The organism is Frankia sp. CgMI4 (assembly GCF_001756285.1).
Taxonomy (GTDB): domain Bacteria; phylum Actinomycetota; class Actinomycetes; order Frankiales; family Frankiaceae; genus Frankia; species Frankia casuarinae.
Map to the genome: position 1 here is coordinate 1 of NZ_MAQZ01000063.1, position 90,496 is coordinate 90,496.

The 90,496-nt window shown below is 69.6% G+C and carries 76 protein-coding genes, 2 tRNA genes and 2 pseudogenes; 66 read left to right on the plus strand and 14 right to left on the minus strand.

Going from position 1 to position 90,496, the window contains the following annotated elements; genetic code table 11:
* Nucleotides 1-244: 244 nt before the first annotated feature.
* From icmF to ligA, 6 genes are all read left to right on the plus strand, one after another.
* Nucleotides 245-3,562, plus strand: a complete 3,318-nt coding sequence (gene icmF, locus Manayef4_RS09880) for a fused isobutyryl-CoA mutase/GTPase IcmF (protein WP_070131399.1) — start codon at nucleotides 245-247, stop codon at nucleotides 3,560-3,562.
* A 202-nt stretch (nucleotides 3,563-3,764) separates the two neighbouring features.
* On the plus strand, nucleotides 3,765-4,271 hold the full coding sequence (locus Manayef4_RS09885) for a MarR family transcriptional regulator (protein ID WP_070131400.1): 507 nt from the start codon (nucleotides 3,765-3,767) through the stop codon (nucleotides 4,269-4,271).
* 41 nt (nucleotides 4,272-4,312) lie between these two features.
* Nucleotides 4,313-5,563 carry a cysteine desulfurase family protein gene (locus Manayef4_RS09890; RefSeq protein WP_070131401.1) on the plus strand — a complete coding sequence of 417 codons (1,251 nt, stop codon included), beginning with the start codon at nucleotides 4,313-4,315 and terminating at the stop codon, nucleotides 5,561-5,563.
* A 79-nt stretch (nucleotides 5,564-5,642) separates the two neighbouring features.
* The gene (mnmA, locus tag Manayef4_RS09895; RefSeq protein WP_070131402.1) at nucleotides 5,643-6,701 is read left to right on the plus strand and encodes a tRNA 2-thiouridine(34) synthase MnmA; all 1,059 of its coding nucleotides are present in this window, start codon (nucleotides 5,643-5,645) and stop codon (nucleotides 6,699-6,701) included.
* Nucleotides 6,702-6,791: 90 nt separating this feature from the next.
* The gene (locus Manayef4_RS09900) at nucleotides 6,792-7,949 is read left to right on the plus strand and encodes a methionine synthase (protein WP_070131403.1); all 1,158 of its coding nucleotides are present in this window, start codon (nucleotides 6,792-6,794) and stop codon (nucleotides 7,947-7,949) included.
* A 32-nt stretch (nucleotides 7,950-7,981) separates the two neighbouring features.
* On the plus strand, nucleotides 7,982-10,066 hold the full coding sequence (ligA, locus tag Manayef4_RS09905) for an NAD-dependent DNA ligase LigA (protein ID WP_235462916.1): 2,085 nt from the start codon (nucleotides 7,982-7,984) through the stop codon (nucleotides 10,064-10,066).
* Between the two features lie 20 nt (nucleotides 10,067-10,086).
* Here ligA and Manayef4_RS09910 read toward each other — a convergent pair whose 3' ends face one another.
* A complete protein-coding gene (locus tag Manayef4_RS09910) occupies nucleotides 10,087-10,797 on the minus strand; it encodes an ACT domain-containing protein (RefSeq protein ID WP_011438022.1) in 711 nt (236 codons plus the stop codon).
* Between the two features lie 353 nt (nucleotides 10,798-11,150).
* On the opposite strand from Manayef4_RS09910, the gene gatC reads away from it, so the two are divergent.
* The 11 genes from gatC to leuA all read left to right on the plus strand — a co-directional run bounded on the left by gatC (nucleotide 11,151) and on the right by leuA (nucleotide 25,564).
* On the plus strand, nucleotides 11,151-11,447 hold the full coding sequence (gatC, locus tag Manayef4_RS09915; RefSeq protein ID WP_011438021.1) for an Asp-tRNA(Asn)/Glu-tRNA(Gln) amidotransferase subunit GatC: 297 nt from the start codon (nucleotides 11,151-11,153) through the stop codon (nucleotides 11,445-11,447).
* A 13-nt stretch (nucleotides 11,448-11,460) separates the two neighbouring features.
* Entirely contained in the window at nucleotides 11,461-12,987 is a 1,527-nt protein-coding gene (gene gatA, locus Manayef4_RS09920; protein ID WP_083282378.1) for an Asp-tRNA(Asn)/Glu-tRNA(Gln) amidotransferase subunit GatA, read from the plus strand.
* Between the two features lie 94 nt (nucleotides 12,988-13,081).
* Nucleotides 13,082-13,276 carry a hypothetical protein gene (locus Manayef4_RS09925; RefSeq protein ID WP_011438019.1) on the plus strand — a complete coding sequence of 65 codons (195 nt, stop codon included), beginning with the start codon at nucleotides 13,082-13,084 and terminating at the stop codon, nucleotides 13,274-13,276.
* 12 nt (nucleotides 13,277-13,288) lie between these two features.
* Nucleotides 13,289-14,806 carry an Asp-tRNA(Asn)/Glu-tRNA(Gln) amidotransferase subunit GatB gene (gene gatB, locus Manayef4_RS09930; protein ID WP_011438018.1) on the plus strand — a complete coding sequence of 506 codons (1,518 nt, stop codon included), beginning with the start codon at nucleotides 13,289-13,291 and terminating at the stop codon, nucleotides 14,804-14,806.
* A 306-nt stretch (nucleotides 14,807-15,112) separates the two neighbouring features.
* Nucleotides 15,113-16,804, plus strand: a complete 1,692-nt coding sequence (locus tag Manayef4_RS09935; protein ID WP_070131404.1) for a penicillin-binding transpeptidase domain-containing protein — start codon at nucleotides 15,113-15,115, stop codon at nucleotides 16,802-16,804.
* A 310-nt stretch (nucleotides 16,805-17,114) separates the two neighbouring features.
* Nucleotides 17,115-18,989, plus strand: coding sequence for an acetolactate synthase large subunit (locus tag Manayef4_RS09940; RefSeq protein ID WP_256388614.1), 1,875 nt, complete (start codon nucleotides 17,115-17,117; stop codon nucleotides 18,987-18,989).
* Nucleotides 18,989-19,513, plus strand: coding sequence for an acetolactate synthase small subunit (gene ilvN, locus Manayef4_RS09945; RefSeq protein WP_070131406.1), 525 nt, complete (start codon nucleotides 18,989-18,991; stop codon nucleotides 19,511-19,513). The genes Manayef4_RS09940 and ilvN overlap by 1 nt, the downstream gene beginning before the upstream one ends.
* A 53-nt stretch (nucleotides 19,514-19,566) precedes the next feature.
* Nucleotides 19,567-20,556, plus strand: a complete 990-nt coding sequence (gene ilvC, locus Manayef4_RS09950) for a ketol-acid reductoisomerase (protein ID WP_070131407.1) — start codon at nucleotides 19,567-19,569, stop codon at nucleotides 20,554-20,556.
* Between the two features lie 300 nt (nucleotides 20,557-20,856).
* A complete protein-coding gene (gene serA / locus Manayef4_RS09955) occupies nucleotides 20,857-22,446 on the plus strand; it encodes a phosphoglycerate dehydrogenase (RefSeq protein WP_070131408.1) in 1,590 nt (529 codons plus the stop codon).
* 517 nt (nucleotides 22,447-22,963) lie between these two features.
* Nucleotides 22,964-23,581: a septum formation family protein gene (locus Manayef4_RS09960; protein ID WP_232235001.1), complete on the plus strand. Its 618-nt coding sequence runs from the start codon at nucleotides 22,964-22,966 to the stop codon at nucleotides 23,579-23,581.
* Nucleotides 23,582-23,830: 249 nt separating this feature from the next.
* Nucleotides 23,831-25,564 carry a 2-isopropylmalate synthase gene (gene leuA, locus Manayef4_RS09965; protein ID WP_070131435.1) on the plus strand — a complete coding sequence of 578 codons (1,734 nt, stop codon included), beginning with the start codon at nucleotides 23,831-23,833 and terminating at the stop codon, nucleotides 25,562-25,564.
* On the opposite strand, the gene Manayef4_RS09970 is transcribed toward leuA, so the two are convergent.
* Nucleotides 25,561-25,857: a DUF1059 domain-containing protein gene (locus tag Manayef4_RS09970; protein WP_011438010.1), complete on the minus strand. Its 297-nt coding sequence runs from the start codon at nucleotides 25,855-25,857 to the stop codon at nucleotides 25,561-25,563. The two genes, leuA and Manayef4_RS09970, sit on opposite strands and share 4 nt — an antisense overlap.
* Nucleotides 25,854-27,215 carry an EAL domain-containing protein gene (locus Manayef4_RS09975; protein ID WP_070131409.1) on the minus strand — a complete coding sequence of 454 codons (1,362 nt, stop codon included), beginning with the start codon at nucleotides 27,213-27,215 and terminating at the stop codon, nucleotides 25,854-25,856. The genes Manayef4_RS09970 and Manayef4_RS09975 overlap by 4 nt, the downstream gene beginning before the upstream one ends.
* A 621-nt stretch (nucleotides 27,216-27,836) precedes the next feature.
* On the opposite strand from Manayef4_RS09975, the gene Manayef4_RS09980 reads away from it, so the two are divergent.
* From Manayef4_RS09980 to cimA, 5 genes are all read left to right on the plus strand, one after another.
* Nucleotides 27,837-28,865 (plus strand): 3-isopropylmalate dehydrogenase, encoded by a 1,029-nt coding sequence (locus tag Manayef4_RS09980; protein WP_011438008.1) that lies wholly within the window; start codon nucleotides 27,837-27,839, stop codon nucleotides 28,863-28,865.
* 242 nt (nucleotides 28,866-29,107) lie between these two features.
* Nucleotides 29,108-30,034 (plus strand): branched-chain-amino-acid transaminase, encoded by a 927-nt coding sequence (gene ilvE, locus Manayef4_RS09985; protein WP_011438007.1) that lies wholly within the window; start codon nucleotides 29,108-29,110, stop codon nucleotides 30,032-30,034.
* 191 nt (nucleotides 30,035-30,225) lie between these two features.
* A complete protein-coding gene (locus tag Manayef4_RS09990; protein ID WP_023840243.1) occupies nucleotides 30,226-30,612 on the plus strand; it encodes a CBS domain-containing protein in 387 nt (128 codons plus the stop codon).
* A gap of 110 nt (nucleotides 30,613-30,722) precedes the next feature.
* Nucleotides 30,723-31,400 (plus strand): Crp/Fnr family transcriptional regulator, encoded by a 678-nt coding sequence (locus tag Manayef4_RS09995; RefSeq protein ID WP_035731281.1) that lies wholly within the window; start codon nucleotides 30,723-30,725, stop codon nucleotides 31,398-31,400.
* Between the two features lie 235 nt (nucleotides 31,401-31,635).
* A complete protein-coding gene (gene cimA / locus Manayef4_RS10000) occupies nucleotides 31,636-33,240 on the plus strand; it encodes a citramalate synthase (protein ID WP_139140055.1) in 1,605 nt (534 codons plus the stop codon).
* Nucleotides 33,241-33,342: 102 nt separating this feature from the next.
* On the opposite strand, the gene Manayef4_RS10005 is transcribed toward cimA, so the two are convergent.
* Complete coding sequence (locus tag Manayef4_RS10005; RefSeq protein WP_070131410.1) at nucleotides 33,343-33,606, minus strand: hypothetical protein; 264 nt, start codon at nucleotides 33,604-33,606, stop codon at nucleotides 33,343-33,345.
* 314 nt (nucleotides 33,607-33,920) lie between these two features.
* On the opposite strand from Manayef4_RS10005, the gene Manayef4_RS10010 reads away from it, so the two are divergent.
* From Manayef4_RS10010 to Manayef4_RS10020, 3 genes are all read left to right on the plus strand, one after another.
* Nucleotides 33,921-34,700 carry a fumarylacetoacetate hydrolase family protein gene (locus Manayef4_RS10010; protein ID WP_070131411.1) on the plus strand — a complete coding sequence of 260 codons (780 nt, stop codon included), beginning with the start codon at nucleotides 33,921-33,923 and terminating at the stop codon, nucleotides 34,698-34,700.
* A 168-nt stretch (nucleotides 34,701-34,868) separates the two neighbouring features.
* Nucleotides 34,869-34,940: transfer RNA gene (locus Manayef4_RS10015), tRNA-Gln, on the plus strand.
* 107 nt (nucleotides 34,941-35,047) lie between these two features.
* Nucleotides 35,048-35,120 (plus strand) — tRNA-Glu (locus Manayef4_RS10020).
* A 119-nt stretch (nucleotides 35,121-35,239) separates the two neighbouring features.
* Here Manayef4_RS10020 and Manayef4_RS10025 read toward each other — a convergent pair.
* Nucleotides 35,240-35,515, minus strand: a complete 276-nt coding sequence (locus tag Manayef4_RS10025) for a hypothetical protein (protein WP_023840241.1) — start codon at nucleotides 35,513-35,515, stop codon at nucleotides 35,240-35,242.
* A gap of 201 nt (nucleotides 35,516-35,716) precedes the next feature.
* Between Manayef4_RS10025 and Manayef4_RS10030 the strand changes: the two genes are divergently transcribed.
* Complete coding sequence (locus Manayef4_RS10030) at nucleotides 35,717-37,291, plus strand: HAMP domain-containing sensor histidine kinase (protein WP_070131412.1); 1,575 nt, start codon at nucleotides 35,717-35,719, stop codon at nucleotides 37,289-37,291.
* Nucleotides 37,292-37,400: 109 nt separating this feature from the next.
* Here the strand turns inward: Manayef4_RS10030 and Manayef4_RS10035 are convergent, their stop codons facing one another.
* Entirely contained in the window at nucleotides 37,401-39,548 is a 2,148-nt protein-coding gene (locus Manayef4_RS10035; protein WP_070131413.1) for a serine/threonine-protein kinase, read from the minus strand.
* 489 nt (nucleotides 39,549-40,037) lie between these two features.
* The gene (locus tag Manayef4_RS10040) at nucleotides 40,038-40,745 is read right to left on the minus strand and encodes an IclR family transcriptional regulator C-terminal domain-containing protein (RefSeq protein ID WP_070131414.1); all 708 of its coding nucleotides are present in this window, start codon (nucleotides 40,743-40,745) and stop codon (nucleotides 40,038-40,040) included.
* Between the two features lie 91 nt (nucleotides 40,746-40,836).
* Here Manayef4_RS10040 and leuC point away from each other — a divergent pair, with 91 nt between their 5' ends.
* The 3 genes from leuC (at nucleotide 40,837) to Manayef4_RS10055 (ending at nucleotide 43,707) form a co-directional block, all read left to right on the plus strand.
* Nucleotides 40,837-42,234 carry a 3-isopropylmalate dehydratase large subunit gene (gene leuC, locus Manayef4_RS10045; RefSeq protein ID WP_070131415.1) on the plus strand — a complete coding sequence of 466 codons (1,398 nt, stop codon included), beginning with the start codon at nucleotides 40,837-40,839 and terminating at the stop codon, nucleotides 42,232-42,234.
* A gap of 83 nt (nucleotides 42,235-42,317) precedes the next feature.
* The gene (gene leuD, locus Manayef4_RS10050; RefSeq protein WP_011437996.1) at nucleotides 42,318-42,905 is read left to right on the plus strand and encodes a 3-isopropylmalate dehydratase small subunit; all 588 of its coding nucleotides are present in this window, start codon (nucleotides 42,318-42,320) and stop codon (nucleotides 42,903-42,905) included.
* A gap of 517 nt (nucleotides 42,906-43,422) precedes the next feature.
* Nucleotides 43,423-43,707 (plus strand): HU family DNA-binding protein, encoded by a 285-nt coding sequence (locus tag Manayef4_RS10055; RefSeq protein WP_011437995.1) that lies wholly within the window; start codon nucleotides 43,423-43,425, stop codon nucleotides 43,705-43,707.
* Nucleotides 43,708-43,728: 21 nt separating this feature from the next.
* On the opposite strand, the gene Manayef4_RS10060 is transcribed toward Manayef4_RS10055, so the two are convergent.
* Nucleotides 43,729-45,930 carry an RNA degradosome polyphosphate kinase gene (locus tag Manayef4_RS10060; RefSeq protein ID WP_070131416.1) on the minus strand — a complete coding sequence of 734 codons (2,202 nt, stop codon included), beginning with the start codon at nucleotides 45,928-45,930 and terminating at the stop codon, nucleotides 43,729-43,731.
* A 314-nt stretch (nucleotides 45,931-46,244) separates the two neighbouring features.
* On the opposite strand from Manayef4_RS10060, the gene Manayef4_RS10065 reads away from it, so the two are divergent.
* Nucleotides 46,245-48,716, plus strand: a complete 2,472-nt coding sequence (locus tag Manayef4_RS10065; RefSeq protein WP_070131417.1) for an EAL domain-containing protein — start codon at nucleotides 46,245-46,247, stop codon at nucleotides 48,714-48,716.
* A 35-nt stretch (nucleotides 48,717-48,751) separates the two neighbouring features.
* Here the strand turns inward: Manayef4_RS10065 and cofC are convergent.
* Nucleotides 48,752-49,435 (minus strand): annotated as a pseudogene (gene cofC, locus Manayef4_RS22815) (2-phospho-L-lactate guanylyltransferase); the annotation flags it as partial.
* A 75-nt stretch (nucleotides 49,436-49,510) separates the two neighbouring features.
* Here cofC and Manayef4_RS10070 point away from each other — a divergent pair.
* On the plus strand, nucleotides 49,511-49,768 hold the full coding sequence (locus Manayef4_RS10070) for a hypothetical protein (protein WP_011437991.1): 258 nt from the start codon (nucleotides 49,511-49,513) through the stop codon (nucleotides 49,766-49,768).
* Nucleotides 49,765-50,775 (plus strand): NAD(P)H-dependent glycerol-3-phosphate dehydrogenase, encoded by a 1,011-nt coding sequence (locus Manayef4_RS10075; protein ID WP_011437990.1) that lies wholly within the window; start codon nucleotides 49,765-49,767, stop codon nucleotides 50,773-50,775. The genes Manayef4_RS10070 and Manayef4_RS10075 overlap by 4 nt, the downstream gene beginning before the upstream one ends.
* Nucleotides 50,776-50,817: 42 nt before the next feature.
* On the opposite strand, the gene murA is transcribed toward Manayef4_RS10075, so the two are convergent.
* Nucleotides 50,818-52,239: a UDP-N-acetylglucosamine 1-carboxyvinyltransferase gene (murA, locus tag Manayef4_RS10080; RefSeq protein WP_070131418.1), complete on the minus strand. Its 1,422-nt coding sequence runs from the start codon at nucleotides 52,237-52,239 to the stop codon at nucleotides 50,818-50,820.
* A gap of 109 nt (nucleotides 52,240-52,348) precedes the next feature.
* The gene (thiD, locus tag Manayef4_RS10085) at nucleotides 52,349-53,182 is read right to left on the minus strand and encodes a bifunctional hydroxymethylpyrimidine kinase/phosphomethylpyrimidine kinase (protein ID WP_011437988.1); all 834 of its coding nucleotides are present in this window, start codon (nucleotides 53,180-53,182) and stop codon (nucleotides 52,349-52,351) included.
* 247 nt (nucleotides 53,183-53,429) lie between these two features.
* Here thiD and Manayef4_RS10090 point away from each other — a divergent pair, with 247 nt between their 5' ends.
* Nucleotides 53,430-53,663 (plus strand): Lrp/AsnC ligand binding domain-containing protein, encoded by a 234-nt coding sequence (locus tag Manayef4_RS10090; protein WP_011437987.1) that lies wholly within the window; start codon nucleotides 53,430-53,432, stop codon nucleotides 53,661-53,663.
* A gap of 66 nt (nucleotides 53,664-53,729) precedes the next feature.
* Nucleotides 53,730-54,344 (plus strand): DUF3515 family protein, encoded by a 615-nt coding sequence (locus Manayef4_RS10095; protein ID WP_254665567.1) that lies wholly within the window; start codon nucleotides 53,730-53,732, stop codon nucleotides 54,342-54,344.
* 77 nt (nucleotides 54,345-54,421) lie between these two features.
* Here Manayef4_RS10095 and Manayef4_RS10100 read toward each other — a convergent pair whose 3' ends face one another.
* Together Manayef4_RS10100 and rpmB are read right to left on the minus strand one after the other, a co-directional pair.
* Nucleotides 54,422-55,573 carry a D-alanine--D-alanine ligase family protein gene (locus Manayef4_RS10100; RefSeq protein WP_070131420.1) on the minus strand — a complete coding sequence of 384 codons (1,152 nt, stop codon included), beginning with the start codon at nucleotides 55,571-55,573 and terminating at the stop codon, nucleotides 54,422-54,424.
* A gap of 138 nt (nucleotides 55,574-55,711) precedes the next feature.
* On the minus strand, nucleotides 55,712-55,900 hold the full coding sequence (gene rpmB, locus Manayef4_RS10105; RefSeq protein WP_011437984.1) for a 50S ribosomal protein L28: 189 nt from the start codon (nucleotides 55,898-55,900) through the stop codon (nucleotides 55,712-55,714).
* A 252-nt stretch (nucleotides 55,901-56,152) separates the two neighbouring features.
* On the opposite strand from rpmB, the gene recG reads away from it, so the two are divergent.
* The 26 genes from recG (at nucleotide 56,153) to Manayef4_RS10230 (ending at nucleotide 83,127) form a co-directional block, all read left to right on the plus strand.
* Nucleotides 56,153-58,348: an ATP-dependent DNA helicase RecG gene (recG, locus tag Manayef4_RS10110; RefSeq protein ID WP_070131437.1), complete on the plus strand. Its 2,196-nt coding sequence runs from the start codon at nucleotides 56,153-56,155 to the stop codon at nucleotides 58,346-58,348.
* 12 nt (nucleotides 58,349-58,360) lie between these two features.
* Entirely contained in the window at nucleotides 58,361-58,918 is a 558-nt protein-coding gene (rsmD, locus tag Manayef4_RS10115; RefSeq protein WP_070131421.1) for a 16S rRNA (guanine(966)-N(2))-methyltransferase RsmD, read from the plus strand.
* Nucleotides 58,915-59,403, plus strand: a complete 489-nt coding sequence (coaD, locus tag Manayef4_RS10120; RefSeq protein WP_070131422.1) for a pantetheine-phosphate adenylyltransferase — start codon at nucleotides 58,915-58,917, stop codon at nucleotides 59,401-59,403. Before rsmD ends, coaD begins: the two co-directional genes overlap by 4 nt.
* Before the next feature lie 434 nt (nucleotides 59,404-59,837).
* The gene (locus Manayef4_RS10125) at nucleotides 59,838-60,449 is read left to right on the plus strand and encodes a DUF177 domain-containing protein (protein ID WP_011437980.1); all 612 of its coding nucleotides are present in this window, start codon (nucleotides 59,838-59,840) and stop codon (nucleotides 60,447-60,449) included.
* Nucleotides 60,449-60,619: a 50S ribosomal protein L32 gene (gene rpmF / locus Manayef4_RS10130; RefSeq protein ID WP_011437979.1), complete on the plus strand. Its 171-nt coding sequence runs from the start codon at nucleotides 60,449-60,451 to the stop codon at nucleotides 60,617-60,619. Before Manayef4_RS10125 ends, rpmF begins: the two co-directional genes overlap by 1 nt.
* Before the next feature lie 6 nt (nucleotides 60,620-60,625).
* Nucleotides 60,626-61,687: a phosphate starvation-inducible protein PhoH gene (locus Manayef4_RS10135; RefSeq protein WP_070131423.1), complete on the plus strand. Its 1,062-nt coding sequence runs from the start codon at nucleotides 60,626-60,628 to the stop codon at nucleotides 61,685-61,687.
* Nucleotides 61,684-62,496, plus strand: coding sequence for a ribonuclease III (gene rnc, locus Manayef4_RS10140; RefSeq protein ID WP_011437977.1), 813 nt, complete (start codon nucleotides 61,684-61,686; stop codon nucleotides 62,494-62,496). The genes Manayef4_RS10135 and rnc overlap by 4 nt, the downstream gene beginning before the upstream one ends.
* A 168-nt stretch (nucleotides 62,497-62,664) precedes the next feature.
* Nucleotides 62,665-63,636, plus strand: coding sequence for a bifunctional DNA-formamidopyrimidine glycosylase/DNA-(apurinic or apyrimidinic site) lyase (mutM, locus tag Manayef4_RS10145; protein WP_011437976.1), 972 nt, complete (start codon nucleotides 62,665-62,667; stop codon nucleotides 63,634-63,636).
* A gap of 206 nt (nucleotides 63,637-63,842) precedes the next feature.
* A complete protein-coding gene (locus Manayef4_RS10150; protein ID WP_070131438.1) occupies nucleotides 63,843-64,613 on the plus strand; it encodes a DUF2786 domain-containing protein in 771 nt (256 codons plus the stop codon).
* Between the two features lie 407 nt (nucleotides 64,614-65,020).
* Nucleotides 65,021-65,332 carry an acylphosphatase gene (locus Manayef4_RS10155; protein ID WP_070131439.1) on the plus strand — a complete coding sequence of 104 codons (312 nt, stop codon included), beginning with the start codon at nucleotides 65,021-65,023 and terminating at the stop codon, nucleotides 65,330-65,332.
* Between the two features lie 213 nt (nucleotides 65,333-65,545).
* Nucleotides 65,546-65,743: a hypothetical protein gene (locus Manayef4_RS26625; protein WP_083282380.1), complete on the plus strand. Its 198-nt coding sequence runs from the start codon at nucleotides 65,546-65,548 to the stop codon at nucleotides 65,741-65,743.
* A 347-nt stretch (nucleotides 65,744-66,090) separates the two neighbouring features.
* Nucleotides 66,091-69,777, plus strand: coding sequence for an AAA family ATPase (locus Manayef4_RS10160; RefSeq protein ID WP_070131424.1), 3,687 nt, complete (start codon nucleotides 66,091-66,093; stop codon nucleotides 69,775-69,777).
* Nucleotides 69,778-69,840: 63 nt separating this feature from the next.
* A complete protein-coding gene (gene ftsY, locus Manayef4_RS10165; protein WP_070131425.1) occupies nucleotides 69,841-71,085 on the plus strand; it encodes a signal recognition particle-docking protein FtsY in 1,245 nt (414 codons plus the stop codon).
* A 389-nt stretch (nucleotides 71,086-71,474) separates the two neighbouring features.
* Nucleotides 71,475-73,028, plus strand: a complete 1,554-nt coding sequence (gene ffh, locus Manayef4_RS10170; RefSeq protein ID WP_011437971.1) for a signal recognition particle protein — start codon at nucleotides 71,475-71,477, stop codon at nucleotides 73,026-73,028.
* Nucleotides 73,029-73,276: 248 nt separating this feature from the next.
* Nucleotides 73,277-73,723: a 30S ribosomal protein S16 gene (gene rpsP / locus Manayef4_RS10175; RefSeq protein WP_070131426.1), complete on the plus strand. Its 447-nt coding sequence runs from the start codon at nucleotides 73,277-73,279 to the stop codon at nucleotides 73,721-73,723.
* A complete protein-coding gene (locus Manayef4_RS10180; RefSeq protein WP_011437969.1) occupies nucleotides 73,724-73,957 on the plus strand; it encodes an RNA-binding protein in 234 nt (77 codons plus the stop codon). It begins immediately after the preceding gene.
* A gap of 47 nt (nucleotides 73,958-74,004) precedes the next feature.
* Nucleotides 74,005-74,544 carry a ribosome maturation factor RimM gene (rimM, locus tag Manayef4_RS10185; protein WP_011437968.1) on the plus strand — a complete coding sequence of 180 codons (540 nt, stop codon included), beginning with the start codon at nucleotides 74,005-74,007 and terminating at the stop codon, nucleotides 74,542-74,544.
* Between the two features lie 122 nt (nucleotides 74,545-74,666).
* Nucleotides 74,667-75,479 carry a tRNA (guanosine(37)-N1)-methyltransferase TrmD gene (trmD, locus tag Manayef4_RS10190; RefSeq protein ID WP_011437967.1) on the plus strand — a complete coding sequence of 271 codons (813 nt, stop codon included), beginning with the start codon at nucleotides 74,667-74,669 and terminating at the stop codon, nucleotides 75,477-75,479.
* A 220-nt stretch (nucleotides 75,480-75,699) separates the two neighbouring features.
* A complete protein-coding gene (gene rplS / locus Manayef4_RS10195) occupies nucleotides 75,700-76,056 on the plus strand; it encodes a 50S ribosomal protein L19 (RefSeq protein WP_011437966.1) in 357 nt (118 codons plus the stop codon).
* 184 nt (nucleotides 76,057-76,240) lie between these two features.
* Nucleotides 76,241-77,299, plus strand: a complete 1,059-nt coding sequence (gene lepB, locus Manayef4_RS10200) for a signal peptidase I (RefSeq protein WP_070131427.1) — start codon at nucleotides 76,241-76,243, stop codon at nucleotides 77,297-77,299.
* Nucleotides 77,296-78,018 carry a ribonuclease HII gene (locus tag Manayef4_RS10205; protein ID WP_070131440.1) on the plus strand — a complete coding sequence of 241 codons (723 nt, stop codon included), beginning with the start codon at nucleotides 77,296-77,298 and terminating at the stop codon, nucleotides 78,016-78,018. Before lepB ends, Manayef4_RS10205 begins: the two co-directional genes overlap by 4 nt.
* Nucleotides 78,015-78,311 (plus strand): DUF2469 domain-containing protein, encoded by a 297-nt coding sequence (locus Manayef4_RS10210; RefSeq protein WP_011437963.1) that lies wholly within the window; start codon nucleotides 78,015-78,017, stop codon nucleotides 78,309-78,311. Before Manayef4_RS10205 ends, Manayef4_RS10210 begins: the two co-directional genes overlap by 4 nt.
* Nucleotides 78,312-78,611: 300 nt before the next feature.
* The gene (locus Manayef4_RS10215; RefSeq protein ID WP_011437962.1) at nucleotides 78,612-78,968 is read left to right on the plus strand and encodes a YraN family protein; all 357 of its coding nucleotides are present in this window, start codon (nucleotides 78,612-78,614) and stop codon (nucleotides 78,966-78,968) included.
* The gene (locus Manayef4_RS10220; protein WP_070131428.1) at nucleotides 78,968-80,503 is read left to right on the plus strand and encodes a YifB family Mg chelatase-like AAA ATPase; all 1,536 of its coding nucleotides are present in this window, start codon (nucleotides 78,968-78,970) and stop codon (nucleotides 80,501-80,503) included. The genes Manayef4_RS10215 and Manayef4_RS10220 overlap by 1 nt, the downstream gene beginning before the upstream one ends.
* A 110-nt stretch (nucleotides 80,504-80,613) precedes the next feature.
* Nucleotides 80,614-81,954: a DNA-processing protein DprA gene (gene dprA / locus Manayef4_RS10225; RefSeq protein WP_070131441.1), complete on the plus strand. Its 1,341-nt coding sequence runs from the start codon at nucleotides 80,614-80,616 to the stop codon at nucleotides 81,952-81,954.
* Nucleotides 81,955-82,041: 87 nt separating this feature from the next.
* On the plus strand, nucleotides 82,042-83,127 hold the full coding sequence (locus Manayef4_RS10230) for a tyrosine-type recombinase/integrase (protein ID WP_349257436.1): 1,086 nt from the start codon (nucleotides 82,042-82,044) through the stop codon (nucleotides 83,125-83,127).
* Nucleotides 83,128-83,220: 93 nt separating this feature from the next.
* Here Manayef4_RS10230 and Manayef4_RS24140 read toward each other — a convergent pair.
* Nucleotides 83,221-84,447 (minus strand): annotated as a pseudogene (locus Manayef4_RS24140) (peptidoglycan DD-metalloendopeptidase family protein); the annotation flags it as partial.
* Nucleotides 84,448-84,712: 265 nt separating this feature from the next.
* Between Manayef4_RS24140 and rpsB the strand changes: the two are divergent.
* The 6 genes from rpsB to Manayef4_RS10265 form a co-directional block, all read left to right on the plus strand.
* Complete coding sequence (gene rpsB, locus Manayef4_RS10240; protein ID WP_070131430.1) at nucleotides 84,713-85,582, plus strand: 30S ribosomal protein S2; 870 nt, start codon at nucleotides 84,713-84,715, stop codon at nucleotides 85,580-85,582.
* 265 nt (nucleotides 85,583-85,847) lie between these two features.
* Nucleotides 85,848-86,462 (plus strand): translation elongation factor Ts, encoded by a 615-nt coding sequence (locus Manayef4_RS10245; RefSeq protein WP_070131431.1) that lies wholly within the window; start codon nucleotides 85,848-85,850, stop codon nucleotides 86,460-86,462.
* Nucleotides 86,463-86,738: 276 nt separating this feature from the next.
* Nucleotides 86,739-87,296, plus strand: a complete 558-nt coding sequence (gene frr, locus Manayef4_RS10250; protein WP_011437955.1) for a ribosome recycling factor — start codon at nucleotides 86,739-86,741, stop codon at nucleotides 87,294-87,296.
* Between the two features lie 138 nt (nucleotides 87,297-87,434).
* Nucleotides 87,435-88,376: a phosphatidate cytidylyltransferase gene (locus tag Manayef4_RS10255; protein ID WP_070131432.1), complete on the plus strand. Its 942-nt coding sequence runs from the start codon at nucleotides 87,435-87,437 to the stop codon at nucleotides 88,374-88,376.
* A 101-nt stretch (nucleotides 88,377-88,477) separates the two neighbouring features.
* Nucleotides 88,478-89,743 carry a 23S rRNA (adenine(2503)-C(2))-methyltransferase RlmN gene (gene rlmN, locus Manayef4_RS10260; RefSeq protein ID WP_070131433.1) on the plus strand — a complete coding sequence of 422 codons (1,266 nt, stop codon included), beginning with the start codon at nucleotides 88,478-88,480 and terminating at the stop codon, nucleotides 89,741-89,743.
* Nucleotides 89,730-90,496 (plus strand): PHB depolymerase family esterase (locus Manayef4_RS10265; protein ID WP_305773814.1); only part of this gene is annotated, 767 nt, incomplete at its 3' end. The genes rlmN and Manayef4_RS10265, both read left to right, overlap by 14 nt.

The window sequence follows — 90,496 nt, forward strand, 5'->3', positions numbered from 1 at the left end:
GCCGATGGTACTGCATGGGGGACTGTGTGGGAGAGTAGGACGCCGCCGGACGTATACGAGTGTGGGGCTGTCTCCCTAGGGAGACAGCCCCACACTCGTATACGCGTATTTTCCGACTACTGGCTGGCAGCACCCGCTTCAGCACCTTGGCCGTGGTGGCATCTATTACATGGATGTCCTACTATCGGGAAGCCAAGTGTTCTAGGTATCTCCGCCCGCCACATCGTCCCCGGGAGCCGCTTCGATGTCCTCCGACGCGATGTCCTCCGACAACCGGCACGAGCCGGCCGCCACGCTGCACACACCAGCTCATCCGGTCCGGATCGTGACGGCGGCCTCACTCTTCGATGGRCATGACGCGGCGATCAACATCATGCGTCGCCTGTTGCAGGCGCAGGGCGCCGAAGTGATCCATCTCGGGCATGACCRCAGCGTCGAGGAGGTCGTCACCGCCGCGATCCAGGAGGACGCCCAGGGGATCGCCCTGTCGTCCTATCAGGGCGGGCATGTCGAGTACTTCAGCTACCTCATCGAGCGCCTCCGTGCGCGCGGAGCCGGCAACGTCCGGGTCTACGGCGGCGGCGGCGGGGTGATCCTGCCGGCGGAGATCGACCTGCTGCACGCGCGCGGGGTCGCGCGCATCTTCTCCCCGCAGGACGGGCAGCGGCTCGGTCTCGCAAAGATGATCAATATGATCATCGAGGCCTGTGACGTCGATCTGACGGAGGACGGGCCGAAGCTCGATGCGGTGGCGGCTGGTGAGCACGGCGCGCTCGCCCGGGCGATCACCGTGCTCGAGGCGGGCCGGGACCCGCGGCTCGCGGCGGCGCTGCAGGACGAGGCCGCCCGCCACCCGCGGGTTCCGGTCCTCGGTATCACCGGCACGGGTGGTTCGGGAAAGTCCTCGCTCACCGACGAGCTGATCCGGCGCTTCCGCCTCGACCAGGGCGACAGCCTGCGGATCGCGGTGCTCGCCATCGACCCCAGCCGTCGGCGGGGCGGCGGTGCACTGCTCGGTGACCGCATCCGGATGAACTCCCTGGGTGATGGCACGGCAGGGAACGTGTTCTTCCGGTCCCTGGCGACGCGCACGGGGGGCAGTGAGGTTCCGGCTCCCCTGGCGGATGTGATCAAAGCCTGCCAGGCGGCCGGTTTCGATCTGGTGATCGTCGAGACGCCGGGCATCGGGCAGGGTGACGCGGCGATCGTTCCGTTCTGCGATGTTTCGCTGTACGTGATGACACCCGAGTACGGTGCGGCCTCACAGCTTGARAAGATCGACATGCTGGACTTCGCCGACGTGGTGGCGGTGAACAAGTTCGAGCGGCGCGGCGCCGAGGATGCCCGGCGTGACGTCGCCCGGCAACTGGTGCGCAACCGGCAGGCGTTCGACCAGTCCTGGGAGGATATGCCCGTCTTCGGCACCTCGGCCGCCCGGTTCCACGACGACGGGGTGACCGCCCTGTATCAGCACCTCGTCGGGCTGCTACGCAAACACGATCTGCACACCGTGTCCGGCTCGTTGCACCTGGTGCGCGGGCGGACCTCTACCGGTCTGACCACGGTCATTCCGTCCGCCCGGATACGCTATCTGGCCGAGATCACCGAGACGGTGCGGGGCTATCACGCCGAGACCGAGCGTCAGGCGCTGCTGGCCCGCCGTCGTGAGCATCTGACGACGGCCCTTGCGGCACTGGCCGGCGCCAACCCCAGCGCGGGCCCGGCGCCGGCGGAACCCACCACCCTCGCCGTGCTGCGCGACGAGGCCGAAGCCGCYCTGGCCCCCTGGACGAGGGAGCTCCTGGCGCAATGGCCGGCGATCGTCGAGGAACGTCAGGGCGAGAAGATGACCTATCTCGTCCGGGGAACCGAGATCCACACCCCGCTGGTGCGCACCACACTCAGCGGGACTCTGATCCGGCGGGTGGCGGTACCCGCCATCGACGACGACGCTCGCCTGATCCGCTTCCTGCGGCGTGAGAACCTGCCAGGGTACTTCCCCTTCACCGCCGGCGTCTTTCCGTTCAAACGCGCCGGGGAGGCCCCGGCGCGAATGTTCGCCGGTGAAGGTGACCCCTTCCGGACCAACCGCCGGTTCCACTTCCTCTCCGCCGGCTCGCCTGCGACCCGGCTGTCCACCGCCTTCGACTCGGTGACCCTCTACGGCCGCGATCCCGCGTCTCAGCCTGACATCTATGGCAAGATCGGCACGTCGGGCGTGTCGATAGCGACGTTGGACGACATGAAGGTCCTGTTCGCCGGGTTCGATCTGTGTGATCCGTCGACCAGCGTCTCGATGACCATCAACGGCCCGGCGCCGACGATCCTGGCGATGTTCCTGAACGCCGCGATCGACCAGCGCTTGGACGCTTTCMGCGCCGAGCACGGCCGGGAGCCGAGCACGGACGAGGCCGCCGAGGTCCGGGCCCGCACGCTGGCCACGGTCCGTGGYACCGTGCAGGCGGACATCCTCAAGGAGGACCAGGGGCAGAACACCTGCATCTTCTCCACCGAGTTCGCGTTGCGGGCGATGGCGGACGTGCAGGAGTGGTTCATCGAACACGCGGTCCGGAACTTCTACTCGGTATCGATCTCCGGCTATCACATCGCCGAGGCCGGCGCCAATCCCATCAGTCAGCTCGCGTTCACCCTGGCCAACGGCTTCACCTACGTCGAGGCCTATCTGGCCAGAGGGATGCGCATCGACGATTTCGCCCCGAACCTGTCGTTCTTCTTCTCCAACGGGATGGATGCGGAGTACACCGTCATCGGGCGGGTGGCCCGCCGGATCTGGGCRGTGGCCATGCGGGAGCGCTACGGTGCCGCCCCCCGGTCGCAGATGCTGAAGTATCACGTACAGACCTCGGGTCGGTCGCTGCACGCACAGGAGATGGCCTACAACGACATCCGGACCACGTTGCAGGCGCTGTGCGCGATCTACGACAACTGCAACAGCCTGCACACCAATGCGTACGACGAGGCTGTGACGACTCCTACGGAGAACTCCGTCCGCCGCGCGTTGGCCATTCAGATGATCATAGATCAGGAATKGGGACTCGCCGCCAACGAGAATCCCCTGCAGGGATCGTTCATCGTCGATGAACTGACCGACCTGGTCGAGGAGGCGGTGCTCGCCGAGTTCGAGCGGATCAGCGACCGCGGCGGTGTACTCGGCGCGATGGAGACCGGCTATCAGCGGGGACGCATCCAGGACGAGTCGATGCTGTACGAGCGGCGCAAGCACGACGGCACCCTGCCGATCATCGGGGTGAACACGTTCCTGCGGCCGGAGTCGGCCGGCACCGATCCCGACGCCGAGGGAGGCCCGATGGAGCTCGCGCGGGCCACGGAGGAGGAGAAGCAATCTCAGCTCACTCGGCTGGAGGAGTTCCACCGCCGGCACGGCGCCGAGGCGGGCGCCGCCCTGGAACATCTGCGGGAGGTCGCCAGGAGCGGGGGGAACACGTTCGCGGCGCTGATGGAGGCGGTCCGCGTCTGCTCCCTCGGGCAGATCTCCCAGGCATTCTTCGACGTGGGTGGGCAGTATCGACGTAACGTCTGATTATGCCCCGGGTGGCGCCCGCCGTTACGTCGATCGGCGTTACGCTGGTCGGTACGCTGGGCGCCGCGGCAATCTCCGGGTACGCATGAATCTTTGCCAGCGCGTCCGTCCTGGGGTGCAATGGACGCTGCCCGCCGCGACGGTCCCCGGCTGCCAGGTTGGGCGGGAACCGTCCCATGAAGTGCAGGAGCGTCGACAAGTCGTGGCCACCCCGAAACCGTTGCCAACCGACCCCATAGCGGAGGCCCATCGGCACTGGACCGCCCACGGCTGGGGGGCGGCAGCGGACGGCATGGCAGCGGTCACCTCCCTGATGCGGGCGCAGCAGATCGTCCTCGCCCGGGTTGACGAGGTCCTGCGCCCCCTCGATCTGACCTTCGCGCGCTATGAGCTGCTGATGCTGTTGATGTTCAGTCGGTCCGGAGCGCTGCCCCTCAACAAGATCGGAAGTCGGCTGCAGGTCCATCCGACMAGCGTCACCAGCGCGGTCGACCGGTTGGAGGCGAGGGGGCAGGTGCGGCGTACCCCGCATCCTACGGACCGGCGGGCGATTCTCGCGAAGATCACCGAGGAGGGTCGGGTCACTGCCATGGYCGCGACCGAGAAGCTCAACGACACCGTCTTCGCCGATCCCGGGCTGGGTGACGGCGGGGTGCGCAGACTCATCGACCTGCTGACCGATCTGCGCCGGGCCGCCGGCGACTTCTGATCGCGCGGTGTTCGGCCCGTCCGCGACTACCCTCTAGAGCTGTGACCTACCTCGACCACGGGGCGACGACGCCGATGCGACCGGAAGCGCTCGCCGCGTACACCGCGGTGCTCGCCGATACCGGCAATGCCTCGTCGCTGCATGCCAGTGGCCGCCGTGCCCRCCGCATCGTCGAGGAGTCCCGCGAGACACTCGCCGGAGTGCTGGGCGCCCGTCCGTCCGACGTGGTGTTCACCGGAGGCGGTACCGAAAGTGACAACCTCGCCCTGAAGGGTCTGTACTGGTCACGCCGCCGGGCCGAACCGGGCCGGCGGCGGGTGCTGGTCAGCGCCGTCGAGCACCGGGCGGTCCTGGACACCGTCGACTGGCTCGGCCGGGCGCAGGATGCCGAGGTCGAGCTGCTCGCGGTCGATGCCGCGGGAACCGTGCGGCCGGACACCCTCGCCGCCGCCCTCGAACGGGATCCGGACTCGGTGGCCGTCGTGTCGGTGATGTGGGCGAACAACGAGGTCGGCACCGTTCAGCCGATCGCCGAGCTCGCGACGATCGCGCACCGTCACGGCGTGCCCTTCCACACCGATGCGGTGCAGGCGTTCGGCCAGATCCCGATCGCCGTCACCGACGAGGGCCCCGACGCCATCACGGTCAGCGCGCACAAGATCGGGGGGCCGATCGGTGTCGGTGCCCTGGTGGTGCGCCGGGGATTGGCGATGGAGCCGCTGACCCACGGCGGCGGTCAGGAGCGCGACATCCGGTCCGGAACGTTGAACACGGCCGGGGTGGCGGCGTTCGCGGCGGCCGCGGCGAGGGCATGCGCCGAGGCGCCGCAGGAGAGCGTCCGGCTGGCGGCCCTGCGTGACGACTTGGTGCRCCGGGTCCGGGCGGAGGTCCCGGAGGCGGTGCTCAACGGTGCCCCGCTGCTCGGGGACGGCGGCGGTGGGGACGGCGGCGGTGGGGACGGCGGCGGTCCGGGACCGCACCGGCTGCCGGGAAACGCCCATCTGACCTTCCCCGGCTGCGAGGGAGACTCGCTGCTGATGCTGCTCGATGCCCGGGGGATCGAGTGTTCCACCGGCTCGGCCTGCTCCGCTGGAGTGGCGAGGCCGTCGCACGTGTTGCTCGCRATGKGAGTGGATGAGGCACACGCCCGCGGATCGCTGCGGTTCTCCCTCGGGCACACCTCACGGGCCTGCGACATCGACGCGCTGGTCGCGGCGATCGGGCCGGTCGTCGAGCGGGCGAGCCGCGCGGGGGCGCTGGCCGGCACGAGCGGCAGCATGAGCGGCACCTGAGAGGCGATGCCCATGATGCCTTGCTCCCGTCCACGTGGTTCCCTGAGGTTCGGCGGAGATTCGGGGAGGTGATGGTCTGATGCGGGTGCTCGCCGCGATGTCCGGCGGGGTCGACTCCGCCGTCGCCGCCGCCCGGGCGGTTGACGCCGGTCACGACGTCACCGGGGTGCATCTGGCGTTGTCGCGCTCGCCGGAGTCGGACCGGACCGGAGCCCGCGGCTGCTGCACCATCGAGGACGCCCGGGACGCCCGGCGGGCCGCCGATATCCTCGGCATCCCGTTCTACGTCTGGGATCYCGCGGACCGGTTCGAGACCGACGTCATCGAGGAGTTCGTCGAGTCCTACGCGGCCGGTCGCACGCCCAACCCCTGCGTGCGCTGCAACGAGCGCATCAAGTTCGCGGCCGTACTCGACAAGGCCCTCGCGCTCGGCTTCGAGGCCGTCGTCACCGGGCACCACGCCCGGCTCGATCCGGACGGCACCCTGCGCCGCTCGGTGGATCCGGACAAGGACCAGTCCTACGTCCTGGGAACGCTGCGTCCCGAGCAGCTCGCCGCCGCGCGGTTCCCGCTCGGGGATTCCACCAAGGCCCAGGTGCGGGTAGAGGCGGCCGAGCGTCGCCTTGCCGTTGCGGACAAGCCGGACAGCCACGACATCTGTTTCATCTCGCACGGGGACACCGGTGGCTGGTTGCGCGAGCGGCTCGGCCCGCGGCCGGGTCCGGTCATCGATGCGACGACCGGGCAGACGCTCGGGCACCATGACGGCGCCTACGCCTTCACCGTGGGTCAGCGTCGCGGGCTGAAGCTCGGGCGGCCGGCCGCGGACGGCCGGCCGCGCTATGTGCTGGACATCTCCCCGGTGACGTCGACGGTCACCGTCGGACCGGCCGAGGCGCTCGACGTGCGCCGGCTCGTGGCGGACCGGGCCGTCTGGCCGCACGAGGGGGCCGTGTCATGCCTGGCCCAGGTGCGGGCGCACGGCGGGGTGGTACCGGCGGTGGCGCAGGCGCGCGACGAGGAGCTCGTCGTGACGCTGACGACGCCGGTCCGCGGCACGGCCGCAGGCCAGGCAGTGGTGCTGTACGACGGTGACCGGGTGCTTGGCGGAGGGCACATCCGCACCACCGGTGGTTAGCTGGGCGCCCGGTCGGCGGGCCGTTGACGGAGCGGGCGTGGAGCGGGCGTGGCCGGGGATCTCCCGCGGACTCCCGGAGGATGTCAAGACATGAGTACTGACGCTGCACGGATGTGGCCGCCCGGCGCGGCCACCGGGGTGGGCTCGCTGCCGGGAACGGATGCGGCCCAGGCCGTCAAGCTGGTCTTCGACGAGCTGCCGGACCTGCCGCATCTGCCAGAACTGCCGGCCAGGGGAGCCGGGGGTGCGATGGTCGGGCGGGCGGCGGCGATCYTCGTCGACATGCCGGTGGACCTTCAGCCGGCTGGCTGGCGGCTGGTTCCCCGACCCGGCCTGGACCTGCGCCGGTCACGGGATCTGCTCGAACGCGACCTGGACGCGCTGACGGAGGTCGCCGCCGACTACGCGGGATCCTTCAAGATTGCCGTGACCGGCCCGTGGACGCTGGCTGCCGAGCTGGAGCTTCCCCGCGGGCACAAGGCGTTGTCGGATACCGGCGCCACCCGTGACATCGCCGACGCACTGACCGCGGGGCTCGTCGAACAGGTCGAACAGATCGCCCAGCGGGTCCCGGGGGCGCGGATCCTGGTCCAGCTCGACGAGCCGTCGCTGCCGGCGGTGCTCGCGGGCCGGATCCGCACTCCGAGTGGGTTCTCGGTGCTGCCCGCCGTCGAGGAGGGCTTGGTTGTGGAGCGGCTGCGGATCCTGCTCGGTGGCCTGCGGGCGCTGCCGGCGACCGTCGGAGTCGGGGTGCACTGCTGCGCTCCCGCGGTGCCGCTGGCGGCGTTGCGCGCGGCGGGTGTGGACTTCGTCGGTCTCGACGTCACCGCGCTTACCCGGGCCGAGGACGACGCCGTCGGCGAGATCGTGGAGGCCGGAGTGCGGCTGATGGCGGGCCTCGTCCCCACCAGGCCGATTTCACCGGCCGCGCCGATTTCACCGACAGGACCGACAGGACCGACAGGACCGACAGGACCGACTGGACCGACCGCACCTGCTGGTGCAGCCGGACGGGCTGGTGCAGCCGGACGGGCTGTCTTGGCCGCACCGAAGTTGTCGGATGTCCGCCGTACGGTCGAACCCGTCATCGCACTGTGGCGCCGGTTGGGATTCCGGCCCGAGCAGCTCGGAGAGGTGGTCGCCGTGACGCCGACATGTGGCCTGGCGGGCCTGGGAACGGACGATGCCAGGACGGTGATGCGCCACTGCCGGAAGGCGGGGCGGGTCCTGGTCGACGCACCGTCGTGAGCGCGACGGCCGGTACGGCCGACGAATCCGGCGTGGCTTCGGCGGCGGCTTCGGCGGACGAGCGGGCCCGCGCCGCCAGCCTCGCCCGCGAGCTCGACGAGCACGCGTACCGCTACTACGTGCTCGATTCCCCGACGATCTCCGATGCCGAGTACGACCGGTTGATGGCGGAGCTCGCCGCGCTGGAGGAGCGGCATCCCGACCTGCGCACACCGGACTCGCCGACGCAGAAGGTGGCCGGCTCCTACTCGACCCTGTTCACCCCGGTCGAGCATCTCGAACGGATGCTGTCCCTGGAAAACGTCTTCGACGACGACGAGTTCCACCAGTGGGCGGCGCGCGTGGCCCGGGAAAGCGAGGTCGACGCCTGGCTCTGCGAGCTGAAGATCGACGGGCTTGCCGTGGACCTCGTCTACGAGGATGGTTACCTGGTGCGTGCCGCGACGCGCGGCGACGGCCGGACGGGGGAGGACATCACCCCCAACATCCGCACCCTGGCGAGCGTGCCGGTACGGCTGCGCGGGCCGCGGGTGCCCGGGCTGCTGGAGGTGCGGGGCGAGGTCTTCTTCCCGACCGCGAAGTTCGCCGAGCTCAACGCCGGGCTGGTGGCCGTGGGGGGCAAACCGTTCGCGAACCCGCGTAACGCCGCGGCCGGATCCCTGCGGCAGAAGGATCCCCGGGTCACCGCCACCCGGCCGCTGGAGATGATTGTCCATGGCCTGGGCGCGCAGCGCGGCTTCGAGGTCACGTCCCAGTCGGCGGCCTATGCCCGCTTCGCGGAGCTCGGGCTGCCCGTCGCCACCCACTTCGAGGTCCTGGCGACGGTGCCCGGCGTGCTCGACTACGTGCACCGGTGGGGCGACGCGCGCCACGACGTGGTGCACGAGATCGACGGAGTGGTCGTCAAGGTCGACTCGTTCGCCCTGCAACGCCGGTTGGGCTCCACCTCGAAGTCCCCCCGCTGGGCGGTGGCCTACAAGTATCCGCCGGAGGAGGTCACGACCAAACTGCGCGATATCCGGGTGAACGTGGGCCGCACCGGCCGGGTGACCCCCTTCGGGGAGCTGGAGCCGGTCCTGGTCGCCGGGTCCACGGTGGGCCTCGCGACCCTGCACAACATCGACGAGGTCGGTCGCAAGGGGGTGCTCATCGGGGACACGGTCGTCCTGCGCAAGGCCGGGGACGTCATCCCGGAGATCGTCGGCCCGGTCGTCGACCTGCGAGAGGGTTCCGAGCGGGCCTTCGTGATGCCCACGCGCTGCCCGGAGTGCGGCACCGAGTTRGTGCGGCCCGAGGGCGAGGTCGACATCCGTTGCCCGAACACCGTCTCCTGTCCCGCGCAGTTGCGGGAGTCGATCTTCCATTTCGCATCCCGGGGGGCGATGGACATCGACGGGCTCGGGTACGAGACGGCGACCGCCCTGCTCGAGGCGGGCCGGGTGCGTGACATCGGCGACATCTTCCACCTGACGCCCGAGTCCTTCGAGGGGCTGCGCGGGTTCGCGCAGAAGAAAATCGACCAGATTCTGCGGGGGGTCGAGGCCGCGCGGCACCGGCCGCTTTGGCGGCTGCTGGTCGGCCTGTCGATCCGCCACGTCGGGCCCACGGCGGCGCGGGCGCTGGCCCGGGAACTGCGGTCGCTGGAAGCGATCGCCGCCACGTCGGCCGAGGACCTCGCCGCGGTCGAAGGGGTCGGTCCGAAGATCGCCGGCGCGGTGCTCGACTGGTTCGCCGATGAACGGCACCGCGACATCCTCGCCAGGATCGCCGCCGGCGGGGCACGGCTCGCCGACGTCGGCGCGGAGGAGGGCCCACGTCCCCTCGACGGCGTCACCGTCGTCATCACCGGCACGCTCACCGACTGGAGCCGCGACTCGGCCAAGGAGGCGGTCGAGGCGCGCGGCGGCAAGGTCACCGGCTCGGTGAGCAGGAAGACCACCGCCGTCGTCGTCGGCGCGGATCCGGGGGCCTCGAAGTACGACAAGGCGCGCAGTCTCAGGATCCCCATGCTGGACGAGGCCGGATTCGCCGTTCTGCTGGCGCAGGGGGTCGACGCGGCCAGCAAGCTCGCCGTTCCCGCCGACGGTCCCGAGAAGGCCGAGACCCCGGTGGAATAACCCGGGGGAGGATCCCCCGCTCAGAAACGGTCCGTCCTGGTCAGGCTCGCGGCGATGCCCGCCAGATGGGCCAGTCGGTCGATCTCGGAGGAGCGGAACCGGGGGCCGCCGGGCCGCCCGACCAGGATCACCAACCGGTCGCCGCCGACCGGGGCCGCGGCGAGTTCCATGCTGACCGCCCGCCAGCGAGGCGGGAAGGCGCCATCCTCGGCCCCGATCCGCCGCGCCCGTTCCAGCGGCAGCCAGGGCAGGGGTAACCGGACCCGTTCGGGGACACCGAGATCGTCCCCGCCGAGGGCCGGAGCGCCCACCGAGGTCTCCCGGACCCGGACGTCGTCCGGCCCGACGTGCTCCAGCAGCATCGCCCAGTCGGCGTGGAAGACGCCGGGCGCGAGGTCCGTCAGGGTCGCCACGGCGTCGTGCGGCCGATCGGTCATGGCGTCCACCAGGTCGAGGTCGTTGCCGATACCGCCCCCGTCRGCGAGAAACGGCCGAAGCGACTCGACGATCACGCCTGGAACCGAATGAGCGGCGGTGAGGACGCGATCGGCGAGGCCGCCCGGTGGCAGAAGCACGAGCAGATCGTCCACGGCTCCGTCGGCGGTGCGCTCGATGACGGTAATGCTGACGATGTCGATGCTCGCCCTGCCCAGGGCCGTGGCCACCGCGCCGAGCGCTCCCGGGCGGTCCGGCAGCACGAGGCGAAGCAGATACGACATGTAGCTGAGCATGCGCAAAGAGCATGTCGGCGGGATGGCCGGCCGGTCACGCGAAGATAACGTCCCCGCCCGGCCGGCGGCTCCCCCAGGACCACAGCACAGGAACCTCGCCGAAGGTGAGGTGACGGAAACCCCGAAGGGCAGCCTGGGCCAGGAGAGCAGCGGGGGGCGGCGTCCGCGGGGGTCCCGCCGCGGCCCGTACGATGACATCACGTCGACGCGGCGATGCGTCCGGTCCGGGACCGTCCGCCCGGGGCGCCCCAGGGGTGCATCCGGCCTCTCCCGGTTCCGGTTCCCGCATCCGTCGCGGCGCCCAGGACCAGTCACGGGCCCCGCGCCCACCGCCMACGAAGGGGCCACACGCCATGGCGATCACTCGGGACGAGGTGGCTCACCTCGCCCGCTTGGCGCGGATGTCGGTGACCGACGACGAGCTCGACGCGCTGGCACCGCAGCTCGAGGCGATCCTGTCCGCGGTCGCCCGGGTCTCCGAGATCGCCGCCGGGGACATCCCGCCGACCAGCCACGCCGTGCCGTTGACCAACGTCTTCCGGCCGGACACCATCTGCCCGTCGCTGCCCGTCACCGAGGCCCTGGCCGGTGCCCCCGCCACCGAGGACGGGCGGTTCCGGGTGCCCCGCATCCTCGATCCGGACGAATGAGGTCGCCGCCCGCATGACGGAGAACATGACGGAGAACCCGACACCTCCCGGCGCGACTGACGTCGTGCGCCTGTCCGCCGCCGCGACGGCGGCCGCGATCGCCGTCGGCAGGCTGAGTGCCGTCGAGGCGACCCGGGCGGCGTTGGACCGCATCGCCAAGGTCGACGAGACCGTCCACGCCTTCCTGCACGTGGACGCCGACGGCGCGCTCGCCGCGGCCCGGTCGGTCGACGACCGGCGCGCGGCCGGGGAGCGCCTCGGGCCGCTCGCCGGGGTGCCGTTGGCGCTCAAGGACGTCTTCACCACCCGAGGGATGCCCACCACCTGCGGCAGCCGCATCCTCGAGGGCTGGCACCCCCCGTACGACGCCACGGTGGTGAGCCGGCTGCGGGCCGCGGACGTCGTCCTGCTGGGTAAGGCCAACATGGACGAGTTCGCCATGGGCTCGTCGACCGAGAACTCGGCGTTCGGGCCGACCCGCAACCCCTGGGACGTCACCCGCATCCCCGGCGGCAGCAGCGGCGGCAGCGCCGCGGCCGTCGCCGCCTTCGAGGCGCCGCTTGCCCTCGGCACCGACACGGGCGGTTCCATCCGTCAGCCGGCCGCCCTCTGCGGTCTGGTCGGGGTCAAGCCCACCTACGGCGGGGTCAGCCGCTACGGGCTGGTCGCCTTCTCCAGCTCGCTGGACCAGGCCGGCCCGCTGGCCCGCACGGTGACCGACGCGGCGTTGCTGCACGCCGCGATCGCCGGCCACGATCCCCTGGACTCCACGAGCGTCGACGCGCCGGTTCCCGCGGTCGTGGCGGCGGCACGGCAGCGCGACATCCGCGGTATGCGGGTCRGTGTGGTCCGCGAGTTCGCCGGCGACGGATACGACCCGGGGGTCGAGGCCGCCTTCGCCGCCGCGGTCGAGGCGCTGACGGGCCTGGGCGCCCAGGTCGTCGAGGTGAGCTGCCCGCACTTCAGCTACGCGCTGCCCGCCTATTACCTGATCGCGCCCAGCGAGTGCTCGTCGAACCTGGCTCGCTTCGACGCGATGCGCTTCGGGCTGCGGATCGGCGACGACGGTCGGGCCGGGGCCGAGGAGGTCATGAGCCGCACCCGCGAAGCCGGCTTCGGCCCGGAGGTGAAGCGGCGGATCATCCTGGGCACCTATGCCCTGTCCTCGGGGTACTACGACGCCTACTATGGCCAGGCGCAGAAGGTCCGTACGCTGATCAGCCGCGACTTCACCGCCGCGTTCGAGCAGGTCGACGTCCTGGTSTCGCCCACCACCCCGACACCGGCCTTCCCGCTGGGCGCKAAGGTCGACGATCCGGTGGCCATGTACCTGTCGGACCTGTGCACGATCCCGTCCAACCTCGCGGGCGGCCCGGCGATGAGCCTGCCGTCCGGGCTCGTGGACGGGCTGCCGGTGGGTATCCAGATCATGGCGCCGCCGTTCGCCGATGACCGGCTCTACCGGGTCGGMGGGGCGCTGGAGGAGGCGTTGGACGTCGAACGCGGCCATCCGCTGCTCGACGAGGTCCCGGCGCTGTGAGCGGGCGCCCGGCGCTCTCGCGGGTCATCCGTGTTCCGGGTGTGGCGGCCGCGGTGACGGGCCGCCGACCGCGAGGGAAGGGAAGGAAACGGCGATGGTGAGTCTGCGCAGCGGCCGGCAGGACCGGTTCCTGGTGGGCGTGGTGTGGCTGCTCACCGTGCTGGTGCTGGGTCTCGGCATCGCCACGCTCAACCCGGTCCTGCTCGTCTGGGGAGTGCTCGGCCTACCGGCCGCGGTGTTCCTCACCTACGTGCACGTCCGCGACACCCGCCCACCCAGCGACCCATGAGGAGTTCATCCGGTGAGCACAGTGGCTCCCGCCGGCGCGCTGCCGTCCTACTCCGACGTTCTGGCCCGCTACGAGCCGGTGATCGGATTGGAGACGCACGTCGAACTCGGCACCGCTTCCAAGATGTTCTGCGGCTGCGCGACGGCCTTCGGTGCCGAGCCCAACACGCAGGTCTGCCCGGTGTGCCTCGGGCTGCCGGGTTCCCTGCCGGTGGTGAACGAGGCGGCGGTGCGCTTCGCGGTCATGATCGGACTCGCGTTGCACTGTGAGATCGCGTCGTGGTGCCGGTTCGCGCGCAAGAACTACTTCTATCCCGACATGCCGAAGAACTTCCAGATCAGCCAGTACGACGAGCCGCTGTGCACGAACGGCTGGCTCGACGTGGAGGTCGAGGGCGAGGTGCACCGGGTGGGCATCACCCGGGTGCACATGGAGGAGGACACCGGCAAGTCGCTGCACGTCGGCGGCGCCACCGGCCGCATCCACGGCGCCACCCACTCGCTGGTCGACTACAACCGGGCCGGCATCCCGCTCGTGGAGATCGTGACTGAACCGGACGTGCGTTCCCCCGAGGTGGCCCGGGCCTACGTGGACGAGTTGCGGGAGCTGATCCGGGCGCTCGGGGTCTCCGACGTCCGGATGGAGCAGGGATCGCTGCGCTGCGACGCCAACGTCTCGCTGCGCCCGCGGCCGGCGCCCGGCGACCCGGACGCTCCCTTCGGCACCCGCAGCGAGACGAAGAACCTCAACTCGCTGCGGTCGGTGGAACGCGCGGTGCGTTACGAGACCACCCGGCAGGCCGCGTTGCTCGACGACGGCCAGCGCATCATCCAGGAGACCCGCCACTTCGACGAGGCGTCGGGCCGCACCTCGTCGGGTCGCTCCAAGGAGGAGGCCACCGACTACCGGTACTTCCCGGAGCCTGACCTCACCCCGTTGGCCCTGCCCGCGGAATACGTCGAGCGGCTGCGGGCCGGCCTGCCGGAGTTGCCCGCGGCGCGCCGGGCCCGGCTGATCGCCGAGCACGGCTACACCGCGCGGGACCTGCAGGACCTGCGCAATGCCGCGGTCCTCGACCTGGTCGAGGAGACCATCGCCGCCGGCGCGGCCCCGGCGACCGCCCGCAAGTGGTGGCTCAACGAGCTGGCCAGGCGCGCCTCGGACGCCGGTCTCCAGCCTCGCGATCTTAAGATCACCCCGACCGACGTCGCCCGGATCACCGCGCTGGTGGCCGCGGGCGAGCTCACCGACGCGCTGGCCCGCAAGGTCATCGACGGGGTGCTCGCCGGTGAGGGCACGCCCGACGAGGTGATCGCCGGCCGTGGGCTGGCGATCGTCGCGGACGACAGCGCGCTCACCGCGGCCGTCGACGCGGCGCTCCTCGGTGCCCCCGACATCGCCGAGAAGGTCCGCGGTGGCAAGGTGAACGCCGTCGGTCCGCTGGTGGGCGCGGTGATGAAGGCGATGAAGGGCCAGGCGGACGCGGCGGCCGTGCGGCGACTGCTGCTGGAGCGCCTCGGCGTCTCCTGACATCGCTTCCCGGCCTTCGGCTTCCCGGCCTTCGGCTTCCCGGCCGATCCCCGATTTGTCGTATTCAAGATGATTCGCAGATTTTAGCGCCATTCGTTCAAGAAACGTCCGACCGGTCGCCGCCGTCCCCCGCGCCGTGGGTTGCCTCTCCGTGATCCGAGCTCGGGAGGACCACGTTCTCCCGCCGTGTCGGACCCGCGTGTCGGGTTGCCGACGTCGTACGGCGCGTCGGATGCGAAGGGCCGGAGGCCTCCATAGGGTGGGTCTCCCATCGGGGTGTCACGATCGAGGGGAGAGCGTGCCGCCGTGCCCCTTACACCTTCCGGCTTCACCGCGTCAACCTCCCGCCGTCGGGGTCGGGGCCGCCGGACGGCGATCATCGTCGCGGTCGTCGTCGTCCTGCTGGCCGTCGCCGGCGGTGTCGGCTACGTCCTGAACAACCGCGCCGCCGACCGCGCCGCCGACCGGAAGGTCCAGGCTGCGGCCGACTCCTACCTGGCCGGCTGGCGGACGCTGACGACTTCCGGTGGGACGGCGACCCCCGGCTCCGCGGCTGTCGCCGCCGTCTCCACGCCCGGGAGCATCGACGTCGCGCGCCTGGTGGGCACGATGGCCGAGGTGCGTGACCGCCTGCTCGTCACAGCGGCTACGTTTACCCCGGGCGCGATCAGCCGCAGCGGCGAGACGGCGACCGTGCCGTACCTGGCCAGGCTCACGCTCTCTGGTCTGCCGACGCCGCTGGAGTACACCGGGGCGCTGCATCTCGTCTCGACCGGCGGCGGGTGGCGGGTGAAGGCTGATCCGGTCTCGGTGCATCCGGCCCTGCGCCCAGGGCTGCACCTGGACCGGACCGCCTCCACCGGTAAGCGGGGGGACCTGCTCGACGTGGCGGGCCAGCCCCTACGGGACTCCTCCGACCTGGYGGGCAACCTCGTCGGTCGGACGGCGCCGCTGTCCGGGTTGCAGCGGGTGTACGACGACCGGCTGCGGGCGCAGGGCGGCGCGGTCGTCGTGCGGGATGCGAAGAACGCGACCGTGCAGACGCTGCACACCTATCCGATGACCGACGGCGAGGCGATCCGTACCACGATCGACCTGCGGGTCCAGCAGGCCGCCGAGGCGGCCCTGGCCACCGCGGCCCGCCCGACCGGGGCGATGGTCGCGATCGACACTCGTACCGGCGCCATCCTGGCCCTGGCCAACCATCCGCCCAGCGGGTCGAGCCGGGCTGTCCGGGGCAAGTACCCACCGGGTTCCACCTTCAAGATCGTGACGGCCACCGCCGCGCTGATGAACGGCAAGGCGCCGGACATGCCCCTGGACTGCACCCAGACGGTCAGCGTCGGCGGTCGGACCTTCCAGAACGCCGAGTCCGAGCAGTTCGGCCCCATCCCGCTGCGGACCGCGTTCGCCAGGAGCTGCAACACCGCGTTCATCCGGCTGGAGGAGTCACTCCCGGACGGCGCGCTGGAGAAGGCCGCCCAGCTTTACGGCTTCGACGGCCGACCACCGCTGGATATCGCCAGCGTCGGGGGGACCTTCCCGACCCCGCGTGACGCGGTCGAGTCGGCGTCGGCGTCGATCGGCCAGGCCCGCATCGAGGTCTCCCCGCTGCAGATGGCGAGCGTCGCCGCGGCGGTCGCRAGCGGTACCTGGCACCAGCCGTTCGTCGTCGGCCAGTCGGCGCGCAGCAACCCCATCCCGCCCGTGGTGCTGCCCCCGCTGCGGGACTTCATGCGGGCGGTCGTCACCGAGGGCACCGCCGCGAAGGTCCCGATGCCCGGCGAGGTCTTCGGGAAGACCGGCACCGCCGAGTACAAGGACGGCAACCCGCCGCCGACCCATGCGTGGTTCGTCGGCTACCGGGGCGACGTGGCCTTCGCGGTGGTCGTCGAGGACGGCGGCTTCGGCGCGGAGACGGCCGCGCCGGTCGCGGCCAGGTTCCTCACCGCGTTGGACGGTGGCCAGATCGGTGCGCCCGGCTCCGGCGGGCAATGACCTGGCTGGACCCGGTCCTGGCTGGACCCGGTGCCTGGCTGGACCCGGTGCCTGGCTGGACCCGGTGCCCGGYGATGCTTGACGTGGGGCTGGAACTCCGGCAGGGTAGAACCGTGCATCTCGGGATTCTCGTACGCTCAGAGCGTGCATAGTCGACGACGTCGACCTGTGCGCCGCCCCTCAGTGCCTCGGCACGAGGGGCTTTTTCGTGCAGTGAGCACTGCCTCGTGCCAAGCCTGCGTGGTCGTGCTCAGCTGGCAGAGCCGTGCCCGGCGGGCCCGGTCCCGCCGGTCCCGCAGTGCCAGCCGAGATTGCCACGTGCCACGTACATCCCCGGCCTGTCAAGGAAGACGACCAGATGACACGAGAGATCACCGGAGCCCAGTCGCTCGTCCACTCCCTTGAAGCGGTCGGAGCCGATGTGGTCTTCGGCATCCCCGGCGGCGCGATCCTGCCCGCATATGATCCACTGTTCGACTCCACCCGGGTGCGACATGTCCTTGTCCGGCACGAGCAGGGCGCGGGTCATGCGGCCGAGGGGTACGCGCAGGCCACCGGGCGGGTCGGGGTGTGCATGGCGACGTCGGGGCCGGGGGCGACCAACCTGGTGACTCCGATCGCCGACGCCTACATGGACTCGGTGCCGATCGTGGCCGTCACCGGGCAGGTCCCCAGTCCCTCGATCGGGACCGACGCCTTCCAGGAGGCGGACATCTGCGGCATCACCCTGCCGATCACCAAGCACAACTTCCTGGTCCAGTCCGCCGACGACATCCCGCGGATCATCGCGGAGGCGTTCCACCTGGCGGCGACGGGCCGGCCCGGACCGGTGCTCGTCGACCTGCCCAAGGACATCCTGCAGTCGGCCACCTCCGTGCTGCCGCACGATGTCTGGCCGCCGGCTCTCGACCTGCCCGGTTATCGTCCGGTCACCCGCCCGCACGGCAAGCAGGTGCGGGAGGCGGCGAAGATGATCAGTGCTGCCCGGCGTCCGGTGCTCTATATCGGTGGGGGAGTGCTCAGGGCCCGCGCTGCCGCGGAGCTGCGGACACTGGCGGAGCTCACCGGCATCCCGGTGGTCACCACCCTCATGGCCCGCGGCGCCTTCCCCGACTCCCATCCCCAGCACCTGGGCATGCCCGGCATGCACGGGTCGGTCGCCGCGGTGACCGCGTTGCAGAAGGCGGATCTGCTGATCACTCTCGGGGCCCGCTTCGATGACCGGGTGACCGGCAGGCTGTCCTCCTTCGCGCCCGGTGCCGCGGTCATTCACGCCGACATCGACCCGGCCGAGATCGGCAAGAACCGGACCGCGGACGTACCGATCGTCGGTGACTRCCGTGATGTGATCAACGAGCTCGTCGCCGCGCTCGTCCTGGAGGAGCGGCCGGACCTCGCCGCCTGGTGGCGGACGCTGGACGGCTGGCGCCGGACCTACCCGCTGGGCTACGACCAGCCGGCTGACGGCTCGCTGGCCCCGCAGTACGTCATCGAGCGGCTCGGGAAGATCGCGGGACCGGAGACCATCTTCGCCGCCGGCGTCGGGCAGCACCAGATGTGGGCCGCGCAGTTCATCTCCTACGAGAACCCCTACACCTGGCTGAACTCCGGCGGCGCCGGCACGATGGGCTACGCCGTGCCGGCCGCGATGGGCGCCAGGGTCGGCCGCCCCGACGCCACGGTGTGGGCCGTCGACGGTGACGGCTGCTTCCAGATGACCAACCAGGAGCTTGCGACCTGCGCGCTGGAGGGAATCCCGATCAAGGTTGCCGTCATCAACAACGGGTCGCTCGGCATGGTCCGCCAGTGGCAGACCCTCTTCTACGACAAGCGGTACTCCAACACGGAGCTCGGGACGCACCCGGACTCCCCGCGGACCGGCGGCGCAGGGGCGTCTGGGCGGGGCTCAGGGGCGTCCAGGAGGGTGCGGGTGCCCGACTTCGTCCGGCTGGCCGAGGCGTTGGGCTGCGTCGGGCTGCGCTGCGAGACGGCGGCGGATGTCGACGCGACGATCGAGAAGGCGATGGCGATCGACGACGCCCCGGTCGTGGTGGACTTCGTCGTGCATCCCGACGCCATGGTGTGGCCGATGGTCGCCGCCGGCGCCAGCAACGACGACATCCGCATCGCGCGCGACACCGCGCCGGACTTCGACTACTCCGGCGACGCCGAGGTGAACATCTGATGACCCGCCATACCCTGTCCGTGCTGGTGGAGAACAAGCCCGGGGTGCTGGCCCGGGTCTCGGGCCTGTTCTCCCGGCGCGGGTTCAACATCGAGTCACTCGCGGTCGGGCCGACCGAGCAGCTTGACATCTCCCGGATGACGATCGTCGTCGTCGTGGAGGACCTGCCGCTGGAACAGGTGACCAAGCAGCTCAACAAGCTGATCAATGTTTTGAAGATCGTCGAGATGGACACCTCCGCCTCGGTGCAACGTGAGCTGATGCTCGTGAAGGTGCGCGCCGACCTGTCGGTGCGATCCCAGGTCCTCGAGACGGTCGCCCTGTTCCGTGCCAAGGTGGTCGACGTCGCCCAGGACGCCGTCACCATCGAGGCGACGGGAACCCGCGACAAGCTGGACGCCCTCATCCGCATGCTGGAGCCGTTCGGAATCCGGGAACTGGTCCAGTCMGGCCTGGTGGCACTCGGCCGCGGATCGCGTTCGATCACCGATCGCAGCCTGYGAGCAGTCGACCGTCCGGCCTGACCGGGACCGTCGCGCGTCTTTTTCCCATCCACTCAACGAGGAGATTCCCCACGATGGTCGAGATCTACTACGACGACGACGCCTCGCTGGACGTCCTGGCCGACCGTAAGGTCGCCGTCATCGGCTACGGCAGCCAGGGCCACGYGCACGCGCTGAACCTGCGCGACAGTGGCGTCGACGTGCGGGTCGGCCTGCCGGCGGRCAGCCGCAGCCGGGCCAGGGCCGAGGAAGAGGGCCTGCGGGTCCTCACTCCGGCGGAGGCGTCCGCCGAGGCCGACATCATCATGCTGCTCACTCCGGACACCACCCATCGCACGATCTACGCGGAGTCCATCGCCCCGCACCTCACCGCGGGCAAGGCGCTGGCGTTCGGGCACGGTTTCAACATCCGCTACGGGCTCATCGAGCCGCCGGCCGGCGTCGACGTGYTCATGGTCGCTCCGAAGGGGCCGGGTCACCTGGTGCGGCGGGTGTTCGAGGAGGGCAAGGGCGTTCCCGTCCTCGTCGCGGTGGAGGCCGACGCGAGCGGCAACGCGCTGGCCGTCGCGCTGGCCTACGCCAAGGGCATCGGTGGCACCCGGGCCGGTGCGCTGAGGACCACCTTCACCGAGGAGACCGAGACCGACCTGTTCGGCGAGCAGGCCGTGCTCTGCGGCGGCGCCAGCGCGCTCGTGCAGGCCGGCTTCGAGACCCTCGTCGAGGCGGGCTACACCCCGGAGGTCGCCTACTTCGAGTGCCTGCACGAGCTCAAGCTCATCGTCGACCTGATGTACGAGGGCGGCATCTCCCAGATGCGGTACTCGATCTCGGACACCGCGGAGTACGGCGATGTCACGCGTGGCCCGCGCGTCATCACCCCCGCCGTGAAGGCCGAGATGCGCAAGATCCTCGACGAGATCCGTGACGGCGCGTTCGCTCGCGAGTGGGTGGCCGAAGACGACAACGGTCGGCCGAATTTCACCAAGCTCGTGGCGGAGGGCAAGCAGCACCCGATCGAGCAGGTCGGCGCGAAGCTCCGGCCGATGATGTCTTGGATCGCCTGATTTCTGGATCGCCAGGTAGGTCCCGCGGGTCGTCGGGCGGATCGTGCCCTCTCGGGGGCGGCCGTGGTGCGCTGCCGCCGTCCCCGGGTGCGGGCCGTCCCCGTCCGGGTGCCGGGCACGCCGTCGCCGTCGGTCGGCGGAAAGGGCTCGGAGTCCACGGCGGGCGTCGGTAGGCTGGGCCCGCCGCCTCGTGCGGTGTCCGCAGTATCCACGTTCATCATCGCCAGGCCGAAGGCCACGTGATCACGCCTCGTTCCGCGTCGCCTCCCGGTCTGACCCGAGGTCGCTAGGAGAGGTCCAGTGCCTGTCGTACTCGTTGCCGAGGAGCTCTCACCGGCCGGGCTGGAGGTGCTGTCCGGGGACTTCGAGGTTCGTCACGTTGACGGTGCCGACCGGTCCGCGTTGCTGCCCGCCATCGCCGACGTCGATGCCGTGATCGTCCGGTCGGCCACCAAGATCGACGCCGAGGTGCTCGCCACCGCGGGAAAGCTCAAGGTCGTCGCCCGGGCCGGCATCGGGCTGGACAACGTCGACGTCGCCGCCGCCACCCAGCGCGGTGTCATGGTGGTCAACGCGCCGCAGTCGAACATCGTCAGTGCGGCCGAGCATGCGATCGCGCTGCTGCTCGCCGTCGCCCGGCGGGTTCCCGCGGCCAGCGAGGCACTGCGCGGCGGCGAGTGGAAGCGCTCGAAGTACGTCGGTGTCGAACTCGTGGAGAAGACGGCCGGCGTCGTCGGCCTCGGGCGGATCGGCGTGCTCGTGGCGCAGCGGCTCGCCGGCTTCGGGATGAAGGTCATCRCCTACGACCCGTACGTGTCGGTGGCCCGTGCCGCGCAGCACGGCGTGACCCTCGTCGACCTCGACGAGCTGCTTCGGCAGAGTGACGTGATCACGATCCATCTGCCCAAGACGCCGGAGACGCTCGGTCTGATCGGCACCGACGAGCTGGCCCGGACCAGGCCCGGTGTCATCATCGTCAACGCGGCGCGCGGCGGCCTCGTTGACGAGGCGGCGCTCGCCGAGGCGGTCCGCTCCGGTCAGGTCGGCGGTGCGGGCATCGACGTCTTCGCCAAGGAGCCCACGACGGCCTCCCCGCTGTTCGGGCTCGACAACGTCGTCGTCACCCCCCACCTTGGCGCGTCCACCCAGGAGGCGCAGGACAAGGCCGGGCTCGCCGTCGCCCGCTCGGTGCGGCTGGCGCTGCAGGGCGAGTTCGTGCCCGACGCGGTCAACGTGCAGGCCGGTGGCGTCGTGGCCGAGGACCTCCGGCCGGGTCTTCCGCTCGCGGAGAAACTCGGGCAGCTCTTCTCCGGCCTCGCGGGCAGCCTGGCCGCCGCGATCACTGTCGAGGTGCGTGGCGAGATCGCCGTGCACGACGTCTCGGTGTTGCAGCTCGCGGTGCTCAAGGGTGTGTTCACCGACGTGACCGAGGAGCAGGTCACCTACGTCAACGCGCCGCTGCTGGCCAAGGAGCGCGGGGTCGACGTGGCCTTGGAGACCGCCGAGGACAGCCCCGACTATCACAACCTCGTGACTGTGCGAGGAGTCCTCGCCGACGGCACGCCCGTGTCGGTGAGCGGCACGCTTGTCGGCTCGCGGCAGGTCGAGAAGATCACCGCGATCGACGGGTTCGAGGTCGACATCCGGCCCGAGGCGCATCTGGCGTTCTTCCGCTACGAGGACCGGCCGGGGATCGTCGGCGCGGTCGGTGCCCTGCTCGGCGAGGCGCACATCAACATCGCCAGTGCGCAGGTCAGCCGCCTGCAGGCCGGCGGCGAGGCGTTGATGTCGCTGTCGCTCGACGACGCGGTCGCCCCCGACATCCTGGCCGAGATCGCGAAGATCATCGGCGCTTCCTACGCCAGGGCCGTAAGCATCAGCAGCGACTGACCCCTTCCCCACACGGTGGCTTCGCCACCGTGTGGGGTCTCCGCAAAGGCACCTTCGGCGATTTTGCGGGGGGAGTCGTGGGGGCCTTCGGTGGTCCGGGGTGTTCCTCGGGTTGCCGTGGATTACCTGGGCTGGATGGGGTTTACCAGGGGTAGCTGCGGGCGATCTCAACGGTAGGCGATCGATTGGGTACGGGTAGCGGTGGCGTGGGGACGTGATCCAGGTGATCTTTCCGTGGAACGCGCGCCGTAGTCGTGGTGCCGGGTTTACCGTGGCTAGCATGGCGTCGCGGCATCAGGACCCGTTCGAGGGGCTTCGCCTGGATGAGCGATTCGTCCGCGGAGCCCGGTTTCTCGAACCGTCCGCGGCCGAGCGCAGCCGGCAGCACGGCCGGCCGGCTTCCAGTCGCTGTCAGGTCGTCCCAGCTTCCCGGGGTCTGCCCGGCTTTTTCCATCGGCTGGTGGCGCCGCCCAGACCACCGGGCCGCCCCCGCCAGATCGCGCGAATGGTCACGTTCATGGCCATCATCGTCGGGATGATCACCATCACCGTCGTCGCCCTGCGGCAGACGGCGAACCGGACCAGCCCGACCGCCGCACGGCTGGTGCCGACCACGTCGTCGGGGTCCTCCGCGGCCACCAAGCAGACCGCCGTACCGGCTGCCACCGGCACGCTGACCGGTCCCCCCGCCGGCTTTGGGATCAGGCCGGACCTGCTCGCGGCCCTGCGGCCGGGTGACTGCCTGAACTGGACCCCGTATCCGGCGGGCTCGCCCGCCTCGGTCGATCCGGTGGTGCCCGTCCGGGTGAGCTGCCGGGAGCCCCATATCGACGAGGTCACCCGGATGGTCGACCTGGCGGTGCTCTTCCATCGCTGGCCTGGCGCGTCGGTGGTCGCCGAGGTGACGGACGAGCGCTGTGCCGGAGCACTGCGCGAGTTCCCCGGAACCGTCGACAGCACTCCGCACCGCACCGTTGGCACGATCTACCCGTCCGAACCCAGCTGGCAGCTCGGTGCGCACGCGGCCGTGTGCACCGTGCGCACCGACGACCTGCGGCCCCGCAGCGGTCAGTTCCGTGTCCCCGGCGCCGTCGCGGCACCGGAGTTTCCTCGCGGTCGGCCGAACATCCGGTAATGTTGGTGCGCGATGCGTGCGCTGCTTCTCCTTAGCCGCCGCGGCGGGGCCTGATACCTGAGCTGGCTTCCCCGTCGCGGTGTTTTCGTGTGTCAGCGTCGGGATCCTCGCCATCCGGCGGTCCAGCGTCCAGGTGCGACCTGACGCTCCTCTGCTGATTCTCCGCGGATCCTCCGGCATCCAGTCACCCACGTCGCGAACCGTGTGATCACGGTCGCGGGGGACTCCTTCGAGGAAGCAGGAGCAGGAATGACMACGCAGCAGCCGTCCGGCATGCCGGTCGAGAAGTACCGTCCGTTCGTCCCCGTCTCACTTCCCGACCGGGCCTGGCCCGAGCGGACGATCACTCGCGCCCCGCAATGGTGCAGTGTCGATCTGCGCGACGGTAACCAGGCACTGATCGACCCGATGACCCCCGCCCGCAAGATGCAGATGTTCGAGCTGCTGGTGGCGATGGGGTACAAGGAGATCGAGGTCGGGTTCCCGGCGGCCAGCCAGACCGACTTCGACTTCATCCGGCAGCTGATCGAATCAGATCGCATCCCGGACGACGTCGTCATCCAGGTCCTGACGCAGGCGCGGGAGGACCTGATCGAGCGCACGGCCGCGTCGCTGGTCGGCGCGGACCGGGCGCTGATCCACCTGTACAACTCGACATCCACGTTGCAGCGGCGGGTGGTGTTCGGTCTTGATCGGGCGGGGGTGACCGAGATCGCGGTGCAGGGCGCTCGGTGGTGTGCCCAGTACGCCGAGAAACTACTGGACGGCACCGATGTGCGCTGGCAGTACAGCCCGGAGTCGTTCACCGGCACCGAACTCGACTACGCGGTGGAGGTGTGCGAGGCAGTCATGGACGTGTGGGYGCCGACCCCGCAGCGTCCGGTCGTGCTGAACCTGCCGGCGACGGTCGAGATGTCGACCCCGAACGTCTACGCCGACCAGATCGAATGGGTCGGGCGGAACCTGACCCGCCGGGATGCCGTCGTGCTGTCCCTGCACCCGCACAACGACCGGGGCTGCGCGGTCGCCGCGGCGGAACTGGGTGTGCTGGCCGGCGCCGACCGGGTCGAGGGCTGCCTGTTCGGCAATGGGGAACGGACCGGAAACGTCTGCCTGGTCACGCTGGGGATGAACCTGTTCTCGCAGGGGATCGACCCGATGATCGATTTCTCGGACATCGACGGGATCCGACGCGCGGTGGAGTACTGCAACCAACTGCCCGTCCATCCCCGTCATCCCTACGGCGGCGACCTCGTCTACACCGCCTTCTCCGGCTCCCATCAGGACGCCATCAAGAAGGGTTTCGAGGCCATGGAGCGCACCGGCCAGACCCGCTGGGAGGTGCCCTACCTGCCGATCGACCCGAAGGACGTCGGCCGCTCCTACGAGGCGGTGATCCGGGTGAACAGTCAGTCCGGCAAGGGAGGGGTGGCATACCTGCTGAAGTCCGAGCACTCCCTGGACCTGCCGCGCCGGCTGCAGATCGAGTTCTCCGGTGTCGTACAGCGCCACACCGACTCCGCGGGCGGCGAGGTGACGGCCGAGGAACTCTGGACGATTTTCCGCAGCGAGTACTTCCTGGACGGCGCGGAGGGGTCCGGCCCKCTCGAACTGCTGGGCTCCCGGACGACGGCGGCGTCGGGCGATCGGGACGAGGTCTCCGTCTCGGTCCGTTTCCAGGGGGCCGACACGGTGATCACGGGAACCGGCAACGGCCCCATTGACGCATTCGYCACGGCGCTCGCCAGCCGCGATCTGACCGTGCGGATTCTGGACTACAACGAGCACGCMCTGGGCTCGGGAGCGGATGCGCGAGCGKCCGCGTACCTCGAGGTGGCCGTCGACGACCGGATCTTCTGGGGAGTCGGGATCGACGCCAACATCGTGACGGCGTCCCTGCGGGCCGTGGTGAGTGCCGTGAACCGGGCTGCCCGGGACCGTTCGGTGCCCGCGCGGGCTGGTCGTGGTGGTGGCGCTGGTTAGTCGTGGTGGTCCGCCGGTTCCACGTCGTGGATATTCTGGCGGACCTCGTCCAGCATCGACTCCGGGATATCCGTCATACCATGATCAACTCTCGCGTGGGTGTCGACGGAACGGAGAAGATCGTCTTCGGTGGGGGCGATCATGCGCGTCTCGCAGTCGTGCATGATCGCACCACAGTAGAATTGCTTCATGCTCGGGTGCCGGACGATGATCTCTGCCGACGCGGAATGGCTCCTGGCCGCTGGGCTCGGCGACATGAGCGCCTGCGCGGTCCAATAGCGGTTTCGCCTCATGTGGACATTTCCGCGAGCCGTAGCATCAGACGCTCCATCCGTACCAGGCCGAGTGGGCGCCCCATCTCGGTCACGATTATCACGGGATCGAATCGGCTGGCCCGGGCCCGCGTCATGGCGCGACGCGCGACCTCGGTCACCGGCTCCTCGGGCCGCGCGAAGAGCGTCGTGGGAACAYGGCGCGGTTCCGTGCCGCCGCCCGGGCCGCCGGACAGATGCAGGGCGACCGGTCGGCATCGGTTGGAGACGATGACGGTCGCTCGAGGCGTCCGGTCACCGTCCGGTCCGGCCGGATCATCGCCGGCCGCGAGACCGTCCCGGTTCCGGGCGGCGCTCATGGGACAGGACGGACAGTCCGCGGACATGGCGCACCGACCGGAGTCACCTATGCTGATCGTGACCTGTTCCATCAGGCTCTCGATGCTCGCGGCGTGGTTGCTGCGTTCCGAGAACTGGCGGATACGCCTAGCCACGGTTGGGTCGAGCTGCTGCCAGGCCCGGGAGGGACGCCCGAGCAGGAATCCCTGGCCGAGCGGAACCCCCAGCGCGACCAGCATTCCGAGCTCGTCGAACCGCTCGACCCCCTCCGCGATGACCCAGGCGTTGAGCCGGCTGGCGAAGGTGCCGACCAGCTCGGTGAGGGCGATCTTGACCTGGTCGTCGTCCACGTTGACTACGAGCGAGCGGTCCAGCTTGACGAAGTCGGGGCGGATCCGCGCCAGCTGCCGCAACCCGGCATAGCCCGAGCCGACGTCGTCCATCGCCACGAACGCACCGAGGTTGCGCAGTGCGCCCGCGGTGGTCGTCAGGCCGGTGGTGGCGTCGAKGTCGACTGCCTCGTTGAGTTCTAGGACCAGGCGCSGCAGGTCCGCGCGCTGCCAGATTGCCGTGACTTCTGGTGCGGTGAGCAGATGGGGCAGGACGTTGACCGCGAGGAAGCAGCGGTCGGGAAGCCGGTCACGCGCCTCCAGCGCGGCGGCGAGGACACGGGCCTCCAACTGGGCCGCGAGCCCGAGCCGGTCCGCCTCGGCGAAGACGAGGTCGGGCGGGTGGGCCGGGTGGCTGTGGAAGCGGGCGAGCGCCTCATACYCCGCGATGACCCCCCGTTGCAGATCCACGATCGGCTGGAAGAACAGCATGGGTTCGTCGGGGTCGGCGAGAATTCGGCGCAGGTCGGGCCGGTCGTCGCCACGCGTCCCACCGCCGTCGCCGTTCTTCAACCGGCCGAGGGGACCCGCCCCATCGGCCGCGGGCAGCGTCCTGCCCTCGGCCACGCCACCGGACGAAACAGCCGCGTCGCCGACATCGGGGCGGTCGCTGGACGGAGGTCCCGCGGGAGTCCGCTGCCGAGTAATCATGCGCCGTGCACCCCCTCGCATCGAAGCACGTCGCACCTGTCCTGTAAGTGAGTTTCTTACCATCCGGCCGCGATGCCGGGTGCGAGTACCGTCCGGAGTTGTGAATTCTGCGCTCTTTTGTGTGACCGGCGGGTAGCGGTCAGATTGCCGTTCATCGTCCTTCCCGTGTCCCCGACGCAAGATCGGCGATTTCTGGGCGCCGGAGGCGTCGTTCATCGTTGATCCGTTGCCAAAACGGTCATTGCTCGCCAGGATTTTCGGGTGCCGACGCGAGGCGTGCGAGTAGTCCGAGTCGGCCGATGGAAATCAATCCAGCGACAACGAGGGTGAACTTTATTTGGCGAGGTGGTGCACTACGATTACTCAAGGTGATCGAATGCGGAGGTGTGAGGCGCCGTTCCGGCGCTGAGGTTGGACTGAGGTAATGGAATGGCTACTGTTAGCAGCCATTCGGGGGTGGTTCGCGGCCGTTCGGGAGCACGATGACGGCCGTCGGGGCGGCGGCCCGTCGTGAGCGGCCCCGTGCGGCCCCGTGCGGCCCCGTGCCGGATCGGCGCCGGTCGGGTGGGCCAGGCCGGGTGGGACCGCTGCGGGGCCGCGGTCGGCCGCTACAGTCGGCCTATGAGGCTTGCGGTGATTGGCGGTGACGGGATCGGCCCCGAGGTGGTGGCGGAGGGGTTGCGGGTGCTGCGCGCGGTACATCCCAAGGTCGACACGACCGAATACGACCTGGGTGCCCGGCGCTGGCACGAGACCGGGGAGACGCTGCCCGACTCGGTGCTGGAGGAACTGCGCGGTCACGACGCGATCCTGCTCGGGGCGGTCGGTGATCCCGGCGTGCCCAGCGGTGTCCTCGAGCGTGGCCTGCTGCTGCGGCTGCGGTTCGAGTTCGACCATCACGTCAATCTCCGGCCGGTGCGGCTCTATCCGGGAGTCCGCTCGCCGCTGGCCGGAGATCCGGCCATCGACATGATCGTGGTGCGGGAGGGCACGGAGGGGCCGTACGCGGGCGCGGGGGGTGTGCTCCGGAAGGGGACGCCCCATGAGGTGGCGACCGAGGAGAGCCTCAACACCCGGTACGGCGTCGAGCGCGTCGTGCGCGACGCGTTCCGGCGGGCCGATCGACGCGAGCGTCGCCACCTGACTCTCGTGCACAAGAACAACGTGCTGACCAAGGCCGGCGACCTGTGGTCGCGCACCGTGGCCGAGGTGGCGCCCGAGTTCCCCGACGTGCGCGTCGACTACCAGCACGTGGACGCGGCCTCGATGTTCTTCGTGACCGATCCGGGTCGGTTCGACGTCGTCGTGACGGACAACATGTTCGGTGACATCCTCACCGACATCGGCGCGGCCATCACCGGCGGGATCGGCCTGGCCGCCAGTGGCAACCTCGATCCCTCCGGTGTCCACCCGAGCATGTTCGAGCCCGTGCACGGCAGCGCCCCGGATATCGCCGGCAGGCAACTCGCCGACCCGACGGCCACCGTCGCCTCGGTGGCGATGCTACTCGATCATCTCGGCCACGCCGAGGAGGCGGCGAAGGTCGAGGCCGCCGTCGCCTCCTCCCTGGCGGATCGTGCCGCCGCGGGAGCGGCCCAGCCGTCGACCCGGGAACGTGGCGAGGACCTTGCCGCGCGGGCTGCGGGCTGAGTTCTCGTCACGCCGGTCTTCTCGTCACCCCGCCACGCCGGTCTTCTCGTCACCCCGCCACGCCGCCRGTGGAGGCCGGATGGTTGATCGCCGCGGGGCCCTTCCGGTCCAGGTGCGTCGTGGTTATTCTCTACGGGAGCCGTAGATCCGGTAAGACGGCAGCCGACAGGGCCCCACCACGGCGAAGATCGGCGGATTCGTCATCTCCTGTTCGCTTCGTCGCACTTTGGCCTGGAGTCGCCGTGCCTATCACCCCAACCTCGAAGATCTGGATGAGTGGAGAGTTCGTCGACTGGGACGACGCCCGCATCCACGTGCTCAACCCGACCCTGCACTACGGGTGGGGTGTGTTCGAAGGCATCCGCTGCTACGAGACGGCCCAGGGGCCCGCCGTGTTCCGGCTGACGGACCACATCGCCCGTCTCTACCGCAGTGCCAAGATTTATGTGATGGAGCCGTCCTTCACGCCGGAGCAGGTCGTCGCGGCGACGAAGGAGACCATCGCGGTGAACGACATCGCCTCCTGCTACATCCGGCCGCTGATCCACCTCGGTTACGGTGAGATGGGGCTCAATCCGTTRCCCTCTCCTGTCGAGGTCATGATCGCGGTGTGGCCGTGGGGTGCCTACCTTGGCGAGGAGGCGGAGGAGAACGGCGTCCGCGCGATGATCTCCTCCTGGAAGCGGAACGACCCGAACATCACGCCGCCGGCGGCCAAGGCGTCCGGGCAGTACCTCAACTCGTCCCTGGCGAAGGTCGCGGCGGTCAAGGCCGGTTACGACGAGGCAATTCTGACCAGCCCCAACGGCCACATCGCCGACGGCACCGGGGAAAACGTCTTCATCGTCTCCGGACGCAAGGTCATCACTCCGCTCCTCACGGACGGTCCGCTCGGTGGCATCACCCGCGCCTCGATCATGAGGATCGCCGCCGACCAGGGGTACGAGGTGATCGAGCAGCACATCGTGCGCACCGACCTCTATCTGGCTGACGAGGCGTTCTTCACCGGCACGGCGGCCGAGATCGTGCCGATCGTCGAGGTGGACGACCGGCAGGTCGGGAGCGGGAAGCCGGGCCCCGTCACCCGGGAGCTGCTGGAGATCTTCCACCGCGCGACCCGAGGGGAACTGGACCGATACCAGGAGTGGAACGAGTTCGTCCAGCAATAACGCCGTGGCCGGCGTCGTCGCGGGCGTTCCACGTTGCCCCGCGTCCCGGCCAGGGCCGTGAGCCCGGCCCCGCGTGGCCGGGCTCACATAATGCCCATGCCGAAGCATCGTGTGCTCTGGTCAACACGGCAGGCAGGGCCTACCGTCGCGAGTAGCAGTTTTCACGAATGCACAAGCGTCGGGAGGGCGTCGTGCGGGTTTCGGAGGGTATGAGTTCCCTTGTTCTCATGATCGGCCCGGGGCACACGCTTCGCCAGGCGGCGAGGCTGATGGCGGCGCGCAAGGTCGGTGCCGCGGTCGTCCACGATGCGGACAGCGAGGGCTACGGGATCCTGACCGAACGGGACGTTCTGCGGTCGATCGCCGCGGCTCAGGATCCGGATGTCGAGATCGCGGGTGACCATCTCACCCGCGATGTCGTCTTCGCGGATCCGGAGTGGTCCTTGGACGAGGCGGCTGCCGCGATGCTGCGAGGTGGTTTTCGRCACCTTATCGTTACCTCGGGTGGTGGCGTAGCCGGAATCCTCTCCATGCGCGACGTGGTACGTTGCTGGAGTAGTCATCATGTTACGGTATGATGTCGACTGTGTCGTACGCCGGGAATGCTTGCGGTCTGCCGCCGCATCCGATCCCGTCGTCCGGGGTAGTTGGGGAACATGAGGCAGGCGGACGGCGCTACGGTCACCGCATGCACGACAACGAGGCGGTCGCCCTGCTCCGAGCGACCACGCTGCTGAAGGAACTGCAGGAGGAGGACCTGTTGCGGCTCGCCACACGAGCCGTCACGCGACGTTTCCGGCGTGGACAGGTTGTCTTCACGGAAGGCGAACCCGCTGACACCCTTCTGGTGGTCGCCTCCGGACGGTTGAAGGTGCTCACGAAGGCCGATGACGGCCGTGATCACGTTTTGAACATTGTCGGGCCACGGGAAACCCTGGGAGAACTCAACATCGTCGAAGGGGGGACCCGGTCCGCCGGCGTCGAGGCGCTCGAACCGAGTACCGCGCTGGTTCTCGACCGCACCGCGGTGTGGGAACTCGTGCGGGAACGACCGGCCGTCGCCGAGCAGCTCATCCGAGCACTGGTGGCGCACGTGCGACGCCTCACCGGAGCGAATGCCGACCTCGTCTTCCTCGATCTGCCGCGACGCGTGGCCAAGTTGCTCCTGCTGCGGATGCGGGAGGCAGGGCGTCCAGTGATCGAACTCGGYCTCACACAGACCGAGATCGCCTCGCTGCTCGGCGGTTCCCGCCAGTCGGTGAACCAGGCGTTGCGCGAGTTCGAGCGGAGGACCTGGATCCTCTCGGAAGGTCAGACCATCACGATCCTGCAGGTCGACCGGCTACGTCGGTTCGCGGGGGACTGAGATCCTCCGCTATGGCGCACGCCACACCCGTCACATGTCGGGCCTGTTACATCGTAGGCTTGTCACCCGGCGGCGAACCCGTCTCCGTCGCGCGCTTCGGTCGCTGACCCCTGGGACCGGGCGCGTGGCGGCCCCAGGTTCCCGAACTCTGCTCGGTTCGGCGTGCCGGAGGTTGTCCGGACCGCTCGGCTTGGCCGGGGCGGAACGACCCAAGATCCTTGCGGAGGGGCGCCCCGTGCGGCCATACGATCCCGATTCCCTRCACGTCTATGACACGACATTGCGGGACGGTACCCAGCAGGAGGGGCTGTCGCTCTCGGTCGGCGACAAACTCGCGGTGGCCCGTCACCTGGACGATCTCGGCGTCGGTTTCATCGAGGGCGGCTGGCCGGGATCGAACCCGAAGGACGCGGAGTTCTTCACCCGGGCGCGCGGCGAACTGAACCTGACGACCGCCGTGCTGACCGCTTTCGGGGCCACCCGGCGGGCGGGCCGCGCCGCCGCGGACGATCCCCAGGTGGCGGCGCTTCGGGACGCGGGGACCTCGGTGGTCTGCCTGGTCRCCAAGTCGGATCTGCGCCATGTCGAACGTGCCCTGCGCACCACCCCGGCCGAGAACCTCGCGATGATCCGGGACACCGTCGCGCATCTGCGCGCGGAGGGAAAGCGGGTGTTCGTTGACGCCGAGCACTTCTTCGACGGCCATCGGGTGTATCCCGACTACGCTCTTGAGGTCGTCTCCGTTGCGGCCGAGGCCGGTGCCGAGGTCGTCGTGCTGTGCGACACGAACGGCGGCATGCTCCCGACGCGGATCGGCGCGGTCGTCGCCGATGTCCTCGCCGCAACCGGCGCCCGGCTCGGTATCCACTGCCACGACGACGCCGACTGCGCGGTCGCGAACACCCTGGTGGCGGTGGAGGCCGGCGTCACCCACGTGCAGGGCACCGCAAACGGCTACGGCGAGCGGTGCGGGAACGCCAACCTGCTGAGCGTCATCGCGGGCCTGGAGACCAAGTTGGACCGGGCCGTGCTGCCGCCCGGGCGGCTGCGTGAGCTCGTCCGGGTCTCTCACGCGATCGACGAGGTCACCAACTCCGTGCCCGACCCGCACCGGCCGTACGTCGGGGCCAGCGCCTTCGCGCACAAGGCCGGCCTGCACGCCAGTGCCGTCAAGGTCGATCCGGACCTGTACCAGCACATCGACCCGGCGGTCGTGGGCAGTGACATGAGGATGCTGGTCTCGGAACTCGCCGGTCGGGCGACCATCGAACTGAAGGGCCGTGAGCTCGGCCTCGACCTGTCGAACCAGCGTGAGGCRCTCGGACGGGTGGTGGACCTGGTCAAGGAGCGGGAGGCAGCCGGATACGTCTACGAGGCCGCGGAGGCCTCCTTCGAACTCCTGCTGCGCGACGAGGTGACCGGCCGGCAGCGGTTCTACACCCTCGAATCCTGGCGCGTCATCGTCGAGCAGCGTCCGGGCGGCGAGGTGGCCAGCGAGGCGACGGTGAAGCTCACCTCGCACGGCGAACGCCACGTCGCGACGGCGGAGGGGAACGGACCGGTCAACGCTCTCGACACGGCACTGCGCAACGCGCTGGAGAAGGCGTATCCGGGGTTGGCCGATCTGGACCTGGTGGACTACAAGGTTCGGATCCTCGACGGCAAGCAGGGGACCGGCGCGGTGACCCGGGTCCTGCTGGGAACCAGCGACGGCCGCGAGCGCTGGGACACGATCGGCGTGGACGAGAACATCATCGCAGCCTCCTGGGCGGCCCTGGAGGACGCTGTCGACTACGGACTGCGGCGGCAGGGGGAGAGCCCGGACCCGGTCGCGCCCTGACGCCGGGCCCCACCCCCGGGCGGGCCGCGCCCGGGGGTGGGGCCCGGCGTATCGCCCGCGGAGCAGCCCGCCGCCGCGGGCCGGTCCGCCGGCTACGTGCGGTCAGTCCTGCGGGATCTCCTCCCACCACTGGCACCACCAGTCGCCGCCGACCAGAACGCGCAGCTTCGGGTGCCAGCAGTAGGCGATGTCCTTGTCGGTGTCCAGGTAGTACAGGCAGTTGTCGCACCGCTCGTCGCCGTTGGGTTTACCCCGCAGGATCGCGTCTTCGGCCAGGTGGCCCAGTTTGACGCTCAGCTCCTCGTCGATCGGCTTCGGCTCGGGTGMGCCGACGTCGTAGACGGGGGTGGTGTCGGTCTCGCTCACCGTCTTCCTTTCCTTTCTTCTGCCGGTCCTCTGCCGGGTAGCTTGYCGGGTAGCTCCGCGGTGATGTCGGCCGTCCGCGTCGGCTCTGGTCAGTACAGGACAGCGGGACCGGGTGGCCRCCATCCGCTGGTGGACCAGGCGGTGGACCAGGCGCGGATTCTGGCCTGATTCTCGGTCACTCGTCACCGTTCTGGCGAACCTGATCAGGCCCCGGCCGTGGTCATGTCGGTCATACAAGTCATACCCGCGGCGTGGCGGGGCCGCCCACCGGCCGGTCGTGTCAGCGCCTTCCGCGGGCTCGGTACGGTTTGGGGGTGCGTATCGCGAGGTTTACCGATGGTTCGGAGCCTGGGTTCGGGGTCGTGGAGGGGTCGATCGAGGCGGGTACGGCCGTGATCCGCGGCATCACCCCGCATCCGTTCGGTCCGTTCTCCTTCACCGGCGTCCGCCGGGGGCTCGGCGACGTGCGGCTGCTCGCTCCCGTGCTGCCGAGCAAGGTGCTCTGCGTGGGCAAGAACTATGCCGACCATGTCCAGGAGATGGGCGGTGACACCCCGCCGCAGCGTCCGATCCTCTTCCTCAAGCCCTCCACCAGTGTCGCCGGCCCGGGCGATCCGATCATCCTTCCGTCGGACAGCGAGYGGGTCGACTTCGAGGGCGAGCTGGCGATCGTCATCGGCCGGCTGTGCCGTGACGTCCCGGTGGAACGGGCCTTCGAGGTGGTGCTCGGCTACACCTGCGCCAATGACGTGACCGCTCGCGATCAGCAGAAGGCGGACGGCCAGTGGACCCGGGCCAAGGGCCATGACGCCTTCTGCCCCCTCGGTCCCTGGATCKAGACGGATCTCGACCCGGCGGATCTGCCCATCCGCACCACCCTGGACGGYGAACTGCGCCAGAGCTCCCGAACCGGCCTGCTGCTGCGCGACGTCCCCTCGTTGATCGCCTACCTGTCGTCGGCCATGACGCTGCTACCCGGCGACGTGCTGCTGACCGGAACGCCCGCGGGCGTGGGGCCGATGTCACCGGGGCAGACGGTGGCGGTGACAGTCGAGGGCATCGGGACGCTCACTAACCCGGTGACGGCTCGCTAGCGCCCGCGGTGCGATCCTCCGCCGGGTGGCCGTGGATCGGGTGGCTGCCGGTCGTTCCCGATGCCCCAGCCACGGGACGTGACGGGGATGACCGGCGTACATCGGCATCCCGGCGCGCTGATGTGCCCTCTGCATGAGGTACAGTAGGCAGCGCCCGGACAGGGCCCATGGGGTATGGGGTAATTGGCAGCCCAACGGATTCTGGCTCCGTTAGTCTAGGTTCGAGTCCTGGTACCCCAGCTGCACCAGATCTACCGCTCGGTTGAAACTGGCCGCTATGCTGTATAGTGTGACACGGCTGTATGGTGTGATACGCGCGTAAGCGCGTAAGTAAGAACCAGAGTCTTGGCCCCGTCGTCTAGCGGCCCAGGACGCCGCCCTCTCAAGGCGGTAGCGCCGGTTCGAATCCGGTCGGGGCTACACAGTGATTTTATCTTTGATTCTTCGCAGAGGGTGAGAGATGCGCCCTCGCACCAAGACCATCGATGGCCCCCGGATTCCTCTCCGGGGGCCATCGTCATGTCGGGCGCGATCCGGGCCTACCGCACAACCTCGAACCGCAGCATGGCCGCGGGGTGGCGGGCCATCGTGCACGCGCGGCAGCCGCAGGACGCCGGGCCTCCGCGGCCGTGGACCACTTCGATCTCGGTGTCCGGGGTCGAGGCCACCAGGCGCAGCTGGGGGCGCGCGGCTCGGGCCATGACGGCGGTCAGCGCGGGATCGTCGGTGGCACCCGGCTGCGGCGGGCCGATCCGACCCGCGGTCGACGGGGCGATCGCGGAAGCGGTCGAGGCTGTCAGGGCCACTGAGGGCACGGTGTCCTCCTCCATGGGGGGCCGTCTCGGGGCCACCCCGCGGACCACAGCCTGGCGGGGAGAGCGAGGTCCGCGCCATGCTCCGTTGAGCCCGGTACCAGGTGGTGCAGATGGCCTAGTCAAACCTGGGCACTGTCGCCATGCGACACCACCCTTGACAACCATGGTGCTCCAGCACCGGATCGRTACAAACTTGCRCGGATGTCCACCGTCAGTCCATCGACACCCGAACGCGCACGGCGTCGKCATGGTAGTGCGCATGTGGGGCGCGCCGCCCGCCATGCTGGTCGGCTGCGTCCGCCGGGATCGGCACCGGAGCAGGTGGACGTCCTGCCGGGAGTTGCCCGGCGCATCACCTCGCTGCTTCCCCAGGGCCGCGGTCTGCCCATCGAGGACTGGACAGCCCGTCACACGTTGATGTGCCTGGTGCTGGCGATGCACCCGCCGGTCATCGTCTGTTACRCGATCTGGCGCGACCTGAGCCTCGTGCACGGCTTTCTGGCGGCCAGTCTRCCGGCGCTGCTGTTCGCCTCCGCGGTGGTGCCCGGCCGCCGTCGGGTCCGTGCCCTGGCCGCCAGCCTCGGGCTGTTGTGCTGTTCGGTCGTCCTYGTCCATCTCTCGGGCGGCCTCACCCCGATGTACTTTCACTTCTTCGTGGTCGTCGCATTGATCGCGCTCTACGAGGAGTGGACCGTCTACCTGCTGGCGATCGCCTTCGTGKTCGTCGCCAATCTGGCGATCGGCAACATCATCTCGGCCGACGGGGAGTTGCTGGACAACGCCTGGCTGGTGGCCGGCCTGCACGCCGGCTTCATCTTCGCCCTTGCCTGCGCACAGATGGTCTTCTGRCACTACAACGAGCAGTCCCGCCGCCGGGTGGAGCACTACCGGCAGCAGCTCTACGAGGGTCAGCAGAGCCTGATGGCCCGGTTGGAGGAGACCGACAGGATCCGCAGCGACCTGGTTGCGACGGTGTCGCACGAGTTCCGCACGCCACTGACCGGTATCCGCGGAAACCTGCTGACCATCAAGCGCCGTCGCGACCGGCTCTCGGACGCCCAGCTCGACGATCTGCTCGATGCGGCGGTGAACTACTCCGATCGCCTCTCCCGCCTGCTGGAGAACATGCTCACGGCCGCCACGGCCACCGGCACGGACGAGACCACCATCGCCGATCTGCCGGAGGTCGTCCGGCACGTGCTCGCCACGCTCTCGTACGCCGGGTCGCCAAGCAGCGTGACGGTGGATCTTCCGCCAGAGCTGCCGGTGCGGATGGCCCGGCAGGCCCTCATCCAGGTGGTCGCGAACCTCGTCGACAACGCGCTGGTGCACTCCTGGCCGGGAGCGCCGGTACGGCTCATCGCCGGCCGGGTGGGCGACGAGGTCGTCCTGCGCGTCCGCAATCCCGGGCCCGATCTCGACCCCGACACCATCCGCCAGCTCTTCGAACCGTTCACCCAGCGGGACAGCACGGCGACCCGCCCCACGGACGGGGCCGGCATGGGGCTCTATGTCGTGCGACGCCTCGTCGAGGTACACGGGGGACGGCTGCGGATGTCCTCGGAGAACGGCGAGATCATCGTCGAGGTGGACCTGTGGGCGGCGACCAGCCTGGCGGCGCTCGCGCCGGAGCCTGAGGCGGAACTGCCGGTTCCGATGCCCCTGCCGCGCAGTATCCGGGTTGACGAGGAGCCGGGTAAGCCACGGCTTACCGGCGGGCCACTCGCTGGTTCCCGGGACGACATCCGCTCGTTGCCCATGGACCGTTTCGGCTGAGCGGGGCGGGAAGACCGTTCCCCGCGCCGGGCTGATCCCCGCGCCGGGCTGATCCCCGCGCCGGGCCGCCGCCGGGACCTGCCCCGCCGGCGGCCCGATGGTCAGGCGTTCAGGTCCTGGCCGTCGATGTCGATGTCGATGTGGGGGTCGGGGCCGGGGCGGACGCTGGGGGCTTGGTGCAGGCCAGGGTCAACGTCACCGTCGTGGAATGGCGTGGACGCTGTCCGGTGGGGGAGTACGCCGACACCTTGCTGGTCTCGCTGTTGCTGCATGACCCGTTGACCGCGGTGGAGGTGAAACCGGCGAGGGTGAGCTGCCACTTGGCGTCCGACTCGGTCATTCCGATGACGCCGGGTACCTGCGCGCAATCCTCAACCTGCAGGTTAATCGTGGCTGTTTTGGCAATCTTCCCCGACTTCGGGGACTGGTGCGCGACGGTGTCGACCGCACCGGCGCCGTAGCACCCGAAGGCCTTACTGAGGTTCGTGAAGCCCGCCGATTTCAGGGTGTTCTCCGCCGTGGTGAACGAGCTGCCCTCGGTGTTGGGAACGGTCGCCGTGCCGTCGTCGGTGGGTGACGGGGACGGGCTGCTCCGCGCCGTCGGGCTGTTCGTCGGCGTGGCCCCCGTGGGGCTGGCCGCAGGCGCCGTGCCGGCGCCGGGAGAGGGAGATCCCTTCGCGCTGGGCCGCGGGGTCGCCCCGCCCCCGGAGAGGCTCGTCGGGTTGACCCCAACGGCCACGCCCGGAGCGGCTCCGCTGGTTCCGAAGCCGGAACCGCCCGAGGCCGCCGCGGCGGACACCCCGCCGGGACCGTCCGCGCTCAGTTCCGCGCCGGTGCCCCCGCTGGAGGCGAGCGCCCAGCCGCCGGCACCGGCGACGAGGGCGACGACAAGGCCCGCACCCGCCGCGATCCGGCTACGCCGCCGCCGGTCGGCAGCCGCCCGCGAGGCGGCCGCGGCCCCACCGATCGGGGGGCCGGGTTGGTGGTTCGCCGGGATCGCCGACATGACTGTGTTCGTGTCCGCGGCCGGGGCGTCGGAGCGGGCCGGGACCCGCAGCGCCGGCTGCATGCCGGTCGGGGCGTCACCGTCCCACCCTCCCCGGCCGCCGGTGGCCGGGGCCATCCGGGTGCGCTCGACGCCGCCCTCCCGTCCACCGGCCTGCGTGCCACCGGCCTTCGTGGCGGTGGTCAGCGGACTGCCCGCGATCTGCGTGTGCTCCAGGTCGGACCAGGCGGCTGCGCCGACCGCGTCGCCCGCCCCGACCACGCATCCCGCGCCCCCCGCCGCGGCCACGGCGGCGGAGCGCACCACGCGCTGCGTTCCCGTGGCGGGGGAATGATCCGCGCTTCGGGCCGCGGACGCGCCGGCGAGTGCGGAGAGCTGGATTCGGTTGTCATGCTCGGCATGGCTGCCTGGCCTGGACGCGTAGCCGCCCCCCCAACGGCTGGCCTCGAGCGCCTCGACCAGGTCCTCGGCCGCGTCGGCGGCGCTCACGGGCCGCCCCCTCGGGGACTTGGCGAGCATTCCGGCCAGCACACCCCACACCGGCGCCGGCACACCCTGGATGGGCTGGGGCTGTTTTTCGCGGTGCGCCTGCAGGAGCTCGGCCGGGTTGGGGGAGTCGAACGGCGGCGAACCCGCGAGAAGCTCGTACAGCACGACTCCCGCCGAGTACACGTCCGCTGCCGGGGTCGGTGGCGCGCCCGTGCTCAGCTCGGGAGCCATGTAGAGCGGGGTCCCGATCGGCCCGGTGACGCTGGTCCGGGACGAACCATTGATCATCTGGGCGATCCCGAAGTCGGTCAGGCGCACGATCGGATGAGCCGGATCGGAAGTGTCGATGAGTATGTTCTCGGGTTTGACKTCCCGGTGGACGACGCCGGCGGCGTGCACGCTGTCGAGCGCCCACAGGGTGCCGACGACGAGCCGGACCGCCTCCTCCACCGGTCGAGGCCCGAACTCGCGCAGATGGGTCCGCAGGTCGGGACCGTCAACCAGATCCATGACTATGGCGAGCACGTCGGGTTCGTTCACCAGATCGCGTACGGCGACGAGATCCGGGCTGTCGAGGTCGATCAGAAGGTCCCATTCACGCAGGAAGCGCTCCACGATCTCGGGATCGTCGGCGAGCTCGGGGCGCAGCACCTTGATGGCCACGGGAGCACCGTCCGAGACGGCGGCGCCCCGCCAGACCTGGCCKGTCGTACCCTGCCCGAGTATCTCGTGCAGCACGTACCGCGAACCCAGTTTGCGCACCGCGCGTTGTCCCCTTCTTTGGCGCCGCCCGGGGCGGCCGAACCTACGACGGCGCCGCTGCGGGCGGCGGCGGCCCGTGGGCGGAGCCCGCAGCGTCATCCGGACGAGCGCACCAGTGCGCGGGCGAGCTGTATCGCTTGCACTAGATGCCAATACCCRCATGGGTCATCCGGCCTACTGTTCCGATCATCCGAGACGGACGACTCGAACAGGCTACGACGCAGGGCGGCGAAGCCGCGCGGCGGGGGATACCCCTGCGCGGTGGAGCCGCCGCCCGCCACCGGCAGATGTAGCCCGGGCAGTCGCGGGCGTGGGGTCCGAATGGGGGATTCAAAATGGCGAATGGCAAGAACGGCCGACGAAAAGGTCCGGTCGCGTGTTTTGTGGCCGGGGAAAAGTTGCGGTGGTCCACCGGTTGGTGGCCGGCGTCCGGTGGCCGGCGGTTGGTGGCGGGTGGATGCAGGCGAGTGGATATAGACGAGTGGTGTGTCAGCCGACGGCCGGTGTCGAGAGCCGGGCCGCCGCGGCGAGGACCGCCGCGCGGTGCCGGCGCCCCGGCGACCGGGTGAGCCGCTCCACCGGTCCCGACAGGGACACTGCCGCGATCACCGTTCCCGTGCCATCGTGCACCRGGGCGGACACGGACGCCAACCCCCTCTCGCGTTCCCCGATGCTCTCCGCCCAGCCACGATCGCGCACCCGGCGGAGGACAGCTTCGTCGAACAGGGCTCCGGCGAGCAGTTCCGGCTCGGGATGCGCCGCGAAGGCGAGGAGGACCTGAGCACCGGACCCCGCGGTCATCGGGAGTGCGGCGCCGACGGGCACGGTGTCGCGCAGGCCGCTGGCGCGTTCGGAGGCGGCGACGCAGTGGCGCAGGGCCCCGCGCCGCACATAGAGCTGGGCACTTTCTCCGGTCACCTCACGAAGCTCRGCGAGAACCCGGCCGGCCCGATCCAGCAGGTCCCACGGCAAGGGGGTCGGGGTCCCCGCGGCGAGCCGCGGCCCGGAGACGAAGCGGCCGTCGGCGGTCCGGCCGAGCAGGCGGTGGACCTCGAGAGCCTGTGCCAGCCGATGCGCCGTCGCGCGGGTGAGCCCGGTTCGGGCCACCAGATCAGCCAGTGACGCCGGTCCCGCCTCGACGGCGGTCAGCACGAGGGCTGCTTTGTCCAGGACTCCGACTCCGCTAAGCTGTTTCACACATTGATACTGTCATCCCACATCATGAGACAACAAGCTGTGGGAGAGGGAAACTCATCACCACGCCAGAAGAGGGGAGAATGGGTTGCCCATGGGGCGCACACTTGCGGAAAAGGTCTGGGACGCCCACGTGGTGCGGCGCGCCGACGGTGAACCGGATCTGCTGTACATCGATCTGCACCTGGTTCACGAGGTCACCTCGCCGCAGGCGTTCGAGGCCCTGCGGCTGGCCGGGCGGCCCGTGCGGCGTCCGGAGCTGACCCTCGCTACCGAGGATCACAACGTCCCCACCACCGACACGCTGGCGCCGATCGCCGATCCGATCTCGGCGGCCCAGGTGGAGGCGCTGCGGAAGAACTGCGCCGAGTTCGGCGTGCGGCTGTACCCGATGAACGACCCGGGCCAGGGCATCGTGCACGTCGTCGGCCCCCAGCTCGGGCTGTCCCAGCCCGGCATGACGATCGTCTGCGGTGACAGCCACACCTCCACCCATGGCGCGTTCGGGGCGCTGGCCTTCGGGATCGGCACCAGCCAGGTCGAGCACGTCCTCGCGACCCAGACGCTGCCGCAGCGCAGGCCGAAGACGATGGCGATCACCGTGGCGGGCGACCTGCCCGTCGGGGTCAGCGCGAAGGATCTCATCCTGGCGATCATTGCGCGGATCGGTACCGKCGGTGGTGCCGGCCACGTCATCGAGTACCGCGGTGCGGCGATCCGGGCCCTGTCGATGGAGGGCCGGATGACGGTCTGCAACATGTCCATCGAGGCCGGCGCGCGCGCCGGGATGATTGCGCCCGACGACGTCACGTTCGAGTATCTCGCCGGGCGGCCGCGTGTCGCCACCGGTGCTGCCTGGGAGGAAGCGGTGGCCTACTGGCGCACCCTCGCCTCCGACTCCGACGCGGTCTTCGACCGGGAGGTCGTGATCGATGCCGCGAGCCTCACGCCCTACGTCACCTGGGGAACCAACCCGGGCCAGGCCGCACCGCTCGGATCGCTGGTTCCCGCGCCCGCCGACTACCCGGACGCGGCCGCGCGGGCCTCGGTCGAACGAGCGCTGACCTACATGGGCCTCACCCCCGGCACCCCGTTGTCCGACGTCACCGTCGACACGGTGTTCATCGGATCGTGCACCAACGGGCGCCTGAGTGACCTGCGCGCCGCCGCCGACGTGCTGCGCGGCCGGCGGGTGAGCGAGGGGGTCCGGGTCCTGATCGTTCCCGGCTCCATGGCGGTGAAGGCGCAGGCCGAGGCGGAGGGGCTCGACGAGGTCTTCCGAGCGGCGGGAGCGCAGTGGCGCAGCGCCGGCTGTTCGATGTGCCTCGGCATGAACCCCGACACGCTTCGGCCCGGCGAGCGCAGTGCCTCGACGTCGAACCGCAACTTCGAGGGCCGGCAGGGGCCGGGTGGGCGCACCCATCTCGTCTCGCCCGCGGTCGCCGCGGCCACCGCCGTGACCGGTCGGCTGACCGCTCCGGCGGATCTGTAGCGCGCCCGGCGTGGATCGTCGGTCCACGCACGACGGCGACCGTCGTTCATCCACGACTTCTTTGAGAGGGGAGCGTTTCCGCGATGGAGGCGTTCACGATTCACACCGGGCGCGCGGTGCCGCTGCGCCGCAGCGACGTCGACACCGATCAGATCATTCCAAGTGAGTGGCTCAAGCGGATCGAGCGGACGGGATTTGGCGCCGGCCTGTTCGCGCAGTGGCGCGCCGACGACGGCTTCGTGCTGAACGAACCAGCGTACGCCGCGGCGTCGATCCTGCTGGCCGGCTCGGACTTCGGCACCGGTTCCTCGCGGGAGCACGCCGTCTGGGCGCTGCAGGACTACGGGTTCCGTGCCGTGCTCTCGCCCCGGTTCGCGGACATCTTCCGCGGCAACGCCCTCGGCAACGGCCTGTTGCCGGTGCAGCTGTCGGCTGAGACGGTCGAGGCACTCACGTCCGCGGTCGAGGCCGATCCCACGATCGAGATCACTGTCGATCTCGTCGCGCGMGAGGTCCGGGGCGCGGGGCTGGTGGCCACCTTCGACCTCGACGACTTCACCCGCTGGCGGTTGATGGAGGGGCTCGACGACGTCGGGCTGACCCTTCGCCACGAAGATATGATCACCTCTTTCGAGGCCGGTCGGCCCGCCTGGTCGCCGACCACCGCCTAACGCCCGGGGCTGTCACCCGGCCACCGGCGTCCGGATGCGCCGGTTCCCGAGCACCGCACCATCCGCGGGGACGGAGTCGGATCCGGTCTCGGTCGGGGGTTCACGGTGGTGCGTGTCGGATCTCACATTCAGGAAGGTGGGATGGGTGGCGGGTGCGCCGGGGGGGCGTTCCCCATCTCTGTGGGGATGAAGCGACTGTCGCGGCCGGCTTCCGGGTAGCTACCCATCGGAGTGGCATCAGCGATGTCGGGGGCATCCGGCTACCAAAGGGTGACATTGCGCCCAAACCAGAAGGCAATTCTCGCTACTGAACGTAATTAATCTGYCGAACGGGCTATGTCGCCCGGACCCTACGCATCCCGTCGCCCACCGGAGCGAACCCGTTGAYGTGCGGGTTTGTGTGACGCGACACGCTCACGGGAATTGCCCTCGACAGTGGAGATGCCTACGGTGCAGCGCAGTGTGATGCCCGATCTGCTCCCCACCCCGCGCCCGCGGGGGGCGTCCGGAGGTTGTTGTGAACAAGTCCCAGTTGGTTGACCGCATCGCCCAGCAGATCGAGGGCGGGCGGTCGAACGCCACCAAGGCCGTCGACGCGGTGTTCGACGCCATTCAGGAGGCCGTCGCGAGCGGAGAGAAGGTGACCATCACYGGCTTCGGCGTGTTCGAGCGGGTGGAACGGGCCGCCCGCACAGGTCGTAACCCGGCGACGGGTGAGCCCGTGCACGTCGCTGCCTCGGTCGTGCCGAAGTTCCGGCCCGGCTCCGAGTTCAAGTCGAGCGTCTCGGCGAGCAACGACTGACCATCGGTGCGGGCGCCGGGCTTACCGGTGCCCGCGCCGCATGGCGTCGGCCATCAGGTCGTGCTGGTAGTCCGACAGGCGAACGTCGTCCGGCCCGGTCGTGCGTCGTTCCCAGCGGCCGTCGGACTGCAGCACCCAGGCGGACACCTCGTCGGAGAACGCATGGTCGAGCATCTGCCGCAGGGTGTCTCGCCGGTCCGGGTGCGGGACGCGCACGAGTGCCTCGATACGGCGGTCGAGATTGCGGTGCATCATGTCCGCGCTGCCGATCCAGAACTCGCCAGACGAGGTGAACTCGAGGACCCGGCTGTGCTCCAGGAACCGCCCCAGGATCGAGCGCACGTGGACCGTCTCCGACAGGCCCGGCACTCCGGGACGTAGGGCGCAGATCCCGCGGACCAGGCAGTGCACGGGTACCCCGGCGATGGAGGCGTGATACAGCGCGTCGATCACCTGTTCGTCGACAAGGCTGTTGACCTTGATGCGGATCCCGGACTCCCCGCCCCCCCGGACAGCCTGGGCCTCGGCTTCGATCCGCTGCAGGATGCCGTCCCGCATGTGCTGCGGGGCGACCAACAGCGAGCGGTACTCCGTCTGTCGGCTGTAGCCGGTGAGGACGTTGAACAGGTCGGTGAGATCCGCGCCCACGCCCGGGTCGGCGGTCAGCAGCCCGAGGTCCTCGTAGAGCCGAGCGGTCTTGGGGTTGTAGTTGCCGGTACCCACATGGCAGTAGCGGCGCAGGCCGCCGCGTTCCTGGCGTACCACGAGGCAGGTCTTGCAGTGGGTCTTCAGGCCGATGAGACCGTAGACCACGTGGCAGCCGGCCCGTTCCAGCTCGCGGGCCCAGCGGATGTTGGCGCTCTCGTCGAACCGGGCCTTGATCTCGACGAGGACGACGACCTGCTTTCCCGCCTCGGCCGCGCCGATGAGGGCATCCACGATGGGGGAGTCCCCGGACGTGCGATAGAGCGTCTGCTTGATGGCGAGAACATGCGGATCGGCCGCCGCCTGCTCGATGAACCGCTGAACGGACGTGGTGAACGAGTCGTACGGGTGGTGGACGAGGATGTCGCCCTCCCGGAGCACGCTGAAGAAGTCCGGTGTCTCGCCGTCATCGGTCGTCAGCCGCCGATGTGTGATCGGGACCCGCGGCGTATCTTTCAGCTCCGGGCGGTCGAGGTCGTAGAGAGCCCRCAGGGTCGACAGGTCGAGCAGGCCGGCGACCCGATGTACCTCGCGCTCGGTGATCTCCAGCTCCCGCATCAGCAGGGTGAGCAGATCATCATCGATGTCGGCGTCCACTTCCAGGCGGACGGCGGGACCGAACCGGCGCCGGGCGAGCTCGCGCTCCAGAGCCTGGAGCAGATCCTCCGCCTCGTCCTCCTCGACTTCGAGGTCGGCGTTGCGGGTGACCCGGAACAGATGGGAGTCGATCACTTCCATGCCCGGGAACAGCTGGGAGAGATGGGCAGCGATCACTTCCTCCAGCGGGACGAAGCATGCGCTCGCCTGGGGGGCCAGACCCCCCGGGACACCGGCCGTGTCGGTAGGCTCCACCGCTACGGGGACCAGCCGAGGAACGTTCTGGGGCACCTTCACCCGGGCGAAGCGGTCGACCTCCCCGCCCGGGTCACGGACCTGGACGGCCAGATTGAGCGACAGCCCGCTGATGTAGGGGAAGGGGTGCGCCGGATCGACGGCGAGGGGAGTGAGCACCGGGAAGATCTGTTCGTGGAAGTAGTGGTGCAGCTGATCACGCTGGGTCTCGGTCAGCTGAGGCCAGAACCGGATGCTGATCCCGGCATGGGCCAGCGACGGCCCCACCTCGTCGGTGAAGCATCGCGAATGCCGCCGGGTGACCTCGGCCGTCATCGTGCTGATGAGATCGAGTTGTTCCCGGGCGGTCAGCCCGTCGGCGGAGCGGACGGCCAGTCCCRTCGCCTCGCGTCGCATCAGCCCCGCGACCCGGACCATGTAGAACTCGTCCAGGTTGCTGGCGAAGATCGCTAGGAACTTCGCGCGCTCCAGCAGGGGCGTGGACACGTCCTCGGCGAGCGCGAGGACCCGGGCGTTGAAGTCGAGCCAGGACGCCTCCCGGTTGATGAAGCGGCCGGCGGGCAGGTCGGACGGCGCCGGCTGACGCGGCGCCTCCAGGGGCTCGAGCAGGCCACTGCGGGCCTTGCGCTGAGGCTGTTCAGGACGGGTCGCCATCAGCTCGCTCATGCCTGTAGATGGTGCCAGTCCCCGATGGACTCGGCAGCATCGATGTGGCATCTCTGGCAGCGGGGGCCGGGCGGGACCCGCATCGCCGGTCTGACCCCGATCCGGACACTGGCAGAGACCGCGCGGCACGCGAAGTATTCGCCTACTCTTTGTGATATAGCGATCACGCGCTACGGTGCCGAGAAGCGCCGTCGCGCTCGTTTGTACCTTATCGTGATGTAGCGGGCCGTTTCCGTGGTCCGGTCGGATCCCTCTGCCCCAGGCGGCCGACTGCCCCAGGCGGCCAGCACAGGGGGAGGAGGGCGGGACGAGGGATGCTCGTCGACGCCGCCGCGATCGCCGCGGGCCTGACCGCGACACTGAGTTGTGCCCGGGCCGGTCGCCGTCTCGGTCGAGTACGGGGCCGCTGGTTGGTGTGGCTGTCCTTCGCGCTGGCGACCTGGACGGTTGGACAGGCCGGATGGATGCTGCACCGCTGGGACGGGGCATCGGTCGGAGGGCGGACGGCGACGGATGCCGGGTATCTCACCGACGCCGGCCAACTCGCCATGCCGGTCCTCGCACTCGCCGCCTTCGCGGCTGTTCCCGCGGGTCGGGCGCGTCGATCACGACCGCGCGCGGGCGTGCTGGCGCCGGCAGGGATGGCCGGCCTCGCCGGGGGCACCCACCGCTGGCCGCCGAGTTCCTCGCGGCTCACCCGCGTCGCCGGGGCGGGCGGCGAGGGGGTGGCCGCCGCCTACCCGCGCGCCAGTCCGGCCACCGCGTTCGACGAGGTCATACTCGGCAACTCCCTGTTYCTGCTCGCCTGGTCCGGGGTGCTCGCCGGGATCGACGAAGTGGACTCCTCCCGCCCGCCGCAGCCGGTGGAGCATCTCCTCGCGGTTGCGCATCCGATCGTCGTGCTGCTATTGATCATCGCATTCCTGCACGTGGCAGGCTTCCGGCAACCGGTGGACCTGCCCGCCGTCGCGATCGCCGGAACCGGACTGGTGTGCCTCGCGGTCGCCGGCGTGTGGATCGTTCAGCTCGACGGCAGGGATCCCACGATGACGGGTTCCTGCTCGGTCGCCGGTGCCCTGTTGATCGTCCTTGCGGCATCGCGTGCCGGCCGGGGGGACGGCCGGGAGAACGGCCGGGAGAACGGCCGGGAGGACGGCCGCCGGTCTCGCCGGTGGCCCGTTCACGGCGAACTGCTCGGATGGCTGTGGCCGGCGGTCCCCTATGTCGCCGCGGCCGTGGTCGCGGCGCTTCTGCTGGGGCGGGCCCACGGCGGAGTCATTCTCGATCCGGTCGAGATTATCGGGGGTGCGACGCTCGTCCTCACCGTCCTCGTCCGGCAGCTGACGACCCTGCGGGTGAGTCAGCGGTTGGCGARCCGGGTCGGCGAGGCCGAGCACGAGGTGCGGCACTGGACATCCCATGACCCGTTGACCGAGCTGGCCAACCGCACCCTGTTCCACCAGCGGCTCACCGACGCCCTCGCCGCGAGCCGCCACGACGGCCGTGACGTGGCCGTCCTGTACTGCGACYTCGACGACTTCCGGGTCGTCAACGACAGCCTCGGRCACGCCGCAGGTGATCATCTGCTGCGCGCGGTCRGGCAACGGCTACGACACTGCGTAGGCACGTCGGACACCGTGGCGAGGCTCGGCTCCGACGAGTTCGCCGTGCTGTTGGACGGTGGGCGGGAACTGCCCGAGACCGTCGCCGAACGGGTCCTGGCCGCGCTGCGCCAGCCGGCGCAGGCCGCCGGTCACCTCTGGCCGGTCCGCGGGAGTGTGGGGCTGGTCGTCGCGTGCCGGACCCAGGAGACCACCGAGGCGCTGCTCCGGCGGGCCGACACGGCCGTCCACACGGCAAAACGAACGGGAAAGAACCGTCTGGTGGTCTACCGGCCCGGACTGTGCCCGCCCAGCGCCGGCACGCACCTCGCCGACGCCTTGGCCACCGCCCTGCGCAGGGGAGGACGGTCGGCCGGCTTCGACGTGCACTACCAGCCCATCGTGCGGCTGCGCGATCGCAGTCCRGTCGCCCTGGAGGCCCTCGCCCGATGGACGGAGCCGGGGCGTGGACCGGTGCCACCGGGCACCTTTGTCGCGGCCGCGGAGGACGGCGGCATCGTCGGCGCCCTCGACGACATGGTCCTCACCCAGGCCTGCGCGGAGGTCGCCGTGGCGTACCCGGCCTCGGCACTGCGGCTGCACGTGAACGTCTCAGCCAGCAGGATCGCCGACACCACGCTGCTCGACAGCGTCGCCCAGGCGCTGGCGGCCAGTCGGTTCGACCCGGGCAGGCTGGTGGTCGAGATCACCGAAACGAGCCGGATTGACGATCTGCGCGGCGCACGCGAGGTGTTGAACGAGGTTCGTGCGCTGGGGGTGGCGGTCGCGCTCGACGATGTCGGTGCCGGCCACAGCACATTGGCCGCCCTCCATCAACTGCCGGTGGACGTCGTGAAGCTCGATCGGACGCTGCTCGAACCACCGCCCAGGGACGGACACCGGGTGGCGACGATGCGTCGATCGATGATCAGTCTCGCGCACGCCCTCGGTGCCGTCGTCGTGGCCGAGGGCATCGAGCGGGAAGGACAGATCGCCGAGCTCGAGGAGCTGGGTTGCGAGCTGGGTCAGGGATACTTCTTCGCCCGACCTGGTCCGCTCGCGTCGCTCACGATCCGGCGCTGGGTTCCGCCTACGATCCCCGGTGGTACGGACAGCCCTGACTCCGCCGAGGTGCCCGATTCGCCGCCGGATCCGCCGGAGTCCTCCGCCACGAGCGGGGAGTGATACCCGGCGGTCAGCGCCGCCCTGGTGGCCCGGCCTACCCCCAGGTCCCGGGCCTGCGCCAGATCCGCCAGCGTGTCGACGTCACGTCGCAGTCCCGGTACCGAGCCACCGAGGGTTCCCGTCAGATCCACCGCTCCGGAGCGACGGTGCGTGGCGTGACTGTGTGGTCCGAATGCGGGCTGCAGGGTGGCGCCGGCCGACGCGGTCAGCAGAACGGTTCCCGTTCCGGTCGCGTCGGCGAGAACCGCTCGACGGTGCTGGCTCGCCTCGGACAGCGCCTGATGCAGCTCGGGGGGGCGCAGCGCGGGAAGGTCGGCGGAGAGGGCAGCCACCGCACGGGTGGGCCAGCGGGCCGAGGCCAGCGCGGCGCCGTGCACCAGAGCGGGATTGAGACCTCGGTCGGGTTCGTCCGGAATCACGACGAGCCGAGCGCTCCTCGCAGCCGGGGAAAGATTCGGTTGATCTGCGCCAATATAGTGGGAATTGAGGAGAGTCGACAGGGCGTGGTCGGCCGTCCGATCGTTCGTTACGATCATCACGGCGCCGACCAGATCGGTCTCGGACTCAAGTACCGCCATCACCGTGTCCAAGGCCATCGCAAGGGCCAGCCGGCTCCGGTCGGGGCGGTCCAGCCGGGTCTTCGCCCGGGTGAGGTTCTTCAGCGGCAGCACGACCGTCCRGGACACTCCGTTTCGTGGGAGCCACACGAAGGCGACCATAGGCCATGCCGACCCCGCGGTGCGCCGGGTCCTGCGTGCGCGGGCTGAACGCCGGAGCCGTGGCGCGTCCCCGGCATGCGGCGCATCCTGCGTGGTACCCGCCAGATCGGCGTCTACGGTCAGAGTGAGGACGCGGCGGACGCGGCGCGATGCGAGGTGTCCAGCCGGCCGGGCGTCGATACCAGGCACGCGATCCATCCGGAGGGCACAATTATTGTCGATTCCCGCCACAAGGTAGAAAACGCCTCGATCGGTGGCGCCTTCCTCGTACCCATCGTCGGGGTCGCGATCACTCCCCCCGCTCGGCCGGACGTTTCCTGGGGAACCAGGTGAGACGGGCCGCGGTGCTTACGGCCGGGTCCTGGGGAAGTGTGTTCGCGAAGGTCCTCGCGGATGCCGGAGCACGGGTCAACCTGGTCGCCCGTGACCCTGAGATCGTCCGGGCGGTCAACACCCGCCAGGTCAATCCGCGCTATCTGCCGGCGATCCAGCTGCCGGACCGGGTGCGCGCGATGTCCGACGCGGGGGAGGCGCTGGCCGGCGCGGAGTTCGTGGTGCTGGCCGTACCGTCTCAGGCGCTGCGCTCCGTCCTCGCCGGATGGGCGCCCCTGATTGGGCCCGACGCCGTCTACGTCAGCCTGATGAAGGGGGTGGAGGTGGGCAGCCAGTTGCGGATGAGCGAGGTCATCACGCAGGTCACAGGCGTGTCGCCGGACCGGATCGCGGTGGTGAGCGGTCCGAATCTGGCGCCCGAGATCGCCGCCGAGCAGCCGGCGGCGACTGTGGTCGCCAGTACCTCGACGAGCACGGCGGAGGCCGTCCAGGCGGCGTGCTGGACGCCCTATTTCCGCCCCTACACCAACACCGACGTGATCGGCTGCGAGCTGGGCGGAGCGATCAAGAACGTCATCGCACTGGCTGCCGGCATGCTGGAGGGAATGGGCTTCGGCACCAACAGCCTCGCCTCGTTGATGACGCGCGGCCTGGCCGAGACCCTCCGACTCGGGGTCGCGCTGGGTGCCGATCCGATGACATTCGCGGGACTGGCGGGACTGGGGGATCTCGTGGCGACCTGCGGCTCCCCGCTCTCGCGCAACCGCACCTTCGGCGAGAAACTCGGGCGTGGCCTCACGCTCGCGCAGGTGGAGGCCGAACAGCAGCAGGTCGCCGAGGGGGTGCGCTCCTGCCGCCCCCTGCTCGCCATGGCCGATGACCTGGGCGTCGCCATGCCGATCACCCGCCAGGTCGAACGGGTCCTCTATGAGGGTCTTCCCCCGATGGAGGCCGTCAAGGATCTGATGAGTCGGGAGCCGGGCCCGGAGTACCGGCTCCGTCCCTGACCTGCGTGTCCCTGACCTGCATGCGCCTGGCCTGCACGCGCCTCACCTGCATGCGCCTGGCCCGGCAGCACCGTCGTTCCGGTCAGGTCGGGGCGTGGTCGGTGCCGGGGGCGAACCCACGGCCTGCGTGTCAATKAACGCTCCGATCGAGCGCAGCTTACCCACCGGGTCCTCGTAACCGCGTTCGAGGAAACGGGTCCCGCGGATGATGCTGGTGCCGTCGGCCACCAGCGCGGCCAGCACGTAGGCAAAGCCGGCGCGCAGGTCGGGGATCGCCAGATCACCGCCGGTGAGGGAGGTCGGCCCGCTCACGACCGCCGAATGCTCGAAGTCCCGGGACGCGAACCGGCAGGCCTTCCCACCGAGGCACAGGGTCGACAGGGCGATGTCGGCGCCCATCTCGGCCAGTTGTCTGGTGTATCCGAACCGGTCCTCGTAGATCGTCTCGTGGATCACGGAGGCACCCTTGGCCTGGGTGAGCAGGACGACCAGGGGCTGCTGCCAGTCGGTCATGAACCCGGGGTGTACGTCGGTCTGCACATGTGACGCGGTCAACGGCTGGGCCCGGAAGAAGGTCATGCCCCGCGGGGTGACCTCGAACTCGCCACCGAGCCGGCGGAGGTGGTTGAGGAAGGTCGCCAGATGTTCCTGGCGGGCACCRACCACCTCCACCCTGCCGTTGGTGGCCACCGCGGCCGAGGCGAAGGACGCGGCTTCGATGCGGTCGTGGATCGGGGCATGGGTGGCTCCCCGCAGTGCGTCGACCCCCTGCACCACGATCGTGCGGTCGACTTCCACGTCGACGAGGGCGCCCATCTGCTGCAGGAACATGATGAGGTCGATGACCTCCGGTTCCACCGCCGCATTCGAGATGACGGTCGTACCCTGCGCCCGGACCGCGGCCAGGAGCAGGTTCTCGGTCGCGCCGACACTCGGGAACGGCAGCGCGACATGGGTGCCGTGCAGACCCAGCGTCTTGACCTGGACGGAACGCAGCTGCTCGACGATCTCCGCACCCATGGCACGCAGGCCGGCGAGGTGGAAGTCGACRGGACGCTTGCCGATCCGGCAACCGCCGGGCAGCGGGATCACGGCTTCGCCGACGCGGTGCAGGAGCGGGCCCATCATCAGGATCGGTATCCGGTTGACCCCGGAGTAGGCCTCGGACAGCGACGCGTCGATGATCTTTTCGGTGGCGAGTCGCACAGTGTGCTCGTCCAGCCACTCCACCTGGGTGCCGAGTTCGGCGAGCATGCCCAGGACCACGTCGACCTCGGCGATCCGAGGCACCCGGGTCAGGGTGCACGGCTCTGGCGTGAGGAGGGTGGCGACGAGCAGCTTGGTGACCGAGTTCTTGGCCCCGGACGCTTCGACCGAGCCGGTGAGCGGAGCGCCGCCGACGATGCGATACCACCGTCGGTCCGTGCTGGTGGATGGTACCACTCCCGAGCTGTGCGCCCCCACGGGCTACCTCCACGGTGATGATGCGGATGCGTGACGTGCGTCAGGTCACGTGCGGCGGGGCGATTGAACCAGACGCCGCCGGCGCGGCCCGAGCCCGGCTCTCAGGCTGCTACCTACGGTGACGATAGCCGTGGTCTACCGGGCCGATCCCCGCGCCGAGCGGAAAGCCGCTGGCCAGGGCGCCACTGACGTAGGCCTTGGCGGCCTGTGCGGCCTCGACGTGACCACGCCCCTGCGCCAGGTGCGCGGCGATCGCGGAGGCCAGCGTGCATCCGGTGCCATGGGTGTGCCGCCGGTCCAGGCGGGGGCTTCGGAGGACGACCTCGGTGGTCCCGTCGGTGAGCAGGTCGACCGCGTCGCCGGGAAGATGCCCGCCCTTCACCAGCACCCAGCGCGGGCCCAGGGCGAGCATCGCCTCGGCGGCTCTGGGCAGGTCGGCGACGTCCAGCACCTCCACCCCGGTCAGCAGACGTACCTCGTCGAGGTTCGGTGTGGCGATGGTGGCGCGGGGCATGAGCTCCGTACGGACCACCTCGACCGCCTCCGGGGACAGCAGGGGGTCGCCGTGCTTGGAGACGCTGACCGGATCGACCACGACGGGTACGTCGAGCCGCGAGAGTTCGGCGGCGACCAGCGAGACCAGAGCCGCGGAGGAGAGCATCCCCGTCTTCACCGCGTCGACCCCGATGTCCGCCACGACCGCTCTGATCTGGGCTCGGACCGCTTCCGGAGGGAGATCCCACACACCATGGACGCCCAGGGAATTCTGTGCCGTCACCGCGACGATCGCACTCATGCCGTGGACGCCGAGGGCGAGCATCGTCTTGAGATCTGCCTGAATGCCCGCGCCGCCGCCAGAATCCGATCCGGCGATCGTCAGTACGCGGGGCGGGGCGGAGCTCGGTTCCGGCGGCGGCTCGCTCCGGATGCTCCGAGCGTTCACGTGTCTCCTATTCTTCGCTCTGGGTAGCTGCGTCGTGGTTGCCATCACAACCGGGTACCGAGCCGGCCAGCTGACCCCCACGATTGGGGTTCCGGATGAGGCCGGGCGACCCCTCGGTCGGTCCCTGTCGGCCGATCTGAGCAAATTCCTCGACCTCGGAGGCTCTCATCCGGGCCGTTTGCCTGTTACCTTCTGTCGGCCCGTAGTTCTGCTCGACGGGCTGTCGACGTCCGACGAGGGAGCGTCTGTGGTCCACGCGTACATCCTTATCCAGACCGAGGTCGGCAAGTCCTCCTCGGTTGCCAAGGAGATCGAGCAGATCCCCGGGGTCACCCAGGCCGAGGACGTCACCGGCCCCTATGACGTCATCGTCCGGGCGGAGGCGGCCACCGTCGATGACCTCGGGAAGATGGTCATGGCGAGAGTGCAGTCGGTCGACGGCATCACCCGCACGCTGACCTGCCCGGTCGTTCACTTCTGAGCTTCTCCGCCGCTGAAGCTCCTCCGTCCCGACGTGGGTCAGGTCGGCTCCGGGACGGGGGACCCGGTGGGCGCTCCCGGCTCCCGGCTCGCGCCCACCGCCGGGGCCGGGCCACCGGTGACGTCGGTGGCGCGCCAGAATCGGGACATGGCCACCGGTGGTGAGCAAGCCGAGCGGGGCCGACGCCCGGCACGGGGCGGGCGCCGGCCGGGGCGGTCATGTCGGTATCCGGTGTTCGTCGCCTCGTGGGTCCTGCTCGCGCTGGTCGGATGCGGCGGTCCCGGATCGATTCGGCTGACCAACGTGCCGATTCCCGCGGAGTCGGTCCGTTCGTCGTGCGTGGACCTGGTCCACGATCTTCCCCCGTCGCTCGGGGACGACCTCGACCGCCGGACACTGGACCCCCCACAGGCCACGGCGGCGGCCTACGGCGCGGCGCCGGTGGTGCTCACCTGCGGCGCGCCCGGTCTTCCGGCAAGCTACCGTCCCGATGCGATGCTGTCCGCCGTGGACGATGTGGGGTGGTTCGCCGAGAACCTGGGCGGCACGACGGTGCGCTATTCCACCCCCACGCGGCAGCCCCAGGTGGTTCTCACCCTGCCCGCCGACGTGYAGGCGTTCGAGGTACTCGTCTCGGTCGCCCCCGCCGTGYGGGCGCACAGCAGGTCGACGACATCCTGAGACGAGCTCCCGGCCATTCCCGCCCGGCGGAACGCCTCCACGCCGTCACGGGCCCGGGTGGCGCAGGTGCCGGGCGGTCAGCGCAGCCCCGCTCCGTCGCGCAGGGCCAGCCTGACGAGCCGGTCCACCAACTGCGGATAGGTGACCCCGCTCGCCTCCCACATCCGCGGGAACATCGAGGTAGGGGTGAAACCGGGCATCGTGTTGACCTCGTTGATGATCACATGGTCGTCGGCCGTGACAAACATGTCAACCCGCGCGAGCCCGGCGCAGTCCAGGGCCTCGAACGCCGCGATCGCCACTCCCCGGACCTCCTCCCGTACCGCGTGGGACAGGTTGRCCGGGACGTCGAAGTGGGTGGCGTCGGACATGTACTTGGCCTCGAAGTCGTAGAAGCCGGCCGAAGACGTGACGGTGATCTCGGYGGGCACACTCGCCTCGGCACCGGGGCCGTCTAGAATTCCGAGGACCCCGCACTCGATCTCGBGGCCGACGATCGCCGACTCCACCAGGACCTTGGGKTCGCTGGCGCGGGCTGCCTTGATCGCGGTGTCCAGGTCCGCCCAGGCCTCGACCCGGCTGATCCCGATACTCGACCCGCCGCGCGCGGGCTTCACGAAGACGGGCAGCCCCAGCCGTTCCTGGTCGGCCCCGGTGAGTGTGTCACCGGCTCGCAGGACGGCGTAGGAGCCGACGGGAAGGCCGGCGGCCCGCAGCAGTGCCTTCATGTGTTGCTTGTCCATGGCGGCCGCGCTGGCGAACACCCCGGAGCCGACGTAGGGCAGGCCGGCCATCTCCAGGAGACCCTGGACCGTCCCATCCTCCCCAAAGGGGCCGTGGAGCAGCGGGAAGACCACATCGATGTCCCCGGGAATGTCGCTGCTCCCGAGAGCGTCGCTGCTCCCGAGGGTGTTCCTGACAGAGTCGAGGCCGCCGCGGGGGCGGCACGGCAACAGACCGGGCGTCGTCGGATCCGCGGCCAGGACGACGCTCTCACCGTGGGCCGCGACGACGGCGGGCAGTCGGTCTCCCGTCACCGCGAGGGCGGTCGGGTCGTCCGGCAGCACGACCCAGCGGCCATGTGTGTCGATGCCGACGGGGACGACGTCGTAGACGTCACGATCCAGGGCTCGCAGTACACCGCTGGCCGATATACAGGAGATCGCGTGCTCGGTGCTSCGGCCACCGAACAGGAGGGCGAGCCGAATCCGACGCCTGGAGCCTGCCATGCCGGGACACTAACGGATCGGCGTCGGTGACCGGCAGCGTACCCGACGTGGATGTGGCCGCGCTCCGCCTCGACCTCCACGGGAGGCCTGTGTCCGGTGACGCCCCGTCCGGCCGGAGTAACGTCCGGCCCGGAGGGCTCAGGCGCGAGAGACCTTGCCCGCCTTGATGCAGGAAGCGCAGACGTTCAGCCGCTTGGGGGTCCCGCCCACGACCGTGCGCACGGTCTGGATGTTGGGGTTCCACCGACGGCGCGTGCGTCGGTGGGAGTGGGAGACCGACATACCGAAGCCCGGCCCCTTGCCGCAGACGTCACACACCGARGACACGAGAAACACTCCGTCGAAGTAGTAGCCGAAGTCGAAGTAGTACTGGTCCCGGTAGGCGTGCCCGGGACGTCAGGGGAGTCAGAACCAGAATCGTACGCAACCCGCGACCCTGACGGCGCCGCCGGGGGACGCGCGCAGTGGCGGCCCGCTTGAGGTTACCCCACCTTCTGTGGTCCAGTTCTGTGGTCCAGATGATGCGGCGGGAGCCGGTGGGTCTCGGTACTGTCGGTGCTCCGGTGCACTATCGGTAATGTGGTCGACCTCGACACGCCCCTGAAGGCCCTCGTCGGCGCGCGTGCCGCCGCCCTCCTGGCCGATGGTCTGGAGTTGAGGCTGGTCGGTGATCTGCTGGGGCACCTGCCCCGCCGGTACCATGAGAGAGGCGAGCTGACGGACCTCGCGGACCTCGTCGTCGGTGAGACGGTTACGGTCCAGGCCCGGGTCGAGAAGACGGAACGCCGCCCGATGCGCGGCACCCGGAAGTCGATGGTGCGCGTGACGGTGACGGACGGCCGGCATTCACTGTCGCTGACCTTCTTCAATCAGAGCTGGCGGGAGCGTGACCTACGTCCCGGGACGACCGCGCTGTTCGCCGGCAAGGTCGACGAGTTCCGCGGGCAGCGTCAGCTGACCAACCCGGAGGTCCAGCTCCTCGAACCCGAGGAGAGCGGGGAAGCCGTCAGCGGTGCGCCGTTCGCGAACGCGCTGGTTCCGATCTACCCCGCCTCCGCCAAGGTGCCGAGCTGGACGCTGGCGAGGTGCGTCCGGCTGGYGTTGGACTCTCTCGATCCCGTCGAGGATCCGTTGCCGGACGATCTCCGCAGCCGGTACCGCCTGCCCGCTCTGGCCGAGGCCTTCCGGCTGGTTCACCAGCCCGCGAACCGTGGTGAGATCGCCTCCGGTCGTCGGCGCCTCACCTGGGATGAGGCTCTGGTGTTGCAGGTGGCGTTGGCCCAGCGGCGTCGTGAGGTGGAGGCGCTGGCGACAACACCCCGGTCGCAGCGTCCGGATGGTCTGCTGGCGGCGTTCGATGCCGATCTGCCCTTCCCCCTCACGACGGGCCAGCGCGAGGTGGGGAAGACGATCGCAGCCGAGATCGGTCGGCCCGTTCCGATGCATCGACTGCTACAGGGAGAGGTGGGTTCGGGCAAGACACTGGTCGCCCTGCGGGCGATGCTCACTGTGGTCGACACGGGCGGCCAGGCGGTACTCCTGGCGCCCACCGAAACTCTTGCCGCTCAGCACAGCCGAAGCCTCCGGGAGATGCTCGGCGATCTGGCCCGGGCAGGGGAACTAGGAGCCGATCATCGGGCCACGCGGGTGACGCTGGTCACCGGATCGATGGGAGGGCGTGCGCGGCGGGAGGCTCTGGCGGAGATCGCGGACGGTTCCACCGGTCTGGTGGTCGGTACTCATGCCCTGCTGCACGATGAGGTGATTTTTAACGATCTTGGTCTGATCGTCGTCGACGAACAGCATCGTTTCGGCGTCGAACAGCGGGACGCACTGCGAGCGCGTGGACGACGTCCTCCCCACCTTCTTGTGATGACCGCGACACCGATTCCCCGGACGGTCGCGATGACCGTGTTCGGTGATCTCGAAGTCTCCGAGCTCACCGAACTGCCAGCGGGACGCTCTCCCATCGGGACGTTCGTGGTGCCGGCGAGCCAGAGATCCTGGACGGATCGAATGTGGGGACGAATCCGCGACGAGGTGGCCGCCGGGCATCAGGCCTATGTCGTGTGTCCCCGGATCGGTGCGGGCGGGGAGGACGGGGGCGGGGAGGATGATCCCGCCGAATCCTCGGCTGCCGGTCCGGATTCGCGAGCGTCCCGACCAGCTGCGACAGTGTGTGAGGTGCTGCCCCTGTTGGTGGATGGCGAGCTTGCGGACCTCAGGGTTGAACCGCTGCACGGTCGTCTCGCACCCGGGCAACGGGAGGCCACCATGAACCGATTCGCGGCCGGCGAGGTCGACGTGCTGGTCGCCACCACCGTCATCGAGGTGGGAGTGAACGTACCGAACGCGACAGTGATGGTCGTCCTGGACGCGGACAGGTTCGGCGTGTCCCAGCTGCACCAGCTGCGCGGGAGGGTCGGCCGGGGCACCGCGCCCGGCTGGTGTCTTCTGCATACAGCGGCCGAGCCGGGATCCCCCGCCTGGGAGCGGCTCAGCGCGGTCGCCGCCACCAGCGACGGGGCGAAGCTGGCCCGTCTCGACCTCGCGCAGCGTCGAGAGGGCGATGTGCTCGGGGCCGCCCAGTCCGGCGGACGACGATCCCTGAAGCTCCTGGAACTTCTTCGTGATGAGGACCTGATCCGCGACGCACGCGAGGAGGCCGGTCGCCTGGTTGACGACGACCCCGGGTTGGACCGGCATCCCGCACTGCGCCGGCTGCTCGACGCGGTTCTCGACGACACCAGTGTCGCCTTCCTCGAGAAGGGATGACCGGGTGGCCCGATGACGCGCATCATCAGTGGAACCGCGGGTGGTCGGCGGCTCRTGGTTCCACCCGGAACGACCACCCGTCCGACCTCGGAACGTGCCCGTGAGGGGTTGTTCAACACCTTGTCGACCTGTCTGGATCTGCGGGGTGCTCGGATTGCCGATCTTTATGCCGGGTCTGGTGCGGTCGGTCTGGAAGCGCTGTCTCGGGGTGCCACTCATGCTCTTCTCGTCGACCGCGATCCGGTCGTGATACGCACTCTGCGGCGGAACGTGACAGCGCTGGGACTGTCGGGCGCGAAGATYGCGCAAGCCGCGGTAGAGCGTGTGGTGMAGAACACCTCGGATAATCCCTACGACGTGGTTTTCCTCGATCCGCCGTACGCGATGCGCGATTCGGAACTCGGCGAAGTGCTGTCAAAGCTGCTGGCGGCCGCCTGGTTGACTGCGGACGGTGTCTGCGTTGTCGAAAGATCGCACCGCTCGGGCCCGGTCGCCTGGCCTGACGGGTTGTGTGCGCTGCGCGACCGGAGGTACGGGGAGGGTGCTCTCTGGTACGGTATTCGATCATGAGGAGGGCAGCCTGTMCCGGTTCATTTGATCCGATCACCAACGGTCATCTCGACATCATCGTCCGAGCGAGCAGACTCTTCGACGAGGTCGTGGTCGCCGTATCGATCAACAAGAACAAGGTCACCTTGTTCACCGTCGACGAGCGGATGGAGCTCATCAGAGAGGCCCTGCGTGATCATCCGATGGCGCCGTCCMACGTCCTGGTAGATGCGTCCCACGGGCTGATCGTCGATTTTTGTCGGAGTAGGGGTATCCAGTCGATCGTCAAAGGACTGCGTGCGGTCAGCGACTTCGACTATGAGCTTCAGATGGCGCAGATGAACAATTCGCTTGCGGGCGTGGAGACTCTTTTCATGAGTACGAACCCGCAATATRCCTTTCTGTCCTCCAGTCTGGTGAAGGAGGTCGCGCGTTACGGAGGTGACGTGTCGGGGCTGGTACCGGATGTGGTACTCAAACAGCTCCGTGAGCGCCTCGCTCAGTAACCCCCGCCGGGTGGGTAGCCGCCGACCGACTTCCGCCGGGCTCTCCCGCCGTTCCGGACTGTCCGGGCTCCGGGGCCGGTCGCGGGGGGCGAGCGGCACCCGAGCGGCTTCCTAGGCGGAGGTCCGCCGCCCGCCGGGCTCGGGTGTCCGGAGATCCCGGCAGCCTGATCGGATCGTCCGCGGCACCGATCGGATAGGCTAGGAGACCGTAGTAGCTGACCGGCGTTGGTAGCTGACCGGCTGGAGTCTGTTCGTCGATCCTCTGGGAGGGTCCGGGCCGCTGGGAGGGTCCGGGGTGCCGCTGGGAGGGTCCAGGGTGCCGCTGACGTCGGGCTGCCTCAGTCGTCAGCGACGCCGGGTAGCTACACCACCACGAAGGCCCTGTTTCGGCTGGCCTTCCTGACATTGACGTAGATGTGAATTCGACTGCCGCCATGACTGGATCCCACTTTCGCCGTCGGACCCCGAGGGGTCCCCTTGTACTGGACACCCGTGAGCTCGGTCGTCGGCCCGGGTCGATGCGGCTTGTCCGGGCGCAGGCGGAACTTCCCGCCGATCTCGGAACCGAGATGATGTGGGTGCCGGCCGGCGCAAGCGTCACCCTGGACCTGCGTCTCGAATCGGTGATCGAGGGTGTCCTGGTCAGCGGGAGCGTCGTGGCGCCGCTTCGGGGTGAATGTGCGCGCTGCCTGGACGACGTGTCCGAGGTCAGCATGGTCGAGTTTCGCGAGCTGTTCTACTACCCTGACCGAGCCGTGGACCTGGGTGACGACGAAGATGCTCGGGTACTGATCGATGATCATGCGGACATCGAGCCCGTGGTGCGGGATGCCCTGGTACTCAACCTTCCGCTGTCACCCATCTGCCGTCCGGACTGTGCGGGACTCTGCGTGGACTGCGGGGTGCGTCTCGACGATGTCGAGCCTGGACATTCCCATGCGCGATCCGACCCGAGATGGGCGGCGCTGTCCGCGCTGGCCGGCAGCGGAGCGACGGGAACCGAGAAGGGTCGCACCGACCCTCATGAGAGCAAGGAGAAGGAATAGTGGCCGTCCCGAAGCGGCGCACCTCGCGCAGCAACACCCGGTCCCGGCGTTCRCAGTGGAAGGCCAAGGTGCCGACCCTCGCAAAGTGCTCGCGGGGGCACGTGATCCGGCCGCACACCGTCTGTGGCACGTGCGGCCGGTACAACGACCGTCAGGTGCTTGACGTCTGACCCGGTGTGACACGTATCGCCGTTGACCTGGTGGGGGAGGGGTTGCCTTCCGGGCCTCTCCTCGAGGCATTGCCCAGTGCGCTCGGCGCCGATCCGCATCTGGTGCTCACTCTGSTGACATCCGGTGATACCGTCCGGGATGACCTTGCTCGGCTGGGAATTGTGCCAGGCGAGCGCGTCCTGCTCGCCACGGCCGCTCGCAGCGTTTCGGCGGGCCCGGAGGCATTGCGTGAAGTGCGAGCACGTCGGGACTCCGGCGTCCGGGTGGCGGCGCGCCTGGTCCGTGACGGACATGCCGATGCGATGGTCTCGATAGCCCCGGCCGAAGCCGTGGTCGCCTCGGCTCAGTTCACCTACGGTCTGCTCCCCGGGGCGACACGGGCCACTCTCGCCTCGATTGTCGGCGGGGCGAACGCCCCCGTCGTGCTGTGCGACGCGGGGGCGACGGTTGATGTGAMGGCGGACGAACTCGCCCAGTTCGCGGTCGCGGGCAGTGCATACGCCGCGGTTCGCTTCGCCGTCAACGCTCCCCGAGTCGGGCTTCTGACGGCGCGTCCAGCGCTTCCCGACACCTTGCGACGAGCCGTCGACGAGCTGCTCCGATCGCTCGATCTGCACTATGTCGGCCCGCTGACGGCTGATCGRCTCCTCGCGCCTTCGTGGACGGGCGAGCCGGGCGACGGCCAGAAGATCGATCATCGCCGTGGAGTTGACGTGGCGGTCACCGACGGATTCACCGGAGATGTCCTGATGTCCGTCATCCGCGGGATGCGATGGTGGGAATCTCATCGGGGTACGGGGCACCTGTCCAGGGCCGGTCTGGATCCGGGATGGGGAACGTTGGAAGATCCTGATGTGCGGGGGGGAACGATCGTGCTGGGGGTCGATGGTGTCGCGGTCCACGCGGAGCGGGCACCGGATGAAGCCGGCGACAGCCAGGCAGTCGGGCTGCTCGCGGCGCTGAGGGCGGCGTCGGTCGCGGTCCATGCGGACCTGGCCTCTCGGACCAGAGCGGCGATGGCGATCTTGGTGGCGCGTCGCCGGGCCCTGGCCGGGCTGGTCGGATGACCCGCCAGCTGCCACCCCCGCCGCCGCGGGACGGCCTGATCGAGGTACTCGAGGTCGCCATCGACCCCGAGCTGCTCGACCGCGCCCTCACACACCGCTCCTATGCCTATGAGAAGGGCGGCCTGCCCACCAATGAACGCCTGGAGTTCCTGGGCGATGCGGTGCTCGGTCTGGTGGTGACGGCGGCACTGTTCATCCGCCACCCGGATCTTCCCGAGGGGCAGCTCGCCAAGCAGCGGGCCTCGGTTGTGAACATGCGGGCTCTCGCGGACGTGGCACGGGGGATCGGACCCACCGGGCTCGGTCCGTACCTGCTGCTGGGCCGGGGCGAGGAGACCACCGGGGGGCGCGACAAGGCGAGCATTCTCGCCGACACCCTCGAGGCCATCATCGGGGCGGTCTATCTGTCCTCAGGCCTCGACGTGGCCTCCGGTTTCGTGCACCGTCTCTTCGATCCCTTGCTGGACGAGGCCGCCGGCCGAGGCGCAGGGCTTGACTGGAAGACCTCACTGCAGGAACAGACGGCGGTGCTGGCTCTCGGGCCGCCCGAATACATCGTCGAGGAGGCCGGTCCGGACCACGCGAAGCGATTCACCGCCTACGCGAGGATCGCGGGAGAGCCACTGGGCGAGGGCGAAGGGGGAAGCAAGAAGGAGGCCGAGCAGCGGGCGGCCGCCGCGGCTTTCGCGGTTCTCGAGGAACGGTCAGCCTTGGGGCGGGAGGACGGTTCGGGCGCGGACGTCGCCGGCGGAAATCACGAGAAGTCCGCCGTCGGCAGCCTTGATCACGATCAGGTCTCGGGTCTGTGAGAGTGGCTGATCATCAGCTGCCCCGATTCGCTTCCTGGGCGCTGGCGACAGGCTCGGTGGTGGCAACAGCTTCAGTGGTGGCAACAGCTTCAGGGGTGGCAACAGCTTCATCGAGCCACRTCGAGGGTCCGGTGTCATCCCACTGACCCGACCCGACGACCGGAGATCATGCCAGAACTCCCCGAAGTAGAGGTTGTTCGCCGCGGTCTGGAACGTGGTGTCGTCGGTCGCGTCATCGCATCGGTTGACGTCCACCATCCTCGTGCGGTGCGCCGTCATCTGGCCGGTGCCGCCGACTTCTCGGCGCTGCTCGTCGGCCGCCGGATAACGGCGGCACGACGCCGCGGCAAGTATCTGTGGCTGGTACTTCAGCCGCCGGTAGACCATGCGGCGTGCGCTCCGGTGGTTCCAGAAGAACCACCGGAGGAGGAATCAGCTGCCGTGCTGGCCGAGATGTCTCCGCCCGCCCTGCCCCCAGGTCATCCGGCTCAGGGGGATGCACTGATCGCCCATCTCGGGATGAGCGGACAGTTGCTCGTCGTTCCACCCGCCACCCCCGACCAGAAGCATCTGCGGATCCGGTTCGTCTTCACGGACGGAGGACGCGAACTGCGATTTGTGGATCAACGCACCTTCGGTGGCCTGGCGGTCGCAACGGGGGAAGCGGATCTGCCTGCTCCCGTCGCGCACATCGCCAGGGATCCTCTGGATCCCGCCTTCGACGAGCGGCTCGTCACGGAGAGGATGCGTCGACGCCGTACCGGCGTGAAGCGGGCCCTGCTCGATCAGACACTTGTCAGCGGGGTCGGGAACATCTACGCGGATGAGGCCCTGTGGGCCGCGAAGCTGCACTACGCGCGGCCGACCGAGACCCTCACCCGGGCGGAGGTCGGCAGGCTGCTGGGTTGCGTGCGGACGGTGATGATCGCGGCTCTTGAGGTGGGCGGTACGTCCTTCGACCGCCTGTACGTGTCGGCGGACGGAGTCAGCGGGCTGTTCGAACGGTCGCTACAGGTGTATGGCCGCGCGGGTCGGCCGTGCACACGATGCGGAGACGCGGTGCGCCGGGACGCTTTCATGAACCGGTCGAGCTTCACTTGCCCCACCTGCCAGCCGCACCCAAGACGGGCCAGGTGGTAAGGTTCGATCACACGTTCGAATCCCGCGGCTCTCGGGTGGGGTGCCGGGCGTGGCGTCCGCGATAGTCGGGTGGGGAGCCAGACCTGCCGCGGCGTTCACAGTTATCGCCTCGTCCAGGACCGAGACCGGGCTGCCGGGATCGGTGAGGCATCATCCGGCACGTCGGTTGGCTGGCCTGCCCCCGACGCGACATGGACGGAGACGCGATGAATCCGGATGCCCTGCTCGGTCGTATACGGAAGCTGTTGGCGATGGCGGAGGCGGAGGGGCTGAGCGAGGCCGCCCGCGAAACCTATAACAGCAAGGCGGCCGAGTTGATCGCCCAGTACGGGATCGACCGCGCGCTGGTCGAGGAGGCGTCGCCGCACCGCGTCGAGGCGGCTGACCTGGTGGTGGCCGTCGATCCGCCCTATGCCCGGGACAAGATCTCGTTGCTCGCGGGCATTGCCGCACCGCTTGGTTGCCGGCTCGTGTACCGGACCGAGCAGCGTGCAGTGGGGACGGGGCACTCCGCTCATCTGTTCGGGATGGATGCGGATATCCACCGCGTGCAGATGTTGTTCACCTCGTTGCTGGTCCAGCAGGCACAGGGATTGGCCCTCGCCCGTCCACCACGCCAGGAGGACCCGCGGGCGTTTCGTCGGTCGTGGATGGCAGGCTTCGYGGTGGCGGTGGCGGAGAGACTGACCAGGACGGAGCGGATGGCCCGGGAGCGGGCGCAGACCCAGCAGACGCAGACCCGGGAGAACGGATCGGACCGGCCCTCGACGACGCCGTCGGTGGCCGTCGTCCTGGCGAATCGAAGCCAGYGGGTGGACGCGCACCTGGCAAGAGCCTATCCCAGGTTGCGAGCGCCAAGGACACGCCAGCTCTCTGGGAGCGGCGGTCGTGCGGGCTACCAGGCCGGCGAGCGGGCTGATCTTGGCCTGGGTAGCCGGGTGTCCAGCCGCGTCTCACCGGCGATCGGCATGAGGTAAATCGTATGGGTAGTAGTTACGCGTGGTACTGACTACTGCTTGCCGCCCGGCAGATTGGGCACCGCTGTCTGGGTAGGCCCTGCGGTACGCGGCGGGGCGTAGCCAGGACCAATAATCTTGTCTGCGCTGTCGACCGGCTCCGGGGTGACCTGGCGGTCACCATCGGTGCTCGCGCGTGGGACGGGTAGTGTGCCGCCGTCCTGAGAGAAGTTCTGGCCGCAACCGCTGAGAAGGAGTGCCGAGCCGAGAGCTCCACACGCGAGTAGCACGGCAGCGGACCGGCGGCGGAAACGTGGCCGGTCCGGCCGTTCCAGCCGATGATCACCCTGCCGCCGTGTCTCTTTCGGCCGGCCTGCCATGTCTGGGAAGTATGTGGTATCCACAATGGCCAGTACCCTACCGTGCTGATGAGCGATGTATCCGCGGAGCAGAGGGAGTCCGGACACGCCGTGGTCCGATTCACTGCCCGGGTCGCCGGCCTTGTCCAGGGCGTCGGCTTTCGTGACTACGTGCGTACCCGGGGCCGGCGCCTGGGCCTGGTCGGATCCGCCACCAACCTCCCGGACGGGGCGGTCGAGGTGGTCGCGGAGGGGCCGGAGCCGGCCTGTCGTGACCTTCTGCACTTGTTGATGACGGGTCACACCCCTGGGCGGACGGACAGGGTGKAGGCTGTGTGGCAGGTGGCGCAGAGTGATCTGACCGACTTTCGACGAAAGTGACTGGTTGCAGACGCTGCGTTGTCGGAACTGTCGTGGGTATGACCGTCCGCTTTTTGCATGTTCACCGGACCGKCTCGGGAGCATGTGGCATGCTCTTGACTTTCGGTCACTCGACATGGGAGCCTGGAGTCATTGTTTGGGGCGCACTCTGATCTGTTCGGATCTTGTGCTGTCTGACACCCACTAGGTCACTCATCGTGGAGGACCATCACTATGGCGAAGGCCCTTTTTGGYCACGTCGGTTCCGGCGGCGACTTGCGTCTCTCTTGCGAGGTGCGTCGGCTTCGTGCCCGAGTAGCGGAGCTCGAGGYAGAACTGGCTCGAGTACGTGAGGTTAACGAGGCGTTGGTGGGTGGTGTCGACGTGCCGGAGGATGTCCGGGCGCTCGACGCCGAACCGGCGTTCAGCTGAGCTGGCGGGGCGTTCCTCGGGGAGGCGCCCCCTCGTAGTGGGTATGCCCGGTTACGTGGGCAAGACTCCGTTTCTACGGGCGTCATGATCGCTGAGATCGTCGAATCGGTCGTTTTCCCGGCTGGCTCGTCCCTGCCCAGTGATGTTGCCCGTGTGTCTCGGATCACTTTGGCGGCTCTATGTCCAGGAAGAGCCGGGCAACCTCACTCCCCGCCTTCTTCGTACTTTTTTCGGAGCGTAGCCTGCTGGGTGCTTCGGGTGGCCGACTAGGATGRCTCTGTCGAACGTCGGCTGAGTCCGGCCATCCCGGGTCGAGCCGGTGAACCCTTCCAGCGCTCCGGAGACTGGTGCATCTCAAGAACCTGACCCTGCGGGGCTTCAAGTCCTTTGCGAGCTCGACCTCCCTGCATCTCGAGCCGGGAATAACCTGCGTGGTCGGGCCCAACGGGTCGGGCAAGAGTAACGTCGTTGACGCCATCGCCTGGGTACTGGGGGAGCAGGGTGCCAAGGCCCTGCGTGGCGGCACTATGTCCGATGTCATCTTCGCGGGCACGCCCGCTCGCCCGGCCTTGGGGCGCGCCGAAGTACTCCTGACGATCGACAACTCGGACGGCGCGCTCCCCATCGAGTACACCGAGGTGACCATCGGGCGACTGATGTTCCGCAGCGGCGAGAGCGAATACACGATCAACGGTACCGGTTGTCGCCTGCTGGATATCCAGGAACTGATGAGCGACTCGGGTATCGGCCGAGAGTTGCACGTGATCRTCGGCCAGGGCCAGCTCGACGCGGTCCTGCACGCGCGCCCGGAGGATCGCCGTGCGTTCRTCGAGGAGGCCGCCGGCGTCCTCAAACACCGTAAACGCAAGGAGAAGGCACTCCGCAAGCTCGAGGCGATGTCGGCGAACCTCACCCGCCTCACCGATCTGTCCGCCGAACTGCGTCGGCAGTTAGGGCCGCTCGGTCGGCAGGCGGAGATCGCCCGTAAGGCCGGTGTGATTCAGGCTTCGCTACGGGACGCCCGCCTGCGCCTTCTCGCCGACGATCTCCATCGTGCCCAGGTCGCGATCACCTCCGACCTCGCGGACGAGGAGGCATTGCGGGCGCGGCTGACGACCACCGAGGCCGCTCACGCCGCGGCCGCCCGCCGTGAGGAGCAGCTGCAGGCCGACCTGACGGCGATCATTCCGCGCGCCACCGGCGCCCAGGAGACCTGGTACGCCCTGGCATCCCTGCGGGAACGGCTGCGGGGCACCCGTTCCCTCGCCGTCGAACGGGGTCGCCTGTTGCGTGCCGCGACCGACGACGTACGTGGGCGCCGCGACCCCGAGGAACTGGAACAGGAGGCCACGGCGGTCCGGGAGCAGGAAATCGCCCTCACCGAGYGGCTGGAGCGTGATCGGGATCTGCTCGCCGAGGTGGTCACCAGGCGTGCCGATCTCGAGGCCGCGCTCGCTCAGGAGGAGAAGGAACTGATCGCCGCGGCACGCGCGGCGTCTTTTCGCCGTGAGGAGATCGCGCGCCTTGCCGGCCAGGTGGAGGCCGCCAGGTCCCGTGCCACCAGTGCCGAGAACGAGATAGCACGGACGACCGAGGCACTCGACGCCGCGCGGGAGCGGGAGACCGAGACCTCGGCGTCACGTTCGGCCCTCGAGATCGAACTCTCTCGGATGGAGAGCGCACGGGAGGATCTCGCCGAGCAGCACAGCGCGGCCGTGGCAGTGCATGCCGCTGCCGCCGAGCGGCTCGAGGTCCTGCGCGGTGAGGAGCGTAGCGCCGAACGTGACCGCGCATCCTGGGCCGCGCGATGCGACGCGCTGCACCTCTCCCTCTCGCCGGCCGACGGAGCCGCGGCACTGTTGAGGGCTGCTACCGGCGCGCAGACCGGGCAGACCGCCTCGAACACGGCGGAGGACTCGGCTCCGGCACTGGATCCGACCCTCGAGGTGATCGGCCGGCTGGCCGGCGTCCTGAGCGTGACCGCCGGCGCGGAGGCGGCCATCGCCGCGGCGCTGGGCCCGGCGGCGGACGCCCTGCTCGTCGGCACGTCGGGGGATGCCATGGCGGCCTTTGCGTGGCTGCGGGAAACGGATGCCGGCCGAGCAGCGCTGGTGGCCGCCGTCACCGTCGCGGATGAGCCTGACGCCTGCGCCGGCCCTGACGCCTGCGCCGGCCCTGACGCCTGCGCCGGCCCTGACGGCAGCGCGGCGATCGTCCCGGGGGCGGCCAGCGCCGACGGTCCGCTCCCGGCCGGTGCCGTTGCCGCGCTGGACCTGGTGGAGATCGGTGACGATCGGTTCCGTACCGCCGTGTCGTCCCTGCTCGCCCGGACTGTCGTGGTCGAGGATCTGGCGGCGGCCGAGCGGGCCACGGCGTTGCGCCCCGACCTGCGGGTGGTCACCCGCGCCGGCGACGTCATCGGTGCCCCCCTCTCTATCGGTGGCAGCGCGAACCCGCCGTCCGCGATCGAACTGCAGGCCGCGGCGGACGAGGCCGAGGCCGGCGTGGCGGAGGCGACCCGTCGCGTCGAGTCCGCCCACGAGGCGTTCGAGCCCGCGCGTGCCGAGGTGACCCGGGCCCGTACCGCCATCGACGCGGCACTGGCGGCGCTGCACGGGACCGATGCCCGGCACCGGGCGCTGTCCGAGCAGATGGCGCGGCTCGATCGTTCGGGAGGGGCCGCGGCATCCGAGATCGCCCGGTTGGAGGGCGCCCGATCACGGGCCGAAACAGCCCGTGATCGGGCATACGGAGCGTTGACCGAGCTCGAGGCGTCGCTCGCCGCGACATCGGAGCAGCCGGAGGCGGGGGAGCGGGCTCCGGATGAACGAGACCGGCTCGTCGCGGCTACCTCCGCCGTGCGCGCCGCCGAGGTCGAGGCCCGGTTGGCCGTCCGTACCAGCGAGGAGCGGGTGCGAGGCCTGCAGGGACGCGCCGACGGACTGATCCGCGCGGCGGCGAACGAGCGGGCGGCACGGGCCGCGGCGGCCCGTCGGCACGAGGTCCGCGAGCGGCAGGCGGCCGTCGCGACGGCGATGGGGGATGCGGCTCAGGTCGCTCTCGACCGACTGGACCATTCGCTGGCTCGCGCCGCGGCGGGGCGGGAGGAGGCCGACGCACTGCGCAAGGCCGCCGAGACGGAGCTGGTCGGGGTGCGTGACCAGGGGCGCGCTCTGGCCACCGAACTCGCGGCGCTGCGCGACGCCGCCCATCGCGACGAGCTGGCCCGAGCGGAGAAGCGGCTGCGGGTGGAGACCCTGGAAGCCAAGGCTCTGGAGGAGCACGGTATCGACGCCGATGACCTGGTGGCCGAGTTCGGCCCGGACACGCTGGTCCCGCCGGATGAGCCCGACGGCACCGCGGCGCCGTTCGATCGAGCCGAGCAGAGCGCCCGGGCCGCCACCGCGGAGAAGCAGCTGGCCCGGCTGGGGCGGGTGAATCCCCTGGCCCTCGAGGAGTTCGCCGCGCTTCAGGAGCGGGCCGCGTTCCTGTCCGCGCAGCTCGAAGACATCAAGAGCACCCGCCGGGATCTTCTGCTGGTCGTCGAGGAGGTTGATCTGCGGGTGCGTGAGGTCTTCGCCGTCGCGTTCGCGGACACCGCCCGTGAGTTCGAGATCGTCTTCTCGAYGCTGTTCCCGGGCGGTGAGGGCCGGCTGGTRCTCACCGATCCTGATGACATGCTCACCACGGGCATCGAGGTCGAGGCGAGGCCGCCGGGAAAAAAGGTGAAGCGTCTGTCGCTGTTGTCCGGCGGGGAGCGTTCACTGACCGCACTCGCTCTCCTGCTCGCGATATTCCGGGCCCGCCCTTCGCCCTTCTACGTGCTCGACGAGGTCGAGGCAGCTCTGGACGACCGCAATCTCGGCCGACTGCTCGAGGCCGTCGAGGGTCTGCGTGAGAAGTCGCAGCTGATCATCATCACCCACCAGAAGCGGACGATGGAGATCGCTGACGCCCTGTACGGCGTGGCCATGCGGGGCGACGGGGTGACGACAGTGATCAGTCAGCGGCTGCGGGAGCGGGCGGCGCTCTGACGCCGCCGCCCTCCCGCCGGGCGAGCGCCACGGCCTTGTGGCGTCATCTGTCAGGATCGGTACGTGGAGCTCCTCATCCTGATCGTCGTCATCACCGTCGTCGTACTGGCCACCGTGGGCCTGGTGGCCGGCACGGCCCTGCGTCGACGCCCCCGCCGATCCATCGAGGAAGGCCCGCGCCCGGGCGCCGACTACCGTCCCGGGGTCGGTGACGACGCCGAGGTACCCCGCGATTCGGCGACCAGGACGGTCGACGACATCGGTCTTCCCGATGTGCTGCCGCCATCCCCGACGGAGAGCGATGGCGTCGGCGCCCCGCTCGCCGAGATACCGGCCGCGCCGGGGATCCCGGTCCAGGAGCGGATCCCACCGGAGGCACCGCCGCCGGCAGCCGGCCGCCTCGTCCGGCTGCGCCTGCGGCTGGCTCGTTCGCAGAACGCGCTCGGTCGCGGACTGCTCTCCCTGCTGTCCGGCGACAATCTCGACGAGGACGCGTGGGAAGACGTGGAGGCGACCCTGCTCCTCGCCGACGTCGGGGTCACGGCGACCACCGAGCTGGTCGCCGCGCTGCGGGAACGCACGAAGGTGCTCGGTGCCCGCACGCCCGCGGATGTGCGGGAGATGCTGCGCGACGAGCTGCTCGCCCAGATCGGTACGACGACCGACCGATCGCTGCGCACGACGGCCCCGGATCGTCCCGCCGTCGTGCTCGTCGTCGGTGTCAACGGCACGGGCAAGACCACGACCTGTGGAAAAATCGCGCGGCTGCTGGTCGCGGACGGGCGTACGGTCGTGCTGGGCGCGGCGGACACGTTCCGTGCCGCGGCCGCGGATCAGCTTCAGACCTGGGGTGAACGGGTCGGCGCGATCACGGTCCGCGGGGCCGAGGGGGGTGACCCGGCGTCGGTGGCGYTCGATGCGGTCCGACAGGGCACGCAGAGCGGCGTGGACACCGTGTTGATCGACACCGCCGGCCGGCTGCACACCAAGGCAGGTCTGATGGACGAGCTGGCGAAGATTAAAAGAGTGGTGGGCAAGCACGGTCCGGTCGACGAGGTGCTGCTCGTGCTTGACGCCACGACCGGTCAGAACGCGCTTGTCCAGGCGCAGGTGTTCACGCAGGCGGTTGATCTCACCGGAGTCGTGCTGACCAAGCTGGACGGTACGGCCAAGGGCGGGATCGTCATCGCCGTGCAGCGCGAGCTCGGTATGCCGGTGAAACTGATCGGCTTGGGAGAGGGTCCAGACGATCTTGCTCCCTTCGAGCCGGAGGCGTTCGTCGACGCGCTGTTGGGCGAAGCCGGCTGATCGATCGAGTGGCCGCCGGATCGACGAAGACCACAACGTGCTCAGCGTCAAGACCTTCCGGTCGTTCGGCATGTGACCTAAGCTTCATCACTGAGCGGAGCTGTGGGGCTCCGCGGTCAGCCGCGACATGTTCCTCGGTGTTCTCCTGGCTGGGGGGTGAGCGTCCGGCGAGGCGTCTCGCCCTCCTCAGCGCAGAGGGCGGACCCGGCAGGTGAATGACCAGGCCGGCGTCCGTGCGGGCATGCCTCGSCGGGCCGCGCACGTCGCGTCCGCGTCGATCGGCCGATGCGTGACGCCGTCGGTTGATCGGACACGGGGGTGTGCTGCCTTCGTCGTCGGGTGCGTACGCTGGTCCCTGCGGTCCGTCTGCGATCTCGGAGTGTGTGCGCGTGTTCGACACCCTTTCCAGCCGCCTCGACAAGGTCTTCGCGTCGCTGCGTGGCAGAGGGCGCCTTACCGATGCCGACATCGACGCCACCGCGCGGGAGATCCGGGTGGCTCTGCTCGAGGCGGACGTCGCGCTCCCGGTCGTCCGTGGCTTCGTGGCCGCGGTGAAGGAGCGTGCCCGCGGCGCCGAGGTCAGTGCGTCGTTGAACCCTGCCCAGCAGGTAATCAAGATTGTCAATGAGGAGCTCGTCGCGATCCTCGGCGGCGGCACGACGACGCTGCGGTACGCCAAGACCCCGCCGACGGTGATCCTGCTCGCCGGCCTGCAGGGAACGGGTAAGACCACCCTGGCCGGCAAGCTCGGGCGCTGGCTCAAGGCTCAGGGTCACACCCCGCTGCTGGTCGCGGCCGACCTGCAGCGTCCGAACGCGGTCAACCAACTGCAGGTGGTCGGGGCGCGGGCCGGGGTGGAGGTCTTCGCGCCCGAGCCCGGCAACGGGGTCGGGGATCCGGTGCGCGTCGCGCGCGACGCGCTCGCGCACGCGCACCGGCAGGTCTTCGATGTGGTCGTCGTCGACACGGCCGGGCGGCTCGGCGTCGACGAGGAGATGATGCGGCAGGCGGCCGACATCCGCGACGCCGTCTCACCGGATGAGATTCTCTTCGTCCTGGACGCGATGATCGGTCAGGACGCGGTCGCGACCGCGAGCGCCTTCGCCGATGGCGTGGGATTCAGCGGCGTGGTCCTGACCAAGCTCGATGGCGACGCGCGCGGTGGTGCGGCCCTTTCGGTCGCCCAGGTGACCGGTCGGCCGATCATGTTCGCCTCCACCGGTGAGGCCCTGGACGACTTCGACGTCTTCCACCCGGAACGCATGGCGTCGCGGATCCTCGGCATGGGTGACGTCCTCACCCTCATCGAGCAGGCCGAGAAGGCGTTCGAGGCCGAGCAGGCCGAGGCCATGGCGGCGAAGATGGTCGCCTCCGAGTTCACTCTCGAGGATTTCCTCGAGCAGATGCTCGCGGTCCGCAAGATGGGCCCGATCGGCAACCTGCTCGGCATGCTGCCGGGGATGGGCCAGATGAAGGATCAACTGGCGCAGGTCGACGATCGGGACGTCGATCGGGTGGTTGCGATCATTCGGTCCATGACGCCGACGGAACGGCGTGATCCCAGGATCCTGCAGGCGTCCCGCAAGGCTCGGGTCGCGCGTGGATCCGGGGTCACGGTCACCGAGGTCAACCAGTTGCTGGACCGGTTCGCCGAGGCCCGCAAGATGATGCGACAGATGGCTGGCGGCATGGGGATGCCGGGGGGGATGGGTCGAGCGAAGGCCGCCTCGGCTCGCAAGGCCGCGAAGAAGGGCAAGGGAGCCAGTCGCAAGGGTAATCCGGCGGCACGGGCGGCCCAGGCCAAGGCGCAGAAGTCCACTGCRCAGGAGCGGGCGGCGAAGGGCCCCGCGCTTCCGGACGGCATGCCGGATCTCTCGGCGCTGATGCGGCAGCAGGACGGCTTCGGTGGGATGCCGCCGCGCGGCCCCCGCGGGGGCCGTTGACCCGCGCGATGCGGCCGTGGGGCGGGTGCACGGGCTCCCCGCTCGTGTGCGGCGGTCACGATCTGGCAGACTGTAAGCTCAATACAGGCCCTGCCTGCCAGCGTCGGTGTGGCTGCCCTCATTCCTCGCGGTGTCGCGCGGGAGATGTGTGAGTGGCTGTCCGGCGCGGGTGCTTCCCACCACCGGGGCTCCATGCGCAGCCATGGAAAACCAGTGGTCATCGACATGTCTGGAGCCGTTSGACCACCGTGGCAACCAAGATTAAACTGCAGCGTCTCGGCAAGATGCGCGAGCCGCACTACCGCATCGTCGTGGCCGATGCCCGTACCAAGCGGGATGGTCGGGTCATCGAGTCCATCGGGCAGTACCACCCCAAGTCTGACCCGAGCATCATCAAGGTCGACGCCGAGCGGGTGGGGCACTGGCTCTCGGTCGGTGCACAGCCCACCGAGCCCGTCCTCGCGATCCTCAAGGTCACCGGGGACTGGCAGAAGTTCAAGAACCTGCCGGCGCCCCCGCYGATGAAGGTCGCCGAGCCAAAGGCGGACAAGCGGGAGATCTTCCAGGCGGCCGCGCGGGCCGCCGCGGGCGCCGAGGACCGGCCGGCGACCACGCCGAAGAAGGCCAAGAAGTCCGGGTCGGCAGAGGAAGCGGAAGCCGCCCCGGCCACGGACGCACCGGCCGCGGGGCAGTAGGTGCTGGAGGCGGCCCTCGAACATCTCGTGCGAGGCATCGTCGATCACCCCGACGACGTCCGGGTGGACCTGAACAACGGTCGGCGTGGACGCACCCTGGAGGTGCGGGTGCACCCCGAAGATCTCGGGAAGGTCATCGGTCGGCGAGGTCGTACCGCTCGTGCGCTGCGCACGGTGATGGGTGGTGTCGGAGGCCGGGGCCTTCGGATCGACGTCGTCGATGTGGATCGTTAGGATCTGTCGGCGTTGTCGCGAGCTTCGTCCTGATTGCCCGAGAAGTCGTGGCTGAGGAGATCGTCGTCGGGCGGATCGGCCGTCCGCATGGCATCCGCGGTGAGGTCACGATCGAGATTCGTACCGACGTGCCCCACCGCAGGTTTGTCGTAGGGGCGGTCCTCGGTCGCGAAGGGGGGGGGACTGCGCTCACCGTCTCCGGCGCTCATTGGCACTCGGGCCGCCTGTTGCTTCACTTTCGCGGGGTGGACGATCGTGGCGCCGCGGAGGCGCTGCGCGGCGTGCTCCTGACCATCGACGCGGATCAGGCGGGATCGCCGCTCGACGACGCCGACGGTGACGGCGAAGCCGTGGAGATGTGGTGGGATCGGGACCTGGTCGGCCTGCGGGCGGTGACCACGGCGGGCATGTTGTTGGGGCACGTCACCGACATCATTCACTCCCCTGCGGGAGACCTGCTCGCGATCGGCGGCCCGGACGGTGGCGAGCATCTCGTCCCCTTCGTCCGTGACATCGTGCCGACCGTCGACCCCCCCGCCGGCCGGATCGTCGTGGATCCGCCGCCCGGCCTGCTCGATCTCGATTAACCCGGGTCCTGGGCGGGAAGTCGGCTGCGCGCCCTCGGCCCGGTCTTCGGCTGGCGGGTAGATCGGGTTTCTGGGCAGGCAGCCGATATCTCTGAAAGAGCCGATATCTCTGAAAGCAGCCGATGCGCGCCGACATCGTCACCATCTTCCCGGCCTATCTCGAGCCCCTGCGTCTGTCGCTCGTGGGCCGGGCTCAGGAGCACGGAACCCTGCAGATCCATACACATGATCTGCGGATGTGGACCACGGATGTTCATCGCACCGTGGATGACGCCCCCTACGGGGGAGGCCCGGGGATGGTCATGCGGCCCGAGCCCTGGGACGCGGCGTTGTCGCAGATCACCGCACGAGTGGCCGATAGCCGGCCCCGGGTCGTCGTGCCGACCCCGGCGGGGACTCCGTTCACTCAGCGCCACGCCGAAGAACTGGCGCGCGAGCCCTGGCTGGTGTTCTGCTGCGGGCGCTACGAGGGCATCGACGCCAGAGTGATCGAGACCTGGGCCGATGACGAGATCTCCATTGGAGACTATGTGCTGGCCGGGGGCGAGGCCGCGACCCTGGTGATTCTCGAAGCGGTTACGCGGCTGCTGCCCGGAGTACTCGGTAACAGCGCCTCAGTCGCCGATGACTCTTTCTCCGACGGCTTGCTGGAGGGCCCGGTCTACACCCGTCCGCCGGTATGGCGGGGGACCGAGGTGCCGCCCGTTCTCCGCTCAGGCGATCATGAGGCGATCGCCCGCTGGCGTCGTTCCCAGGCGCTTCGTCGTACCCTGTTGCGGCGCCCGGACCTCCTGGAACACCGCGAGTTCGCCGAAGCGGACCGAGTCGTACTCGCTGCCGCCGCGGCCGAGGCGGCCGGGCGGATGCTGCCGGCCCCCACCGAGGGGACGGGCCTGATCCATCATCGTGACGTCGAGGGGCCGGGCGAGGGGTAGGGCGGTCCGCTCTCTCTCCCGGGTGTGGCACAGTAGGATGCAGTGTCCGTCGGTTCGTGACCGGTTCGGGCGGCCTCGGGTCGCATGTCTTTCCCGCGGGACACCTCGCGGTGATTGCGTCCACCCATGCCGGCCGGGTCGGCCTCGACCACGGATTGTCCACCTCGGTGCGTTCCGGGGCCGCGGACCATCCATCTCAACTCTTCAGGAAGCGACTGCCATGCACACCCTGGACAGCCTCGACGCCGAGTCGCTGAGGACCGACGTGCCCGAGTTCTGGCCGGGCGACACCCTCAAGGTCCACGTGCGGGTCGTCGAAGGAAACCGTCAGCGCATCCAGGTCTTCCAGGGTGCCGTCATCCGCCGCCAGGGTGGCGGGGTGCGGGAGACCTTCACCGTCCGTAAGGTCAGCTTCGGCGTAGGCGTGGAGCGGACCTTTCCCCTCCACAGCCCGATCGTCTCGAAGATCGAGATCGTGAGCCGTGGTGACGTCCGACGGGCCAAGCTGTACTACCTGCGTCAGCTGCGCGGTAAGGCCGCCAAGATCAAGGAGAAGCGTGAGCCGGTCGCGCGCTGAGGCCACCGCCACCCCGTGACGCGTCCGGATTCTCCATCCGCGACTTGCCGGTTGCCCGTGCAGGTGGCGCCGCCGTTGATGGACGAAGATAGGCGGCACGGTCCGCAACGCTGTCGCAAGGTGYGGCTGGTGGCACGTCGACCGGTCCGATGAGGTTTGACGGTCGATTCTGCGAGGTGGCGGCGTGAATGCATCCGATCCCAGTGGGCCTCGGGTACCGGGAAGAACCGATGGCGGTCAGCCGGACGGTGCGTGGCCGAGCCCTGCGGCCGAGCCTGACGGCCCGAAGGACCAGGCACAGCCCGACGGTCCGGAAGCCACCGGTCGTCGGGTTTCCCGGCCCGAGGCGGCGCGGACCCGTGGCCGTGGCTCGTTCCTCCGCGAGCTCCCGGTCCTTGTGCYGATCGCCTTTCTGCTCGCCCTGCTCATCAAGGCTTTTCTGGTCCAGGCGTTCTGGATCCCCTCGGAGTCGATGGAGCGGACGCTGCTGGTTGACGACCGGGTTCTCGTCAACAAGGTCGTCTACCACTTCCGCGACGTGCACCGGGGTGAGATCGTCGTCTTCAATGGCAAGGGAACCGGATTCGATCATGCCGAGTCCGTCGTCCCGCCGCCGAGCAACGCGTTCAGCAGGTTCGTTCGTGGCGCGCAGAACCTGTTGGGTCTCGGGGCCCCGAGCGAGACCGACTTCATCAAACGCGTCATAGCGGTCGGCGGCGACACGGTCGCGTGTTGCGATACCGCGGGCAGAGTCTCGGTCAACGGCCATCCGCTCGACGAGCCGTACGTCTACCAGAACGACTATCAGCGGTTCGGTCCRCTGACCGTCCCGGCTGGCTACCTGTGGGTGATGGGTGACCATCGCGGGGCCTCCTCGGATGCCCGGCAGAACGGACCGATCCCGAAGCATGCGGTGGTGGGACGGGCCTTCGTCCGTGTCTGGCCACTTGGCCGGTTCGGATTCCTGGGCGTTCCGAACGATTTCGCCGGGATTCCCGCCGCGTCGGTGCTGCCTCCGGCTCCTCGTGCGTCGGCCGGGTCGACCACATCCGCCGCGCTGTCTTCTACCGGCGACGCCGTGGTGCCGCTGCCGGGCTACCCGGCCACGGATGACGTATCCCTGTTCGCCCTTGCCGTGCTGATCCCTCCGGCGTGGACCGCCACCCGTCGGCCTCGCCGGATGCCACGAGGATCCACGCGCACGCGCGCACCAGGGACGGCTCGCCGCCGCGGTCCGTCATGAGACACTACGGTGTCGCTCTTCGCCGGGATGCCGGGCTGTTCGGTTACGAGCGCGCCCTGAACAGGCATGGTCTCGGCCCGGTCGCAGGGGTCGATGAGGCGGGTCGTGGGGCATGCGCCGGACCCCTGGTCATCGCCGCGGTGATTCTGGCTCCGGAGGCTCGTCAGCGGCTGGCGCGGTTGGCTGACTCCAAGCTCCTGACCGAGCAGATCCGTGAGAGCGTTTTCGAGGACGTGATGGCCGCCGCCGCGGCGTGGTCGACCGTCGTCATCTCCGCGGCCGAGATCGATCGGGTCGGCTTGCACGTGGCCAACATCACCGGAATGCGACGCGCGGTGGCGCGCCTGTCTGCGCGCCMGGGTTACGTGCTCACGGATGGATTCGCGGTCGCCGGTTTCGGAGTGGAGTCGTTGGCGGTGGTGAAGGGAGACCGGGTGGTCGCGTGCGTGGCGGCAGCTTCGGTCGTGGCGAAGGTGACGAGGGACCGGATCATGCGTGCGTTGCACACGCGCTATGCCGAGTACGATTTCGCGCAGCACAAGGGATACGTCACCGCGGCCCACGCGGCGGCGCTGGCGCGCTGCGGACCGTGTGACGAGCATCRGATGTCGTACGTCAACGTGGCTGCGCATGCGGCGACGACGAGGGAAGCACGATCGTTGYGGCTGGAGGACAGGGTGCTTGTGACCAGCCGGCATGGCGTCACGGAGACTGTATGAGCGCGGAAGACCTCGAGAAGTATGAGACCGAGATGGAGCTGCAGCTCTATCGCGAGTACCGCGACGTGGTGGGGCTGTTCTCGTATGTGATCGAAACCGAGCGCCGCTTCTACCTCGCGAACGACTACCAGATCGAGGTCAGGAACAGCACGGACGGCGAGGTCTTCTTCGAGTTGATCTTGCGKGACGCCTGGGTGTGGGACATGTTCCGGCCTGCGCGTTTTGTTAAGAATGTCCGAGTAGTCACCTTTAAAGATATCAACGTCGAGGAGTTGACCAAGGCCGAGCTCTGACGCCGACTCTCGGCGTCACGCTTTCCCGGCCCGGCTGCCTGATCGCCTCGGCATCTTGATCGTCTCGGCGGTATGTTCGGCGGATCGGCACCTCATTCCGGTCGGCTGTCGCCTGGATCGACGGTGCGATTCGACCCGTCACCGAAGTCCGTGATGACCCGCTGAGATGTCCGCCCAGCTCGCTCCTGTGGAGAAACCCTCGTCATCCACATGTCGATCATGTGGATGGCTCTCCGGCCCGCCCACGTCCACGCTGGTCACGACCGGCGGGCACCCGTCCCCCGGCGAACGGGAGCGGCGATGCGGGCAAAGGACGCACTGGGCAGGTTCGGCGAAGATGTCGCCGCCCGCCATCTGGCGGCGGTCGGCGCCGAGATCCTCGACCGTAACTGGCGCTGCCGCGAGGGCGAGCTCGACCTTGTTGTGCAGGACGGTGAGAGCCTGGTGTTCTGCGAGGTCAAGACCCGATCCGGGACGCGTTACGGATCGGCCGCCGAGGCCGTCGTAGGTCGCAAGGCGGCTCGGATCAGACGCCTGGCCGCCCGGTGGCTCGCCGAGCACCCCCACGCCTCGTCATTGGTGCGTTTCGACGTCCTCCTGGTGTCCCGTCCTTCGACGGGTCCGGTTCGTGTCGAGCACATCCGGGGAGCGTTCTGATGGCTCTCGCGCGGGCCCGGGCGGTGGCGGTCGTCGGGGTCGAAGGTCACATCGTCGAGGTGGAGGCGGATCTCGCCGATGGTCTTCCGCGGCTGACTCTCATCGGTCTGCCCGATGCCGCGTTGCATGAGTCGCGGGATCGGATTCGCGCCGCGATCGTGAACTCGGGCCAACGGTGGCCTGATCGGCGCATCACGCTCGGGTTGTTCCCCGCCACCCTCCCGAAATCGGGCAGTGGTTTCGACCTGGCCATGGCGGTGGCGATCCTCACCGCGGCCGGCGTGGTGCCGCGCGCCGCCCTGCTCCGTCGGGTACTCATCGGCGAGTTGGYGCTGGATGGCCGGGTGCGCGGTGTCCGCGGGGTGCTCCCGGCGGTACTTCGGGCGGTGGCTGCCGGTGTCGAACGGGTCGTGGTGCCGGCGGGCAACGCCGCCGAGGCGGCGCTGGTACCGGGCGCGGTGGTGGAGCCCGCTGTCGATCTCATCAGTGTGCTGGCGCTCCTGCGGGGAGAGATCGCCGCCGAGCCCGTGGCGGCCCCCACGACCGAAGCTGCCTCCACCGACGGTCAGGCCGGGGATCTGGCGGACGTGGCGGGGCAGAGCAGGGGCCGGCTGGCCGTCGAGGTCGCGGCGGCCGGTGGCCACCACCTGTTCATGCAGGGGCCGCCCGGCAGTGGCAAGACCATGCTGGCCGACAGACTGCCCGGGTTGCTGCCGAACCTCGGTACCGAGGCCGCTCTCGAGGTGACCGCGGTCCATTCGGTCGCCGGCCTGCTGCCCGCGGACTGCCCGCTCGTCACCCGACCGCCGTATCGCAGCCCGCACCACAGCGCGACCCCGGCGGCACTCGTCGGGGCAGGCTCGACGGTGATCCGGCCCGGGCTGGCCAGTCAGGCGCACCGGGGCATCCTATTTTTGGACGAGGCTCCGGAGKTTACCCGTCAAAGTCTCGATGYGCTACGTCAACCGTTGGAGAGCGGAGAGATCGAGATCGCCCGCGCTCGCGCGACGACCCGGTTTCCCGCCCGCTTTCAGCTGGTTCTGGCGGCGAATCCCTGCCCGTGTTCGAAGGCCCGTGGCCCGCGCGCGGTGGGCTGCGAATGTCCGAGCCTGGTCCGTCGGCGCTATCTGGCCCGTCTGTCCGGGCCGCTCCTGGATCGGATCGACATCCAGGTGGCGTTGAGCGCTCCCAGCCGGGCGGAGCTACGGGCGGACCGTGGCCAGGGTGATTCGTCCGCGGTTGTCGCGGCGCGGGTCGCCGCGGCCCAGGATGCGACCCGGGTCCGACTGGCCGGAACGCCGTGGCGRCTCAACGCGGAGGTGCCGGGGCCGGCGATGCGCCGCCTGTGGCCGCTGCCGGCGAGGGCGACGGCCGTGGCCGAGCGGGCATTCGAAAGAGGCCTGCTCACCGCGCGCGGTCTCGACCGTGTCCTGAGGTTGGCGTGGACCTTCGCCGATCTCGCCGGCCGGGGCACGCCCGGTCCCGAGCAGTTCGGTGCCGCGCTGGATCTGAGATTGCCCGGGTGGTCGGCATGAGCGTGGGAGACCCCCATGGGGACGCTCCTGACCGTGACGTGAACCGTGTCGCCCAGCAGGAAGAAGCCGCAGAAGAAGCCGCATCCGGTGCCGTCTTCAGGGAGTGGGACATGAGCTCGACGACTCCGCCGGATGCCCGGGGGGCGGATCCCGCTTCCGCGCCCGGGAGGGTGGCACCGGGTGACAGCGACTGGTCGGATCCCGAGMGGTTGGCCCGTGTCGCCCTGGCTCGCGTCTTCGGCCCGGAACATCGTCGCGTGGCCGTCGAGGTCAGGCGTCGGGGTGCGTTCGAGGTGTGGAATGCGCTCCGGGCGGCGCATCCGAGTGTCGATCCGGTTCGGGACCTGGACGCGGCATGGCGCGCCGGCGCCCGGCTGGTCTGTCCCCAGGACGCCGAGTGGCCCCTCGAACTGGATGCCCTGGACCGCCTTCGGGACGCGGGGGATGGTTCGATGATCGGCACTCCACTGGCTCTGTGGGTTCGCGGTCCGCTCAACCTGAGCGAGCTCCCACCCCGGGCGGTCACAGTCGTGGGCTGCCGGACCGCGACCAGCTACGGGCTGCATCTCGCCGGAGAGATCGCGTTTGCGATGGCGGAACAGGGATGGGCCGTGGTGTCGGGAGCCGCGTTCGGCATTGACGCAGYGGCACATCGGGGGGCGTTGGCCGCAGCCGGACCGACGGTGGCGGTGCTCGCCGGGGGTGTTGACGTTCCCTACCCGACCGCCCATGTGGAACTGCTGGAGGAGATCGCCCGTACCGGGGCGGTAGTCAGCGAGGTGTCGCCGGGCACGCCGCCGTACCGACGCCGATTCCTCACCCGTAATCGCATCATCGCGGCTCTGTCCCGGGGGACGGTCCTGGTCGAGGCGGGCCACCGTAGCGGCGCGCTGAACACGGTCGCCCACACCCGTCGGCTCGGTCGTCCCGTCATGGTCGTTCCGGGACCGGTGACCAGCGCCATGAGCGCAGGCTGTCACCGGCTGCTCCGGGACTTCCGTGAACAGACGGTTCTGGTCACCGGGGCCGAGGACATCAGGGAGGAAATCGCGAGTATCGGATCGCTCGTACAGCGGCCGGCGAGCGGGAATGGYCCGCGGGACGGATTGTCCGAGGCGGTGCGCGAGCTTCTCGACGCGATGCCGGCCCGCGCTGCCGTCGGGGTGTCCGTGCTGGCGCRCCGCACCGGCCTGCGCCCCGAGGCGGTGCTGGCGATGCTGGGCCCACTCGCGGTGGAGGGGCTGGTCGAGAACGTGGCGGGCGGTTACCGCCTCACGGATCTGGGCCGAGCGCCGTCGAACCCGTCCCATCCCGCAACGTCCGGCAGGAGGTCCGGTACCCAACCGGGTGCCGCCCACGGCGGGGCGGATCGTTCCCCGACGCGCAGTACCGCGGATCCGGGACTCGACGGGGAAAACCCCGACGGCGAAAACCCCGACGGGGAGACCTGAGTCAGCCCGGATGCAATGTCCCCGGGTGCAGTGTCACGGACGCCGCGGCGTCTTGACGAGAACCATCGATGTTGCCACGGTCGTCTCATGGTCCTGCGAGGCGAGAGCGCCGAGGAGCCCGCCGACGGTCGGCTTCTGCCGCGGCAGCGCTCCCGAGCGACGTGTGGATCAGACGCCCGGCCAGTCGAGATCGTCGAGACACCCGAGTCCGACTGGGACACGGCGGTCGCGGGTTTTCTCCGCCACCTCATCGCGGAGCTGGCCCGATCTCCTGAGACCGTGCGTGCCTACGCCGCCGACCTCGCTAACCTGCGCGCTCATGCGGAGCGGATGGGCTGTTCGGTCCTCGCCGACCTCGATCTGGCGCTTTTGCGGAGCTGGCTCGCTTCGATGCGCGCCGCCGGGGCGGCGCCGGCAAGCCTGGCCCGGCGCGCCTCGATGGCCCGGGTCTTCTCTTCCTATGCGGCGCGCCATGGCTTCCTCGACACCGACGTCGCCGCACGGCTCGTGGGTAACCGTACGGTCAGAAGGGTGCCTGAGGTGCTCACCGCCGCGGCCGCGCGTCAGCTCCTTGAGAACCCTTCGCCTGATGTGTYGCCCCCGGGCACGTCGCAGCCGTCCGGGCTGCCGGACTCGACGGCAGACTCCGAGYGGGTCGTACGGCGGGCGGTGGAGCTGCGGGACGCACTCGTTCTCGAGCTTCTGTATGGCAGCGGAATCCGGGTGTCCGAGCTGTGCGGTCTTGACCTGGGGCACATTGATGACGACCGAAGGTTGCTGCGGGTCCTCGGTAAGGGCGGCAAGGAACGCAGCGTGCCGTTCGGTGTGCCGGCGGTGGCCGCCYTACGGTCCTGGAGATCAACGGGACGGCCGCGGCTGATGACCGCTCGTAGCGGGCGTGCGCTGCTCCTCGGCCTGCGCGGAGGTCGCCTCGATCCGCGCACGGTACGGCGGATTCTGACGACGAGGGTGGCGGCCGGTGTCGCTCCGGCCGGCCTGACTCCGCATGGTCTGCGGCATTCGGCGGCGACGCACATGCTGGAAGGCGGGGCCGATCTGCGCTCCGTCCAGGAATTTCTCGGCCATGCGAGTCTCGCGACCACGCAGATCTACACCCATGTGACACCGGAACGGTTGCGCGCGGCCTTCGAGCAGGCTCACCCCCGAGCCTGAGACAAGGCCGGGGGACCCAGGGGAGCGATCTGCTGGGAGGAGGGGCAGGAGGCGGGGCGGAGTTCTGCGGAAGAACAGCAGGGGATCGAGGTAGTCTATCCCGCGCAGAAGCCCCCAGTGCAGGCATGCGGCCACCGGACAGCCTGGATGGCCATCGCTCATCCAGCCGAGCAGGTCTCCGGCTCGGACCGCGGTTCCGGGGCTGATCGCCGGCGTCAGTGGTTCGTAGGTCGTGCGGAGGTCGCCATGCGTGACGGTGACGATGCCGCGGTTCGCCACGGACCCGGCGAAACTCACCACCCCGTCGGCCGCGGCGAGAACCGGGGCGGCCGGAGAGGCCTTGAGGTCGACTCCGCGATGACCGGGTCCGTAGGGCGAAGGCGGGCGTTTGAAACCGCGGCTCACCGTGACGGCCCCCGACAACGGCCATCGCAGAGCCCGGACCCCGCCGCCGTGGGCCGGCGGTGCCGCGGAGTTCTCCGGTCCGACGTCGCCGGGTGGCGGGTCCGGGTGCTCGTCCCCTTCTCCGCCGCCCAGCGGGCCAGCGGCCGGCGGGGTCACGGCCGGCCGCGTTCGTTCCCCGGCCCGGCGGGCCGCCGGCCGGAGGGATCGTGGGGCGGAGGGAGGCCGGACGGCGGGAGTCGCCGGTCGTCGAGGTGACGAGGTCGCCTTCGGCGCGGGGGCCGGGGGCGAGGGGGCCGGATGTGCCGCCGGCGTTGACCGCGCCGTGGACGGAGCAGGTGTCGTCGAGGGTTCCGCCGACGTGCCGGGGGTGAGCCTGAGAGGAGGTGGGCCCGCGGTCCTCACCACAGCCCGAACCTGGCTGACCCCCAGAGCCTGCTCGATGACGTCGTGGCGGGGCTCGGTACGGAATCCGTCACCGGGGCCGAGCCCACCGGCGGAGTCGGTCGCACCGGACGGGGCAGACCGCCCAGGCTCGGACAAGGACTCGGGCAAGGCGGTGGTGCTCCGTTGCGGATCACGTGCCGYCAGGACGAGGCGTGGCCCGTCGGCGTGTGGCTTGATCGRCATCGTGACGGGCCGTCCCAGGGCGATCAGGATGGCGACCGCCGGGATGACGAGCCAGAGCGGGTCGAAGCGTGGCAAAGGGGGCATGACGGTGACACCTCCGGGTCCGGGGGAGGCGCGGCGGCCGGATCCGGTCCAGGTCCGCTCGTCCGGCCGCCGCTGTGCCGGTCCGAAGGGGGAGCGGACCGGCCTCGTCCACGGTGCGGCGTTTTGACGCCGTTGGGTAGACCGGCCGTGTGATCTGTGGATAACTCCCGCCGCGTGCTGTCGATGCCCGCGCTCTGTGGACATCGCCGGCCGGTCCGTTGATCCGATCCGATGTGGTAGTCCGATGGATCCTCGTGCCCGGCGGGTATCATCGATCGCAGGGCCCGTCCACCGGGCCCAGTTCGCACGCCCACTGTCGATGATCCGGATCTGATCATCGGAAGGGTCTCCTCGGTCCGCCGCACAGCGGCGGCCACGACCAATCGGGCGTCAGGGGCTGCCGTCGTCAGATGGCGCCGTCACAACCGAGGCGTCCCGGCCCAGGCCGGGCGGGAAGGAGCGACGTCCGATGGCCGTCGTCACCATGAAGCAGCTGCTGGAGAGCGGTGTGCACTTCGGGCACCAGACCAAGCGCTGGAATCCGAAGATGAAGCGGTACATCTTCACCGAACGTAACGGCATTTACATCATCGACCTGCAGCAGACACTGTCCTACATCGACCGCGCCTACGACTTCGTCAAGGAGACCGTGGCGCACGGTGGGACGGTCCTGTTCATCGGGACGAAGAAGCAGGCCCAGGAGGCAATCGAGGAACACGCGGCCCGGGTCGGAATGCCGTACGTCAAGGAGCGGTGGCTCGGTGGCATGTTGACCAACTTCTCCACGGTCTACAAGCGTCTTCAGCGGCTCAAGGAGCTCGAGGAGATCGAGGTGACCGGTGGTACCGAGGTGCGCACGAAGAAGGAGCAGCTCGTGCTGACCCGGGAGAAGATCAAGCTGGAGCGCACCCTCGGCGGTATCCGCGACATGAGCCGGGTGCCGAGCGCGGTGTGGGTCGTCGACACCAAGAAGGAGCACATCGCCRTCGGTGAGGCCCGCAAGCTCGGCATTCCCGTCGTGGCGATTCTCGACACGAACTGCGACCCGGACGAGGTCGACTACCCGATCCCCGGCAACGACGACGCGATCCGCAGCKCTGCCCTGCTCACCCGGGTGGTCGCCGATGCGGTCGCGGACGGTCTGATGGCCCGTGCGGGCGCCTCGAGCTCTGCCGATGCCAAGCCCGAGCAGTCCGCGGGTGAGGAGCCGCTCGCCGAGTGGGAGCAGGCCCTGCTGCGTGGTGAGGCACCTGCCGAGGCCCCGGGTGCGGTGGAGCCGGCGACGGCGGAGCCCGCGGACGGGACACGGCCGGACGCCGCGGTCGGCACCGCGGTCTGACCCGCTACCGCGTCTCATTCGCCTGCGGTGGTGGCGATCGACCAACGGTGACATTGTGTGAGGATGACGGTGGTTCCCCGAGTCGGGTCGGGGACCACCGCTCCCGAATGTCAGGCCTGGTTCCGGTGGTCGGACCCGTGCACCGGATCGGGCGCGCAGCCAGGGCCGCTCGGGCGGGCGCTCCCGCGGCGCCCGGCGGGCACCGCGGGACCGGGGCCGATAGAACTACGACAGCATCCAGACCCACACCGACGAGAAGAGCACCATGGCAGAGATTTCAGTCGCTGACATCCGGAAGCTCCGKGAGCTCACCGGCGCTGGGATGAGCGACGTCAAGAAGGCGTTGGTCGACAACGCCGGGGACTTCGAGAAGGCGAAGTCCTGGCTGCGGGAGAAGGGCAAGGCGCAGGTCGCCAAGCGTGCGGCACGCAGCGCCGCCAACGGCCTGGTCGAGTCCTATCTGCATCGGACCGACCCGCAGCTCCCGCCCACCCTCGGCGTGCTCGTCGAGCTTCGCTGCGAGACGGACTTCGTGRCCAAGACCGAGGACTTCAAGCAACTCGCCCGCGATCTCGCGCAGCACATCGCCGCGGCGGACCCGCTGTACGTCACCGCCGAGCAGATCCCGAACGAGGTCCTCGAGGCGGAGCGAAAGATCTACGAGGCCGCGGCCCGCGAGGAGGGCAAGCCCGAGCAGGCGATCGCGAAGATCGTTGAAGGGCGCGTCAACGGGTATGTGAAGAGCAGCGTGCTGCTTGACCAGCCATGGGTGAAGGACGGCAAGGTGACCATCCGAGCTCTGCTCGACCAGGCCGGCGCGTCACTGGGTGAGAAGATCGAGGTCGGTCGGTTCTCCCGGTTCAACATCCRCCAGGCCTGAGCGTCGTCGGACCGCCGGCTCCCTGTCGGGTGGCCGGCGGCCGTCGGCTCCGAGGCTTCTCGGTGGGTGCGGTGTCGGCCCAGGTCGGCGGGGACGTCGTGGTAGGGCACACTGCAGGCGGCGGCTGTGCGATCATCGGTCAGGCGAATCCGGGACCGGGCGGGACGGCTTCGCCCCTGGGACGACGAACTCGGCTGCRCTCGGCCGAACCGCGGTGATGACAGGACCGGCGCCCGGTGGACGCCGGCGGACCAGGAACAGACGGAAGGAAATGCGGTGATCGACGACACGCTTCTCGAGGCCGAGGAGAAGATGGAGAAGGCGGTCTCGGTCGCCAGGGAGGACTTCGCGAACATCCGCACGGGGCGTATCACTCCCGCGGTCTTCTCCAAGATCCTGGTGGACTACTACGGCGCTCCGACACCGGTGCAGCAGCTCGCGTCGTTCCACATCCCGGAGCCACGTATGGTGATCATCACGCCTTACGACAAGTCGTCCCTGGGGGCGATCGAGAAGGCCGTGCGTGATTCCGATCTCGGGGTCAACCCGAGCAATGACGGCACCATCATCCGGTGTGTTTTTCCGGAGCTGTCCGAGCAACGGCGTCGCGATCTTGTCAAGGTGGCTCGGACCAAGGCCGAGGAAGCCCGGGTKAGTATCCGCAACGTCCGACGTCACGCCAAGGACACGATCGATCGGATCGTGCGGGACGGCGATGCCGGCGAGGACGAGGGCCGGCGGGGTGAGAAGGATCTCGACGAGGCAACCCACCGATACGTCGGACAGGTGGATGAACTTCTTCGGCTCAAGGAATCGGATCTTCTCTCGGTTTGATCACTCCCGCGTCCGTTCTCGATACCGGCCGCTCGCTCCGATGTTCGGTTCCCATGGTCTCGGAATCGCCTGGACGGTCCCCGGATCCGCGCATGACGCATACGCGATGCGGCGGTCGCTGCCCACGGCCGGGCAGCCATGACGACTGTCGACGGCCGCGCGGTGGCTGAGTCCGGGCCGTCCGGGTCATCCGCGCCGCCGGGATCCTCGCCGCCGGGATMCTCGCCTGGGTCCGGTAATCACGGCCGGCCCGCCGGGACGGCGTCCCGGCCCTCACGTGCCGGCCGCAATCTGCCGGCCGCCATCGGTGTCGGCATCCTTCTCGGTGCCGTCATCCTCGTTCCGCTGTTCACCCTGCGGGTGATCTTTGTCGGGGTGATCAGTGCCGCGATGGCCCTGGGCACCCACGAGGTGGTCCGCGCGATCCGACTGACGCAGGTACGGGTTCCCCTGCTTCCCCTGGTTGCCGGGGCGGCGGCCATGCCGGTCGTCGCGTACGCCGACGGGACCACCGGCCTGCTGCTGACTCTCGCCGGCACCATCGGCGTGGCGGCGCTGGTCCGTGCTTTCGGGCCGTCCACGGGTCTGCTCCGCGACGTCGCCGGCGCCGCGTTCGTGGCCGGCTACATCGGCTTTCCGGCCGGCTTCGCCGCGCTGCTCACCGAACCCTCCGATGGTCGCTGGCGAGTCGTCGCCTTTCTGGGAACGGTGGTGGCCAGCGACGTCGGTGGTTACACGGCCGGTGTCCTCTCCGGCGGTCGGCACAAGATGGCCCCCACCGTCTCCCCGGGGAAGTCGTGGGAGGGATTCGCCGGTTCGGCGGTGACCTGTGTGATCGTCGCCGGGATCGTGCTGGCCTGGCCGCTGGAGGCCGAGGCCTGGCAGGGCGTTCTGCTCGGGCTGGCGGTCGCGTGTACCGCGACGATCGGCGACCTGGGTGAGTCTCTGCTCAAGCGCGACATCGGCATCAAGGACATGAGCAGCCTGCTGCCCGGCCATGGTGGCCTGATGGACCGTCTGGACTCGTTGTTGTGCACCGCCCCGGTCGCCTGGCTTCTGATCACTTCCTTCCTGAACTGATCGAAACCGGGTCCAGTCGACCGGTCTCGCCTCTCGTAGGCCCCTTCGGACAGATCAGTGCATTCGTCTCGGTCGCGGTCACCTGGCAGACTGGATCCGCGATGACTGCCACGACCGCCGAATCCGGACGTCCGGACCAGCCCCCGACCGCCGAGGCGGGCCGGCCCGTGCGGCTGACACTCACCCGGCGAGCGGGCCGAGCGCCGCGTCACCTCGCCGACCTGACCCAGCAGGAACGGCGTGACGTCGCGGTGTCGCTGGGGCAGCCGGCCTTCCGCGCCGATCAGGTGGCCCGGCACTACTATGCGCGGTTGATCGCCGCCGATGAGCCCGAGGCGATGACCGACCTGCCGGAGCGGGACCGCCAGCCGCTCCTCGACGCCCTGCTGCCGAGGCTGCTCGTCCCGGTGCGGACGCTGAGCTGCGACGACGGTCTGACCCGCAAGACGGCATGGCGGACCGTGGACGGCGCTTCTCTCGAGTCTGTGATCATGAGATATCCGGATCGCGCGACGGTCTGTGTGTCGAGCCAGGCGGGCTGCGGCATGGGCTGCCCGTTCTGTGCCACCGGTCAGGGGGGGCTGACCCGCAACCTGTCGACCGCGGAGATCGTCGAACAGGTCGTGCACGCCGCCCGGGTTCTCCGGCGCCGTGAGCTCGCGGGCGGCGAGACCAGGTTGTCGAACGTGGTCTTCATGGGGATGGGCGAGCCGCTGGCGAACTATGCCGCGGTGATCGCCGCGCTACGCCGCCTCACCGCTCACCCCCCCGACGGCCTGGGCCTGTCGGCTCGCGGCCTGACGGTCAGCACCGTCGGCCTCGTTCCGGCGATTCGTCGTCTGGCCGGAGAGGGCCTGCCGGTGACTCTGGCGGTGTCCCTGCACGCCCCGGACGACGTTCTACGGAACGAACTCGTCCCCATCAACACCCGTTGGCCGGTGGTCGAGGTGCTCGCGGCCGCCTGGGAGTACGCCGAGATGACCGGCAGACGGGTAAGCGTCGAGTACGCGCTGATCGACGGGGTCAACGATGACGTGGGACGCGCCGACGCCCTCGCGGACCTGCTCGTCGGCCGGCTCGCGCATGTGAACCTCATTCCGTTGAATCCGACCGGTGGATCCTCGTGGCGCGCCAGCGCCCCGGCCGGCCAGCGCGCGTTCGTCCGCCGGCTCCGTGACCGCGGCATCGTGACGACGGTGCGCGACACCCGGGGCCGGGAGATCGCGGCAGCCTGCGGACAGCTCGCGGCCGAGCCGGCCGGGAAGCCGGAGCGGAGGGACCGGCCGGAGCAGGTCGGATCCGACCGTCTCGTCGAGTTCGGTGCCGTGGGGAGCACGACGCCTGACGGTGACCGTGTCCTTCGGTAGTCCGACGAGTCGACGCCGGGGGGCCTCCCGGCCGGGTATCCGGGCGACGAACACCGTATGGCTGCCGATCACGGCCGCCGCCGGAGTGTTGCTGCTGCTCCTGTGGTACGCGATGTCCCAGGAGCCGGGGCCGGCGAAGACCTCGGCGACCCAGGCCGCTCTCGGAGCATCCGGCGGTCGTGCCGCCGGTGCCGCCGTGGCGTCGGCCATACCGTTGCCCACGGTCCCACCACCCCCCGAGAGCGGCTGCGTCACCGGGAAGACCCTGCCGTCCGGGATCGGTACCCGCACGCTGCGGGTGGGAGGAACCGAGCGCGGCTACGTCCTCGCCGTACCGACCGCGGGTCCACGGGCCAGGCCACTACCACTGATCTTAAATTTCCATGATCTGAATCAGACGCCGGAAGATCTGGAAGCGTACACGCGGCTCGCCGATCAGGGGACGAAGGCGGGCTTCGTGGTCGCCGCCCCGATCGGGACGCAGATGCGGTGGAACTTCACCAGATCGAAGGCGGTGGGACMCGACGACGTACTCTTCGTCGGCGCGCTGCTCAACGACCTTGTCGGTCAGATGTGCCTGGACGCGGGACGCGTCTTCGCCGTGGGCTACGGTGACGGCGCGAACATGGTGCTCACGCTGGCCTGCGCGCTGCCGGGCCGTCTTGCGGCGGCGGTGACCGTCGGGTCGAGCGTGCTGCCCGGCTCCTGCGCCAAGCCCGCCACCAACGTCCTGGAGATCCATGGGACCTCGGA

Bases quoted from the DNA above. Each gene is read 5' to 3' on its own strand.
- gatC (WP_011438021.1), top strand. From the start codon at position 11,151: ATGGCGATCACTCGGGACGAGGTGGCTCACCTCGCCCGCTTGGCGCGG.
- Manayef4_RS09925 (WP_011438019.1), top strand. From the start codon at position 13,082: ATGGTGAGTCTGCGCAGCGGCCGGCAGGACCGGTTCCTGGTGGGCGTG.
- Manayef4_RS09960 (WP_232235001.1), top strand. From the start codon at position 22,964: ATGGCCATCATCGTCGGGATGATCACCATCACCGTCGTCGCCCTGCGG.
- Manayef4_RS09970 (WP_011438010.1), bottom strand. From the start codon at position 25,857: ATGAGGCGAAACCGCTATTGGACCGCGCAGGCGCTCATGTCGCCGAGC.
- Manayef4_RS09980 (WP_011438008.1), top strand. From the start codon at position 27,837: ATGAGGCTTGCGGTGATTGGCGGTGACGGGATCGGCCCCGAGGTGGTG.
- Manayef4_RS10070 (WP_011437991.1), top strand. From the start codon at position 49,511: ATGCGGCGCATCCTGCGTGGTACCCGCCAGATCGGCGTCTACGGTCAG.
- Manayef4_RS10125 (WP_011437980.1), top strand. From the start codon at position 59,838: ATGACTGGATCCCACTTTCGCCGTCGGACCCCGAGGGGTCCCCTTGTA.
- rnc (WP_011437977.1), top strand. From the start codon at position 61,684: ATGACCCGCCAGCTGCCACCCCCGCCGCCGCGGGACGGCCTGATCGAG.
- mutM (WP_011437976.1), top strand. From the start codon at position 62,665: ATGCCAGAACTCCCCGAAGTAGAGGTTGTTCGCCGCGGTCTGGAACGT.
- trmD (WP_011437967.1), top strand. From the start codon at position 74,667: ATGCGCGCCGACATCGTCACCATCTTCCCGGCCTATCTCGAGCCCCTG.
- rplS (WP_011437966.1), top strand. From the start codon at position 75,700: ATGCACACCCTGGACAGCCTCGACGCCGAGTCGCTGAGGACCGACGTG.
- Manayef4_RS10215 (WP_011437962.1), top strand. From the start codon at position 78,612: ATGCGGGCAAAGGACGCACTGGGCAGGTTCGGCGAAGATGTCGCCGCC.
- rlmN (WP_070131433.1), top strand. From the start codon at position 88,478: ATGACTGCCACGACCGCCGAATCCGGACGTCCGGACCAGCCCCCGACC.